The organism is Proteiniborus sp. (genome assembly GCF_040308045.1).
Classification (GTDB): domain Bacteria; phylum Bacillota; class Clostridia; order Tissierellales; family Proteiniboraceae; genus Proteiniborus.
The window spans coordinates 57,672-157,863 of sequence record NZ_JAWRHZ010000025.1 but is presented as its reverse complement, the minus strand read 5'-3'; the positions used below and the strand labels follow the sequence as shown (position 1 = coordinate 157,863).

General features: G+C 31.7%; 87 protein-coding genes and 1 pseudogene (1 of these 88 running past the window's edge). 15 read left to right on the top strand and 73 right to left on the bottom strand.

The annotated features are described in order from the left end of the window. The 7 genes from ABV008_RS05125 to rlmD form a co-directional block, all read right to left on the bottom strand. Positions 1–815 (bottom strand): recombinase family protein (locus ABV008_RS05125; protein ID WP_352418742.1); only part of this gene is annotated, 815 nt, incomplete at its 3' end. Between the two features lie 222 nt (positions 816–1,037). Next, entirely contained in the window at positions 1,038–1,292 is a 255-nt protein-coding gene (locus tag ABV008_RS05120) for a hypothetical protein (protein WP_352418741.1), read from the bottom strand. 507 nt (positions 1,293–1,799) lie between these two features. Further along, complete coding sequence (locus ABV008_RS05115) at positions 1,800–2,804, bottom strand: AAA family ATPase (protein WP_352418740.1); 1,005 nt, start codon at positions 2,802–2,804, stop codon at positions 1,800–1,802. Positions 2,805–3,078: 274 nt separating this feature from the next. Then, positions 3,079–4,509, bottom strand: a complete 1,431-nt coding sequence (locus ABV008_RS05110) for a hypothetical protein (RefSeq protein WP_352418739.1) — start codon at positions 4,507–4,509, stop codon at positions 3,079–3,081. After that, entirely contained in the window at positions 4,502–5,023 is a 522-nt protein-coding gene (locus tag ABV008_RS05105) for an RNA polymerase sigma factor (RefSeq protein WP_352418750.1), read from the bottom strand. Before ABV008_RS05105 ends, ABV008_RS05110 begins: the two co-directional genes overlap by 8 nt. Before the next feature lie 297 nt (positions 5,024–5,320). After that, positions 5,321–5,464 carry a hypothetical protein gene (locus ABV008_RS05100; RefSeq protein WP_352418738.1) on the bottom strand — a complete coding sequence of 48 codons (144 nt, stop codon included), beginning with the start codon at positions 5,462–5,464 and terminating at the stop codon, positions 5,321–5,323. Positions 5,465–5,484: 20 nt separating this feature from the next. Further along, positions 5,485–6,849: a 23S rRNA (uracil(1939)-C(5))-methyltransferase RlmD gene (gene rlmD, locus ABV008_RS05095; protein ID WP_352418737.1), complete on the bottom strand. Its 1,365-nt coding sequence runs from the start codon at positions 6,847–6,849 to the stop codon at positions 5,485–5,487. A gap of 194 nt (positions 6,850–7,043) precedes the next feature. Between rlmD and ABV008_RS05090 the strand changes: the two genes are divergently transcribed. After that, positions 7,044–8,369, top strand: coding sequence for a GerMN domain-containing protein (locus ABV008_RS05090; RefSeq protein ID WP_352418736.1), 1,326 nt, complete (start codon positions 7,044–7,046; stop codon positions 8,367–8,369). Positions 8,370–8,417: 48 nt separating this feature from the next. Here the strand turns inward: ABV008_RS05090 and ABV008_RS05085 are convergent, their stop codons facing one another. The 12 genes from ABV008_RS05085 to ABV008_RS05030 form a co-directional block, all read right to left on the bottom strand. Next, complete coding sequence (locus tag ABV008_RS05085; protein WP_352418749.1) at positions 8,418–9,638, bottom strand: FprA family A-type flavoprotein; 1,221 nt, start codon at positions 9,636–9,638, stop codon at positions 8,418–8,420. A 294-nt stretch (positions 9,639–9,932) separates the two neighbouring features. After that, positions 9,933–10,943: an aldo/keto reductase gene (locus ABV008_RS05080; protein WP_352418735.1), complete on the bottom strand. Its 1,011-nt coding sequence runs from the start codon at positions 10,941–10,943 to the stop codon at positions 9,933–9,935. 12 nt (positions 10,944–10,955) lie between these two features. After that, positions 10,956–11,351 (bottom strand): FxsA family protein, encoded by a 396-nt coding sequence (locus ABV008_RS05075; RefSeq protein ID WP_352418734.1) that lies wholly within the window; start codon positions 11,349–11,351, stop codon positions 10,956–10,958. Position 11,352: 1 nt separating this feature from the next. Then, complete coding sequence (locus ABV008_RS05070) at positions 11,353–11,775, bottom strand: acyl-CoA thioesterase (protein ID WP_352418733.1); 423 nt, start codon at positions 11,773–11,775, stop codon at positions 11,353–11,355. A 95-nt stretch (positions 11,776–11,870) separates the two neighbouring features. Further along, positions 11,871–13,628 (bottom strand): pyruvate kinase, encoded by a 1,758-nt coding sequence (gene pyk / locus ABV008_RS05065; protein ID WP_352418732.1) that lies wholly within the window; start codon positions 13,626–13,628, stop codon positions 11,871–11,873. Positions 13,629–13,641: 13 nt separating this feature from the next. Continuing rightward, complete coding sequence (gene pfkA / locus ABV008_RS05060; RefSeq protein ID WP_352418731.1) at positions 13,642–14,601, bottom strand: 6-phosphofructokinase; 960 nt, start codon at positions 14,599–14,601, stop codon at positions 13,642–13,644. Positions 14,602–14,698: 97 nt separating this feature from the next. Further along, positions 14,699–14,890: a hypothetical protein gene (locus ABV008_RS05055; RefSeq protein ID WP_352418730.1), complete on the bottom strand. Its 192-nt coding sequence runs from the start codon at positions 14,888–14,890 to the stop codon at positions 14,699–14,701. Positions 14,891–15,017: 127 nt separating this feature from the next. Further along, positions 15,018–18,506, bottom strand: a complete 3,489-nt coding sequence (locus ABV008_RS05050) for a DNA polymerase III subunit alpha (RefSeq protein ID WP_352418729.1) — start codon at positions 18,504–18,506, stop codon at positions 15,018–15,020. A 96-nt stretch (positions 18,507–18,602) separates the two neighbouring features. Further along, positions 18,603–19,682 carry an HD-GYP domain-containing protein gene (locus ABV008_RS05045; RefSeq protein WP_352418728.1) on the bottom strand — a complete coding sequence of 360 codons (1,080 nt, stop codon included), beginning with the start codon at positions 19,680–19,682 and terminating at the stop codon, positions 18,603–18,605. A 158-nt stretch (positions 19,683–19,840) separates the two neighbouring features. Then, positions 19,841–20,107 carry an HPr family phosphocarrier protein gene (locus ABV008_RS05040; protein ID WP_352418727.1) on the bottom strand — a complete coding sequence of 89 codons (267 nt, stop codon included), beginning with the start codon at positions 20,105–20,107 and terminating at the stop codon, positions 19,841–19,843. Between the two features lie 4 nt (positions 20,108–20,111). Then, a complete protein-coding gene (gene whiA / locus ABV008_RS05035) occupies positions 20,112–21,068 on the bottom strand; it encodes a DNA-binding protein WhiA (protein ID WP_352418726.1) in 957 nt (318 codons plus the stop codon). A 29-nt stretch (positions 21,069–21,097) separates the two neighbouring features. Next, positions 21,098–21,502 carry an NUDIX hydrolase gene (locus tag ABV008_RS05030; RefSeq protein WP_352418725.1) on the bottom strand — a complete coding sequence of 135 codons (405 nt, stop codon included), beginning with the start codon at positions 21,500–21,502 and terminating at the stop codon, positions 21,098–21,100. Between the two features lie 187 nt (positions 21,503–21,689). Here ABV008_RS05030 and ABV008_RS05025 point away from each other — a divergent pair, with 187 nt between their 5' ends. After that, positions 21,690–22,730 (top strand): M42 family metallopeptidase, encoded by a 1,041-nt coding sequence (locus ABV008_RS05025; protein ID WP_352418724.1) that lies wholly within the window; start codon positions 21,690–21,692, stop codon positions 22,728–22,730. A 211-nt stretch (positions 22,731–22,941) separates the two neighbouring features. After that, positions 22,942–23,487 (top strand): hypothetical protein, encoded by a 546-nt coding sequence (locus ABV008_RS05020; protein ID WP_352418723.1) that lies wholly within the window; start codon positions 22,942–22,944, stop codon positions 23,485–23,487. A gap of 163 nt (positions 23,488–23,650) precedes the next feature. On the opposite strand, the gene ABV008_RS05015 is transcribed toward ABV008_RS05020, so the two are convergent. Then, entirely contained in the window at positions 23,651–25,039 is a 1,389-nt protein-coding gene (locus ABV008_RS05015) for a tryptophanase (RefSeq protein WP_352418722.1), read from the bottom strand. Between the two features lie 247 nt (positions 25,040–25,286). Here ABV008_RS05015 and ABV008_RS05010 point away from each other — a divergent pair, with 247 nt between their 5' ends. After that, entirely contained in the window at positions 25,287–25,955 is a 669-nt protein-coding gene (locus tag ABV008_RS05010; protein ID WP_352418721.1) for a hydrolase, read from the top strand. Positions 25,956–25,980: 25 nt separating this feature from the next. On the opposite strand, the gene mgfK is transcribed toward ABV008_RS05010, so the two are convergent. The 6 genes from mgfK to ABV008_RS04980 form a co-directional block, all read right to left on the bottom strand. After that, entirely contained in the window at positions 25,981–27,009 is a 1,029-nt protein-coding gene (gene mgfK / locus ABV008_RS05005) for a gluconeogenesis morphogenetic factor MgfK (RefSeq protein WP_352418720.1), read from the bottom strand. A 12-nt stretch (positions 27,010–27,021) separates the two neighbouring features. Next, a complete protein-coding gene (gene rapZ, locus ABV008_RS05000) occupies positions 27,022–27,879 on the bottom strand; it encodes an RNase adapter RapZ (protein WP_352418719.1) in 858 nt (285 codons plus the stop codon). 18 nt (positions 27,880–27,897) lie between these two features. After that, entirely contained in the window at positions 27,898–28,629 is a 732-nt protein-coding gene (locus tag ABV008_RS04995) for a PHP domain-containing protein (RefSeq protein WP_352418718.1), read from the bottom strand. A gap of 223 nt (positions 28,630–28,852) precedes the next feature. Continuing rightward, entirely contained in the window at positions 28,853–29,770 is a 918-nt protein-coding gene (murB, locus tag ABV008_RS04990; RefSeq protein ID WP_352418748.1) for a UDP-N-acetylmuramate dehydrogenase, read from the bottom strand. A 267-nt stretch (positions 29,771–30,037) separates the two neighbouring features. Next, positions 30,038–31,372: an extracellular solute-binding protein gene (locus tag ABV008_RS04985; protein WP_352418717.1), complete on the bottom strand. Its 1,335-nt coding sequence runs from the start codon at positions 31,370–31,372 to the stop codon at positions 30,038–30,040. A 156-nt stretch (positions 31,373–31,528) separates the two neighbouring features. Then, complete coding sequence (locus ABV008_RS04980) at positions 31,529–32,458, bottom strand: nucleoside hydrolase (RefSeq protein ID WP_352418716.1); 930 nt, start codon at positions 32,456–32,458, stop codon at positions 31,529–31,531. A 202-nt stretch (positions 32,459–32,660) separates the two neighbouring features. Between ABV008_RS04980 and ABV008_RS04975 the strand changes: the two genes are divergently transcribed. Beyond that, positions 32,661–33,035: a BlaI/MecI/CopY family transcriptional regulator gene (locus ABV008_RS04975; protein WP_352418715.1), complete on the top strand. Its 375-nt coding sequence runs from the start codon at positions 32,661–32,663 to the stop codon at positions 33,033–33,035. After that, the gene (locus ABV008_RS04970; RefSeq protein WP_352418714.1) at positions 33,028–34,854 is read left to right on the top strand and encodes a M56 family metallopeptidase; all 1,827 of its coding nucleotides are present in this window, start codon (positions 33,028–33,030) and stop codon (positions 34,852–34,854) included. Before ABV008_RS04975 ends, ABV008_RS04970 begins: the two co-directional genes overlap by 8 nt. Before the next feature lie 82 nt (positions 34,855–34,936). On the opposite strand, the gene ABV008_RS04965 is transcribed toward ABV008_RS04970, so the two are convergent. The 6 genes and pseudogenes from ABV008_RS04965 to uvrC form a co-directional block, all read right to left on the bottom strand. After that, complete coding sequence (locus ABV008_RS04965; protein ID WP_352418713.1) at positions 34,937–35,437, bottom strand: hypothetical protein; 501 nt, start codon at positions 35,435–35,437, stop codon at positions 34,937–34,939. Between the two features lie 179 nt (positions 35,438–35,616). After that, positions 35,617–35,811 (bottom strand): annotated as a pseudogene (locus ABV008_RS04960) (DUF4367 domain-containing protein); the annotation flags it as partial. Positions 35,812–36,012: 201 nt separating this feature from the next. After that, positions 36,013–39,546: a pyruvate:ferredoxin (flavodoxin) oxidoreductase gene (gene nifJ / locus ABV008_RS04955; protein ID WP_352418712.1), complete on the bottom strand. Its 3,534-nt coding sequence runs from the start codon at positions 39,544–39,546 to the stop codon at positions 36,013–36,015. Positions 39,547–39,681: 135 nt separating this feature from the next. Then, positions 39,682–40,425: a phosphatase gene (locus ABV008_RS04950; protein ID WP_352418711.1), complete on the bottom strand. Its 744-nt coding sequence runs from the start codon at positions 40,423–40,425 to the stop codon at positions 39,682–39,684. A gap of 20 nt (positions 40,426–40,445) precedes the next feature. Further along, complete coding sequence (hprK, locus tag ABV008_RS04945) at positions 40,446–41,390, bottom strand: HPr(Ser) kinase/phosphatase (protein ID WP_352418710.1); 945 nt, start codon at positions 41,388–41,390, stop codon at positions 40,446–40,448. Positions 41,391–41,412: 22 nt separating this feature from the next. After that, positions 41,413–43,284, bottom strand: coding sequence for an excinuclease ABC subunit UvrC (gene uvrC / locus ABV008_RS04940; protein ID WP_352418709.1), 1,872 nt, complete (start codon positions 43,282–43,284; stop codon positions 41,413–41,415). Between the two features lie 116 nt (positions 43,285–43,400). Here uvrC and ABV008_RS04935 point away from each other — a divergent pair, with 116 nt between their 5' ends. Further along, on the top strand, positions 43,401–44,093 hold the full coding sequence (locus ABV008_RS04935) for a hypothetical protein (RefSeq protein WP_352418708.1): 693 nt from the start codon (positions 43,401–43,403) through the stop codon (positions 44,091–44,093). A gap of 200 nt (positions 44,094–44,293) precedes the next feature. Here ABV008_RS04935 and ABV008_RS04930 read toward each other — a convergent pair whose 3' ends face one another. After that, the gene (locus ABV008_RS04930; protein WP_352418707.1) at positions 44,294–45,421 is read right to left on the bottom strand and encodes a rhomboid family intramembrane serine protease; all 1,128 of its coding nucleotides are present in this window, start codon (positions 45,419–45,421) and stop codon (positions 44,294–44,296) included. A gap of 339 nt (positions 45,422–45,760) precedes the next feature. Here ABV008_RS04930 and ABV008_RS04925 point away from each other — a divergent pair, with 339 nt between their 5' ends. The 5 genes from ABV008_RS04925 (at position 45,761) to ABV008_RS04905 (ending at position 51,433) form a co-directional block, all read left to right on the top strand. Continuing rightward, positions 45,761–46,885: an amidase domain-containing protein gene (locus ABV008_RS04925; RefSeq protein WP_352418706.1), complete on the top strand. Its 1,125-nt coding sequence runs from the start codon at positions 45,761–45,763 to the stop codon at positions 46,883–46,885. A 233-nt stretch (positions 46,886–47,118) separates the two neighbouring features. Further along, positions 47,119–48,771: an ABC transporter ATP-binding protein gene (locus ABV008_RS04920; protein WP_352418705.1), complete on the top strand. Its 1,653-nt coding sequence runs from the start codon at positions 47,119–47,121 to the stop codon at positions 48,769–48,771. Then, positions 48,768–50,387 (top strand): ABC transporter ATP-binding protein, encoded by a 1,620-nt coding sequence (locus ABV008_RS04915; RefSeq protein WP_352418704.1) that lies wholly within the window; start codon positions 48,768–48,770, stop codon positions 50,385–50,387. The genes ABV008_RS04920 and ABV008_RS04915 overlap by 4 nt, the downstream gene beginning before the upstream one ends. Positions 50,388–50,489: 102 nt before the next feature. After that, entirely contained in the window at positions 50,490–50,693 is a 204-nt protein-coding gene (locus ABV008_RS04910) for a TOBE domain-containing protein (protein ID WP_352418703.1), read from the top strand. A gap of 71 nt (positions 50,694–50,764) precedes the next feature. After that, positions 50,765–51,433, top strand: a complete 669-nt coding sequence (locus tag ABV008_RS04905) for an NAD(P)H-hydrate epimerase (RefSeq protein ID WP_352418702.1) — start codon at positions 50,765–50,767, stop codon at positions 51,431–51,433. Positions 51,434–51,491: 58 nt separating this feature from the next. On the opposite strand, the gene ABV008_RS04900 is transcribed toward ABV008_RS04905, so the two are convergent. The 10 genes from ABV008_RS04900 to ABV008_RS04855 all read right to left on the bottom strand — a co-directional run bounded on the left by ABV008_RS04900 (position 51,492) and on the right by ABV008_RS04855 (position 64,517). Then, positions 51,492–51,737 (bottom strand): type II toxin-antitoxin system RelE family toxin, encoded by a 246-nt coding sequence (locus ABV008_RS04900; protein ID WP_352418701.1) that lies wholly within the window; start codon positions 51,735–51,737, stop codon positions 51,492–51,494. Next, entirely contained in the window at positions 51,730–51,951 is a 222-nt protein-coding gene (locus ABV008_RS04895) for a hypothetical protein (protein WP_352418700.1), read from the bottom strand. Before ABV008_RS04895 ends, ABV008_RS04900 begins: the two co-directional genes overlap by 8 nt. A 110-nt stretch (positions 51,952–52,061) precedes the next feature. Then, the gene (locus ABV008_RS04890) at positions 52,062–52,772 is read right to left on the bottom strand and encodes a hypothetical protein (RefSeq protein ID WP_352418699.1); all 711 of its coding nucleotides are present in this window, start codon (positions 52,770–52,772) and stop codon (positions 52,062–52,064) included. Then, on the bottom strand, positions 52,769–54,238 hold the full coding sequence (locus tag ABV008_RS04885; protein WP_352418698.1) for a PglZ domain-containing protein: 1,470 nt from the start codon (positions 54,236–54,238) through the stop codon (positions 52,769–52,771). Before ABV008_RS04885 ends, ABV008_RS04890 begins: the two co-directional genes overlap by 4 nt. 4 nt (positions 54,239–54,242) lie before the next feature. Next, positions 54,243–56,915 (bottom strand): DEAD/DEAH box helicase, encoded by a 2,673-nt coding sequence (locus ABV008_RS04880; protein ID WP_352418697.1) that lies wholly within the window; start codon positions 56,913–56,915, stop codon positions 54,243–54,245. Then, positions 56,912–59,488 (bottom strand): DNA methyltransferase, encoded by a 2,577-nt coding sequence (locus tag ABV008_RS04875; RefSeq protein ID WP_352418696.1) that lies wholly within the window; start codon positions 59,486–59,488, stop codon positions 56,912–56,914. Before ABV008_RS04875 ends, ABV008_RS04880 begins: the two co-directional genes overlap by 4 nt. Further along, complete coding sequence (locus ABV008_RS04870) at positions 59,485–63,225, bottom strand: DUF6079 family protein (protein ID WP_352418695.1); 3,741 nt, start codon at positions 63,223–63,225, stop codon at positions 59,485–59,487. The genes ABV008_RS04875 and ABV008_RS04870 overlap by 4 nt, the downstream gene beginning before the upstream one ends. Before the next feature lie 13 nt (positions 63,226–63,238). Then, positions 63,239–63,679, bottom strand: a complete 441-nt coding sequence (gene brxF, locus ABV008_RS04865; protein WP_352418694.1) for a BREX-3 system P-loop-containing protein BrxF — start codon at positions 63,677–63,679, stop codon at positions 63,239–63,241. A gap of 219 nt (positions 63,680–63,898) precedes the next feature. Next, entirely contained in the window at positions 63,899–64,276 is a 378-nt protein-coding gene (locus ABV008_RS04860; protein WP_352418693.1) for a toxin-antitoxin system HicB family antitoxin, read from the bottom strand. Between the two features lies 1 nt (position 64,277). After that, positions 64,278–64,517 carry a toxin HicA gene (locus ABV008_RS04855; protein WP_352418692.1) on the bottom strand — a complete coding sequence of 80 codons (240 nt, stop codon included), beginning with the start codon at positions 64,515–64,517 and terminating at the stop codon, positions 64,278–64,280. 125 nt (positions 64,518–64,642) lie between these two features. Between ABV008_RS04855 and ABV008_RS04850 the strand changes: the two genes are divergently transcribed. Continuing rightward, on the top strand, positions 64,643–65,197 hold the full coding sequence (locus ABV008_RS04850; RefSeq protein WP_352418691.1) for a GNAT family N-acetyltransferase: 555 nt from the start codon (positions 64,643–64,645) through the stop codon (positions 65,195–65,197). A gap of 48 nt (positions 65,198–65,245) precedes the next feature. Here ABV008_RS04850 and ABV008_RS04845 read toward each other — a convergent pair whose 3' ends face one another. The 3 genes from ABV008_RS04845 to uvrB form a co-directional block, all read right to left on the bottom strand. Then, positions 65,246–65,788: a copper amine oxidase N-terminal domain-containing protein gene (locus ABV008_RS04845; protein ID WP_352418690.1), complete on the bottom strand. Its 543-nt coding sequence runs from the start codon at positions 65,786–65,788 to the stop codon at positions 65,246–65,248. A 67-nt stretch (positions 65,789–65,855) separates the two neighbouring features. After that, a complete protein-coding gene (uvrA, locus tag ABV008_RS04840) occupies positions 65,856–68,681 on the bottom strand; it encodes an excinuclease ABC subunit UvrA (RefSeq protein ID WP_352418689.1) in 2,826 nt (941 codons plus the stop codon). A gap of 34 nt (positions 68,682–68,715) precedes the next feature. After that, complete coding sequence (gene uvrB, locus ABV008_RS04835) at positions 68,716–70,689, bottom strand: excinuclease ABC subunit UvrB (RefSeq protein ID WP_352418688.1); 1,974 nt, start codon at positions 70,687–70,689, stop codon at positions 68,716–68,718. 213 nt (positions 70,690–70,902) lie between these two features. Here uvrB and ABV008_RS04830 point away from each other — a divergent pair, with 213 nt between their 5' ends. Next, positions 70,903–72,489 carry a hypothetical protein gene (locus ABV008_RS04830; RefSeq protein ID WP_352418687.1) on the top strand — a complete coding sequence of 529 codons (1,587 nt, stop codon included), beginning with the start codon at positions 70,903–70,905 and terminating at the stop codon, positions 72,487–72,489. A gap of 143 nt (positions 72,490–72,632) precedes the next feature. Here the strand turns inward: ABV008_RS04830 and ABV008_RS04825 are convergent, their stop codons facing one another. From ABV008_RS04825 to ftsE, 4 genes are all read right to left on the bottom strand, one after another. Next, positions 72,633–73,862, bottom strand: a complete 1,230-nt coding sequence (locus ABV008_RS04825; RefSeq protein ID WP_352418686.1) for a S41 family peptidase — start codon at positions 73,860–73,862, stop codon at positions 72,633–72,635. A 335-nt stretch (positions 73,863–74,197) separates the two neighbouring features. Further along, the gene (locus ABV008_RS04820; RefSeq protein ID WP_352418685.1) at positions 74,198–75,322 is read right to left on the bottom strand and encodes a murein hydrolase activator EnvC family protein; all 1,125 of its coding nucleotides are present in this window, start codon (positions 75,320–75,322) and stop codon (positions 74,198–74,200) included. A 19-nt stretch (positions 75,323–75,341) separates the two neighbouring features. Next, a complete protein-coding gene (gene ftsX, locus ABV008_RS04815; protein WP_352418684.1) occupies positions 75,342–76,238 on the bottom strand; it encodes a permease-like cell division protein FtsX in 897 nt (298 codons plus the stop codon). Beyond that, positions 76,228–76,914, bottom strand: a complete 687-nt coding sequence (gene ftsE, locus ABV008_RS04810; protein WP_352418683.1) for a cell division ATP-binding protein FtsE — start codon at positions 76,912–76,914, stop codon at positions 76,228–76,230. Before ftsE ends, ftsX begins: the two co-directional genes overlap by 11 nt. A 377-nt stretch (positions 76,915–77,291) precedes the next feature. Between ftsE and ABV008_RS04805 the strand changes: the two genes are divergently transcribed. Continuing rightward, positions 77,292–77,867, top strand: a complete 576-nt coding sequence (locus ABV008_RS04805; RefSeq protein ID WP_352418682.1) for a 5-formyltetrahydrofolate cyclo-ligase — start codon at positions 77,292–77,294, stop codon at positions 77,865–77,867. 95 nt (positions 77,868–77,962) lie between these two features. On the opposite strand, the gene ABV008_RS04800 is transcribed toward ABV008_RS04805, so the two are convergent. From ABV008_RS04800 to ABV008_RS04690, 23 genes are all read right to left on the bottom strand, one after another. Next, positions 77,963–80,341, bottom strand: a complete 2,379-nt coding sequence (locus ABV008_RS04800) for a Lon protease family protein (RefSeq protein WP_352418681.1) — start codon at positions 80,339–80,341, stop codon at positions 77,963–77,965. A gap of 195 nt (positions 80,342–80,536) precedes the next feature. After that, positions 80,537–81,415, bottom strand: a complete 879-nt coding sequence (locus tag ABV008_RS04795) for a LysM peptidoglycan-binding domain-containing protein (RefSeq protein WP_352418680.1) — start codon at positions 81,413–81,415, stop codon at positions 80,537–80,539. A gap of 139 nt (positions 81,416–81,554) precedes the next feature. Continuing rightward, positions 81,555–81,995 carry a protease complex subunit PrcB family protein gene (locus ABV008_RS04790; protein ID WP_352418679.1) on the bottom strand — a complete coding sequence of 147 codons (441 nt, stop codon included), beginning with the start codon at positions 81,993–81,995 and terminating at the stop codon, positions 81,555–81,557. Positions 81,996–82,140: 145 nt separating this feature from the next. Continuing rightward, complete coding sequence (locus tag ABV008_RS04785) at positions 82,141–83,184, bottom strand: BMP family protein (RefSeq protein WP_352418678.1); 1,044 nt, start codon at positions 83,182–83,184, stop codon at positions 82,141–82,143. 93 nt (positions 83,185–83,277) lie between these two features. Then, entirely contained in the window at positions 83,278–84,210 is a 933-nt protein-coding gene (locus ABV008_RS04780) for an ABC transporter permease (protein WP_352418677.1), read from the bottom strand. Position 84,211: 1 nt separating this feature from the next. After that, positions 84,212–85,315, bottom strand: a complete 1,104-nt coding sequence (locus ABV008_RS04775) for an ABC transporter permease (protein ID WP_352418676.1) — start codon at positions 85,313–85,315, stop codon at positions 84,212–84,214. Between the two features lie 38 nt (positions 85,316–85,353). Then, positions 85,354–86,883 (bottom strand): ABC transporter ATP-binding protein, encoded by a 1,530-nt coding sequence (locus ABV008_RS04770; protein ID WP_352418675.1) that lies wholly within the window; start codon positions 86,881–86,883, stop codon positions 85,354–85,356. Positions 86,884–87,157: 274 nt separating this feature from the next. Next, a complete protein-coding gene (locus ABV008_RS04765) occupies positions 87,158–88,099 on the bottom strand; it encodes a transketolase family protein (RefSeq protein ID WP_352418674.1) in 942 nt (313 codons plus the stop codon). Next, on the bottom strand, positions 88,099–88,911 hold the full coding sequence (locus ABV008_RS04760) for a transketolase (RefSeq protein ID WP_352418673.1): 813 nt from the start codon (positions 88,909–88,911) through the stop codon (positions 88,099–88,101). The genes ABV008_RS04765 and ABV008_RS04760 overlap by 1 nt, the downstream gene beginning before the upstream one ends. Positions 88,912–88,921: 10 nt before the next feature. Continuing rightward, on the bottom strand, positions 88,922–89,791 hold the full coding sequence (locus ABV008_RS04755; RefSeq protein ID WP_352418672.1) for a YitT family protein: 870 nt from the start codon (positions 89,789–89,791) through the stop codon (positions 88,922–88,924). A 28-nt stretch (positions 89,792–89,819) separates the two neighbouring features. Continuing rightward, positions 89,820–90,581, bottom strand: coding sequence for a WecB/TagA/CpsF family glycosyltransferase (locus ABV008_RS04750; protein ID WP_352418671.1), 762 nt, complete (start codon positions 90,579–90,581; stop codon positions 89,820–89,822). A gap of 4 nt (positions 90,582–90,585) precedes the next feature. Further along, positions 90,586–91,683 (bottom strand): polysaccharide pyruvyl transferase CsaB, encoded by a 1,098-nt coding sequence (csaB, locus tag ABV008_RS04745; RefSeq protein WP_352418670.1) that lies wholly within the window; start codon positions 91,681–91,683, stop codon positions 90,586–90,588. A 49-nt stretch (positions 91,684–91,732) separates the two neighbouring features. Beyond that, positions 91,733–93,070: an O-antigen ligase family protein gene (locus ABV008_RS04740; RefSeq protein ID WP_352418669.1), complete on the bottom strand. Its 1,338-nt coding sequence runs from the start codon at positions 93,068–93,070 to the stop codon at positions 91,733–91,735. Positions 93,071–93,100: 30 nt separating this feature from the next. Next, a complete protein-coding gene (locus ABV008_RS04735) occupies positions 93,101–93,643 on the bottom strand; it encodes a hypothetical protein (protein ID WP_352418668.1) in 543 nt (180 codons plus the stop codon). Between the two features lie 4 nt (positions 93,644–93,647). After that, complete coding sequence (locus ABV008_RS04730; RefSeq protein ID WP_352418667.1) at positions 93,648–94,139, bottom strand: DUF4330 domain-containing protein; 492 nt, start codon at positions 94,137–94,139, stop codon at positions 93,648–93,650. A 16-nt stretch (positions 94,140–94,155) separates the two neighbouring features. Then, positions 94,156–94,617 carry a DUF4330 domain-containing protein gene (locus tag ABV008_RS04725; RefSeq protein WP_352418666.1) on the bottom strand — a complete coding sequence of 154 codons (462 nt, stop codon included), beginning with the start codon at positions 94,615–94,617 and terminating at the stop codon, positions 94,156–94,158. A gap of 1 nt (position 94,618) precedes the next feature. Next, positions 94,619–95,746: a glycosyltransferase family 4 protein gene (locus ABV008_RS04720; protein WP_352418665.1), complete on the bottom strand. Its 1,128-nt coding sequence runs from the start codon at positions 95,744–95,746 to the stop codon at positions 94,619–94,621. A gap of 63 nt (positions 95,747–95,809) precedes the next feature. Beyond that, complete coding sequence (locus ABV008_RS04715; RefSeq protein ID WP_352418664.1) at positions 95,810–96,898, bottom strand: glycosyltransferase; 1,089 nt, start codon at positions 96,896–96,898, stop codon at positions 95,810–95,812. Between the two features lie 107 nt (positions 96,899–97,005). Next, positions 97,006–97,551, bottom strand: a complete 546-nt coding sequence (locus tag ABV008_RS04710; protein ID WP_352418663.1) for an MreC domain-containing protein — start codon at positions 97,549–97,551, stop codon at positions 97,006–97,008. A gap of 216 nt (positions 97,552–97,767) precedes the next feature. After that, complete coding sequence (locus ABV008_RS04705; protein ID WP_502929742.1) at positions 97,768–98,121, bottom strand: type II toxin-antitoxin system PemK/MazF family toxin; 354 nt, start codon at positions 98,119–98,121, stop codon at positions 97,768–97,770. Beyond that, a complete protein-coding gene (locus tag ABV008_RS04700; RefSeq protein WP_352418662.1) occupies positions 98,115–98,396 on the bottom strand; it encodes a CopG family ribbon-helix-helix protein in 282 nt (93 codons plus the stop codon). Before ABV008_RS04700 ends, ABV008_RS04705 begins: the two co-directional genes overlap by 7 nt. Before the next feature lie 258 nt (positions 98,397–98,654). Then, the gene (gene alr, locus ABV008_RS04695) at positions 98,655–99,818 is read right to left on the bottom strand and encodes an alanine racemase (protein ID WP_352418746.1); all 1,164 of its coding nucleotides are present in this window, start codon (positions 99,816–99,818) and stop codon (positions 98,655–98,657) included. A gap of 94 nt (positions 99,819–99,912) precedes the next feature. After that, on the bottom strand, positions 99,913–100,192 hold the final stretch of the coding sequence (locus tag ABV008_RS04690; RefSeq protein WP_352418661.1) for a LolA family protein. Its footprint extends 371 nt past the window's final position; the window shows 280 of its 651 coding nt (coding positions 372–651); its start codon lies off the right edge, out of view — the gene reads right to left on this strand; it ends in the stop codon at positions 99,913–99,915.

The following is a 100,192-nucleotide window of genomic DNA, read 5'->3' as shown; positions in this document are numbered from 1 at the left end:
AATCTTCTTTTACTTATTGGATCTAGAGTAAAGGTCTTTCCCATTAGGATATCCCCTACATATTTTTCATTTTTAATAATCCCTCTGACAGATGAATCTGACCAAGTTGTATTGCCCTTCTTTGTTTTTGCTCCCATTTCTGTAAGTTCCCTTGCTAATACAAAGCATCCTATGCCACTAGTATATCTATTAAATATATATTTTACTATCTTTGCTTCTTCTTCATTTGTAATTAGCTTTTTCTTTTCCTTATCATAATCATAACCTAAACAGGAAGCTTGTCCTACTAATTCCCCCCTTTTCATCTTCATTTTAAGACCCATTTTAGTATTGGCAGAAAGGGATTCACTTTCCTGTTGTGCTAAAGAACTTAGGATAGTTAATAGCATTTCCCCATTCATTGTTAAGGTATTTATATTTTCTTTTTCAAAGATTATTGCTATATTTTCATCTTTTAACATTCTAACATATTTTAATGTATCCATTGTATTCCTAGCAAATCTGGATATGGATTTAGTAATTATAATATCTATTAAGCCATTATTGGCATCAGATATCATCCTTTGAAATTCATCTCTATTATCTGATTGAGTACCTGATATCCCTGAATCAGCATAAATATCTACAAATTCCCAATCCATATTCTTCTTAATTAAGTCTGTGTAATGGTTTACTTGGGATTGATAGCTATTCATCTGTTCATCTGAATCTGTACTTACTCTACAATAGGCTGCTACTCGCAATTTGTTTAATATCTTTCCTGTATTCCTATCAATTTTCTCTTTCTGTGCTTGAATTACTTGTACCTTACTCATTTTATCACCAACCTTTCTTTTAATCTATAATCCTTGTATTCCTACCAGGGATTACAAGGATTATAGATAGAAGATTCTTCTTAGTCAAGCTAATTATCAGTGTTTCAGAGTTTCCATCTCTGAATTTATTATAGAAATTCACAAGAATAAAGACAGAAAACAAAATAGGAAAGATAAGCCTGTCCTAATATATTTTATTGTTTTTCTATTTTCTTATTTTTCCTACTCTTTTATTTCGTACTTTCTCTTTATACTATTCCTTATAGCTGAATGTTCTTTTTCTGAAATTAATTCCTCTTTTAATAATCGATTTAACATTCCTATTTGCAAACTATATTTTTCTATATTATCCTTTAAGAATTTATATCCTACTGGAGTAAATAGAATATTTGCTACTGTTTCTATATCCCCTTCTCCTTTTATATCTTTTAAAATTATCTTTATTTTCTTCCAAAGTGATCTTAATTTCTTTTTCATTAAAAACCTCCAATCTTATCTATAACTTTTATATAATTCCCCTTACATTTTCTTTGACCACCTATAGGTGACACCAACAAATGCCTATTTATGGGGGTTTTCATCATTTCTGACCACCTAAGCTGACACAAAACCCTAATTCCGACCACCTATCTTTAATCTTTAAACCCACGGCACTGCCGGGGGATGTGGCTGGAAGGTGGAATCTTTTGACCACCTTCCTTTATCCTGCACTAAAATCAATAGGGGAGTCCAGTTACTATTTCACTAAAGTAATACAATATTATTTTGTTTTTATTCTCTTTCTTTCAATTGCTGTAATTATAATTTGTGCCCACACCTGCCCAACAAACCATATTACCAGCCATTAGGTGTTACTGCTCCAATCATCTAGTTTCAATGCCACACAAGGCGACACTGGGGCAGACGACGTTAAAAATCGTGCTACTTCATTTGTAATTAGTTTTTTAGGGTCGTAAGGGTCAACAGGGTCATCATTTTGAGGACTTAGGGGGTACTCATTTTATCGACCCTATCGTCCCTATTTCTAAAGATTTCAATTAGTCTCTTCCCATTGCTCTTACGAATAACAGCAGAGATACAACGTTCTTCAAGTTCACTCATGTTTTGTAGTATCCTTTTAGTAAGGGTCTTTGGAGAAATATTATCGTCCCTATTTTTAGATAATTCATTAGCTAGTTCTGTTGGTGTAGATTTATGATATTCTTTATCTTTCATAAAGTCAGAAAGAAGAATAACAATATCATCTAGCAATAAGTCATGGTTTTCAAAACTATCTGTTACTACCTGCCAAATATTATCTTCATCTCTTTCTAATTTAATTTCTCTATAATCTATATCCCTGCCAACGCAAGATAAGGTCGCCACTTTACCTCCTCTAGATTCTTCAACTAGTATAAAACTACTATCTACTGCTCCTTGAATTCCAGTAGTACCAGATATACGATTAAAGGGATCTTTATCATTTTCTTTTCTTAAGTGATGGATGAGTAAAATAGCTATGCCATATTTATCTGCTAGATTTTTTAATATAGTTAACTCATTATAATCATTGGCATAATTATAATCTCTAGATGTATTTCTTATCATCTGTAGGGTATCGATAATAACTAAGACGGTATTTGGATAGTCTTTTATGAAGTTAATTATTCTTTCTTCTAGTTCACCACCTAGCATTGCATTTTCAGTACAGAAGTTTACCTCATCTGTTGCTTCATCTGTAATATCAAATAGTCTATTTTGAATTCTTATTTGACTATCTTCAAAACAAAGATAAAGGGTCGTCCCTTCTTTAACCTTATTCCCCCAAACCTCCTCTCCTTTTGCCACTACCACTGATAACCATAAAGCAAGCCAAGACTTTCCCACTTTTGGTGACCCTGCCAGAATATGAAGGCCCTCTGATAGTAGATTTTCAATAACGAAATTAATTGGTTTTAGTGGCATGGTCATCAATGTTTCTCCATCAATGGTATTAAATCGTTTTGTCATTTATTTTCACCCCTTTACTTGTTTCCACATTTGAAGTCGATTTTTCAAGTCTAAGAGATAAAATATTTTAATAAATTTTATCCCCCCATATGTTTCCACACTTAGACCTTAATTTTGAAGTCTAAATCTGAAAATATTTAAAATAAAAAACCAGCCTCTATATGTTTCCACATTTAGAGGGTGGTTTACGAAGTCTGTATTTGAAAATAGGTAAAAAAAATAACCTCGACTTTTCATCAAGGTTATTTTAATAATTATTCTTTAATTGTGATAATTACCTAATAGGTATGCGGGTATCGTTTATAATTATAGCTGTAACTCTTTCAATATCTAAAGGAGTCTCTGTATCCCAACTTGAACTGAATCTTTGTTTTTCAGAGTCTCGGCTTCCACCACCGAATTCTAAATAAATAGTGTCATCTAAAGTTTCAATTTTCACTGTCATATCACTTGCATAACAAATTTCTCCTTTATAGCTACCCATCGCATTAAGTCCTATAGGACTTAATGTTATATATTCAAAATTATGTCCTTCAATTAAAATGTCATCTGTCCAAGTGAGAATATTATTAATTGAATCAGTTAGATTTGTTGCTACCATCCAATTTCCTTCAACACCAGTAGAAACTGAGCCTGTATATAAAAGATTATATTTACCAAGGTTCTCAGGTCTTACAGGGAATATGAATTCTTTATACTTATATATGGCATCTCCATAATCATTTCTTTCAAGATCAAGAATATTATTTTTTTCATCTGCTAATAGAACTAAACTATAATCATAGGATATTATATTGCCCTTCTCATCTTTTAGATCAATATGTGCATCATTTGCACCAAATTCCTTATCAAAAACCGTTCCTATTTGCACATGCAACTTTCCATCTATAATACCCACATTTGAAATCCATTGTTCTTCTTCACCATGAGGCATAGTTCCAATGTTCCCTGGAATAAGTGCCTTTGTATATAGCTCCTCATTATTCCCATTGCCACCCCAAATTTTTCTTTCATCAATAGGCATAGTATCTGCAACTTTAATTTTTTCAAGAGATATATTAATAGGTTCTTCTATAAAAGACACTCTATCAAAATAAATTAGTGAACTTCCTAATTCCAATTTATCTGTTAATGGTGTATCTAAGTCTGTATCTATATTGAATTCATAATAAATAGTGTTTGTAATTTCGTCAAAATAAATCATCTTTTGTCCCCAGGAAAATCCAGATATGGATTCGTCTCTTTTCATACCTATATCTGCAATCCGTTTATTTGTTTTAACATTAAATCCATCTCTAAAGTCAGTTTCTTCTGTTAATCGATTCTTACCTGTTATATCTTGGAGAGATAAATATACAATAGCCCTATTGTCATATTTTTGTGCACCAATTATCTCCATTCTAATGCCTTGATCTTCTACATAGGATTCTATAGGCTCTACAATATTGCTATAATCTGGGTTAAACCTTTTCATGAAGCCTTCAAAGTTTCCTAATACTACAGCAGTTGCACTACCAACTAAGAGTATAACTAATACCATAGCTGCCACTGTAGATCTTATCCATGGCTTGTGATTCTTAACTGGTGTATTAGTATCTCTCTTATGCAATTTGGTTTTTACTTCTTTTGCAAGCTTGCTTGAATCAACAGTAATCTGAGAAAACATATCATGTATTTTTTCTTCGTCAATATTATATTTATTCATACTTAAACCCCTTTCTATCATATTCATTATTTATTTCCTTAGCCAATTTATCTTTTACCCTTTGGTATCTTTTACGCAAGGTAGATGGAGAAACACCTGTAAGCTCTGATAGTTCCTCATAGCTTTGCTCTTCCATAATTCTACCATATAATAATGCTCGCTCCTTAGGCTTAAGTTTTCCAAGTGCTCTTAGTATTTCATCACTTAGGCCTTGGTCCTTCTCCTTGACAACTTCTTTCTTATGAATTTCACTATAATACAATATCCTACGCTTTTTAAGTTGATTTAAACTCAGGTTATATGTGATTTTATACAACCATGCAGATAAATTTTCTCCATCAAATCCTTTTCGATTTTCATAGGCTGCAATAAAACTATCTTGCACTATATCTTCTGCCTCTTGATAATCACATAAAATTGCTGTTGCATAGCGAAGGAGCTTTTCACCATAGATAGTAATTACCTCCTCTAATACTTCTTCTCCACCTGAAATAAATCTTTTACCAAGTCCCATATCTTCCACAGCCTCACTCCTTTCTTTTTACAGTGGACTCTACCCTTATAACAATTCAAAACCATGCTTTGTGACATATTTGGAAAAAATTTTAAAAAACAGCTGGCGAAAACTTAATTTCGCCACCTGTTTTGAAATTATAAAATAAGTTACAGGCAATATAATATCACACATAGGTAAGTAAATCTAATGTCCCTTTATCCATATACAGATAACCATATTTATCAGCATTAAAAAAGGTATATTTTATTACTACACACGACAGTGCTAACCTAAGCATTGCAATAGTAACTTCTCTTAACAGGCTAGTGCTGCAATAACATTTACCCCATTAAAAATCTTTTTTCTTTTCCTGCCCTTCCCATTATTATTAAAAACAATATGTTCCTCATCATGAAAAAACTTCATAAGAACATACCATTTTCCTTGATAATTAGCCATTTTGTGGTTTAATTTTATTATTAATTCCTCTGTATTCCTACTACGCACTCCACGTGCGGAGTATACGGAAACATATCCACTGGCTGTACCTCCAAAACCTTAAACCCATTTTCACTTAATATCTTCAAATCCCTTGCTAAGGTTGATGGATTGCATGATACATATACTACTTTTTCTGGTTTCATCTTTATTATTGTATCTATAACCTGAGAGTCACACCCTTTTCTTGGTGGGTCTACTACAACCACGTCTGCTTTTATACCTTTTTGGTATAGCTTTGGAAATATTTCCTCTGCATTACCACAATGAAATTCTACATTATCTATTCTATTTATCCTTGCATTTTCTTTTGCATCTTTAATTGCCTGATGCACTGATTCTATTCCATATACCTTTTTAGCCTTCTTTGCTAGGAAAAGAGATATGGTTCCTATTCCACAATATATATCAAATACTATTTCGGTACCTTCTAAACCTGCATATTCTAAAGCCTTATTGTATAACACCTCGGTTTGAACAGGATTTACTTGAAAAAATGATTCAGCAGAAATATGGAATTTGAGACCACCTATATAGTCAACTATTTTTTCTTCTCCAAAAACCACCTTTGATTTAGACCCCATAACTAAATTGGTTCTCTTAGTATTTATATTTTGAATAACACTTTTTAGCTCTGGTATTTCACTCTTTAGCATTTTAACTAATTGCTCTGAATGAGGAAGTGTATTTCCATTTGTAACTAAAATAACCATTGTATCTCCAGTTTTAAAGGAATTCTTAACTATAATATGTCTTAGAAGTCCTCTGCCAGTTTTATTATCATATGGCTCTATTTTAAATTCTTCTATGTATTTCCTGATTACCCTAGTAGCCTTATCTGCTACTTCATGCTGAATTTCACATACATCTATATTAGCGATATCATGACTTCCTTTTTTATAAAATCCAATTACTGTTTCTCCATTTTCTATGCCCACTGGTATTTGAACCTTATTTCTATATCTATTTGGATTATCCATTCCAATAGTATGGTGAATAGCTACATCATCTAGTCCACCAATTTTCTTCAAATCATTCTTAACTTTATTTGTTTTAAAATCTAATTCCATGTTATAATCCAACCCTTGAAGTGGACATCCACCACAGAAATCAGAAATACTACATTTCTTATCTACCCTGAATTTAGAAGGCTTGATTATTTTTACTGTTTTCCCTAAAGAATACTTCTTTTTCACATCGATTATCTTTACTGAAACTATATCTCCTATTAACCCACCTTCAGTAAATATTGTATATCCTTCTAATTTCACTACCCCATTGCCTTCATGACTTATATCTATTATTTCACCCTCGATTATATTTCCTTTTTTAACTGGTATATCCATCTAATCTCTCCTTAAAAATTATCTTCATTTATGTATTTATACAAGAATATTGTCCTATTTTAATTATAATATATACATATTAAGCGAACATATTATATTTTGCAACTTTTTGTCGTGTTCTACATGTTTATTTATACCTACTTTTAGTATAAAATGATAATATAGACATAGGACAAGAATAAGGAGGAGGATTCATGTTTAAATCTATCTGTAATCTGTTGATAATATTGCTTATATGCATTGGAGCATCTGGTATTTCAGTATTATATAGTCCTGCTTTAGATCAAAGCATTGCAATAAATGATAATAGTGGAGGAGTAACTTTAGTAGCCTCTAGCGAAGTAGACGATTTGTTATTAAACCCTAGTAATATTTTTATAAAATATAAATCAGATAAAAATATTCTCTTAAATTTTAAGGAAGAACACCAATTTACTGCAAAAATATATAAGGATGGAGAAGCATATAAAGTCCACGATATTCATAATGATAGCCCCATTCAAATAGAATTCACCAAGGATACTCCTTATAGTGTAAATATTAACATCTCTCAAAAAAGTCTTGACCTTCCTAATGGAGAATATAAAATCGAAATAACTCCTAACATAATAAGCGACTCATTTTATTCTGAACCTCTAGTTTTGAACGTAAAATATTTAAGTGATGTTCCATACATACCTGCTATTAATACTATTCCAGATGGAAAAACGGCATTAAATTTGTATTTTTCTGACACTAAGAATTCTGTTGAACAATTAATAGGCATTACTCGTTTTATTGATTATACAAAGAGGCCACTTACGGCAATAGTTGATGAACTCAAGAAAGGGCCTGCCTTCGAACTAGGTCTCAATATGAACTCAATAATAGGAGATTATAATTATGTGTCATTGAAAGGTACTACAGCATATGTAGATTTACCATCGAAGGAGATACTTTACACAGAAGAAAGTGAGAGAAGCGAAGCTGCTATGAATGCTTTTATAAAATCTCTTGCTAGTTACCCTGGAGTTGATAATATTAGATTTCTAGTTGACTACAATAGATCTAAAACCTTTTTTAATAACAAAGATATAACTAAGGCTTTTACAATTAGTAATGAAAATAAAGCTTTTCTCGCATATGATTCTCCTAATAGATATTTCTTAGTTGAATGTGAAGTAGAAGAAATAAAAGAAGATATGGATGTAAGAGATAAAGCTACTTTAATATTTAACTCATTGCAAAATAGTAAATATAATTATTTATCTTCTACGATTCCTTCAGAAGTTAAGCTTTTAAACTCAAGATTAGAAAATGATGTTTTAATAGTAGACTTTAATTCAAAGTTTGTAAATGCTTATGGTAATAATGATAATTTAAATAGAATGATGCTTGACTCAATTTTGTTTTCATTTACAAGCATAAAGGAAGTCAATAAGGTAAAGGTTTTAGTAGAAGGACAAGATGTTAATAGCTTTGCAGGCCTAGACTTATCTGATGAAATTATGAGACCTCTATTTTTAAATCCAGAAAACTGATATAGAGTAAAAGCTACTTACATATTTAGGTTAGTAGCTTTTATTTTCTTAACCCTTTACTAAGGTCCTTACTTCACTCACTAAAACTTTAACTTTTTGTTCAATCAAGTTTAAATCTTCTTCTCTTGGAGCTCCTTTAAACTCCACTGGCTCTAAGAAATCCCATTTCATACAATGCTTATTCATTATTTCATCTAATTCTTTTTGAGCACCACCTGACCAACCATAAGAACCAAATCTAAAAGCCTTCCTATTGAATGCCTTTTTCTTTCCTATTTCCTCTAAAACTGCTGCTAATGGAGGAAACATCTTATACTCATAAGTTGGCATAGCAAGAATTATGCCTGTTGATGTCCAAACTGATGCTAATACTGTTCCCCACGATGTCTCTGGAACTCGGTGTACATGGAACTTTATTTTTTCTTGTTCTAATACTTTAATGACATGTTGGACTGCCTTTTCTGTCATTCCATACATTGAGCCCCAAATAATAGTTACTTCTTCTTTGGCAATACCTTTTTGATAAGCAGCATATCTAGAATAATCTTCTAAAATTTTATTAGGATTCTTTCTCCATACAATTCCATGGCCCGGTGCAATTATTTTAATAGGTAAAGTAGAACATTTATCAATAGCTTTTTTTACTGGAGTTGAAAAAGCTGCTACAATATTTGAATAATATCTCACTGCTTCTCTCTCATAAAAATCAATTTCCTCATCACTAAGTTCATCGTCATAATTTGACTTTGTGACTTTTCCAAATGATCCAAAAGCATCACAGGAAAATAAAGTTCCTGTTAAAGTATCAAAAGTAGCTATTGTATCAGGCCAATGTACATTAGGTATTTCTACAAATTTTAGTATATGATTGTTTCCTAAATCTAGAGTATCGTTGTCTGTAACACATGTAACATTGTTTGTATGTCCATAGAAAGCTTCTAATAACTCTGCTGATTTTTTGCTACATACAACTTTGAAATTAGAGTTTATTTTTTTAAAGTCCTCAATCCATCCAGAATGATCTGGCTCCATATGGTTTATTATAAGATATTCTATAGATTCAGGAGCAATATTTAATTTATCTAGCAAGGCAAATAGGCTTTCTGGAACTCCGTCCCAACCACATACTCCATCTACAATGGCAGTTTTTTCGCCTTTGATAATATAAGAGTTTAGAGAAACTCCATTTGGCATTTCCCATAAACCTTCAAACAGAATGTCTTCCATATTCACAGAAAGCTGATAAATATTTTCAATAACTTTTGTCACGTTCAAAATGACCCCTCCTAACATTGCTATAAAAACATTTTATCTAATATATATATAATATCTTTTTCACAATGATATTTCCACTAGTTTGTCAAGTATTATTCTATTACCCTTAATCATTTATGTTAATCAATGGAGTTATGCCCTTCTAACACCTTAAAAACTGCATTTATTATATTCACATAGGCAAAAAAATAGGCACATCATCGATGCGCCAAAACTAGAACCAGTATACCCCATATTATTTCATACATAATGTTTATTATTAACTACTATATTCTAATCTATACATAATTATCCTAAAATATTCACAACTTTCTTTAACATATCCCTAATAGGCAAGTCATAAGGACATCTAGTTTCACATTGTCCACATTCTATACAATCACTTGCTTTACTACTAAATTCCATATATCTTTCTTTTGCCCAATCTTTAAGATTATATCTGCTATAATAACCCTCTATCAAAAATTGAGAAGGTATATCTATTCCCTGTGGACATGGTGCACAGTATCCACATCTTCTACAGAATTCTGTTCCAAGCTCTTTAGCTTCTGTTAATATAATATCTCTTTCAGTATCATTAAGCTTTCTATATTCATTTCCAACTCTAGCATTTTCCTTAATTTGTTCTATACTATCCATTCCTGGTATTGCAACTGATACACTTTTATTTTCTAGTATAAATCTAAGTGAAAGCTCTGCATTAGTAATTGCGCCTCCAGCTAAAGGCTTCATTACTATTACACCAAGTCCTAAACTATTAGCCTTTTTAAACAACTCCTCTGCTTGTCTCTCTACTGGATTATAAGGAAACTGAATAGTATCAAAATACCCTGAGTCTACTCCTTTTTCTAAAGTAACCAGATCATGACTAGTCATGCCAATATGCTTTACCTTTCCTTCTTGTTTTGCTTCTTTAAGTGCTCTTAGTGCTCCATTTTCGCTTATTATTTTATTGTATTCAGCCTCAGTTCTTACATTATGTAATTGATAAAGGTCTATATATTCAGTTCTTAGATTCTTAAGGCTTATTTCTATATCTTTTTTCATTCCATCATAATCCCTAGACATAGATTTGGTTGCTAAGACAAATTTATCTCTGCCAAATTTTCCTAATCCATATCCAATTAATTCCTCACTTATTGTGTATCCCCTAGCTGTGTCAATAAAGTTTATTCCTTGTTTATTTAACTCTTCTATTAGTCTTGCTGCATATTCCTCGTCTACTCTCTGTATAGGAATACCTCCAAATCCAATTGATGATATCTCCAAGCCTGTTTTTCCTAAGATTCTTTTTTCCATAGTTTTTCCCCCTTATCTTCTAAAAAAAACATTAATACTGCCTGTTTGAATCATACTAGTAAGCCATCTTTTAATGAGATTCGTATATAACTGTCTTGTTGTTGGTAAAACTAAGGTAAATCCTGTTATGTCTGTTAACAATCCTGGTGTTAGTAAGAGAATTCCCCCAATAAGTACACATAATCCATTCAATAACTGATTTCCTGGAACTCTTCCTTCATTTAACTCTCTTTTAATACTTGTCAAAATAGCTACTCCTTCAGTTTTAGCAAGATATGCACCTACAAATCCTGTTACTATGACTAGAGCTATAGTTGTCCATACAGTTGTAACTTCTGCTATTTTAAATAATATAAATATCTCAACTATAGGAACTATTGTGAGCAAGAGAAATATTTTAAATAGCACTTTAATTTCCACCTTCTATACTTTGATTTAGTGCTTCCCATACATGTGGCATTTTCTTCTTAAAGTTTATAGGCTTAAGCTCTTTTGTGACAAAAGCGTGTTTTGTATATCCTTCTGCTAATAAAACGTTATCTTTTTTCCTAATTATTTCATAGCTAAATATAAGTTTAACTCCTCTTAATTTTGTAAGCTTTGTTTTTATAATTATTTCATCATCATATTTAGCAGATTGAATGTATTTACAACCTACATCTATTACTGGAAGTAAAATATTTTCATCTTCTAGTTCTTTATAGTCCATTTTAAAAAGTCTAAAAAATTCAGTTCTTCCTATTTCGAACCAAACAAAATAATTTGCATGATATATTATGCCCATCTGATCAGTTTCTGCATATCTTGTTCTTATAACTGTTTCACTTATCATAATATTATTCCTCCAAAAAGTGTTTTAATGCCTTACATTAATTATATCAATTTATGTAAAAAAATAAAAGGCAGCAAAATATACTGCCTTCTATACTATAATACTCTGGTTTCTCCTCTATATACCAATCCTCTTATACTATCTACTGTAATAATTTCTCTATCTTTTAGTATTTTCGTTGCATCATTAGCTCCTACAATTACTGGCTTCCCAATATTTAATCCTACTATTGCAGCATGGGATGTTAGACCTCCATGTTCTGTTATTATAGCTGAAGCTTTTTCCATGAAAGGAACCATGTCTTTATCTGTATCTATAGCAACAAGTATATCTCCATCTTCAAATTTGTTTTCTAAATCTTCGATGCTCTTTGCTATACATACCTTGCCTTTTGCGGAACTATTACCAATTCCTGTACCGTTCACAAGTATCTCCCCCACTATATGTACTTTTAATAAGTTAGTGCTACCAGCTACCCCCACCGGAATTCCAGCAGTTATTACAATTAAATCCCCTTGCTTAATAAAATTCTTTTCAATAGCACTTTGTACTGAAGAATCTATCACTTCATCTGTTGTATCAGTACCTTGAGCAAATATTGCATATACTCCCCATACAAGCATGAGCTTCCTCATAACGTCTTTTCGAGGAGTCACTGCAACAATAGGAGCTGAGGGTCTAAATTTTGAAACTGCTCTAGCAGTATATCCTGATGAAGTAGCTGTTACAATAGCTGCTGCACCTAAGTCTGCTGCAGTTGAACAAGTAGCATGGCTAATTGCATTAGTGACTGTTATATCCTTTCCAATTGATTTATTACGTAACATTTCTTTATAATCTAAAGAATGCTCTGTTCTAAGAGCTATATTGGCCATAGTCTTAACTGCTTCTATAGGATATCTTCCTGCCGCTGTTTCACCTGAAAGCATTATTGCATCTGTACCATCAAATATGGCATTTGCTACATCCGTCACTTCAGCTCTTGTAGGTCTTGGATTTCTCATCATAGAGTCAAGCATCTGAGTAGCTGTAATAACAGGCTTTCCTGTTTCATTACATTTCTTAATAATAGTTTTTTGAACAAGTGGTATTTCCTCAGTAGGTATTTCCACTCCAAGGTCTCCTCTAGCTACCATTATTCCATCTGAAACCTGTATAATCTCATCAATATTGTCTACGCCTTCTTGATTCTCTATTTTTGATATTATTTGTATATTATTAGCTTTATGTTCTTCTAGAACCTTTCTTATTTCAATAACATCTGAAGCTTTTCTTATAAAAGAAGCAGCTATAAAATCAATTTCATTCTCTATTCCAAACAGTATGTCTTCAACATCTTTTTGAGTTATAGCAGGTAGATTGATTTTTATTCCAGGTACATTTACTCCTTTATGATTCTTTATTGGTCCTGGATTTATAACTGTACACCTAATATCAGTTTCATTAACTATCTCAATTATTTTAAGCTCAATAAGTCCATCGTCTATTAGAACACTGTCTCCTACTTTAACATCTTTAGGTAAGCCATTATATGTTATACTACAAATACTATTATTTCCTATAATATCTCTTGTAGTTATAGTAAATTCTTGACCCTCAACAAGCTCTGCTATTCCATTTTCAAAATCTCCTGTTCTTATTTCAGGTCCTTTTGTATCTAACATAATTGCTACTGGTATATCTAATTTTGTCCTTACTTTTTTTATAGCATCAATTCGTTTTTTATGTTCCTCATGAGTGCCATGAGAAAAGTTTAATCTAGCAACATTAAGTCCGTTTAATACTAATTTTTCAAATATCTGCTCGTTTTCAGAGGCTGGTCCTATTGTACATACAATTTTTGTTTTTTTCATTTTTCCACCACTCCTAAATAGATAGAATTTTTGTCAGTTGATATGTATCTGTATCAAATTCTCTTTTAATTGAAAGTGCTTCATCTATATCAATGTCAAATATCTTATTTCCTTTAATACCTAAAGCTCTTGAGGTTTTTCCTTCTATAAGTAGTTGAACTGCCTTAGCTCCCATCTTGCTTGCTATTATTCTATCAAAAGCTGTAGGACTTCCTCCTCTTTGAAGATGCCCTAATATAGTAACTCTTGTTTCTATACCAGTATATTTTTGTATTTCATCTCCAAGTTCATAGGCGTTACCTATACCTTCCGCAAGTAAAATTATACTATGTAGTTTACCTCTATTTTTCCCTTGGATAAGTCTTTTACATACTTCTTCTACATTAAATCCTTCCTCAGGGACTATTATACTTTCAGCTCCTCCTGCTAGCCCTGCATTTAGTGCAATATCTCCACAATGCCTACCCATTACTTCAATAATATTTGCTCTTCCATGTGAAGTTGAAGTATCTCTTATCTTGCTTATTGCATCTATTACTGTGTTGATAGTTGTATCAAATCCAATAGTAAAATCTGTATAACCTAAATCATTATCTATAGTCCCTGGTATTCCTATAGTAGGAAATCCTAATTTGCTAAGCTCTCTAGCACCCTTAAGGGAGCCATCTCCTCCTATAACTACAAGCCCATCAATGCGAAATACTTTTAGAACAGTCATAGCTTTTTCTCTGCCAGCTTCAGTCGTAAATTCATCACTTCGGGCTGTCCTTAACATAGTGCCACCTCTATGTATAATGTCTGCAACTGAAGACAAATTCATCTCATAAATATTTCCATCTATCAAACCATTATATCCTTGCTTTATTCCCATAATTCTAATATTATTATAAATACCAGTTCTAGTAACAGCTCTTATGGCAGCATTCATACCAGGTGCGTCTCCTCCACTTGTTAGCACACCTATAGTTTTCATCACATAACCTCCTTCGCTAATCCAACATGGTCTTTAAAGGTCCCAGTATGGTTAAAAATTATTTTCCATTTAATTTAATATTATTTGAATATTATACTTAGTATCCTAAATCTAATAAAACAGTCTGGGCATCATCTGCCTCAAACTCTGGGACTAATATTTTGTAAAGTATACTATCCCCTTCCTTTGAAAAGGGTTTCACTTTGACTAGAAATCCTTCGGTTTTTAGTTTTTCTCCTAATTCCTTTGCTGCTTCAGCGCCTTCAACCATATATACTGCAGTCCACATTTTTTGACCTCCAAAGTTTCTATCTCTATAGTCTAATTTTACACGAATATTGTTATGAATGGATACTATAAGCATATTATACCACAAAATCAAAATATTCCACTAAAGATTTTATGGTAAAAACCAATCAACAAACCTTAACACAATCTTTCCCTAGCATGTTCTCAAGTTTTTTAAAGAGTTCTATATTATCAGCATCTACCCAATAATCTCTATCTGCCATTACGGTACTTCTGTTTTTTTCAATATAGACATATACAGGTACTGTACCACTATGCTGAGATAATGTTCTTTTAATATCCTCAAGAAAATCTAAAGGTTTTGACATTGGCATTTTAATATATATTTTTTCTTTTTTAGCTTTAACTAAAGGTTTAATAGTTTCAACTATTATTTTGGGCTCTTCTTCTTCATTTATGTTAAGTTTTCCATCAACTATTATTATACTGTCTTCGAATATAAGCTTACTATATTTTTCAAAAGTAGCTGGAAATATTATAAGCTCTATTGTTCCATATAAGTCCTCAAGAGTTGCAAATGCCATCATATTGTTATTTTTAGTGATTTTATTTTGTTTTTTTACTATTATACCTCCAATAGTGACTTTGCTTTCATCGCTAATAGGAGTTGCATTTACTCCTATATTTTCCAATGCTTCATTTATATCTACTGTGGTTACATTAGAAATTCTTTTGAGCTCTTCATCAAAGGAAGAAAGTGGATGTCCACTAATATACACCCCTATCATTTCTTTTTCCATTGATAATAAGGTTCTTTCTGGAAATTCTTTAATATTCGGTAATATGTCTAGACTCAAATCAGGATTGTCTTCAGGACTTAATACTTCAAATAAAGAAAATTGTCCTTCTACATTTCTCTTTCGGTCTTGATTCATACCTTCCAATATTCGCTCATATACTGCTAAAAGCTGTGCTCTATTTGCTCCTAATGAATCAAATGTACCGCATTTTATCATGCTTTCTATCATTCTTTTATTTATAACATTTAAATCTACTCTCTGACAAAAATCAACGAAGCTAAGAAATTTTCCGCTTTTTTTCCTTGTTTCAACTATAGAATCGATTGCTGCAGAGCCAACATTTTTTATTGCAGCAAGTCCAAATCTAATTGCCCCATCTTTCACTGTAAATTTTGAGTAGCTTTCGTTGATATCAGGTGGAAGTATTTTTATTCCAAGACGTTTACATTCTTGAATATATAGCGAAACAGAGTTAGTATTTCCCATAATACTAGTAATTAAAGCAGCCATGAACTCAACAGGATAATAATATTTAAGCCATGCTGTTTCATATGCTACAACTGCATAGGCAGCAGAGTGGGATTTATTAAATGCATAGTTTGCAAAATCTATCATATCATCATAAATCTTATTCGCAGTAACTTCATCTACACCATTTCTTATGGCACCAGGTATCTCTACTTCACCTTTTTCATTTGTCTTGCCGTAAATAAAATGCTTTCTTTCTTGCTCCATTACATCCATTTTCTTCTTTCCCATGGCTCTTCTTACTAAATCAGAGCGCCCCATAGAAAAGCCTCCTATATCTCTTACAATTTGCATTACTTGCTCCTGATATACCATGCAACCATAAGTAACATCAAGTATAGGTTCTAGTTTAGGATGCAAATATTTAATTGCATCAGGATTATTTTTGTTTTCTATATACCTTGGTATCTGGTTCATTGGTCCTGGTCTATATAAAGAGTTAGCTGCTACTATGTTTTCAAATCCAGTAGGTTTAAGCTCTTTTAAAAACTGTCTCATGCCAGAGCTTTCAAATTGGAACACTCCTAAAGTTTCACCTTTAGCAAACATCTTGTATATATTTGGGTCATCATAGTTTGAATTAGAGAAATCTATCTTAATCTTATGATTGTCTTCAATTAGCTTTATAGCATCTCTTATAACGGTAAGAGTTCGTAATCCTAAAAAGTCCATCTTTAATAAGCCCAGCTCTTCAAGCTCTGTCATTGTAAACTGGGTAATAATATTTTCATTGTTCCTTGATAATGGAACATACTCAGTAATAGGTAGCTTCGATATAACTACCCCAGCAGCATGTGTTGAAGTATGTCGTGGTAGGCCTTCAACTGCTTTTGCTAAATCTATTAATTCCTTTACTGAATCATCATCTTCATATAGTTCATTTAACTTTTTGTTTATCTCTAATGCTTTATCTATAGTAATACCAATAGCCATTGGTATCTGCTTTGCTATATAATCAACCTCACCATAAGGCATATTTATTGCTCTGCCTACATCTCTTATGGCTGCTCTTGCTGCCATTGTACCAAAAGTTGCAATCTGAGCTACTTTATCAGAGCCATATTTAGATATGACATAATCTATTACTTCTTCTCTTCTTTCATAACAAAAGTCAATATCTATATCTGGCATAGATACTCTCTCTGGATTTAAAAATCTTTCAAATATTAAACCATTTTTTATTGGGTCAATATCAATTATTCCTAATGTATAAGACACTAAACTGCCTGCTGCAGAACCACGTCCTGGTCCTACCATTATTTCATTATCCTTTGCATATTTGATGAAGTCCCAAACAATAAGAAAATAATCGACATATCCCATATTTTCAATAGTCTTTAATTCATACTCTAATCTATCAATTAGCTCCTGACCTACATTCTCATATCTTCTTTTTAATCCCTCATAGCATAGCTTCCTTAGGTATTCTGGATTTGTTAATCCCTCAGGTGCGCTAAAGCTTGGTAAGTGAAGAGTATTAAAATCTAATTCTACATTACATCGTTCTGCTATCTTAACAGTATTTATTATTGCATCGTCAAAGCTACTAAATAAGGCATTCATCTCTTCAAATGATTTTAAATAAAATTCTGAGGAAGGAAACTTCATTCTATCTGCGTCTTCTAAAGTTTTTCCTGTTTGTATACATAAAAGAACATCATGAAATTTAGAGTCTTCCTTATTTATATAATGAACATCATTAGTAGCCACTAGTGGTATATTTGTTTCCCTACTAAGTTTTAAAAGCTGTTGATTTATTAGCTTTTGTTCTCTAATACCATGATCCTGTAATTCTAAAAAAAAGTTATTTTGTCCAAAGATATCATTATATATTAAAGCAATTTGCTTAGCTTTTTCATAATTGTTGTCATTAATATATTGCTGTACTTCCCCAGCAAGGCATGAGCTTAGAGCAATTATCCCTTTACTATATTTTCTAAGTACTGAATAATCCACTCTTGGCTTATAATAAAATCCTTTAACAAAGCCTTCTGATACTATCTTCATTAAGTTTAAATATCCTTCCTTGTTTTCTGCAAGAAGTACAAGGTGATATTGATTTTTATCCTTGCTTGGATTTTTTTCAGTATATTTACCTTTTGATATATACACTTCACAGCCTAAAATAGGCTTAATCCCTTTTTTAATAGCAGTTTTATAAAAATCTACTATGCCGTACATTACCCCATGGTCTGTTATAGCTATGCTGTCCATTCCAAGCTCTATAGCTCTATCTATAAGCTTGTTTACTCTAGAAGCTCCATCCAACAAACTATATTGGGTATGAACATGAAGATGTACAAATTTTTTTCCAGCTTTATCACTCATTTTTTCACTTCCTTTTGGATATAAAAAAATTAAAAAGATAGTGAATTTCACTATCTTCATTATATCAAAACTAATATTAGGTTACAATTTTATACCTCAAAATAATTCTATATCATCTGTAGTTTCTACTATATTTATTGAGTCTTCTATCTCAGATAAGTCCAGTATATAAGGAACTTTTACTCTCTTTCCTAAATTATTATATAGTATCCTTACTACAGGTCTGGATGTATAGCCTTTCTTATTAGAAATAACATACCCCTTAAAACCAGTATTAAGTACGATACCCTTGCCAACTGGATATCTTGCAATATTATCTACAAATTTATTAACTATATTGCCATCAAATTGACTTCCTGACATAGAAAGAATATAATCTAAAGCTTCATCTATACTTGCTTTTTTCTTATAGACTCTATCATTAGTTAATGCATCATATACATCTGCAATTGAAACTATTCTAGCATATTCGTGGATATCTTCCCCTTTTATATTATGAGGATATCCATTACCATCATATCTTTCGTGATGGGATAACGCTATTATTTTTGAATCAAAACTTATATTTTTAATATTGTTTAAAATTGCATATCCATATGTAGTATGCCTCTTTACTATTTCATATTCACTCATAGTAAGAGAGGAAGGTTTATTAAGTATGTTAAACTCAATCCTAGCTTTACCTATGTCGTGAAGTATTGCTCCGGCACCTAGGTCAATAAGTTTTTCTTTGTCATAACCTAAACTTATGGCTGTAACTAGAGATAAAACAGATACATTTACGCAATGTCCAAATGTATAATCATCAATAGCTCTAATTTCAGAAAGGTTAACTAGTATATCTTCAGGTGTTAGTAAATCTTCGATTATTTTATTGATAATCTTCTTTATGTTATCGAACTCATTTTCATCTAGATAACAGAGATTATTCATAATATTTTCTATCACTATAAAAGAACTTATTTTCAATTCTTTTCTCACCATATCGCGAACTATCTTTCCATCACCTAAATCATCCCTTATATAAATGCTTCTTATACCCAATTCCTTAAGCCTATTTAAATATCTTTCCTTAATCACGACATCTTCATCTAGAAGCATTAGTCCCTGGCTTGTAAATATAGGTCTTGCATTTACCATTCCTTCTCTAATCATATCTAATGACATTAATATCATGATTGTCTCCTCTATAATAAACTTATATGATCCTATATTTAAACATTATACACTAGTTCTTACAATAAATCGACATTATATGACCTGTTTCAATAAATTAGGAATATTAGACTATGAAAAGGTAAAACTTTCTTGCTATAAACTCAGAAAACAAATCTTTATAATTGATCTAACTTATTCTCAACTAAATCCACAATATCCTTCATAGCAACATCTTCATCAATTCCATCTACTATTATCTTAATTTCTTCATCAGGACAAACTCCTAAGGACATTATTCCCATTATGCTTTTTGCATTAACCTTATTACCATCTTTTTCTACGAATATTTCACTTCTATATTTACTACAAGTTCTTACAAATAATGCAGCAGGCCTTGCATGAAGTCCAATACTATTTTTAATCACTACGGTTTTTGTAATCATATTTTTACTTCCTCCTCTCTCTTAATTGCTCTGCAATCTCTTCTAATTTTCTTAGTCTATGATTTACCCCAGATTTCCCAATAGTTGGATTAAGCATCATTCCTAGTTCCTTTAGACTTGCATCTCTATGTAAAAGCCTTAATCGTGCAATATCAACTAGGTTCTCGGGTAAGTTATCAATTCCAATTACCTTGTCTATATATTCAATATTGTGTATCTGCCTTAATGAAGCATTTATAGTTTTTTCTAAGTTTGCAGTTTCACAATTAACTATCCTATTTACATTATTTCTTACTTCCTTGAGTATTCTAATATCTTCAAGTTTAAGAAGTGCAGAATGAGCTTCAATAATATTTAATAAATCTACAATCTGTTCTCCTTCTTTGAGGTATACAACATAACTTTCTTTACGTAATACTATTTTTGAGTTTAGTCCAAAAGAATTAATCAATTGAGACAAATCTTCACTATGCTGTTGGCTGTGTGTAACAAATTCAAGATGGTAAGTTTTTTCGGGATTACTAATTGAGCCTCCTCCTAAAAAAGCACCTCTTATATACGCTCTTTTACAGCATCTATTGCTGACTAAGTCTTTAGTTATACCATAGTTTATGACATAATGTTGTTTGCTATCCTTTTTTAATACTCCAGTATCTATAAGAATTTTTTCTGCATCTTTAGAATTGCTAACTATCATTAAATAGTTATTATTTTTCTTTAGCTGCTTATTTTTTCTAACCATTACTTCAGTATTTACATTATATAAAGATTTAAGTAAAGAAAATATTCTTCGTGCAATAGCAGCATTTTCTGTTGTAAATTTTAAGTTAACCCGACCTAATCCACTAATTTGAATAGAGCCGCTCATGCGAATAAGTGCAGCTAATTCTGCTAATATACAACAACTATTATCTGTTTGGATTCTAGACAATTCATTTTTAGTTTTTGATGAAAAAGACATAAGCCACACCTACCATAGAAAATCTATAACTACATATTTTGTATAGCTTTCAATATTATTTTCTTCTCGTCTTCATATCTTGCTATCTGACTTGCCCTATTAATGTGAACAAACAAAGCATCCACAAAACCTTCTTGTTTTTGGGGAATACATTCCATATTCCTAGCTTCCATTAGAAACCAATGTACAGTCTTATTGACAACTTCATCCTCTTCTCTTGTATTTCTAAAAGAGTAGTGTATCTTTCCTAAATATTTAATAATATTTGCCTTTACTCCTCCTTCTTCTAGTACCTCTCTAGTAGCTGTTTCAGCTATATCTTCATTATACTCTACTTTCCCCTTTGGTAAAACCCAATCTCCATTATATTTTCTTAATAATAATATAGCATTACCAAATACTACAACCCCTCCTGCACTTATTTCATTTCTCATGTTGATACACCCCTATGTACAAATATCCCATCCTAATTAATAAAAAGTATATACAATTAAATTATCATATTAGTGCAAATCTTTCAACTACTCAGCGAGCTATTTAAATATTGTTTTATTTACTATTCTTATTATTTGATATAAAATGGTATTAGATTCCATAAAATATTACTAAGGAGGCTTGTTTATGAATATTGATATGCAATACACCATTGATAGACTCGTTAAAATTTTGGAAACTCCAAGTCCAACAGGAAATACTAAAACAGTAATGGATTTCGTAGAAAAAGAATTTAATGATTTAAATGTCAGCACTTATAGAACTAAAAAAGGAGCTTTAGTAGCTACTATAAAAGGTGAAAATGACGAAATACATAAAACATTATCTGGTCATGTAGATACGTTGGGAGCAATGGTAAAGGAAATAAAAAGTAATGGCAGGCTTAAAATCACACAAATTGGCGGCTATTCGTGGAATACTGTGGAAGGCGAATATTGTATTGTTGAAGCTTCAAATAGCAAACTTTATTCTGGTACTATCTTAACAACTAAAGCATCCACTCATGTCCACGGTAGTGAAACTAGTAAGCTTGAAAGAAATGAAAGCAGCATGGAAATTAGACTTGATGAAAAAGTAAATTCAGCTGAAGATGTAGAAAAATTAGAAATTTCAGTTGGAGACTTTGTATTTCTTGACCCAAGAACTACAGTGACTGAAAGTGGCTTTATCAAATCAAGACATCTAGATGATAAAGCAGGAGTAGCTGCTATTTTAACAGTAGCTAAGTACCTTAAAGATAACAACATCGCTCCAAAGTATACAACTAACTTCTTGATAAGTAATTATGAAGAAGTAGGTCACGGAGCTTCAGCTTCTATACCAGAAAAGACTGCTGAATTTATCGCCATTGACATGGCTGCTCCAGGCGAAGGACAGACTTCTGATGAATATAACGTTACTATATGTGCTAAGGATTCAAGTGGTCCATATGATTTGGAATTAAAAAATAAATTAGTAGAAATTGCAAAAATCAATAATATAAACTATAAGGTAGATATATATCCATACTATGGTTCAGATGCTAGCGCAGCTTTAAGAGCTGGATGGGAATTTAAACATGGTCTTATAGGTCCTGGTGTAGATGCTTCGCATTCATATGAAAGAACTCATAAAGATGCTATTGAAAATACAATTAAGTTGGCTATCAATTATTTATTGAAAGATTAATAATCTGTTTGGAGGTAGCTATATGCTTATTGCTATTTTAAGTGTATTAAATTTTATATAAATATAATCAATAATTCATTTTTTAAACATTAAAGTGCAGATAAATTATTTTTCTGCACTTTTTTATTTATGCCATTATTTATATTTGCTTACTTTATTATCATGTTTAAATTGTTAATGAAGTAGCAAAATAAAATAAAAAGGTGATTTTATGTCTATTAATGAAAAGTTTATAATAAATCTTCAAGGAAAATCTTTTGTTACTTATGAAGGGCTTTTAGATTTAGCACATCAAAAGAATTTGAAGTCGATTCATGTTGAACTTGTACAGTCACCGTCAAAGGAAAATAATATGACTGCTATTTGTAAGGCTACAGCAATTACTGATAAAGGAACTTTTATTGATTATGGAGATGCAAGTCCAGCTTCAGTCAATTCTAAAATTCAACCCCATATAATTAGGATGGCATCTACGCGCGCAAAGGCAAGAGCCTTAAGAGATCTTACTAATGTAGGTATGACTGCCATTGAAGAGATAAACCTAGAAGCTGAAGACGAAACTTTGGAAAGCTCTTTTGAGTCTTCTACTTTTAGTTCCTCTGACTTCTTTGGTGAACCACCCACTAAAAGGCAAATAGAAACAATAAGAAAATTATCTGGTGATTTAAATAAAGATATTGATCTGGCTTCATTAGATAAGAAAAGTGCAGGTACTTTAATTTCTAGCATGCTAGAGGAAAAGTATAAAAAGCATTAAAGGGAAAGTATAAACTAAACTCGTTTCAATTCTGTAGTTTAATAGTAGAAAAACAGAAACACCTTATATTTTGTCATACTGAACGCAGTGAAGAATCTAAAAATCCCTCGCTAACGTTCAGTATGACAGTACCTAGTATTTACTAGCTTCTAATTTTTAAATGTTATTCTACAGGCTTTAGTTTAGCAATAAAATGTCTTAGTACCTTTGGTTCATATGTGAATTCATAACCTTTAAGCTCATCTTTTCTCTTTGCTATATTGATTAAAGCTTCTGCTATAACATCCATATGATTATTTGTATATACTCTTCTAGGTATAGTAAGTCTTAATAGTTCTAGTGGAGATTCAAGTTGTTCTCCTGTGTCAGGATCTCTTCCTAATAAAAATGAGCCTACCTCAACTCCTCTTACTCCTGCTTCAATGTAAAGCTCTACGCATAGTGATTGAGCAGGAAATTGATAATATGGTATATGTGGAAGAAGCTTTTTAGCATCTACAAATACTGCATGACCTCCAGCAGGTTTTTGTATAGGTATTCCGGCTTCATCAAGTCGTTTTGCTAAGTATTCTATCTGTCCTATTCTAGATTGAAGATAAGGTTCTTCTACTACTTCCCTAATACCTCTTGATAAAGCTTCCATGTCTCTTCCTGTTAATCCACCATAAGTAGGGAATCCTTCCATAGGAATCACCATTTGTCTTACGCCTTCAAACAAGCTCTCATCATCCTTAATCGCAACCATACCGCCCATGTTTACTATACCATCTTTCTTAGCACTCATAGTAAGTCCTTCACCATAAGAAAACATCTCTTTAATTATTTCTTTAATACTCTTATTCCTATAGGCTTCTTCTCTTTGTTTTATAAAATAAGCATTTTCAGCAAATCTAGCAGCATCAAAAAAAACTCTTAGTCCATATTTATCAGCTATATTCTTTACTCCCTTTATATTCTCTATTGATACAGGTTGCCCACCAGCACTGTTACAGGTTACAGTAATCAATATGAAAGCACAGCTTGAGGCACCTTTTTCTTTTATGAAAGCTTCAAGTTTTTCTAAGTCAAAGTTTCCTTTAAATGGATGTTCCTTCTGAGTATCATATGCTTCTTTTATTACAAAATTTTCTGCTCTTCCCCCTTTAAGTTCTATATGAGCTTTTGTAGTGTCGAAGTGCATATTACCAAGTACATATTGTCCTGGCTTTATCAATATAGGAAACAAAATATTTTCTGCACCTCTTCCTTGATGTGTAGGTACAAAGTATTTATAGCCAATTACTTCTTGAACAGTTTCCTGAAGGTTATAAAAATTTTTGCTACCAGCATATGCTTCGTCTCCCATCATTAATCCAGACCATTGGTTATCACTCATAGCGCCAGTTCCACTATCGGAAAGTAAATCAATAAAAACATCCTCGGATTTTAATGCAAATTGATTGTAGCCTACTTCCTTTATCTTCTTAATTCTTTCTTCTTTAGGTATTAATCTAATGTTCTCCACCATTTTAATCTTGTACGGCTCTGCCATTTTTGCATAAATTTCACTCATAAAAATCCTCCTTTACTTTATCGATTTAAACTACTAAAATAATTTGAAGCCTTCAAAAATTTTCATATATTAATTATTCTATACATATTCTATATATCCTTTATGTTTCTATTTTTTAATATTTAAAATTTCTATGTAAGGTACATTTTCGTTTTTCCTTCTAATTTATTCTAAAGAATATGTTTTTGTTGGATTTCTTTCAGCTTAATGTTATAATTTAAAAAACATTATTGTGGGAGGACCAAGTATGGATGAAAGAAGAATACCTACAATTTCAAGCTACTTAAAAAGAAACATGATTCATACACCTGTTTCAATTGAAAAAGCATCCGGAATAAGAGTCAATGGAAAATTAATACGGTCATTAGTATTCTCTACTGATGTTGCAATAATAAAAAATATTAATGCTGATGCGGTAATGGCAGTATACCCTTTTACTCCCCAGCCTGTAATAACGCAAGCTATTATGACCGCTTCAAATGTACCTGTGTTTTGTGGTGTTGGGGGTGGTATTACTACTGGGAAAAGAGCTGTTAACCTTGCTCTCCATGCCGAATTTCAAGGGGCAATGGGTGTTGTAGTAAATGCTCCAACTTCAAATGAAGTTATTAGTGAAATAGTAGACACCATTGATATACCTGTAGTCGTTACTGTTACAACTATTAATACCCATATTTTAGATAGAATTAAAGCGGGGGCAAGTATTTTAAATGTATCTGGTGCAAGTAAAACACCTGATATAGTTGCTTTGATTAGAAAAGATTTTCCTGACATACCAATTATCGCTACAGGAGGTCCTACTGAAGAAAGTATTTTAAGAACTATAGAAGCAGGTGCTAATGCTATAACCTATACTCCACCAACTTCTGCAGAACTTTTCTCTGCATTGATGGAAAAGTATAGAGGAGAATTATAAAAAAGAAAACTGAAGGCACCTGCTTTCAGTTTCTCTTTTCTCTCATGACTAAATCTACTATTATCTCACTTAGTTTTATGGCATCATGTCTAATATAATTCTTTTTAATATCTATAAGTTTATCTTTAATTACTTTAATATTCATATCTGCTAATATTTTTTCTTCCTCTTCAGTAATAATTACAGCCTTTGCACCATCTTTTTGATATTTGTCTAAGGTTTCTTCTGGTATCATTTCAATATTTGTTATTATATAATTAAGGATTCCTTCCTTTGAGTGCTTTATTATAGCTCTCACATGATCTAGTACATTATAGCAATCAGTTTCACCAGGCTGTGTCATTACATTCGGTATATAAATCTTTATTGCACTTGAATCATCAATTAAATTTACTATACCTTCAACAAGAAGATTCGGAATAACACTAGTATACAGGCTACCTGGTCCTAATACTATACAGTCTGCTTCCCTTATTGCATTTATGGCTTCATCTACAGGCTTAGCCTTTTCAGGCCTAATAAATACATGACTTATTTTACTTCCAAATTCACCATTCTTAATAGGTATATTTGATTCACCCTCTACAATGTGCTCATCCTCCAGCTTAGCGTAAAGCTTTACATCTTCAAGTGTCATGGGGAGTACTTTACCAGTTACTGCTAGAACATTGCTCATTTCTTTAATAGCTGTCTCAAAGTTGCCATGTATTTCATTCATGGCTGCAATAAACAAATTACCAAAGCTCTGTCCCTTAAGTCTTCCTTCCTTAAATCTATGTTGTAATAATTTTTCCATAGCAGGCTCAGTATTGGCAAGAGCTAATAAACAACTCCTAATATCACCTGGTGGTAGCATGCCTAGATCCTCTCTAAGTATTCCAGAGCCTCCGCCATCATCAGCAACGGTTACTATAGCAGTTATATTAGATGTATATTCCTTAAGCCCTCTTAGTAATACTGAAAGCCCAGTTCCTCCACCTATAACTACAATTTTAGGCCCTGTAGTCAAAGCTTTCCTTTTATTATTTCTTACATTTGTATTATTAAAATTCATAGCATTTCCCCTTTATGACTTTTCGCAATCTCTGTGTCCCATAATAACTCTATAACCTTTTTTCTTTAGATCATCGTACAATACATTTGCAATAGTAACTGAACGATGCTTACCACCTGTACAACCAATGGCTATAACAAGCTGACTTTTGCCTTCTTTGATATAATAAGGAATTAGAAAATCAATCATATCAATTAGTTTATTAATGAATGTTTTCGTCTGCTCCCATCTCATAACATATTCTCTTACATTTTCGTCATTTCCAGTAAAGTCCTTAAGCTCCGCAATATAATAAGGATTAGGTAAAAATCTAACATCAAATACCAAATCCGCATCAAGGGGAATTCCTTTTTTGAAACCAAAAGAAACTATAGAAACTGTTAAGTTCATTGTTTCTTTACCCTCCAAGAATATATTCTTTATTTCCTCTTTTAACATAGCATTTGTAAGATTTGAAGTATCAATAATATAATTGGATTTCATTTTAACTTCTTTTAACTTTTCTCTTTCTCTTTCGATACCATCAATTATTCTGCCTTCAGTACTTAAAGGGTGAGGTCTTCTTTGCTCTTTAAATCTCTTAATTAGGACTTCATCAGAAGCGTCTAAAAATAGTATTTTGTATTCAAATCCTGACTCCTCAAGATCATAAAGACTCTTAAACAAGTCATTGAAAAACTTTCCACCTCTTATATCTGCAACAACTGCTACTTGGTCTATATTTCTTTTAGAATATAGACATAAATCTGCAAAGTCTGGAAGTAATGCAGGTGGCAGGTTGTCCATACAATAGTAGCCTATATCTTCAAAAACCTTAACTGCTTGGCTTTTTCCTGCTCCAGAAAGGCCAGTTATAATTATAAATTTCATTTAAAACACCTCTTTCTATTAATCAATGGCGTTTATTATTCTATCTACGCTTAGTTTTGCTTCTAATGCCCTTTTTATCCCTTTTTCTACATTTCCTATATCCTCTGGTCTATGAGCATCACTATTAATCATAAACTTAACACCTTCTTCCATAGCTATTCTTAAATATTCAACAGTTAAAAAACCATGGCTTGCATTTATCTCCAAAGCTGTTCCCCTTTTAGTAGCAGCCTTTGCTAGTTCTCTCGTATCAATATCTACTTTTGCTCCAGGATGAGTTATTAAATCAATATCATATCTATTAATTGCATTAATTACTGCTTGAGTGTTTAATCTTCTAACTTTATCCTTGACTCCCTTTGAAAATCTTCCTAAGTAATTCAGTACAAACATTTTGTAAGCATCACCAAAAGACTTTGGTACCGAGCCAAAATGGAAACCAACTAAAAGAATATCTAGCATGTCTATAATTTCATCGTTTACATCTATTTCTCCATCATAGCTTATAATATTTGCTTCTACACCCATAAGTATATTTATTTCCTTATATTCCTTATTTAAGACATCTATCTCATTTCTCATTTTTCGAAAATTATCTCTTTTTACTCCAAAGCCTGCATGTCTTGGTCCGTGATCACATATTGCTATTTCTCTTAGACCTTTTTTTATTGCGCTTTCAACATTTTCTCTTATGGTTCCTTTACCATGACTATATATAGTATGAGTATGATAATCCCCTGTTATCTTCATTTGTTATCCTCCTTCTTTTTTCAGTCTCTCATATATAAATAAAATACCAAGCGAACATTTGCAGGACACTACTATAATTCTTAGCGAATGTAAGCAAAAAATCTGTTAAGCAGCTTGCACTGTTTGAGTGTAGCGAGTTTGCAAGCTGTAGGATTTTTTGCTGAAATGAGCTTTAGAATTATTCGTGGCCGAAACCGTGAGTGTGTATTTTATTTATATATGTCTACTCTTCACCCATAATTTTAACCTCTGTTTCAAGTTTTACTCCAAATTTATCTGATACAGTTTTCTGAACTACTTTAATTAAATTAATCACATCATCGCTAGTAGCATTGCCAATATTTACAATAAATCCACTGTGTTTTTCAGAAACTTGTGCATCCCCAAGTTTAAGTCCTTTTAATCCAGCATCTTCGATTAATTTTCCCGCAAAATATCCTTCTGGTCTTCTAAATGTACTTCCTGCACTCGGAAGATGTAATGGCTGTTTTGATGTTCTTTTCTCAGTAAGCTCATCCATATATGCCTTTATATCCTCATATCTTCCCTCTTTCAATTCCATCTCTACTTGAACAACAATTAAATTTTCAGCCTGAACTCTACTTTGTCTATATCCAAAATTCATATCCTTATTTTCATACTCTACAAAATTACCATCAGTGTCTAAGCATAAAACATTAGTGACTACATCCTTCATTTCTCCACCATAGGCACCAGCATTCATAGCAATTGCCCCACCTAGAGAGCCTGGTATTCCACTTGCAAACTCCAGCCCAGCTAAGGAATTCCTAAGTGCAGTTTTAGATACCACTGATAATAAGGCGCCTGCTTCAGCAATTAATTTTGTACCTTTCACTTCTATATTACTCATGCTTTCTGAAACTTTTATAACAACCCCACGCATTCCTTTATCACGAATAATTAAGTTACTTCCATTGCCCATGACGAAATAACTTAGTCCTTCATCTTTACATAATTTAATAGAACTAGCTAGTTCTTCAACTGTGCCTGGTATAACAAAAACATCTACTGGTCCCCCAATTTTAAAGGATGTATGGTTACTCATAGGCTCATCCGTTAAAACAGTACCTCTTTCAACTATATTTTTAAACATTCTGTAAACATGATTTTTATCCAACATCATCAACTCCCATACCAGCAATATCATATATTTTAGTATATCTTTTTTCATTATAATAAACAACTTTTACATATAAGTTCTCATGAAGATAATAGAAATATTAAGCGAACATTTGCAGAGCACGATTATAATTCTTAGCGAATTTAAACTAAAAATCCGTTAAGCAGCTTGCACTGTTTGAGTGTAGCGAGTTTGCAAGCTGTAGGATTTTTTGCTGGAATGAGCTTTAGAATTATTCGTGTCCGAAACCGTGAGCGTATATTTCTATTATCTTCCGCTATCTAATTGCATAACCTGCCTTTTCGCCTCTTCAATAGCCTCTTCCGCAGTTTTCTCTCCGATGATAGCTAACCTTATTTGATTCTGCAAAATCCTATCTATTTCCTTCCATTCTTTATGTTTAGGCAATGAATAAGTATATGAAAGACAATCCTCGATTTTTTTCATATTAGGATCATTAATATATATATCATCTATATTACTTTTAACAGGAAATACTCCTAATCTTTCTAATTCTTTTTGATAAATATCTTTAGTAATGAATTTCAAAAATTTTATACACATATTTAGTTTGCCTTCATCTTCTTGTCTAAATATTCCATATGCGTTAACACTGTTATTTAAAGATATGGGCAACTTTCTATCTCCTATTGGGTAATTGGAGACTGCATACTCAAATCCTTCTCCAGATTCATAGTTATCAAAAAGTGTCTTTGCAGCCCAAGAGCCTGCAGGATAAACTGCTACCTTTTTTTGGTTATAAAATAAATCCCAAGCTTCATTTTCATCATATAACCCAAATTTTTCAGGAGTAACATTATGCTTTTGTTTTAAATCAATGACTTTTTGCAGCCCACTTACAGCTTTTTCACCCAAAAATGAATATTCGCCTTTATCATTAACTATTTCAGCGCCATCACTTAATATTATACCCCATAAATTATAATAATCAGGCTTTATAGGAGAAATAAAACCATAATTATCTAGTTCACCATCTCCATCATCATCCCATGTTAGTTCTTTTAGTTTCTCAACAAATTCTTCATAAGTCCAGTTCCCATCAAGTGGTAGCTCCACCCCTCTTTGCTTAAACATTTCAGTATTCAGAAACATAGAATACGTAGTCATCATAAAAGGCACTCCCCACATTTTTTCATCCTTAGTAACTGCGCTCATTGCTAAATATTTGAATTCTTTTATTTCATCTTCAGTAAAGTAATCATCTAATGGCTCTAATATAGATTCATCCATATACAAATTATCTGTTCCTATCGGAGCTATATCAGGAAGATTCCCAGTTTTAAGTGCTACTTCAAGCTTAACAGGTCCCTTTTTATAATCTAGTGGCACTAATTCAATAAATACTCCTGGGTTTTGATTCTCAAACTTTCTTATTTTATCTTGTATCCATCCATATCTACTTCCTGTTTTTGAGTCAACCCTCGGAAAATCCCATAGTTGAATAATTCCTCTCCAATCCTCTATTTTTTTATTATTCAACTCCTCCAATTTTGCTGGTTTATATATAAAGACATACAAAGGCCATATGAAAATAAAAACAATTAGAATTAATGACATAGCAATTTTAAATGTTTTTTTCATTCTATCACTCCTTAGAATATAAATATTCTTAGAAGATGTCCTTTATGTGATTTATAGATTAAAACTTGATTACATCGAGAGCAAGGGAGGAAAACGAAAGCAAGGGGATAGGGTTATTGCTTCACAAAAAAAGGTCTGTTTTCACAGACCTTTTCTTTAACTATAAGCTTTCATCATTTCTTTAAACATTTCAATAAATCTTTCTCTATCTAAACCTAAAGATACCTCTGCATTAGGCTTATTTTTAGTAGACCTATTCATATCAATAACAGTTCTGCCATACGTTAACTTCCCTTCAGTTTCTATAGCAACATGATAGTTTCTTTTTTGGATTATTGTAGGCTCTATTACAGCCGCTACTGCAAGTGCATCGTGTATAATAGCACCTTTAAACCCTTCACTTCTTATACGAAACTCTACATTAGAATCTAGAAGCTCCTTTACTGCATCAGAGATTTTACAATTTATTGAATAAATCTCCTTCATTTCATTTTCATATACTACTGATTTATTTGTAGCATCTAGAGTAACCATTGTTATAGGTATTCCTGATTTAAATACTATATCTGCTGCCTCAGCGTCTACATATATGTTAAACTCAGCTGATGGTGTTGTATTTCCTAAATAGGATGAGCCTCCCATCATTGTTATTCTTTCTATTTTATCTTTAATGTCTGGATGTACAGTTAATGTAATTGCAATGTTTGTAAGAGGTCCTAAGCATATCAATTGAAGCTTTCCATTACATGCTTGTGCCTCTTCATATATTGTATCCCAAGCTTTTTTATCATAAATCTCTGCATTATTTATAGGTAATACCAAGGTTCCTAAGCCAGTACTTCCATGTACCCATTCTGCAGTTTCCAATTTCCTTATTAAAGGTCTTTCTGCTCCCTTTGATACCTTTGCTTTTTTACCCATATATCCCACTAAATCTAATGTATTTCTTGTAGTTTTTTCTATAGGGATGTTACCTGCCACTGTAGTTAAGGCTCTTATATCAAGGTTATCTGCTGAAAAGGCTAAAAATATTGCAATTGCATCGTCCATACCTGGATCTGTGTCTATAATTACTGGTATCTTCATTGAATTTCTCTCCTTATCTAAATGTTTCTATGATTAATATATCTATAATTCGTATTGTTTATTAGAAATCCTTTAAATGATATTCTTTATAAATATTCAATACTGCAACTATACGGTAACTTTATAAGATTTCTGTTGACAAGTCAAGGTTACATATGTAAACTATAGATGAGGTTACAATAGTAAACTGGGAGGTGATAAAATGGCATCAAGAATAACCGATTCAGAATCCTTAGTAATGCGTGTATTGTGGGAAGCTGGGCACGAACTCACTATTACTCATATAAGAACATCACTAGAGAAAACCACAGACTGGGATAGTTCCACAATAAAAACATTAATCAGGAGACTAGTTAATAAAGGAGTAGTTGAGGCTACAAAGAAAGAAGTATATTATTATAGGCCACTAATTACTGAAGAAGAATATAATCAATACATTACACAAGATATAATTGATAGACTTTACAATGGCAGTGCAAAGAATCTGGTAGCCTCTCTTCTAGATAATAAAAAACTAGATGAAAAAGATATTGAAGAATTACGAAATATGTTTAAGGTAGGTGGCAAAGATGAATGATGTATTTAAGCTAATTCTATCCTTATCCCTATCTGGCACTATTCTTTCACTAATTCTACTATTGATTAAACCACTAATAGAAAATAGGATATCTAAAGCTGTACAATATTATATTTGGATTGTGGTTTTATTAAGATTAATATTACCATTTTCCTTCGAAGAAAGCTTGATGAATAAATTCTTTTATATGAACAACACCCAAGCAATAGTCTCTACTAACCAAGAAATACACATACCAAATAATGGGGCCTCCCCAATAATAAATACTTCTATAGCTTCTGATGCAAAGGAAAAACTAGAGAGTAAATCTTATGATTATAATAGTAATAGTAGAAGTTATTTTAGTAGCCTATTTAACAGTTTCAATAACTATGTATTTTATATCTATCTAATAGGAGTTATTATTGCAATAGCTACAAATATAGTTAATTATCTAAAATTTTTAAGAAAATTACAAAATTCATATAAAAATACAGGTTACCAAGAGAATTTACTTTTAAGCTCATTAGCTAGTGAGAAAAGCAAAGTAGCTCTTTTAAGAAGCTCATTAATTAATACTCCTATGCTAGTTGGTATATTTAGTCCAAAGATAGTAATCCCAGACATTAACTATAACAAAAATCAACTAAAAAATATACTATCCCATGAGCTTATCCATTTAAAACGTTTTGATATTGGATTAAAGTGGTTAACCATGATAATTACATCTATTCATTGGTTTAATCCTATAATGATATTGATTAGAAAAGAAATCAATAATATATGCGAGTTATCCTGTGACGAAGCTATTATTAAGAATTTAAGCGATGAGGAAAAACAAGAATATGGAGATACCTTAATATTTTCAGTAGCTCAATATAAATATCCTCCAAGCCAACTACAAGTAACAATGTGTGCAGAAAAAAGGACTTTGAAGAAAAGACTTTTAGCTATTATGAATTACAATAAGAAATCTAGGTTAACAGTACTAACTTCGGTACTATTGCTTACAATGATTATATTAAGTAGCCTATACTTGGGTGCTTGCACAATTAATACTCTTAAAAAACCTCCACAGGTCATAATCACCAACGAAAGTGACTATGCTCAAAATATATATACGGTACTTAAGAACAAATGGAATGGAGAAGAACCTACAGAGCATTCCTTCTATGAGTTTGCTAAGAAAAATAACTTGTTGAGGGATCTTCATTTTCTTACTGCCGATGAAAAATTTAGAGTTGACTTTGGTAAATCTAAACCAGATTCAGTTTCTGTAAAAGTAGCTCTATTTAGTGATATTCAAAGCGAATCTCCTTTGAAAATAGTAGATGTACCTGTACATAATAATCGCAGGGGAGTATATGAATTTAACAATCCTTATGATATAGATGACAATGAATTAGGAGCAAAAGGTAAAATATTTAGTGTTTCTGCCACTTGGGGAAACAATAGCTGTGAATATATATTTGCTGCAGAAACTCCTTCTCATTTTAGTATATCAACTAAGCCTGCTGGATATGGCATGAATAAGTTCAATAAATTACAGGCTGAGGCAGACAAAGGAAATAGACCTGATTTGCTTGATGCTGAAGCTGTGGCTCTTGAGTTTATAAATTCAAATGAGCTTACTGAATACTTGAAAATAAGAGCCATTGAAGGCGTAAATAAAAATCCTATTAGTATAAGTCATTTTAATGATTATACAATAGTGAAATATGGACTTAAAAAACAATACGGGTATATAGAACTAAAACTTATTCAGCCGCGAAAATCCAATGATAATAATATATGGATGGTTGACCTTTTTAATATTAAAATGATGACATATTCTGACTAAAATATATAACCTGGGAAAAGATTCTTCTGTGGGTTGTGTTAACAACACAGAAGAGCCTTCTCTCATAGTTTATCTGGTTATTTCAGAATCCATCACTTGAGTCACTTAAAGCATTTATTTTGCAATAGGATTTCTTATCATTTATTAGCAATTCTATATATAAGGTATCTTTGTACTTTTCAAATATTTCTTCTTCAGTCCCTCTTAATCTATTCATATGTTTTAAAAGTGTACCATGGGCAATATCAATTTTCTCGCCAGGTTTTAATTCTATATATTTAGGTCTAGGTCCTAAAGATGGTTCTCCATATATCATTGTTGATGTCAACTCATCAGGTATAAGTATTTTAAGAATAATATTTATATTTTCATCTGTTATATTTTCAATTATCACGTAATAAACAATATTACAGAACTCATTATCAATAGTTTGTTCTACTGTTGTTTTATCAAATAAAATTTCACTGGGTTTCATTTCAATTGTGACATAATCTTTGTAATCTATTTCAGATCTGTTTTCATTAATCATAATATCAAATAGTACTGCAATTATGATAGCAATTCCATAATATTTTCTTTTCATAAAATACCTCCTCATTGAACGAGTATAATAATATTATACTATTTTACTCATAATTTCCAATAAAAGATAAAAGCACAAGCTGTCCGACCCTATCCTAAAATAAAATCATCTCCTTATTTTAGTCTTCATATATATAACCAAAACAGGAGATGATTTGTGACACTTTTTTGAAAAACTTTTTATTTTTTTATTTTAATACTTTCTGCTATTTTTATTATCTCTTCCTTATGGATTGACGACGAGATAATAAACCCGTAGTATCCGTCATTCCAAAGGATATTATTTATGCCTTTATTACTATAAAAGAAGCCTTCACATCCATTAATAGCTATAGTTTCTAACTCTGTTTCTTCTGTGTCTATTATCATTTTTCTATTTTCTAGTTTATATTACTCAAATACTATTTCCTCTCCATTTTTTATTCTTATAGATTATTATATGAAATTTATTGAACATATTTAATTCAATAATCATAAGCATATCAAAGAAGAAGTAGGTAATTTTTATCTAAAAAATAAAATATGAGCTAAGGTTTTAATACCCTAGCCCATATTAGTTCGTTTCTATTATATTTTCTATGCTTCTGCTAACTTCTTATATTTTTCATATCTTTCTTTAGCATCTTTCTCTGCCTTTTCGAATAGCTCTTCTGCCATTTCTGGGAATGTCTTTAATAGTGATGTATATCTCACTTCACCATTTAAGAATTCTCTAAATGATGCAGTTGGCTCTTTTGAATCTAAAATAAATGGATTCTTTCCTTCATCAGCCAATAGTGGGTTGTATCTATATAGATGCCAATATCCAGATTCTACTGCTTTTTTAGATTGATTTTGAGTACGTCCCATTCCTTCTTTTATTCCATGGTTGATACATGGAGCATAAGCAATTATTAGTGATGGTCCGTCATAGCTTTCAGCCTCTGTTATTGCTTTTAAGAATTGATTCTTGTCAGCACCCATAGCTACTTGTGCTACATATACATAACCATATTGTGCTGCAATCATTCCAAGATCTTTCTTTTTAACCTTTTTACCTGAAGCTGCAAATTTAGCAACAGCTGCAGTTGGTGTAGACTTAGATGATTGTCCTCCTGTATTTGAATAAACTTCTGTATCAAATACAAGTACATTTATATTTTCTCCTGATGCTAGTACATGGTCTAATCCACCGTATCCGATATCATAAGCCCAGCCGTCTCCACCTATAATCCATGTAGATTTTTTGATTAAATGATCTTTCTTATCAGCAAATTCTTTTAGTATTTCATTTGCTCTTTCATTTCCAGTATTGATGTTTGCTAATAATGGAAGTACTTTAGCTGCTGCTTTCTTAGAAGATTCTGCATCTTCTTTTCCTTCTATCCATGCATTAAATGCTTCTTTAATCTCATCTGATACATTTAATTCAACTAATTCTTTAGCTAAATCTTCTAATTTGCTTCTAATTTGTTTTACAGCAAGTGCCATACCATATCCGTACTCAGCGTTATCTTCAAATAATGAATTTGCCCAAGCAGGTCCTTTTCCTTCTGCATTTTTACAGTAAGGAGTTGAAGGAGCTGAACCAGCCCAGATTGAAGAACAACCTGTAGCATTTGCTATCATCATTCTATCTCCAAATAATTGAGTAACTACTTTAGCATATGGTGTTTCTCCACAACCTGCACATGCACCTGAGAATTCAAGTAATGGTTGTGCAAATTGGCTGCCTTTTACTGTTGTACGTGGCATTAGCTCATCTTTAACTGTTACTGTCATTGCATATTCCCAGTTAGGAACTTGAACTTCTAGTTGTTCTCCTATTGGTTTCATAACTAATGCTTTTTCCTTAGCTGGACATATATCAGCACAGTTTCCGCAACCTGTACAGTCTAATGCACTTACTTGTATACGATATTCAAGTCCTTCTAGACCTTTGCCTATTGCTTTCTTAGTTTCAAATGTTTCTGGAGCATTTTTCTTTTCTTCTTCATTAACTAAAACAGGTCTAATAGCAGCATGTGGACAAACGAATGAACATTGGTTACATTGAATACATTTATCTATTTGCCATTCTGGTACATGAACTGCAATACCACGCTTTTCATATGCAGCAGTTCCATGTGGGAATACTCCATCTTCAGCACCTACAAATGTACTTACTGGTAAAGAGTCTCCTTCTTGTTTATTCATTGGAACTAATACATTCTTAATGAAATCTGGAACTTCTTTAGTAGCAGCTACTTCTTCTTGAGCTTCTGCATTTTTCCAGCTTTCTGGAACATTTACTTTTACTAATGCATCTATTCCTCTCTCTATAGCAGCATAGTTCATATTAACTATCTTTTCGCCTTTCTTACCATAGGATTTATAAGCAGCTTCTTTTAGATATTTTACAGCATCTGCAATATCAATTACATCTGCAAGCTTAAAGAAAGCTGATTGCATAATGGTATTTGTTCTGTTACCTAATCCTATTTCTCCAGCTATTTCAGTAGCGTCAATTATATAGAATTCAATATTATTTTCTGCAATATATTTCTTCATGCTTGCTGGAAGCTTTTCATCTAATTCCTCAGGTGACCATATGCAGTTTAATAGGAATTTTCCACCTTTTTTCAATCCCTTTAATAAATCATATTGATTTACATAAGCTTGAGTTGAGCAAGATATAAAATCTGCTTCATCAATTAAATAAGTAGATTTTATTGGTTGTTTTCCAAATCTTAAGTGAGAAATAGTAACTCCACCTGATTTTTTGCTATCGTATGAGAAATATCCTTGTGCATATAAGTCTGTATTATCTCCGATAACTTTAATTGAGTTTTTATTTGCTCCTACTGTTCCGTCTGAGCCTAACCCCCAGAATTTACATCTTATAGTTCCTTTTGGAGCTGTTTTTATCTCTTCTTTTATTTCTAATGATTTATTTGTAACATCATCTACTATTCCTAAAGTAAATCCGTCAACTGGTTTTTCAGCCTTAAGATTATCAAATACAGCTTTAATTTGTGAAGGTGTAGTATCTTTAGAGCCTAAACCGTATCTTCCACCAACTATTAGTGGTGCATTTTCCATGTTGTAGAATAATGTTCTAACATCTTGGTATAATGGTTCTCCTAATGCTCCAGGTTCTTTTGTCCTATCTAATACGGCAATTCTTTTAACTGTCTTTGGTAGTACGTTAAAGAAATATTCTGCTGAGAATGGTCTATATAGATGAACTTTTATTAAACCATATTTTTCTCCGCTAGCGTTTAGATATTCTATTGCTTCTTCAATAGTTTCACATACTGAACCCATAGCAACTATTATGTTTTCTGCATCTTCTGCACCAAAGTAGTTAAATGGATAGTATTCTCTGCCTGTAATCTTAGTTATTTCTTTCATATAGTCAGCTACAACGTCAGGTACTGCATCATAGAATTTATTAGCAGCTTCCTTAGCTTGGAAGAAAATATCTGGATTTTGAGCAGTTCCTTTTGTATATGGATGTTCAGGGTTTAATGCCCTTTTTCTGAATTCATTAATAGCATCATAATCTACTAATTTTGCTAAATCTTCATAATCTATGACTTCAATTTTTTGAATTTCATGTGAAGTTCTAAATCCGTCAAAGAAATGGAGGAATGGAACTCTAGATTTAATAGCGGCTAAGTGTGCAACTCCTGCTAAATCCATTACTTCTTGAACACTTCCTGAAGCAAGAAGCGCAAATCCTGTTTGTCTAGTTGCCATTACATCTGAATGGTCTCCAAATATTGATAATGCATGACCAGCTATTGCACGTGCTGTTACATGAAATACTCCAGGTAAAAGCTCTCCAGATATTTTATACATATTTGGAATCATTAATAATAGACCTTGAGAAGCAGTAAAAGTTGTAGTTAAAGCACCAGCTGATAGTGAGCCGTGGACAGTTCCTGCAGCTCCTGCTTCTGATTGCATTTCAGCAACATGTACTGTTTGCCCAAATATATTTTTCCTTCCATGGGCAGCCCATTCATCAACAAGTTCTGCCATAGTTGATGACGGAGTTATGGGATAAATACCTGCAACTTCTGTAAAAGCATATGCAACATGAGCAGCAGCAGTATTTCCATCCATGGACTTCATAACTTTTGCCATTTTTGTTACCCCCTTGTTATTAAAAATACTGTATACAATACATTCCTTACCAATAAGTATAGTAAACTATGAAGTTAAAGTCAACAAATCTGTGTTACATAAATATTACAAATTTGTTTTTATTATAAGATAATATTAAATTATTGGAGTTATAGTACTGAATCTAGGCTTCCCTTTAATTTTTAAAAATTCTGTTAATCTTTTCGTAGAAAAGTTCATAATCAAATGTTCAGGCATATCAATAGATGTCAATACTTCAATAGCTTTGTCAAATCTTCCAACATCAAAAGCTATATGAGAATCACTTCCCACAGTAATCATTACTTCATACTCTTTACATAGTCTAGCAATTTCAATGCAATTATTTAAGCTTCCTTTCCTGCTTGAAATAAATGAACTGTTATTTATTTCTATAAGCGTGCCAGTTTCTTTAGCTTTTTTTACTACCTTTTCAAAATCTATAGGAAATACAGGATTACCAGGGTGAGCAATAATATCTACATTTTTGTTTTCCATTGTCCTAATGATTGCATTAGTGTTATTATCTAATCCTCCTGATTCTATACATGCTTCATGGAGTGATGCAATGACAATGTCTAGTTTCTGTAAATGTTCATCAGATATGTCTAATTTTCCATCGTAGTCCATTATATTTGCCTCTACTCCCCTAAGTATTTGTACACCGTATATAGTTTTAGGAATGACTTTTTGATTTAAAATATGAAATATATTTGATGCTCCCTGCATTTCAGGTCCATGATCTGTTATTGCAATCATTTCCAAGCCTTTATTATTTGCTTCTCTAGCTATTTCAATAACTGTACTATACGCATGCCCACTTGCCATTGTATGACAATGTGTATCAATTACAAATTTCATTAAAATAACAACTCCTCCAGTTATACTTGTTTATTAGTATTTTGTTTTTTCTTTTCATATTCATGCTTCATTCTTTTATCTAATTCTACTGCTGCATTATATCCAAATTGTTTTTGCCTTGTATTTCTAGTGGCTACCTCCAGTATCATGGCAACATTTCTCCCAGGCCTAACTGGTATAGTTAATTTTAATACCTTCTTTCCAAGTATATCTATATACTCATCATCTAGCCCTAATCTGTCATACTCTTTGTTAGAATCCCAATCCTCTAAATGTACAACTAAATCTATTGCCTCCCATTTTTTAACTGCTCCAATTCCATATAACCTTTCTATATCTAATATTCCTAACCCTCTTACTTCAAGAAAGTATCTAATAAGTTCTGGTGACTCTCCAATCAGTAAATCCTCTCCAACTTTTTTTATTTGAACAGCATCATCTGCCACCAGTCTATGTCCTCTTTTTACTAGCTCAAGTGCAGTTTCACTTTTTCCTACACCACTTTCTCCTGTTAATAATATTCCCATTCCGTAAACTTCTACTAGTACGCCATGCATAGTAATTTGAGGAGCTAGTGCATCATCTAGATAATTTACTAGCCTGTTGGTGAATTTCGTAGTAGGCATATCTGTTCGTAGTATGTTTCTATTGTACTTTTTTGCTGCTATAATAATCTCATCAAATACATCGAGATTTCTTGTAATTATCACTGCTGGTATTGGATATTGGAATATGGTATCCAGCCTCTTTGCTCTAACGTTCTTTTCAAGTCCTGCAAGAAAGTGCCATTCTGCATTCCCAATTATCTGAATTCTTTTATAACCAAAATATTTAAAGAATCCAACCAATTGAAGACCTAATCTATTTAATTCATTTCTAGTTATTTCAGACATAAGGTTGTCAGGCTTGTGGATAACTTCTAATCCTAAGTCTTGTATTAATTTATCAATTGATACAGACCTCATAATCTACCTCCTTTACTTTCTACTACCTTCTTTTATTATTTCTAAAAAAAATGTATACTTGTTCAGCTGCTAATTTATTCATACTCTCCACAGCTGCTAGCTCTTCAACTGTAGCTTTCTTAATATTATCAACAGAACCGAATGCTTTTAAAAGAGCCTTTTTTCTTTTATCACCAATTCCATTTATATCATCAAGTATAGATTTAATCATTTTTTTGTCTCTAAGACTCCTGTGATATGTTATAGCAAATCTATGAGCTTCGTCTTGTATTCTAGTTATTAGCTTAAAGCTATCACTATTTGAAGATAATTCTATTTCCATATCCTCATAAGTCAAAGCTCTAGTCCTGTGAAAATCATCCTTAACAAGACCACAAACAGGTATGTTTATGCCTAACTCCTTTAATACTCTCTTGGCCACATTGACCTGTCCTTTCCCTCCGTCCATCATAATAAGGTCTGGAAAAACCGAAAAACTTTCTACTGTTGTTATGCTTTGTTTAATCATATCCTTTTCCTTTATTCCACGGCTAAATCTTCTATATATGATTTCCTCCATGCTACCATAATCATCTGGTCCAATAACAGTCTTTATTTTAAACCTTCTATAGTCACTAGGTTTTGATTTCCCATTTTCGAAAACTACCATGGAGCCAACTGATTCCACACCTTGTATGTTAGAAATATCGAAGGCTTCTATTCGCCTTGGTATGTCATCAAGCTGTAACACTTCCTTTAGCTCATTTAGTGCCTTTTCATTGCTCTCCATCCTTCTTTTTATCTTATCACTATATTTATCTAGCATATCCAATGCATTTTTTCTTACCATCTCAACAAGAAGATTCTTTTCTCCTCGTTTTGGAATTCTTAGGGCTACTTTTGAACCTCTTTTCTCACTAAGCCAACTAGAAACTGCCTCAATATCTTCAAATTCTTCTTCTACTAATATTTCTTTAGGCACATATGAGGTTCCTATATAAAACTGTTTTACAAAGGAGCTAAGAATCTCTCCTCTACTTTGATATTCGGTGTCTGTAAGTATAAAATGTTCTCTACCTGTAACCTTTCCTCCCCTTATAAAGAAAATTTGTACACAGGCCTCGTCTATTCCAGTTGCCATTCCTATTATGTCCTGATCCACCATAGTGGTTGTTGACACTATCTTCTGCTTTTCTAGCATAAAATTTAATGAGTTTACCTTGTCTCTATATTTTGCAGCAATTTCAAAATCTAAATTCTTTGCAGCTTCCTTCATTTTATTTTCTATTACTTCTATAAGCTTTTCTTCCTTGCCATTTAAAAACATGATAATTTCATCTATCATTTCCATATATTTTTTTTCATCTACATCATGATGGCATGGTCCAAGACATTTACCTATATAGTAGTTAAGACAAGGTCGTTGCCTTTTTTCATTTTTATCAAAGTTCATTTTACATGTTCTAAGAGGATAAAGATTGTTAATTATCTCCAATGTATCATTAACAGCCCCAACACTTGTATAAGGGCCAAAATATTTTGCTCCATCCTTTAATATTCTTCTATTCTTCATTACTCTTGGATATTTTTCATTTGTAGTAACCTTTATATATGGGTACTGTTTGTCATCTCTCAGTAAAATATTATACTTAGGTTTATGTTTTTTTATTAAATTAGCTTCAAGTATCAATGCTTCAACTTCAGTATCTGTGATTATATACTCAAATTCCTCTATATTTTTCACCATTGCATTTACTTTTGGAGTATGATTTTTAGATGATTGAAAATATTGTCTAACCCTTTTTTTTAGTGATATTGCTTTACCTACATATATTATTTGCTCATTTTTATCTTTCATCAAATATACACCAGGTTTATCTGGTAACTTTTTTAGTTCTTCTTCTATGTTAAACAATGATTTCACCCTTACTTGTTTATAATATATAATTATAATACCACATTTGATGTTGTTTAAATTGCAAAAATGTATATAATTTAGATTATAGAAAGATTTTATTTAGGAGGTAACTTATGTCACAAACTAAAAAAGCAGTAGTTTTCTTGATATCATTTTTCATTACTTTATTCGCAACATCTTTATCTTTCCAGTTCATAGCCCCTCTTGTGATTGGATTAGAACAAAGTGCAATATTTAATATCGTCTCTCCATTGATTTCTACTATTGCTCTTTTAATTTTCATAATACTACAGGCTTTAATTAAATACATGTTTAATAGAAGAGCTTTGGTTTCTAATGCAAATCTAGTATCTGCTAATATAAGCAAATTTGGTATTAAGGAAAGATTGCTGCCATATGCTTTTTTCTTGTTAATATATTTTATCCCATTATTAAGGGGGATGATATTTGATTATACCTTTATGATTAGAATACTACTTTTTATTGGCTCTGTAGTTATTGTTGAAATATTATTGAGAATATCAAATAATAGAACTAAAATATTTTTTCAAAGAAACGGATTCTTAATAACAGGTTTTGATGCAAGAGCTGAAATTCCCTTTGGTATGAACACAATAATAAACAATGATTCAGGTTTTTATAGCTATAAGGACATTAAAGAATATTTAGTATTCCCAGATCGTATAGAGCTTAAGCTAATTAATGATACTGGTAAAATTGTGTTTATGGCTAATGGTGAGTTAAAAAGACAATTTACTGGTTTAATGGTTCAGCATAAAATACCAGTTAAAAAAGTATCTGAGTAAGTTTCTCAGATACTTACAATTAAATTATAAAAAGAGAAGATGGAGCAAGAGGACAAAGGAGAAACATCATCACCATACTCTTGCTTCTTATATCTTTTACCAGCTTTCACAATAATAAATACTACTACTCATGCAAAAACCATATGGAAAATGCATATGGTTAGTAGACAAACTGATTATTTACATTTCAATTATTTGTATTACCTAGCTTCAATACTTCTTAATAATTCATCAATATTTGAGTATGGTGCATTTATATCTTTTGCTCTTTGAAGTTCTTCTTTTGCAAGCTCAAATTGTCCCATATCATAATAAACAATTCCTAAAAGATAATACCCATCTTGAGGAGATAGCCTTTTTAAAATCTGAGCATGTTCTACAGCTTTATTATAGTCACCAGTAATTGCCTCTGCCTTGACAGTCATCCACAGTACTTCTACTTTAATACTATCATCCAAAGAATCTTTTTTTAAAATGTCTTGGCCATTTTCTACAACTTCATCCCATTCTTGGTTTGCATCGTGTCTATATATTTCATCAAGTTTAACAAGTACAGTGTTATTGTTATTACTAAAGCCATAGATTATTCCAGATATTCCAAGCACTATGGTTATGAAAATAAATACTATCTTGTTTAGATACCATTTTGTGTTATTACCTTTAACTTTAACTATTCCCGAAGCCAAGAAACCACCTATTAGTCCACCTATATGTCCAAAATTGTCTATACCTGAGTTCATAAATCCGTAAACTAAGTTAATTGCTATAGTTGTCATTATGCTATGACCAAAGTATGTTCTAAAAGGCTTAGGATATTCTACTCCAAAGTATAAAAGTGCTCCTAAAAGTCCAAATATAGCTCCTGACGCTCCAACAGCAGGATTAATTGAAAACATAAAGCTTAAGAGGCTTCCCATGACCCCAGCTACTAAATAAATAAAAATAAACTTTGCTTGACCATAAATTTTCTCAACTGTTACACCAACTGCATGTAAAGAATAACAGTTAATAAGCAAATGTGTAATATTAGCATGTAAGAATATTGGTGTTATAAATCTCCAATATTGCCCTTTCATAATATCAATATTAACCTTTGCTCCAAATATACTTAATAACTCATTATAACTTTTCCCAGATTTCATAGAATATAGATTTAAAAGTGCCCACACTATGATATTAGCAGCTATCAATACATATGTGACAATAGGTCTTTTTTCTCTAATTATCACTACTTTTCTTCTCTCATAGTTTATAATTTCTTCATTAATTTTCTGGTCATCATGAATTGGTATATTATTATCATCGAATTTCATTGTATTTTCGTTCAAATTAAAAACCCTCTCCAATTTATTATTTTCCTATTAATATTTCCAATCTTTCTTTTATTATATTGTATTGTTAATTAACCCACATTTCAACCAAAATTGATGATTTATGCGCATACAATAAATTGTCTAGTAATTACCCTACAGAAAGTTGAACTATAATCTTCTTTTATAAGATAATTTTTACAATTAAAAACTATCTATAGCTTTATAGATAGTTATAGATATATTAAATATAGAACTGAAATATAATTTCAGCTTCCCTTTTTTCATTGTTTTTCAGGTAATACTCCAAATTTATTTTTCATATAATCCTATTAATAAGCAATATGGGGGAAATCAATGGTAATTTTTGTCAGATTCAAAATTATAAAAGCTATTTTATTTACTATTATCTTCTTAGTTATATTTCTATTGGGAATATATATATGGAATCAACTTCAAAGCACATCTACTACATTTATTGACGATAACACTAAAGAGCTACTCACCAAAGAAGTCCAAGAAATATTTCATGCAAGAAATAAAGCCATACTTGATGAAAAGCCGGATGTTCTAGATGGCTTGTATGACAAAACAGTACGAAATGGCATATGGGCATACGAGCACGAAATTAAGAAAATGAAGTATCTACATAATTGGTCAGAAAAGCAATCTGTAGATTTTACTGAAATAGATTCTCAAGTTGTCATTAGGAGTATAAAAAATAAAGGTGAGGGATATATTCTAAATATCTTAGCTTCTACTGTATATGAGTACATTTATTTAGACCAACCAGAAACAAAGAATACTTTTAGAATTGGTACCTATCATTCTTTAGATTTAATGCCAAAGGATGATAGCTTAGTAATTACTAAAGAATGGTATACAGACCCTTTCGCTGACTCATTGCATTTAGATGAAATAAAGAGTCAAGAAATCAAAAATATTATATTGTCAGGAAAATCAAAAGATCTATCTTCGTTAAATGAACGTAGAATTAAAGCAGTAGAGTATGCGGATAAATTCTGTGGTGCTGCGAGTCTTCCTGAATTTGAATTCCAATACAATCCTAAATATAGGAATTACAATTCTCAAGGTGGAGATTGTACTAATTTTGCTTCTCAGGTAATGCATGCAGGAGGTTTCAAGAAAAATAGTACTTGGAATTATTCTAATGGTGCAGGAAGTAAAGCGTGGGTGAACGCTCAAGCTTTTAAAAACTATATGCTTTATAGTGGAAGAGCATCATTAATTGTTAGTGGAAGTTATGATAAGGTTTTAAATTCTTCATACAAATTATTGCCTGGTGACATCATAGCATATGAAAAAAAAGGAAAGATAGCTCATATATCTATAGTAACTGGAATAGATTCTAAAGGCTATACTTTAGTAAACTCACATAACTCTGATCGCTATAAGGTTCCATGGGACCTTGGATGGAATGATAAAGGAATCAAATTTTGGCTAATACATGCTCATTTTTAATAAAAGCTAAAAATGGCAAGGGTTTTAATAATACAGCCCTTGCTTTCTTATTTTCGCTCTTGCTTAAGAAACACAAATTATCAATGATGAAAATTAAAATTATTAATATTAAAATTGATTTTTTAAAAGTTCTGTTTAATATTTTTAAAAAATATATTGACTTATTTTAAATATCATTTACAATATTTATATAGACGATTACAATATAAATAATTATAATAAGGAGGCTTAAAGTGAAGGATTTATTACTAAAAAGAAAAAGTAAATTTATAATGTATGTTATAGCTTGCTTTCTACCAGTAATAGATACATTATTGAGAAATGTTTCTATAGCTTTATTAATTGGAAGCATAGAAGTGAAAAATGTTGATTATTTTATTAAGGTTTTTGCACTCTCAATATTTTTTTCTTTATTTGGTACTTTACTTTATGTTATATCAAGATTTATGAGAATCAGCTACATGAGAGACACAATTTTAGATGTTAGAATAAATGCATTTGACAGAATTCTAAAATATTCCTATAAAAATTTTAGTAAGAAATCTAAAGATATTTACATATCAAATCTTATAAATGATATCAATGTTTTCGAACAAAACTTCTTCTTAAAACTAATAAACACAATCTTTCAAGGTGGATGGTATGTTGTATCATTGATAATATTGTTTTTTATGGACTTCAAATTTGCTTTAGGAATTTTCACTATATCCATCTTAATGTTTTTCATAAGTAAGTCTTTTGAAAATAAGACTGTAAAACTACAAGAAGAGGTTTCAGAAAATAATGAAAACTTTACTACAAACATTTCAAATACTTTTAATGGGCTTGAAATATTAAAACTAAATAACATTGAAGAAAAATTCCTACAGAAAACTCTAAAAGCTGTTGATAAGGTAGAAAGAAAAAAGCTTCATTATACAGTTTTTACTGAAGGTCAAAGGAGTTTAACAAATTTCCTTGGATTTGCAATATTTATAGGTATAATACTCTATTCAATAAAACTAGTGCTACAAGGAGAATCATTTACTAAAATTATGTTAATGATACAATTGTCAAATGGATGCGTATGGCCTATAGTTGAAATCCTTCCTTGGTTTAACGAGCTAAAAGCATCTGCTAAAATATATGACAAGATTACCCAAAATGATGAAGAAAGAAATTCTGATATTGTAAAAGAAAAAGAATTTACTTTTAATTCTCAATTAGAAGTAAGTAATCTAAAGTTCAGCTATGATAACAAGGAAATTTTTAATGGAGCATCCTTTATTATAGAAAAGGGTAAAAAATATTTACTTAAAGGTGCAAGTGGAGCTGGTAAATCAACATTAATTAATCTGCTCTCAATGGTTAATGACGACTATGAAGGGACAATAAAGCTAGATGATGTAGATTATAAAGAAATTAATGAAAAAAGCTTTAATGATAATATTTCATTTGTCTATCAAGATGTATTTCTATTTGAAGATACAATTTACAATAATATTGCTTTATTTAAAAACATTTCAGAAGAAAGAGTATTAAAAGCTGCTAAAGACGCAGGATTAATGGATTTTTTAAATGAAAGAAAGCTAGGCCTGCAGGAAAAGCTAATGGAAAATGGTAAAAATCTCTCTGGTGGACAAAGACAGAGAATTTCTATAGCAAGAGCAATAGCTAAAGATGCTAGTATCCTATTTGTAGATGAAGCTACATCAAGCTTAAATGAAGAATTAGGTAGAGCCATAGAAAACACACTATTATCCTTAGATAGTACTGTTATCGCTATTTCTCATAGGTATTACGAAGGTATAAGTGAAAAATATGATTATGTCTTAGAAGTTAAAAATGGTCTAGTATATCAATATAATAGCCAAGATTACTTCAACATGGAGGTGCTTGCTATATGAAAAAATCAATATATAAAGCATTACCATATCTCATTCTAGTTGTTATCATAGCTTCAGTGTGCGCTATTCTAGAGGGAGCAATGTCAGTATCTATGATGAAGACTATTGATGTAGCCATTGCTGGAAATAAGGAACTGTTTAAAAAAGAGGCCATAATGCTTATAATACTCGCATTATCTATGCTACCTGCAAACATTCTACTATCCTTTGGAAAAGGTCTTTATAAAAGAAAAGCTATCGTTTCAGCAAAAGTAAATTATGTGAATAGAGTATTTCAAAAGAATATTAACGAATTTCAAAGAGATAATAATGCAAAATATGTTTCAACATTAACTAATGATGTGAATACTATTGAAACTAATTATATAGATGGAATATATGAAGTAATAATTGGTATTATTTATTTTATAGTTAGCGTTATTGTTATTGCATATGTTAGCCCAGCTGCACTAGGGATAGGAATAGGCATAGGAGCTATCAGCACCATAATATCTATACTACTTAGTAAGCCAATGCAAAAACATCATGCTCAAAGAAGTGAGCTTTATGAAGGCTATACTTCTTACATTAAAGAAGTTTTAAGCGCCTTCCATATAATAAAGTCAAATAATCTAAATGAAAAAGTAAAAAATGATTTTTATAACAGAAGTCATGCTATCCAACAAAAAGGTTATATTATTGATAAAATTTATACTTACATTAGTGCTCTGCAAAATCTTAATATGATTCTTGCACTTTTTATCTTACTTGGTATTTCTACATATATGGCTGTTAATGGAAGTCTTTCATTAGGCGGAGTTATTTTAATTATAAATAATATGGAAAAAATTATGATGCCTATAATGAGATTTGGAGAATGGATGCCAAAAATATTTGCTACTAAGAAATTATTCGAAAAAGTTGAAGATACCCTTACAAATCAAGATAATTATGAAGAGACTGTTTCCTTAGAGGGCTTCAAGGATTCCATAGATTTTAATAATGTTACCTTTGGGTACGATGAGGAAAACATCTTGCAGAATATTAATCTAACTCTAAAAAGAGGTGAAAAATACTTAGTTATTGGACCAAGTGGTGGAGGAAAATCTACTCTTTTAAAGCTACTCAGGAAATATTTCTCCCCTAAAGATGGAGAAATATTAATCGATGAAAAAAATCTAAAAGATGTTACAAAAACAAGTTATTTCAGACATATATCTAATATAGAGCAACAGGTTTTCTTATTTGAAGATACACTTAAGAATAACATTACTTTATATAAGGATTTTTCTGAAGAAGAAATAAATACTGCTATTGAAAGAGCAGGCCTAAAAAGCTTTGTTGAATCACTAACTCAAGGGCTAGACACCATGATTTATGACAATGGAAAAAATATCTCAGGTGGAGAAAAAAGTAGAGTTGCCATAGCTAGAGGTCTATTACAAAAGGCAGATATTATTTTCCTTGATGAAGCCTTTGCAAGCCTAGACTCTAAAATAGCTAAAGAAATAGAAAATACCATCTTAAATCTAGAAGGCATAACTGTTGTGAATGTGAGCCACGTAATATTCGAAGACACAAAGAAAAAGTATGATAATATCTTTATAGTTAAAAATAAAAGTGCTTATTCCATTTAAGTTCCTATTACTAAAAATTGATAGGGTTGTCCTAGCTTTTTTGTATAACGTTGCTTAACTTGCTAATACTAATGGTGATTATATTTAATGGAGGTAATTTACATGCAAATATCTGCAAGAAATCAACTAAATGCTAAAATTACAAACATAAAAAAAGGGCCAGTTTCAACAGAGGTAACACTAGATGTTAGCGGCCAAACTATGGTAAGTGTAATCACTACAGGTTCAGCAGACTCACTAAATCTTAATATAGGCGATACTGTTAAGGCTTTAGTTAAGGCTTCCTCAGTAATGATTATGAAGTAATTATACTCACACTTAATAGGTGTGAGTTTTTTTGATATAATATTTATAAAAATAAGGGGTGAAAAATTAATATGCTTACGATTAGTTGTGAAGAAATGAAGAATATTGATAGCTATGCAATAAATAATATTGGTATTCCAAGCATAGTGTTAATGGAAAATGCAGCTTTAAAAGTAGTTAGAAATATTGACTTACATAATATGAATAGATTTACGATTATATGTGGTGTAGGAAATAATGGTGGAGATGGTTTAGCTGTAGCTAGACATCTAGTATTGAAAAATAAGCAAGTAGATTTATTCATAATTGGAAATCTAGATAAAGGAACAAAGGATTTTAATACAAATCTAAATATACTAAAAAACATAGAAATAGGTTTCACTAATATATCAAAAGATGAAGACTTAGCCCAATTGAAGACATCTTTAGATAAAAACGATTTAACAATAGACTCTATATTTGGCATTGGACTAACTAGAAGAGTTGAAGGTTTATATAAAGAAGTGATTTCTTTAATAAACCATAAATCCAAGAAAATACTTTCTGTCGACATACCATCTGGGTTAAATGGAGATACAGGTGAGGTACTGGGAATTTCAATTAAGGCAAACATAACAATAACCTTCCACCTTATTAAAAAAGGGCTTCTTGAAAATAGAGAATTTGCAGGAGAAATAATAGTTGAGCCTATTGGAATACCTAAAAAGGCTACTAGTGCCATTTTAAAAAAGATGGAATAAATCCATCTTTTTTTGTGTAAGTTGTGAAGCAGCAACCTAGTTCCCACACTTCGCCTTTCTATTTGTATACATCTCCTCTTGTATCTATCTTTAATATCCTAATGTTATAGTTATCTGGATAAAAATAAATGACCCTATGTTTTCCAATTCTAAGCCTATAAAGAAGTGGCACATTATTTCCTTCAAGTCTTTTAATATCGCCAAGTGGGATGTTTTCTATAGCCTTTACTATTCTCAATGATGTTTTTTTATCATAAGAATCGAGAACTTTTTTAGAATTTTTTGAATAGGTGATTCTAATCATTTTCCTTGTCCTCAATCATTTTTTTTACTTCATCTGAGCTATACCAGTCATCTTCTTCCAAAACTTTTATAATTTCCTTTTCATCTTCTGGCTCAAGTAATAGTACTGGCTCTTCCTCTTCTTTAATAAACTTTATAAAGCTAATTACTTTACCAAGTTTTTCTTCAGTCAAACCTTCAACTAATTCTAAAATTCTCTTTTTAGGAATGGACATATAAACACATCCTTAAATTTATTTATGAGCTGATTACTTCATCTATATTATACCATATTATTCAAATATATATTTAAACTTACTGTGCTTGAAGCAAAAAACTTCCACGCTTATTCCCTTCTACTAACTACCACTTCTCCCCCAAATTTATCAAACATGAAAAGTTGACTTTCCTCTAAGATATTTAAGGTAATATCATATTCAAAAGGGAAAAATATAGGGTTGTTTCTTAGTTCATCAGCAGATAAATATAATTTATCTTTTATATGAGTCAATGTATTTGTAATGAGTACCAAACCATTTTTATCATTTATTTTATATTTCTTTACTCCATATTGATTCTTAGGTAATACTGTTAAAACTCCAATATCTTTAAGAGTTTTAATGTTTTTATCTATAGAATGGTAGAGAGTAGACCTTTCACCCCATACATCAAACATTCTATTTTTTATTTCCTTATTAGTTATGTCAAACATTTTATTATACATCTTTCCTATTGTGCAGCAAATATCTGCAAATACAGGATATACTAGAATCATTAAACACCAATGAGCTAATAAAATGTTTTCCTTATTCCCAGTGTTGTATAACCTAACAGCATATTCCTTAGTTCCCTGCATATTTTCTAAGTCTCTTACCCATATATTCATCAATATTTCTCTAGTTTTTCTTAAATTTATAGCACTTTTAATTTCATAGGATAGATAATCATTTAAACTTTCCTTAATCTCTGCTTCAGTTTTACCAGAAATGTAAAAATTAGCCGCTTGATTTAACCATTCTAATTTAATATTTCTTGACATTCCAATTATTTTGCTCATGCTTCGACTCCTTTAATTTTTATAAATGGAACAATTACTTCTTGTAAGCTAGTTCCCCCATGAGATACAATCTTTTCTCCTTTTATCCCCATAGCTTCGTCATGCTGACAAATTAAATATCTATAGTCTTTAGGTAAATAAAAAGATGAGTATTCAAATAAATTAAGCTCCTCCATAAGTCTATGGTAATCTCCAAACTCTTTTAATACCAAAGTTCTTTTAGATTTTGTCTGGACCTCTACTCCTGCTCCCTTAGGTGTACCAATAGTAACACATTCTTTATGACCATGGTCAGATGTAATAAATACATCAAAACCCTCATTATATAGTTTTTTTATCATATTTAATAGCTTACCTGATTTAGAAAGCAATTGGACATCTCTATACATACCAGCATTGCCCTGTTTTTGACTGTGAATTAAATCATCTATGTCATTTATTATAACACAAATACATTTATCCCTAGTATCAATCTGAAAATCATATCCCCTATAGTATTTAATTTCATAATCTTTGTAGTTATTTTCTATACATTTATCAAAAAACAAAGTCTTTTCATTATTTAAGTTAAAAGGACTTTTTAATAATGCTGGCAACTCACCTGATAACATACTTTGTCTAGAAATAGCTGTTATAGTAGGAATAATTGCAAATGATGTATTGAATCCATAACTTACTCCCTTTAAATCCTCAGATATAATTAACCAATCTTCTATAGACATTCCATCCATAACAATCAATGCAGGTTTTGTTGAATGTATAAATATGTGATCTAACACACGATTAAGTAATACAGGTGCATTATAAGCTGATACACTAGATAAGGATTTATAATTATCAAAGATAAAATCCCTGAATTTAGTTTGCAAATCATTAATAAACTCATAATCATCTATAAAATAACTAATTTTATGCTTTACATACTCATACTTGGCAAATAATGTTCCTATTTTAAGCCATCTTGAATAGTTATCTGCTTCTGAAATTTCTTTTTCTATTTCTTCCTTTAAATACTTCATATATTCGCTTACATTTTCATCTGAGTACATTTCTTCTTCTAGGAACTTCTCAGTTTCCTTTTCAGAACTAATATCCCTATATAAATTTTCATGGGATATATATAATAGCTCCATATCGAAAATAGGATGATTATTCAATACATAGGAATTTAACTTATAAAATATATTGCCATAAGATATTTCCATAAAATTAAACTCCTGCCTAACATCATATGGAATATAAATATCTGAATACAATAATACTAGATATCTATCTTTATTTTTTTTAATTTGTGTTTCAAATATATATCTAAATTCCTCCACATCCCGATAATACACTATATTGTACTTATATTTATCCCTTAGAAGTGATATATGTTCTTGATTAATAATCTTATTTTTATCATAAATCATAATTCGTTCATGAATACCAAGGCCAAGTTCTGCTTTTAAATGCTCAAAAAACATAGTATCACTCCATTCTAGACATGAAAACAGGTTTAAATACTGGACAAATATTCTTATTTCTTTCGTAATCCAAAGCGATTTCTTTTTCCTCAGCTTCTAATGAATTCAATCTTGATTTTCTAATATTTTCAATACCAATCCTCTTAGCAGCTTCCTTCCTAAGACTTAATGCATATGAGTATTTTCTATATCTCTCTTCATTTTTCTCTTCATATTGTGCTTTTAACTCAAGGAAGGTGTCATAAGCAGCCTCTTCAGCTAAATCAAATATGCTTTCCATTATAGTGCTATCAACTGTTATATTATTATCTACAGTTATTATTGAATCTGCCTTTAAAAACTCTTCCCATATTCTTCTTCCTGAAAAAGGTCTTATAATCATATCATCATTAATGAATATAGGTAATATTTTTCTACTCTGTAAATCATCATTTATTGACAATTCCCATAAAGAAAAATAACCTTTTTCATTTGGAAGGTCCTTAATAGTAATAGAAGGTATTTTCTCTTCCTTAGACCAATAATTATCTTGATTTAGATGCATAATTACTTCTTCATCATTAATATTAATATTATGAAGCAAAATCATTTTACCATTTTTCCATAAATTATATGAATTCAGCATCCTATATAATGATTTCTCCAACTCAAAACCACCAAAGCCCTCTGAAGTTATCTCCAATTTTTTATTTTCTCTTAATAGTTCTCTATACTCATTGGCAGTTATTACCTGTTTTCTTATATCTTCTTCCATTTTGCTGATATTGTAATCAATATCCTCTGGACTTCTAATTGACCTAATATACACCTGAGAAAAATCAACATCTGCCAATTCATTGTCTAATACATCTGCTAGCTTGTCTATGCCAGTTTCGCTTAATATAACAGAAAGTTTGTCCTCTAAAACAGTTCTGACCCTATTTTCTATAGTTTCAGCTATAATAAAATTATAGATATATACATCTTGCTTTTGCCCTATTCTATCTACCCTTCCTATTCTTTGTTCAATCTTCATAGGATTCCATGGTAAATCATAATTAATTACTATATTAGCAAATTGAAGGTTTAGCCCTTCTCCTCCAGCATCTGTAGAAATTAAAATGTCATTTTTATCCTTAAACTCCCTAAGTGCTACGTTTCTCATATCTATATCCATACTGCCATTAATTAATGATACAGTATAGCCTCTTGATTTCAACATATTGCTAAGGTAAGACTGAGTAGCAACAAATTCTGTAAAGATAATCACCTTTGGATTATTTGTTTCACTTTTTATCTGATCTAATATATTTAATAGTGCTTCTATCTTTGCATCTAAATATTGATATTCTGCTTGCTTAGCCAAATTACATATAGCCTTTAGTTGTAATATCTCTTCCTTAATGTCTAAAGAAATGACTTCTAAAGCTTCATCCAGCTTATCTTCCAAATCTATTTCTACTAAATCATCAAAAGATAAAGAGCTTATTTTATCTCTTTGAGATTCTAAAATTTCTATTCTTTTCTCAATACTTTCTTTAATGGCAGCTGTACTGCTGGTAACCAACCTTTGCATCAAAACCATTAAAAATCCTATATAATATTTCTTTTCTTTAAATGCTTTGTTGTATCCATCCCTTACATATTCAGTAACCATTTCATACAGCTTAAGCTGCATGGAATGTCTTTCATCCCAGTGAATTTGTACAACCTTAGTAAATCTATTTTTAAATAATTTGTTACCTTCATTGTCTATGGCTTCTCGTTTTTCATTTCTAATGACAAAAGGTGCTACCTGTTCCTTTATTATGGCCTTGTAGCTTGGAAATGCCTTCTCATCTAATAATCTAATTAATCTTAAAAACGGCTCAGTTTTTCCTGAATGGGGCGTAGCAGTTAATAGCAATAAATATGGACTAGATTTTGATAGCAGTCTTCCAAGTTTATGTCTTGAAACATCTCCTGTACTACCAGCCACTCTATGAGCCTCATCTATAATAACTAAATCCCATCCACTATTTACAATGGCTAGTATTCTATCCTCATTGTATTGCTCAATTTTCTCCTTACTCCATCCAGCTCTGCTTTCCAATGGTTTTATAGAATCCATTGGACTAATTACCTGTTGGAACTGCCCATATATATCTTCATTGCCAGTTATTTTCCTAATAGTTTCATAATCAGAAGGTAAAATTACATGAAATTTCTCTCCAAATTTTTCAGCCATCTCTTGTTCCCACTGAGTTACTAATCCCTTTGGGCAAACCACCAAAATTCTTTTAACTAATCCTCTTGCCTTAAGTTCCTTAATAATAAGACCAGCTTCAATAGTTTTACCTAAACCAACTTCATCTGCTAATATATATCTAATGTTGTTATTTGAAACTGCACGATTTAGGACATGTAATTGATGTGGTAGAGGAATGATTCCACTACTTAAGGATGACAAAATTCCTTGGGAAGTCTCATTTTTTATCTTCCCAAGGATAGCCATATACCTGACATAATATTCGTCATAATACATTAAATCTGTATTTTGTCCTATTTGCTCAGAGTTAAGCTTATATATTTCATGGCTTAGTAAATTATATACATTGTAGGAAACAAAACCCCATATTTCGCTTCTTTCAAGGATTTTTACCTTCTCATTTTTTATTAGATCATAAGCATAATCGCCAATATTAAACAAAAGTATCACTCCACTCGAGAAAGTGCTGTATCATAGTACATTAAAAGCTTGTCATCTTCTTGAATAACAGTTTCAGGAAGTCTATTTGCTACTTTAACTATGTTATTATAATCTTTGTCCCTGTATAGTTTAGCAAAGCCTGCTCTTACTGCTTCTGTTCTAAATACTTTTAGCTTGCCTTTGCCTACTAAGTATTCTTCAAATTCCTTTAATAGCCTCTTTTCTCTCAATTTTATAATATCTCCTGATTTAGTTGGATCAGGTATATACCATCTGCCTTCTTCATCCTGTAGGAAGTTCTCTTCTAATAGTTCACTTAGTTCTGGTATCTTTTCATGCTTGGCTGCATTAACCTCTTTCATAAATTTAGGCTGGAGTTGGCTATAGGTCTGAGGCTCTTCAAGCTGATGATATAACCAAGCTATAGCATTTTTTTCATCATTTACAAAGAGACTAAACTGTATAGGCTCTAGCTCTGAAATAATCCTAGCATTGTCGTACTCATTTATCTGGTCATGTAAGAAATACATTCCGTCTCGCTTTAAGAATCTTTCATCTAATCCTTTATAAAAATCTGATGCATCTATAGGGACAGCTAGTCCATTCATTATATGATAAGCAACCATTCTGTCGAATAAAAGATAGGCTTCACGTTCCCTAACTATTTCTATCATATTATTCTTTTGAACAACTACTGGCAGCTTCTCTAAATGTTCTCTCACAAAATCCCAAGCTGTTTCCTCTGTTCCAGCTTTTTTTAGTATTCGCTTTTTAAAGCTATCTTTTGGTTTGTAGGCTGAAATGACTAGGTCCTGCTTTACTGCTGATGTAGTAGTTACTTGTTTAAAGCTTCCCTGTTTTTTATCTAGAGTTCTAACATCTGCTATAATAAAACCTGCTCTTAGAAGTGATTCTTGAATAGCATTCCATACTGAATTTTTTGAATTGTGAAATTCTACTGTCATCCAGCGATTAGGCTTTAATACCCTATAGTATTCTTCAAAGCATTTAGTCATTAGCTCTTGATATTCTAATAGTCCTTTGTTTTGAGTTTTATTTATAATTGCCTCTGGGGTAACATTTGTAAATACCTTCAACCAAGATTCCCATAAAAAATTGCTTTCTGAATACATAATATTATCTCCAAATGGTGGATCTGTAAATATATAATCTACAGAGTTATTTGGAATATTGTTAACATCGTCACAACTTTGTGTTGTAACCAAAAAATTATTTAGTTCATTTTTATTGTTTTGAGCATAATTTAAAATATTCTTTACTTTATTTCTGTAACCATTAAAAACATTAAGTTCCGGATATAAAGATGGTATATATAACATACCCATTATTGGACCAGGAGCCATTTTTAATGATGGAAGATATTTATTAGTTCTATTTAACCTTAAAATAGCTCCAGTAAAGCAAAATTTTAATAGACTACCTATTGATATATCCCTCACTTCGTTTATTTTTTTCCGTATTTTTGAAAGAGCAAATAAATTCCTTCTACTATAAAAATGATGAACTCTATAATAGCCTTGATGATAACCAGCTCTCCATATATCTCCCCATTTGCCTTCCTTAAATAACATTAAATCTATTGGATGATCAATATTGGTAAAATTTTTATTGCTAATCTGATTAATAATTTCTACATCTACGTTAGTAATTCTTGACTCATATTTTTTGTTTCCTAAGTTGTACACTTTTAACACAGGAACTTGCATAGCTCTCTCAATAATTTCATTAGTTTTCTCATCGTGAATAATTTCGATTTTTTTCTGTAAATCTCTTTTCTTTAATATAGAATTGCAGATTGGGCAATTAAATTCGTCTTTAACCTTACCAGTGCTGTCAACAGCTACATCATAAAATACAATGTCCCCACCACATGTAGAGCATATAAAAACATCTGACCATACAGTATAGTTTATCTTTCCTTTTACTGATCCCGTCATATCATATACTTGATTGCCATTTTCATCTATATGATTTGTCTCATACATCCAACCTAGCTCTTTTTCACATTCATCTAATATTCTATTTGCTTCTTTTTCAAATTCTGCTACGTCTACTGGAGTATTGTAGTTATATGCTATAAAGGTGGCTGCTGGAGATAAATCATTTAGTATTGCTTTTCTAGCTCCCCATTTTACATAGGGCATTTCCTTTTCTATTTTATATTTAAACTCTAAATCAGCATCAGGATTGCCGCACATCTGTGCAGCAACTCCTGTCATTCCTGTTCCACAAAATCCATCAAATACTATATCTCCTGGCTCTGTATAATGAAGTATATATCTCATAATAGCCTTATGGGGTACTTTTGTATGATAGCTGTGGGCATTGTATATGGGATCATTTTTCCCTTCGCTTACATCTGCTGCAAAGGGCTCCCTTCTATAATCGTCTGTCTCTTCATCATATGGCTTACCATGTTTCTTAATAAAATCCTCTATAAATGGGTTGGGGCATGCAGTATAATAAGGTGGAGCAGAAAGTGCTATTATATCCTCATCGGTGCCTATGGGAAAGCCTTCTATATGCCTTACCTTGTCTAAATCTTCTTTAGTCAATTTCATAGAACATTCTCCTCACCATTATTATTTTCTGCTATGATAAAATCCTTTTTCTTGTCTGAATCATATGTAATTATGATTCTTACTTTATTTAAGTCTTTACCCTTAACCTTTTCATCTATATAAGTTAAAAGCTTGTTTTTCAAGTCATTAACTGTACTTGGTCCTAGGTTTTGAATTTCATCCATCATTTCCCACATGTCTATATTTAGTTTATCTAGTCCCTGGAATAATGTATTAAAGGTATTAACAAAGAATCCATCTATTTCTTCTGGCAATGCTTTTTCTTTAATAACATTATCTACAAGCTTTTGCTGTTCTGGTTTTAGAAGTGACTTGTTTTCCATAATTAAATTATCTTCAAGTGCCAGTAAAAGTGCCTTTGTCCAATCTTCTAATAGTTTTTCTAAATTGTTTTCTATTGATTCTAGCATGCCTGTTACAGTAGGATTAGTTTCAGATAAAGTAAACCTGCATTTATTACATATATGAGATTTCTGCAAATCGCTTGTGCTTAATTCAAAACAGGTTTGTAAGGAGCTTAACTGTTTTTCTAAATTGTCCAGTTTGTTTTTCTGTGAAATATCTTTAATTTCAGTTAGTTTTTTTAAGTTTGATAATAATCTAGAACTCATTATTTGACCTTTTTTCTTAGATTCACTGTGTCCTAGCCTAGCTTTATTATGTTTATCAAAGTAATATTCTATATACTCTTCTTTAATTGGAGTTAATATACTTTTTAGCTTTGTAGCTGCTGCTTCTCCATTTATACCTTCTCTTATATTATCTCTAATTCTAAAGAACTGAGCTTTGCCTTTGTCAATTTTATCTCTCAAATCATCAGGTATCTCTGAATTTTCTACATTGGCAATATAGGATACTAATGCATCTGAATTAGCTTTAAATATTTCATATTCAGATACTATGGCCATATAATTCATGCCTTCTTCTATTTCATCTAATTGGTCAAAAGTAAGATTTAAATTGCTTAGTTTGGCCACTGTGTTGTATCTATTTCTAAAGTTGCCAAATTCATTTAGTACTTGACTAATTTTAAGCTCATATATTTTCTTAATATGTTCTGGTATAAGTGCTTCTCCCCATAAAACTGGCTCTTTATTTATATATGTCTTATATTTTAAAGCTTGTTCTGCTACTTCTCTAGTTCTGGCCAGTATTCTATCTAATCCTTTTTCTAGCTCTCTATTGTTTACTGTCATTCCAGTAGGTAAACCTAATATTTTAAGTAGTCTTTTTAGTTCTACTATGGATGCTTCTTTAGGCTTGGCTAGGTACTTGAATTCATGTATATGGGAGTTTCCTAGTGTAAGCAGTTTTTCTAAGTTTGAAGCTGTTAGTACAGTATCTCCTAGTGCTAGATTTGCATAGCCTGAATACACTAAAGCTAATAGCACTACAATATAGTATTCATTATTTATTTTAAATCTCTTATCTAGGGTTTCATCATATTTATCTTCTAAGATGTCAATTCTGTTTAGAACGCCCTGTGGTGGAAGGGTCTTCATTTTTTTAACTAGTTCCATAGCATATTTGGAGTTTTCTAAATCTATATTGCCATTTTTAATTAAACCAAAACTTTCTAAGATAGCTGTACTATCACTTGCTTTCTGTCCTGCAAAATGTTTTATTGCCCTAAGCATCAATTCTGCTTGATTATGTTTTGTGATTTTTACTTTAAATACAGGGAAATCCGGATACATTCCTATAAAATATTCTTCTAGGCAAATAGAAGCAGCTTTATCTATAGTATCTTTAAAATTAGTTTGTCTTGTTAAGCCGTGGGTTAGCTGAATAAGCTGCTGTTTTACTCCTTTGTAAATTACATTATAAAAAGTATTTTTATTTTCATTAAGCCATTGCTTTAGATTTTTTTCATATGCTGCTGCTTTCTTAGAATAAATGTTTTTTGTGTTTTGATCTGATGCTAAGTTAAGTAATTCCTTTGATGCAGAATATAGCTTTAGATTATTATAAAATTCTTCATCTAGTTTAAGCTCAAAAAATACTTCATCTTCTTTTAGTTCATCTGTATATTCTACATTGCCAAAGGGGGGTAGTACATACATATAATAGTCTCTTGGCGGTTGTGCTGTTGACCTTTCATTTGGAATACCTAAAAATAGATATCCTCTCCTATATACATTGTGACTATCCCAATTAAGCTGGTATTCATATATTTCATAACTTGGAACTGCCTTTTCTTCATCCCAATCTAATAAGTCATAAACTATGGAATAATAATATTTATTTAAGCTAATATCCTCTAAAAAATTAGCTTTATCTTCTATCTTGGCATCATAGTCAATATCTTTTTTTAAATCTAAAAAGTACTGTTGGTTTTCTTTGTTATATTCTATAAACTGTCCACTAACTAGTACCATAATATCTTTCAAAACAACCTTAATTATAGATAGTAAAAACTCTGGGTCTTTTTCCGGTAGATTTTCTATATATAAGCATAGGTCATCTTTTAAGTTTTCAGCAGTTAGCCCAAGTCGTACATCTATACCACCTGTAGTAAGTCTATGAACGCTTAATGCATAAATTATTTTTAGTGCAAGTCCTTTGTACTGCTGTTTTGGAAATGTTTTAGCAATCTTTTCTTCTAGTATTTCGCTTTTTTCTAGTACTTCCCTTATTTCTTGATCTGACCTTCTTGCATAATTGTCTTTAATAAATGACCAGTATGTATCATAGGATATGATTCCAGGTGCATTATCCGGTACATCCTTATCCAAGATACTATTTACGGTGGTTGATATGGTTTTTAATACATGTCTGTTTTCTGCTATATGAACTTTATTAAATACATCTATATAAGCAGGATGGATGGGAAATAGTTCTACATAATCTTCTATTCTTTCTGACATTTCCTTATATAAAACACAGTAAGGCAGTATATGCTCTCTTATTTTTGCTTTTTGCTCTGGAGTTTTACTCAATATTCTTTCTGATACTACAAATGCTGTATCTTTTTTTCTTATTATTACCTGCTCGAATCTATCTTTTATTTTACTCATAGTATCTGATACAAATGAAAAAGTAGGATTACTAAATAGTTGTTCTTGCACGCCTGAGATTATTCTAAGTCTTGAGTTTTTTATAAACTCTCCTATTTCTCTTAAAAACCCTAAGTCTAGCATTATTTCTTGTTCCCTGCGAGTCTTCAAATAATCTAATAGCTCATCAATTACTATTAGATATCCTTTATTAGGATATTTGGCTTCAAAGGAACTCATCATGGCTTCTAGTGCACCTTTGTTATTGGTCAATGTTGAACTATGAGGAAATTTATAGTTTATTCCTCTCTTAGATAAATCGTCTTCTATTTCTTTTGTTATTATATTTCTAAGACTATTGTCTACAGCTCCTAATTCAATTCTCAGTACTTCGAATTTACCAGCAATTGGTTCCAGATATTTTGAAAATTCTTTGTTTCTTATATATTTTAGATAATTCTCATCATTTGCTACAGATGATATAACTGACATTAAGTGACTTTTACCTGTTCCATAGTTACCTACTATAAGTACCCCTTTATTGTCTACTACTTCCTCCAATTGAATTTGACTTATTAGTCCAGCATCGAGCTTTTCAGCCATTTCATTCGAAATAACATAGGATTCAACTAAATTTATTGCCTTATCTTTGCTTCCAGCTGATTTTAGCTCAATAACGGTTTCGATTGGATTAAAATTAATTAATTCTGAATATTTCAATGGTCCCCCTCCCCTATTTTAAACATATTACATCATAGTCTTTAATATCATATTTTCTATAGTCTCTATATTCCGGTTTAGAATATATTAGACTATTAATATCAAGTTCCCCTGGCCATTGTATAACTATGCTTCTATTTCTCGATAGTTTAATAAAAAGTCTTAAGATATCAAGCCTATAGTCTGGATTAAATAGAATGTCTATATTCTTGATTAATAATTTATTAGTTTTTAAATTAGACAATATTTTTTCTATTTCAGATTCTATTAAGTAAAGCCTTTCATCAGGTTGATATTTTGTTAAAACAGAAGAAAGAAGTTCTCCTAATGGTATTACTGTGTAATCATGAAAGATGCTTATTGTAATCTTTAATGAAACACAACTAATTAATGGAAAACCATTATATTGATTTTTAATTTGGTCTATTTTGTATATATTAGATATATATCCCATAAAATCACCTTATAATATAATTCTACAAACATTATCTATTTCCTCCAAATATTTGTTGAATATAGTAGGGATTTGGAAATGCTATTTAGGTACAAAAAAAGAACTCCTATTTGAGTTCTCCTAATATTCAATGAATAGATTTATTATCTTCATTAATGTGTCCAGTTTTTTTCGCTTCTTCTCTAAATTGGATATTTTTATAGAGTGATTTATTCACTTTTATAATTTTTCATCTCCAATCTCATGGCTTGTAATATTCTTGCTTAGTAGATACAAACAATACTGATTCATACTAATGCCTTCTTGCCTTGATTTTTCTGCAAGGTCCTTATGCAATGATTTAGGAATTCTAAGCTTAAATTGTCCTGAATATTTTTCTATGGAATTAGGTTCTGGAATTTCATATCCACTTTCTATTGCTGCTTTTATCCATTCTTTCTTTGCATCTTCAATAAGTTTCATACCATTTTCAATATTACCTGCAGTAGTTATGCATCCCTTTAATTCTGGTATTGAAATTACATATCCGTCTTCTAGTTCCTCTTTCACAATTTCTATTTTATAGTTTAAATTCATATAATAATCTAAATCTTTCACTCTAACTCTCCTCACTTTCAATAATTTCCTTAACCATTCTAACATATGTCAACTTAATAGGTTCATTCTTAGGTATGGTAATAGGAAATTTACCTTTTTTCCTAAATGTCCAATGACTACTACCACTACTAGGATTACTAGCAGCATAACCATAGCTTTCAAGTATTTTCTTAATTTCAGAAAATCTGACATCCTTTGACATACTGGTTATTTTATTTAATAGTTTTTGCCATTTGGACAATTTTAACACCCCTTAATATCATTATATATGGTGTCATGTTTGGTGTCAATTCATAAGTAAAACTTCTACTATTTTTACTTATCACACTATGGTATAATACTATAAAATAATAAGGGGTGAGAGAAATGCCTATTTTAACTGGCAAAAGAATTATTTTAAGAGAATATAGAAAAGAAGATTTGACCTACATAAGAAAATGGGTGAATAACTTAGAAATTACACAACATTTGAGCCATATATTTTTATATCCACATACAATGAATGCTACAGAGAGCTTCCTAAATAGCATGTTAGATGGAAGTTCTGGTATGAAGGGTTTTATTATAGCCAATAAAGAGACGGAAGAATACATAGGTCAAATCGACCTTATCAAAATCGATTGGGTAAATAGAGTTGGTACTTTAGGCATAGTAATAGGTAATACAGAAAAATTAGGTAAGGGATATGGTACAGAAGCAATTAAATTAATTCAAGAATTCGCTTTTAATAAGTTAAATCTTCATAAATTGGACCTAGAGGTACGAGCATACAATAAAAGAGCTATAAAATGCTATAAGAAATGTGGATTTATAGAAGAAGGTAGAATAAGAGAAAATTACTTTATAGATGGAAAATATACTGATACTTTGTTTATGGGAATTTTAAAAAATGAATGGGTAATGACAGAAAACGTAAAATAGGTAACGGGGTTGTTGGTTTCAATGAAGCAACAACCCCGTACCCCTGCTTTATAATGACATTATAATTCCTCTAATAAATCCATCTTTATCAATAACTGCTCCTAATACATCTCCGCATTTCAAGTCACTAAATTCAATATTTATGGTTTTATCATTTCTCTGAATAATTATTACAACATCTTCTTTTACGGGCAATATGGGAGTGATTTCTATGCTGTTATCGTCAATATGCTGTTCTAGTTCTATAGTTCTGCTTTCAAAGTCTATTTTAGTTATTAAGCCATATACAAATATCTCTCCGTTCAAATAATCACATTCCGGAAAATCTTTGTATTTGTTTATAATGACTTTGTTAGTTTTGTCGTCCCATTTTACTTCGCATCCTAAACCTTCTGCAACAGCCCTTATAGGAATAAATGTTCTATTATTGTATATGAAAGGCTCAGTATCAGTATCAATTATTTCTCTATCAATTTCTATTTTAGCTCCATTGATTAAAACATCTATTCTTTTAAAATATCCTCCTGCAAAAGATGTAGCTGACAATAATAGAATTATTCCGACTAATATAATTATTAAACTTTTTTTCATAATAAAAAACCCCCTAATTTGTTTATACTATGAGTTTTGACAAAATTAAGGGGTTTATACAATTACTCTATTTTTCTAACACTTTTTTTAGGAATTGCCCAGTGTATGATTCTTTGACTCTGCATATTTCTTCTGGTGTCCCTTGTGCTATTATTGTTCCGCCCTTATCTCCACCTTCTGGACCTAAATCAATAATATAGTCTGAAGTTTTGATAACATCTAAATTATGCTCTATAACTACTACAGCATTTCCCAAATCAACAAGCTTGTTTAATACTTTCACTAATTTGTGTATATCTGCAGTATGAAGACCTGTCGTAGGTTCATCTAGTATATATAGGGTTTTTCCTGTACTTCTTTTGCTAAGCTCAGTGGCTAGCTTTACTCTCTGCGCTTCTCCACCTGACAATTGAGTAGAAGGCTGACCTAGTTTAATATAGCCAAGTCCTACTTCATGCATAGTCTCTACTTTTCTCTTTATACTTGGTATGCTATCAAAAAACTCTAGGGCTCCTTCTACAGTCATATCTAGAATATCTGATATAGTTTTCCCTTTATATTTTACTTGTAAAGTTTCCCTATTATATCTCTTTCCTTTACATACTTCACAAGGAACATATACATCTGGAAGGAAGTGCATCTCGATTTTTAATATACCATCACCCTTACAAGCTTCACATCTTCCTCCTTTTACGTTAAAGCTAAATCTTCCTTTGCTATATCCTCTAGCTTTAGCCTCAGGAGTCATAGCAAATAGATCTCTAATTTGGTCAAAAACTCCTGTATAGGTTGCAGGGTTTGATCTAGGAGTCCTTCCTATAGGTGATTGGTCAATTTCAATAATCTTATCAATATGTTCAATTCCAAGAATTTTTTTATGCTTTCCGGGTTTGTCTTTAGATCTATATAGTTCTTGGGCTAGGCTTTTGTATAATATTTCATTTATCAAGGTGCTTTTACCTGATCCAGAAACTCCAGTAATAGATGTAAACACTCCTAGAGGTATTTTAACATCTATATTTTTCAAGTTATTCTCTGCAGCACCTTTTATTTCAATCCACTTCCCATTAGGTTTTCTTCTTTTCTTAGGAATTTCAATTTTCTTCTTTCCGCTTAAATACTGTCCAGTAATGGAGTCTTCACAGTTTTTAATATCGTCAAGGGTACCTTCTGCTACTATATACCCTCCATGGACACCTGCACCTGGTCCTATATCTACTATATGGTCAGCACAATACATAGTATCTTCGTCGTGTTCAACTACTATTAAAGTGTTACCTAGGTCTGTTAAATTTCTAAGGGCCTTTAATAGCTTATCATTATCTCTTTGATGAAGCCCAATGCTTGGTTCATCTAGTACATATAACACTCCTACTAGGCTTGAGCCTATCTGAGTAGCTAGCCTAATTCTCTGTGCCTCTCCACCTGAAAGAGTCCCAGCGTTTCTTGACAATGTTAGATAGTCTAGTCCTACATCCACAAGAAAATTTAATCTTTCCTTTATCTCCTTTAGTATCTGGTGAGCTATTTTTTCTTGCATTTCAGTAAGCTTTAGCTCGTTGACAAAACCTATTGCTTGTCTTACTGACATATTAGTAAACTCAGATATGTTAAGTCCTCCTACTGTTACTGCAAGTACCTCTGGCTTCAACCTATTTCCTCCACAATCGGGACATGGAATAATACTCATAAATTCTTCTATCTTATCTTTCATATAATCGGAGTTTGTTTCACCATATCTTCTTTCAAAATTAGGTACTACTCCTTCAAAAGGTGCCTTATAGGTTTTCCAACCCCCAAATCTACTGTCAAATTCAAAGTCTACTTCTCTTTCGCCTGTTCCGTAAAGTATTTCATCTATTAGTTCTTTTGGTGCTTCCCCAATAGGTGCATCTAAATCAAATTTATGATATTCTGCAATGGCTCTAAACATTTTTGTATAATATGTGTCATCTGCAGAATTTGCATATGGGGCTATTGCACCCTGGTTTATTGATATATTTTTATTTGGAATAACAAGCTCTGGATCTATTTTCATGTGACTTCCTAGTCCATTACAAGTAGGACACATTCCAAAAGGGCTATTAAATGAAAACATTCTTGGAGATAATTCTTCTATTCCTATACCACAGTCTGGACATGAAAGTTTTTGACTGAAAAGTAGTTCTTCTTTCTCCATTACATCTACTATTACAAGTCCATCAGAAAGCTTTAGAGCTGTTTCTAAAGAATCTGTTAGTCTCTGCTCTATTCCTTCCTTGACTACTATTCTATCTACTATTACTTCTATTGTGTGTTTCTTAGTTTTTTCAAGCTTAATGTCATCGCTTAACTCCATCATTTCTCCATCTATTCTAACCCTGACAAAGCCTTCTTTTCTTATACCTTCAAGTGCTTTTTGGTGCTCTCCCTTACGTCCTCTAACAATTGGAGCAAGTAATTGAATTTTAGTTCTTTCCTCAAGTGACAATATCTGATCTACCATCTGGTCTATAGATTGGGAGGTAATCTCCTTTCCACATTTATAGCAATGTGGCGTACCTACTCTAGCATATAGAAGCCTTAAATAATCATAAATCTCTGTTACTGTCCCAACTGTAGATCTAGGATTTTTACTTGTTGTCTTTTGGTCTATGGATATAGCAGGTGATAATCCTTCTATATATTCTACATTTGGCTTTTCCATTTGTCCTAGAAACTGTCTTGCATAAGCAGAAAGACTTTCTACATATCTTCTTTGTCCCTCTGCATATATGGTATCAAAGGCTAGTGAGGATTTTCCTGAACCGCTTAGACCCGTCAATACAATGAATTTATTCCTTGGAAGCTCAATGCTGATGTTCTTTAAGTTATGTTCTTTAGCTCCTCTTATTATTATTTTATCTTTTAACATGTCTGCACCTCGTTCTTCTTATCTGACTCTTTAACTACATTTTGCCCTTCAGTTCACTGATTTTATCTCTTAATTCTGCTGCTCTTTCAAACTGTAAATTCTCTGCTGCTTCAAACATTTCAGTTTCAAGGTTTTTAATAGTTGCCATCAATTCATCTTTACCCATTTCTTTTCTACCGTCAAATCCATATTTATCCTGTTCTTCTGCAACCTTTGTGGCCTCTATAACATCTCTGATTCCTTTTTTAATAGTTTGAGGAATAATATTATGCTCTTTGTTATATCCAATTTGGATATATCTCCTTCTATTAGTCTCATCTATGGCTCTCTTCATTGAATTGGTTATACTGTCAGCATACATTATTACTTTACCTTCTGAGTTTCTAGCTGCTCTTCCTATTGTCTGTACCATAGATGTTTCAGATCTTAAAAAACCTTCTTTGTCCGCATCTAATATTGCTACTAAGGAAACCTCAGGAAGGTCAAGCCCTTCTCTTAATAGGTTAATGCCTACTAGAACATCAAATTTACCTATTCTAAGATCCCTAATTATTTCCATTCTCTCAATAGTCTTAATATCTGAATGCAAATAAGTAACCTTTATGCCTATTTCTTTAAAATAGTTTGTTAAATCCTCTGACATTTTCTTAGTTAAGGTAGTCACTAAAACTCTTTCTTTTTTCTTTGCTCTAATATTAATTTCCTTAACTAAGTCATCTATCTGATTCTTAGTAGACCTAACTTCTACTTCTGGATCTAATAACCCTGTAGGTCTAATAATCTGCTCCACAATCTGTTGAGAATACTCTAGCTCATAAGGTCCAGGAGTAGCACTTACATATATAGCTTGATTAATATGCTTCTCGAACTCATCAAATTGAAGTGGCCTGTTGTCTAAGGCTGAAGGAAGCCTAAATCCGTAATCTACCAAAGTAGTCTTTCTAGATTTATCACCAGCATACATTCCTCTTATCTGAGGAATAGTTACATGTGATTCATCTATAAACATGAGAAAATCATCGGGAAAATAGTCTAACAAGGTATAAGGTTTGCTCCCTGGTGGTCTGCCACTAATATGTCTTGAGTAGTTTTCTATGCCTTGACAAAATCCCATTTCTCTCAGCATTTCTATATCGTACATAGTTCTTTGCTTTAGCCTTTGTGCTTCAAGAAGCTTATCCTCTGCTGTCAATTCCTTTAATCTTTCTTCAAGCTCTTCTTCAATACTCTTTATGGCTCTTTCAATCTTTTCAGGGCTTGTAGCATAGTGAGAGGCAGGAAATATGGAAATATGGCTTCTTGTGCCAATTATCTCTCCTGTTAGCGCATTTACTTCTGTTAATCTTTCTACTTCATCTCCAAATAATTCAACTCTAATTGCATGTTCATTAGATGATGCTGGGAATATTTCTACTACATCTCCTCTTACTCTAAATGTTCCCCTAACAAAGTTTATATCGTTCCTTTCATATTGTATGTCTACAAGCTTTCTTATTATTTCGTCTCTATCTTTTATCATTCCAGGTCTTAATGATAAAACTAGGTTTTCATAATCAATCGGATCGCCTAATCCATATATACAAGAAACACTAGCTACTATTATTACATCTCTTCTCTCAAACAAAGCCGCTGTAGCAGAGTGCCTTAGTTTATCTATTTCATCATTTATTGATGCATCTTTTTCAATATAAGTATCAGTATGGGGTACATATGCCTCTGGCTGGTAATAATCATAATAGCTAACAAAATATTCTACAGCATTATCAGGGAAAAATTCCTTGAATTCACTTGTAAGCTGTGCAGCTAATGTTTTATTGTGTGCAATTACAAGAGTTGGTTTCTGAGTTTTTTCAATAATATTTGCCATTGTAAAAGTTTTCCCAGACCCTGTTACTCCTAAAAGTGTCTGATGCATAAGATTGCTGCTCACTCCGTAAACTAACTGTTCAATAGCCTTTGGCTGATCACCAGTAGGTTTAAATTCAGATTTTATTTTAAACTTATTCACAATATCACCTCAGTTAGTGATAATTAATAATATATATCACACAATTAAAATTTTCATTGCATAATTCTGAACATTTGTTCGTATTAATTATATATTTTGTACCTATATAAGTCAATATATGAAAAAACAATAATAATTTAAAAGTTTTTTATTTATTTAGGCAGGTTATTCAAATTTATTGTTGAATATATAAAATTGTGGGGGGAGTTTTTGATGAAGAAACAGATATTATTTTTGTCGTTGATGTTGACATTAACTGCTTGTGGGACTAAAAAAGATATATCCTCTATTGACTCAAGCCTTTCTACTACTGCAGAAGTAAATCTAGAATATAAAATAGAAAAAACTATTTTGTCAAAGGGATTTCAATCTATTATACCAAATGTTGAATTACTTGAAAAAGAAAGTGGTAGATTCTTTATGGTAAACTTAGGTGCTGTAGAGTGCTCTATGGCTGATATAGATGGTATATCTAGAGTAAACAATGAGGTTAATATATATACATCTGTAAAAAAGGAATGGGGAAAATCAGATATAGTAGTTCCTCAAATTACGCTTGCAATTAAAAACATAGAAGACGCTGAGCTAAAGAATTTGAAATTTAATATAGTACCTATTAATTATAAACCTATTAATATTAAATTTGACAAGACACAAGTTCTTAATAAAATATATACACAGTTTAAATACGCTAATAATACTATGCCTAGTGTAGTTTTATCAAAAGAAAATAACGAATACATATGGAATATAAAGCTAAATAATACATTTATAAAAGATGATCCTAGTAGTCCTCTGTATATGTTTAATGCAAAGGTAAATTCAGATAATGGAGAAATTATTGAAGCAAAGCCAACTTTGTTATCAGACACAATAGGAAAAGGAAAAATCTTAGATTTCGCTAATGATAAGCTATTAGCTTATGTCCAAAAAGAAACTGTTGAAGATGGTGATTTAGAAAATATTTGGATATATGATATCAATAACTCAGAAAAACAAAAAGCCTATTCAACACATAATTTTATTTATTCTGCTAAATTCAGCCCTGATTTAAAAAAATTAGCAGTTATTGAACATAACGGAAAGCTTACAGATTTATATATAGCAGACTTAGAAAGTAAACTAATACAAAAGATTACGCCAATAGATTATAAACATACCTGGAATATTGAATGGAAAAACAACAACCTGCTATATGCAATAAATAATGATGAAAGCCAAAAATCTTCAATAATTATTTTTGATATATTGAAAAACGAACCAGAAGTTCTATTAAAAGTAAAGCTAAATGTTTCTAGCTTCGATGTATACGATGACAATTTTGCATTTATTGAAAAAAACACTGATAATGATTTACCAACTATTTATATCAAAAAAAACGAAAAAAGATTAAAGAAAATAGATTATGGCCTTAGCTGTGATTTTATTAGTGAAGATAAGCTATTATATACTAAAAAGATAGGAAAAGAAGATAAATACGAGTTATATTTATATGATTTACATGAAAACGAAGAAAAACCCCTTGCTGATTGCGATGTTAGAAAATTTATAACTATTGATCAGGAAAATGTCTTGATAGTAAGTAAGGATAGTTCCTCTACTGATTATAATGTTTACATTTATAATTCAAAGAAAAAAGAACTTGATTTATTAGGACAGGTTTTAGATAAGAATATTTTTTATAGTCCTAGTCTAAATACAGCATTTTTTAGTACTGTCCCACCTGCAGACACTTCAGATTCAAGCTACATCTATAAAATCAATTTTGACAATCTAAAAGAAGAGCAAAAGGATAGCTAGCCAGCTATCCTTTTTATATTTAATTTATTTTATTTTGTTAATACCTTTACTTCGGTATTCTTTCCAACCTTGTTTTCTGTCTGAAAGACATTAATTAGGAATGTCTTTGCTCTAATGCTCAACTTGACTTTAATGCTACATTTTTATTTCATCTTTCCTTTTACTATCTCAATTGCCTTCTGAAGCTGTGTATCTTGTTTTAATTTTTCTACTCCTATTTCTTCTACACCTTCAGGAATTTCAACTACAACATCAGGCTTTATCCCTATACCTTGAATATTTCGCCCTTTAGGAGTGAAATATTCAGATACAGTAATTTTAAAACCTGAACCATCGGAAAGCTCTTTTATTCTCTGAACTACTCCCTTTCCAAATGTAGTAGTTCCAACTATGGTGCCTTCCTTTGTATCCTGAATTGCTCCTGAAAGTACTTCAGATGCACTAGCACTACCTTCATTTACTATTATAGCTAACGGAAGTCCAAGCTTCTTTTTATTAGATTTTAGGTATTCACGTTCTTTTTGCTTCGTTTCTGTATATACTATAGTTCCTTCTCCCATAAGTTCATCTGCTATTTTAGCAGAAATATCTAAGAGTCCTCCAGGATTATTTCTCAAATCGATTACTAAGCCTTTCATGCCTTTATTCTGTAAAGCTTTTAAATTAGCTACGAAGTCATCATAAGTTAAATCATCAAAAGATGTTATTCTTATATATCCAATATTATCTTCCATCATACTAGCCTTTACACTTTTTATTCTAATCTCTTCTCTTTTAATAGTTTTATCAAAAATCTGAGATGAGCTACCTTCTGCACCTTTTCTCATGATTGTTATTGTAACATTTGTACCAGGCTCACCCTTCATTAGTTTAACAGCTTCGTCCATTTTATCTGCAGTAAACTCTTGGCCCTCAACCTTTATTATCTTATCTCCAGGCTTTATACCAGCTCTCTCTCCTGGTGTATCTTCTATAGGAGAAACTACTGTAATTAAATTATCATCCCCAGGGGCAACATAGACTCCTATTCCTCCAAACACCCCCATAGTATGTTCCATAAAACTACTAAACTCATCTTTTGTCATATAAACTGTATAAGGGTCTCCCGTTGAACTAAAAAGCCCCTTTAGCTGACCTTCAAGTAAAGTATCTTCATCTACATCCCTTAGATAATACTCTTTTAGAATATCTTCTAAAAGAATATTTTTAGAATATTTTTTGTAGACTTCAGTAAGATTCTCATACTCACTTTTGGGAATTACTATTTTTTCCTTGATAGGGATTTGTATCATATTGCTAACTACAAATGTAGATATACTAGTAATTAAAATCAATAAAATCGCACCAATTGCTGCTTTTTTCTTGGAAATCATATTGTCACCTCAACAAACATTATGTTATCTATTTTATTAAATACATGTAAACATTATACCATTATGTGTTTAATTTATCAAAATATACTTGCTCTTTAGTTATTTTTATTTTTGTACATGATCCTTCTTAAGGACTTTACTATCGTCATTTTCCGCAGTCTCGCTACTCAAATTTATTTTTTCGCTGTCGCTCACATAAATTTGGTCCTAACGGACACACTGATCATAAACCTAAAGTAGGGTTGGTGCTCGTTGCGTTTGACCTACCATCGATTTTCTGACAGAAGCATTCAGAAAATCGGGTTAGGTCATAAAAAAAAGGGCATTTGTTGCCCTTAATTTCCTTTTACATATGGTATTGGATCCACATATGAACCATTTTTTCTGACCTCGAAATGTAAATGTGGTCCAGTTGACATCCCAGTACTTCCAGCTTTTGATATGGTATCTCCTTTATCAACTTTATCTCCTACTTTTACTAAAAGCGCAGAGTTATGTGCATATAATGTTGATATCTTTCCACCATGGTCAATTATTACTGCCTTTCCATAGCCTCCTAAAGTACCAGCAAACTGAACTACCCCGTTACCTGCTGCTTTTATTGGTGTGCCAGTAGAAGCTGGGATATCTATACCTGTATGCATTTTTTTCGTCTTTAATATTGGGTGTATCCTATATCCAAAAGGTGAACTAATTCTAGTACGACCTGGTACAGGCCACATCATAACGCCACCCTCATATTTTACGTTTCTTTGATTCTTTCTGATTTCTGCCTCTATTGCTTTTGCCTGAGCAAGGAGCTCATCTTCCATTTTATCTAATGCTTTATGTTCTTTTACTAAATCTCTCATAAGATTTTCTTTTGCTCTAGTAGCTACTTCAAGATCATTTTTCTTAACTTCAATATTTTGTTTTGCTGCTATTACAGAACTTTGCTGTGCCTCTAATGCTACTTTGTTCTGTTCGATTATATTTCTTTGCTCTTTCATATACTTAAGCATATCCACATCGTGGCTAGCTATGCTTTTTATCATATCAATTCTTGACATAAAGTCCTTAATATCTTTTGCTCCAAGAAGAACTTCTAGATAACCTACTGTTCCGTTCTTATACATTACCCTAAGCCTTGAATTTAAAGTGTCTTTTCTTTCTACTAAGTTATTTTCAGCTTCTTGAAGATTTTGTTTTGTAATTACGATTTTATCATTTAAATCGCTTAACTGCTTCTTTATTTCTTCAAGCTCTTTATTAGTTTCATCTACTTGTTTGTCAAGTCTAGCTATTTCCTTATTAGTATTGTCTATCTTCTTTTTATTCTCTTTTTGCTCTTTTTTTACTTGGTTTATCTTATTGTTAGTGTTATTTAGCTTTTTGTTAAGATTATCTACACTGGCATATGCAGTTACACTACTTATAAACATTAATATAGCCAATATAGTATACAGAACCCTCTTTTTCAAAACATGTCATCCCCCTTTGTTATACATTTAGAAACTTTTTAAGTGAAATAATACTTCCTAATAAACCTATCCCCACACCTATAGCAATGAAGATAATTGCTATATCATTAACCATCACTTGAGGTGGTATCATGTAAACAGTAAATAAAACATACAATTTTTCATTTAAAGCATTAACTAAATATTTATAACCATAAAATGTAATTAAAATTGATATAGATGTACCAACTAATCCAAGAAGCACACCTTCTACCATAAAAGGTCCCCTTATATAACCATTAGTGGCACCGACATATTTCATTATGCCTATTTCTCTTCTTCTTGCAGCAACAGTTATCTTTACTGTGTTAGATATTATAAACACAGATATAAATACTAGAATTCCAATAAGAACAAGTCCACCTATTCTTACAAAATTAGCTACTGACATTAACTTCTCTACTATGTCTTTGTAATACTTAATTTCCTCTATGCTTTCAAGACCTTTTATTTGATTTACAACTAAGTCAGCATATTCTATATCCTGTAATTGAATAATATATGAATTAGGTAATGGATTCTCTTCAAGTCCTTCTAGTAGATAACCCTGATCTCCCCATTGTTCCTTCATTATTTCAAGAGCCTGCTCTTTTGATTGAAATATAACTGAATTTACTCCCTCACAATCATTGATAGCCTGTCCAATTTTTTCTATTTCCTCATCTGTTAACTCATCTTTTAAATAGACTTGTATTTCGTCAAACTGTTTCTGTGTTGTATTAGCAGCAGTATTTATATTTAAAATAAGTATTAGGATCATTCCTAATATAGTAAGGGTAGCACCTACAGAACCAATTGAAGCTATACTCATTGTTCTGTTTCTCCACATCCCAACAAAGCCTTGCTTAATAATATTAGTAAAAGTTCTAATCTTCATGGTAATACACACCCTTCTGCTCGTCTCTAACTACTCTTCCTGCCTCTAATGCTATAACTCTTCTCTTCATCATATTAACTATTTCTTTAGCGTGTGTAGCCATTACCACTGTAGTTCCTCTTCTATTTATTTCTTTGATTAGCTTCATTATTTCCCAAGCAGTATCAGGGTCTAAGTTTCCTGTGGGCTCATCAGCAATAAGAACAGAAGGATTATTTACTATTGCTCGGGCAATAGCCACTCTCTGATGCTCTCCTCCCGAAAGCTGGTTTGGATAATTATGAGCTTTATCACTAAGTCCTACCATACTAAGTATTATGGGTACCTGTCTTCGTATGTCTCTTGCTGATGCCCCTACTATTTCCATAGCAAAAGCTACATTTTCATAAACAGTCTTGTTAGGTAAAAGTCTAAAGTCCTGAAAAACTATTCCTAGGTTTCTTCGAATATATGGTATTCTTCTATTTTTAACTTTCGTAATATCCATTTTATTTAAAAAAATCTTTCCCTCTGTAGGCTCTATTTCCTTTAAAAGAAGCTTCATTAAAGTAGATTTTCCTGCCCCACTAGAGCCTACTATGAAAACAAACTCTCCTTTTTCTATGCTTATATTCACATTTTCCAAAGCCTTAGAGCCGTTGCCATATTGCTTGCTAACATTTACGTATTTTATCAACTGTATCACTCCCGTCTATTCAGCCCTATTAAGTTTCATATTCGACACATTTTAAACAATTCCTTTATTTTATTTAGATTTTTTGTAGGCAATTTATACTATTTTGATTAATTTGTATTTATTTTTTGTATATTAGCATAATAAGCTATAATATGTGATTATTTGAATTGAAAATAGATAAATATAGAGGATATTTTATTTATTTGTTGTCTACTTATGTATCCTATCCTTTATTTTATAGTCTATCATAGTACTATTTCCAGAGGTAATACCTGCCATGTTAGTTTTTTTGTTGATTTTTAGAGAAAAATAATTCTAATATATTGTTGCTTCTTGTATAATTAAGCTAGTGAATTATATAAATTGGAGGAAGTAAAATGGACAAAAGAACTCTAAGAAGTGAAATACTTAACAAAAGAAAAGCCTTGTCAAAGGAAGAAGTAATCAATAAGAGCTCTGATATTTCAAGCCTGCTATTTTCAACTGAACAATATAAAAACTCTAAATACATAATGTGTTATATTGATTTTCGAAATGAAGTCAGAACTGAGGAAATAATTAAGTCAGCCCTAAATGAAGGCAAAAATATTATCATACCTATAAGTGTTGTTGAAACAAAGCAATTGATTTTATCTCAGCTAATGGACTATGACAAGGAACTTGAAGCAGGTACATATGGTATTCTTGAACCTAAAAAGGAATTTATAAGAGAGGTAAATCCTGAACTGATTGATTTAGTACTAATGCCTGGAGTGGCCTTTGATAGACGTGGTTATAGAATAGGTTATGGTGGTGGATACTACGATAGGTTTTTAACTAAAATTGATGATCCAGTACCTAAAATAGCCCTAGCATTTGAACTTCAGATGGTACCTCATGTTAGAGAAGGCAGGTATGACCTTCCTGTGGATTATATAATTACTGAGAAGGAAATCATAAAATCTTCCAAGTAATATCTGTTGGGTAAAACAAGTAAAGCAAGGGGAGGGGGTTATTGCTTCACACTGCATGAAGCAACACCCCTGTCCCCTTGCTTTCCCTATTTTTGCTATTTCTCTCTCACCTTCGCAAATCTATCTAGTTTTTTCTGCACAAAACAACTTACTGTTCCCTCTTCAAAATTGCCATCTTCATCTCTTTCTCCTAGTTTTACTCCTGTCAGTATTTCTATACCCTCATCTATAGTCTTTATGGCATATATGGAGAACCTTCCATTATTAACTGCTTCTATTACTTCATCGCTAAGCATCAGATTTTCTATATTTTGATATGGGATAATGACACCTTCTTCTCCATTAAGACCTCTAAGCTTACAAACTTTAAAATATCCTTCAATTTTTTCATTAACTCCACCTATTGGCTGTATCATTCCTTTCTGGTTTACAGAGCCTGTAACTGCTATTCCCTGATTAATTGGAAGCTCTGATAGACTTGATAGAAGTGCATATAGCTCTGTACTAGAAGCACTGTCACCATCGATTATTCCATAGGACTGTTCAAATGTTATGCTGGCAGATAATGATAGTGGATGCCTAGTGGCGAATTTCTCTCCTAGATATCCACTTAATATCATAACTCCCTTATCATGACTGCTACCACTTATATTTACTTCTCTTTCTATATTTATAATTCCATCTTTTCCTGCATATGTTGCTACAGTTATCTTATTAGGTCTTCCAAAGGAGTATTGGCCTGAACCCATAACTGATAATCCGTTAATCTCGCCAACCTTATATCCTGAGGTGCTTATTAATATAGTTCCATGGTCAATGAGCTCCTGTATTTTCTCTTCGAACTTATTACTACGATAGGTTTTTTCATATATTGCCTTGTCAACATGCTCCTCTAAAACCACACTGCTACTATCATAATCAGCCCAGGTATCTGCTTCATACATTATCTCTACAATTTCATTAAATCTTGTAGTCAGCTTATTTTGGTGTTCTGCTAATCTAGAACCATGCTCTAGCATTCTTCCTATAGCTCCTTTATGAAATGGTTTTAACCCTTCTTCATTACAATGCTGGGCTATAAATGAAATTATCTTTTTCACATTTTCTTCGCTTCTACCCATTTCTATATCAAAATCTGCTCTTATTCTGAAAAGTTTTTTGAAATCGTCATCATAGATATAAAGCAGTTGATATGTGTAACTATCTCCTATTATAATAACCTTTAAATCCAAAGGAATTGGTTCTGGTGCTATGGTCTCTGGTAGTATGCTTTCCTTTCCTATATTCTCAATTCTAGCTTCTTCTGTAATAAGGGCTCTTTTTAAACCTTCCCAGGCTCCAGGATTAATTAATATATCTCTAGCCTGTATTATTAAATATCCACCATTTGCCCCATGAATGGTCCCTGGCCTTATTCTAGTATGGTCAGTTTTTAGCATTCCATGTTCATTTACATGCTCTATTTTTCCTAGAAGGTTATAATAGTTTGGATTTGCTTCTCTAATTACAGGTGCACCTTTTATATTGCTTTTATCTATGAATAAGTTTACCTCGAATCTAGTACAAAAATCTTCATTCTTATTTCCTTTATTTAATAGTGTTTGAAGCTCTGTTGTCTCTTCTTCATCAATGAACTTTTCAATATTCTCAATAATATTCTGTTTTGCCTCGTCAATATAATTGACAACTGCTTCATTCTCAGAAAAGAATGCTTCAATATAAGCAGAATAGAAGTCTACAACCTCAAGTTCTGTCTCTTCATTTAACTTTTTCATTTTGTTTCTAAGCTCTTCTTCTACTTGTCTAATTTTCTTAACTATATCAAATGCCTTGGATATTAACTGTGTAGAGCTTTTTCTAATGTCCGCTATTTCTTTTTCAGATAATTCCTCTATTTCGCTTTCCTTCATAGGTCTGCCTTCTACCAATGGAATGCTTAGAAGACCTTTTTCCGTCTGTTTAAAGATAAAGTTATGCTCCTTAGCCATGTTATTTAATTCATCTATTATATCTTCAATTTTCTTTTGATAAAAGTGTAAGACCTCACTTTTCTTATCATCATATTCCTTGGAACTAAATGATTTCGGGATTTCTATTCTTAATTTTTCCATAAAATCTTTCATTTTTCTCTTAAAGATAATGCCTTCACCTGGTTTTAGTCTTATGGCTACTGGGTTTTCAGGTCTCTTGAAGTTATATACATAGCACCAGTCATCGGGTACGCTCTTTTTTTCTGCAAAGCTTCTAGCTATAGAGTAGGAATGGCTATTTCTACCTGTGCCTGTTATCCCTGATACAAATACATTATAGCCTTTTTTCTTAATTGAGAGTCCAAAATTAAGTGCTTTTATTCCACGTTCTTGTCCTATTATATACTTATTCATTTTTATTTGTTCAGTAGTGATAAAATCAAAACTTGTTAAATCAGATTTTCTTTTCAATCTAGATGAGGGTATTTTATAGTTCTCCTTCATGATTTCGCCTCCTAGCAATGTCAAAACTCAAAATTGTTCTTATCTATTCTATATCCTAATTATATTTATAGAATATTTTCTATAGATTTAATTTCTTTTGTAACTACATTGTATTCTAGTGGTGCTTAATAATTGTCAAATAAGGATAAAAAAATACTGGAGGAATCTCTAATGAGAATCTCCAGCGTCTTAGTTTTACTTCATTCCAGCAGCTATTTTAACATTTTTTTGATGCTCAGCATCTATTTTCCCATCACTATGCTTTGTGCTATTTAGAAAATGTATATCAAAATGTCCGTCTATGCCATTTCCTTTTACATAATCATAATTTGTTCCCGCACCATATCCTCCACTTCTCCAAGTAGAATAAACTCCAGCAGGTGCATTTTCATTGCCGGCATGGGGTGCACTTGTCATGCTGGCAGCTATCTTTCTTCCATTATATTCTATGAGTATTGGTCTTCTAACCCAGCTTAGAGTTCCTCCCCATATACTTTTCATTATATTAGTATCATTTAAGGTTAGGGTTTCTGCGTCTATGTGGCTAGCTCCAACTGTTCTTTTAACTCTAAAGGACTTTCCTGTATAAAAATCAGTCACTACAAATTCTGCATTGATAGGTAATACATATTGTGCTTCTGTCCACCAATCAAGAAGTTCTCCATATTGAGGTCCTGGTGTTGCTTTTACTGGTACATTATGTACAGGGATTTTTAGTACATCTCCTATATATAGAACTTTACTCGTAGATATGTTATTTGCTTTTGCTATGTCGTTTACTGGAATACCGTATTTAATACTCAGCTGCCATAAGTCTTCCCCTTTTTGAACTACATGAGTTTTATAGCTTATGTTCTCAGGAATATATACCTTTTGTCCAATGTATAATATACTTGTATATGTTGCACCATTGGCTTTTAATAAATCTTCTAGTGTTACTCCATACCAAGTACTTATTTTCCAATAGGTATCACCTGATTTCGCTGTATGAGTTGCTGCAAAAGTGCTCGATGATGTGGCTGCTATTGTTAATGTCAATGCTCCAATTAGAATTTTCTTCTTAAGTTTTTTCATTCTATTTCCTCCCTCTTTTTATTTCGAAATTGGTTACAAAAAGATTACAATTACTATTAAATTCTGCTCCTGCTCATGATTTCCTCTATGTAATATATGGTCAAAAAACCAAAATCATCAGCAATATAGACTGGTGATTTTATTGGTCATACTCTACTTCAAGTTTAATTTTATCAGGTAATTTATCTAACTCGGCCTTTGCAACTACTACTGGATAGGTTATTCTCTGACCTACCATTTCATCTGGTCTTGGATCTTTATATTTTGCATGAGCTACAAGGTCAAAGTTATTTTCATTTTTAACTTTTATTAGCTTATCAAGTGAAACTGTATATCCCTCTGTTCTTTTTTCTCCTCTTGTAACTATAATATATACTTCATTATCGATTTTACATGCTAAAGCTCTTTCCTCATATAAGTATTTTGGAATTAAGTCCTGTATTTTTTGTGGCGCTTCGCTTAATTCAAGGGTCTTAAATTTCACTTCACTCTCACCTTCGTTCTTAAGTATTTTGGGAATGAATATTATTCCTAAAATTACTATGACAATTATTGCGCAGATTAATATTTTCTTATTCACATAATACCCCCCTATTTGAATTCGATATATATACCTAGTGCGCTCAATATATATTATTCGATGATAATTCTATTTATGAATACTATGTAAAAAAACAAATCAGCGTTAATATTAACGCTGATTTGTTTTTTACTAATTATTTATTTTAGTTTTCGCCTTTATATGGATTTTCTATCTCACCATTTTTTAGACGCTCAATAGTTTTATTTACATAGTCTTTAGCTTCTTGAGTAGCTTGGTCTCCCCATTGCATATCAAGAACTCCATCAGCCCAACCTAAAGATCTTCCTTCTGGCTTAAGTTCTCCGGCTATTAGCTGTTCTACTGTTGCCTTAAATAGTCCTGGAGTATTATATGTAACACTTGAAATAACTGTATCTGGTGCTACTTCATTTTGTGGTGAAATATATCCAATAGCCTTAACCCCTTTTTGTTTTGCAGCATCTATTGAACCAAGTCCAACTTGGTTTGCACTACAGAATATAACGTCTGAACCAGCTTCCGCCATTGCTAATGCTGTCTCTTTACCTTTTTGAATATCTTCCCAAGAGTTAACATATGTTTTTGTTACTTTTATTGAAGAATCATACTCTTGTGCAGCAGCTTCAAATGCATCTAAAGTTCCTGCAATAACTGGGAATGGGAATGAACCTATTGCCCCCATTTGCTTAGTTTCAGTATACATAGCAGCTAATGCACCTGCAACGTATCCACCTTCCCACTCTCTAACTCCTATACCACCAACGTTTGGTTCTTGTCCTTCTTCGCTATTAATTACCATGTAAAAAGTGTCAGGATATTGAGGAGCTACCTTTATAGCAGCATCATAGAACTGTGTACCATGAGCAAATACTAAATCATAACCTTTTTCACCGTAATCTGTAAATACAGCTTCGAAGTCAGCCTGTTGTACACTTTCAAGATATTCCATTTTAATTCCAAGATCCTTTTCTACTAACTGTAATCCTTCATAGGCAGTAGCATTCCATCCTTGGTCATTTATTGGTCCTGGTAATACTAGCACAATTTTATAATCTTTTTTACCATCAGCATTAGTGGCAGAATCATTAGTATTAGCAGTGTTAGCAGAATCGCCAGTGTTACCTGTATCTGTTGAACATCCTGCAAGTATAGAAACTAAAAGAACAGCAATTAAAAGAAATGCAAAATATTTTTTCTTATTAAACATCTTAATTCCTCCTTTAAATTTAATAATTATTTTCTATCTAATGCGACCTAATTTGAGGAAATATCACCTCCTTAATAAATTTTTATGTGAAATTTATTTTTCATATGGTTTTCCTAACGCTCTTGGAGAAACTGTCTTTCCAACGATACCAGTGACAGCTATTACAGTAAGCAAGTATGGAAACATTAATAAAAACTGATATGGAATTGCTATTCCAGCAGTTTGTAGTCTTATTTGTAGAGCATCTGCGACTCCAAATATTATTGATGCCATTAAAACCCCCTTGGGATTCCACTTTCCAAATATAACTGCTGCGACAGCTATAAATCCTCTCCCAGACACCATATTGTCAACAAACATATTGAATTGTCCAAGTGATAAAAAGCTTCCTCCCAGACCAGCTAGAGCTCCACTTATTAGGACACATATGGTTCTAACTTTATTCACAGGTATACCAACTGTATCTGCTGCCATAGGATGTTCTCCTACTGTTCTTATACTAAGTCCCCATGAGGTTCTATATAATACAAAAGATGATAATGGCACAAGTAAAAATGCTATATACACAAGTATGGTTTGACTAAAAAATATTTCACCTATAATTGGTATATTTGAAAGTATTGGTATATTTATTGGCTCAAATGCTTTTACAGTAATAGGTGTAGTAGTTATACCAAATAACGCTCTATAAAAAAAGCTTGTAAGACCAACAGCTAAAAGATTTATTGCAACACCACTTACTATCTGGTTTATTTTAATTTTCACTGTTGTAAGTGCAAATAAGGCTCCCATTAGTAGTCCACTTAATACTGCAACTAATGCTCCTATCCATTGACTTCCAGAAAAATATGAGCCTACTACCCCTGCAAATGCTCCTACAAGCATCATGCCTTCCAAACCTATATTGTTAACACCAGATCTTTCCGAATACATTCCACCTAGTGCCGCAAACAGTATTGGGACTGAAAGTCTAAGGGAAGCAGATAAAAGTGCTGTAAGAAACGCAATATTAAAAATATTGTCCATCCTATTCTAGCCCCCTTTCTTTACGCTTAAGCATGACCATAATCTTTGGTTTAAGCATATTTCCTGCCAGTACAAGTATAATAATAAGCGCCTGGATTATATTTACAATATTTGCTGGGACTCCTACTCCTCTTTGCATTGCATTAGCTCCTGTTTTAAGCATTCCTAAAAGTAATGATGCAATGAAAACACCTAATGGATTTGCACTACCTAATAATGCAGCTGCTATCCCATCGAAGCCTACGTCTCTTGAAAAGTTATCAAGAAGCCTATGGTGGATACCACCAATTTCAGTAAAGCCAGCAACTCCTGCTAAAGCACCACTTATGGCTAGGGAAATAATAATATTCTTTTTAATATCTATACCTGAATACTCTGCGCCATCAGGGTTAAATCCTACTGCCCTAAGTCTAAACCCAAATGGGGTTTTCCATAAGATAAGATAAACAACAAATGCTAACAAAGCTGCTATAATAAATCCTATATGAAGTCGTGTTTTCGGTATTATGTATGGTAGAAAGGCATTCTCTCCAATTAAATCAGTTTGTGGGTAAAATCCACTAGCCTCTCTTAAAGGTCTGTCTACTACATAGCTAACAAGATATAGTGCCACATAGTTAAACATAATAGTTACTATAATTTCACTAGAGCCAAAGACTCCCTTTAATATACCAGGAATAATCCCCCAAACCGCTCCTGCCAATATAGCCGCTATTAAACAAAGAGGTATTGTAATAAATGGACTGAGATGTCCTGTTTTTAGCCCAACAAACACTGCTGCTATCGCTCCAACGAACATTTGTCCTTCTCCACCTATGTTGAATAACCCTGTTCTAAATGCAAATGTAAATGCAAGACCAGTTAATATTATAGGTGTAGCTTTCACAAAGATTTCCGCAAGATTATAAAAGCTTGAAAAATTTGCAAAGATTAAATACTTATAAGCCTCTAAAGGATTAACTTTAATAAATAATAAGAGTATACTTCCAAGTAATAATGCTAATAATACGGCCACTATAGGAATTGTAACGGAAAGAAGCTTGTCTCTGTTTATTGCTATTTTTGAGGCCTTTTTTTCTAAAGAGTCTTCAACTACTTTATTCACTATTTTCTTCCCCCTTACTAAACAAAATATAATAATTGCTACAGTGATTGCATGGCTTTCTCTTTAGGTATACCTGCCATCATTAAACCTATTGTACTTTCTTCAAATTCACTTTGATCAATTTCTCCAATAATACTCCCCTTGTAAATAACAGCTATTCTATCAGACAAAGAATTAATCTCAGAAAGTTCTGTTGATATCAATAACACAGCTGTTCCCTGTTCCTTTGCTTTCAAAATTTGTTTATGTATGAACTCTATTGCTCCTATATCTACTCCCCTTGTAGGCTGTACAGCTATTAATAGTTTTGGAAGTTTGTCAACTTCTCTGGCTACTACTACTTTCTGCTGGTTTCCACCTGAAAGCTTTCTAGCTTCATCATTTTTACTTTGAGTTTTTATTGAATACTTTTCTATCATTTTTTCAGCATGATTGTTAATCACGTTAAAATCAAAGAAGACTTTTTTTCTAAAAGGCTGCTTGCAATAATCCTTTAGTATTAAGTTTTCGCTAACAGAAAAATCTAATACTAAGCCTCTTTTATGTCTATCCTCAGGTATATAGCCTACTCCCATATTTATTATTTCAGAAATAGATTTGTGTGTGATTTCTTCGTTTCCTAAGAAAACGTTTCCCGAAGTTGCATGAACTAACCCTGCAATTACCTCTGCAAGTTCTTTTTGACCATTACCATCAACTCCAGCTATTCCTAATATTTCTCCAGCGCAAAGGTTTAAGTTAATATTGCTTAGAAGTTTGGCTCCTTTGTCTTCTTCATAAGACACATCTTTTAATTCTAAAACCATATCTCCTTTGCAGCATGTATTGTCTTTACAAGCTGGTGAAAGTTCTCTACCTATCATAGCTTTTGTTAACTCAAGCTCGTTTGTGTCTTTTATATCTATTCTTCCTGTAACTCTTCCGTCTCTCAGTACAGTTACTTTGTCACAGACTGCCATTACTTCATTTAACTTGTGAGTAATGAGTATTATTGACATGCCTCCATCTGACATTTTCCTCAGAGTAGTAAATAACTCTTCAGTTTCTTGAGGAGTAAGTACCGCAGTAGGTTCGTCCATAATTAGAAGCTTTGCTCCCCTATAAAGAGCCTTAACAATCTCAACTCTCTGCTGTTCTCCTACTGACAGTTCAGATACTTTTGAATGAAGAGATATTTTCATCCCATACCTATTTGCAATATCAAGTATCTCTTTCTCAAGTTTGGCTTCATCTATTATGAATCCTTTTTCTTTGCCCATGCCCATGATAACGTTTTCCAAAACAGTATGAACTGGTACTAACATAAAATGTTGATGAATCATTCCTATACCAACATCTATGGCATCTTTTGAGGAGTTTAAATTAAGTTTTTTTCCTTCAAAAAATATTTCACCTTTTTCAGGCTTGTATAATCCGTATAGTACATTCATCAATGTAGATTTTCCTGCTCCATTTTCCCCTAAGAGAGAATGGATTTCGCCTTTCTGAACCTCAAGGTTAACATCTTCATTAGCTGCAAAAGTCCCAAAGTATTTCGAAATTGAGACCATCTTCAAAATTGGCTCCATTATATCCCTCCTATCTTGTTTGCTTGTAATTTTGCTTTGTTCATGGCATAATTTCATTGTTTATTTCATAATTCTTTAAAAATTCTAAAAACTCCTTTGTAATATTACTATAAATAGGGGTTCTAAAAAATATGAAAAAATTTAAGGTTTTTGTAATCTTCTCACATTGCTTTTTGTTAATATTTTAACATATTTTCGTTTAGAGTTCTACTCTTTAGATAAATAAAAAACCAGCATAGTTAAATGCTGATTTTTTATTTATGAAAAATGACTCTTATCTTCTTCCAATAGCTCTTCTTGCAGCTTCTGCAATATTTTCTGATGTCAATCCATATTTTTTAAGTAGTTCATCACCATTTCCTGATTCACCAAAGGAATCTTTTACCCCTACTCTTTCCATAACTGTTGGATAGCTTTCTGCTAGCACTTCTGCTACAGTACTACCTAGTCCGCCAATGATATTATGTTCTTCAGCAGTTACTATCGCTCTTGTTTCTCTAGCTGCTTCTATGATTATATCCTTGTCTATAGGTTTTATAGTGTGAATATCTATTACTCTAGCTTCTAATCCTTCTTTTTTGAGAACTTCAGCTGCTTCAAGTGCTAGGGATACCATTATTCCAGTAGCTATTATAGTTACATCTGCTCCATCTCTTATTTTTATTCCTTTGCCTATTTCAAATTCATAATTTCCTTCATCGAAAATAACAGGTACCTTACTTCTTCCTAATCTTATATATACAGGTCCTTTATACTCTGCTGCTTTCATAATTGCAGCTTTTGTCTCTACTCCATCTGCAGGGTTTATAACTACCATATTAGGGATAGTTCTCATTATACTAATATCCTCAAGGGCTTGGTGAGAGGCTCCATCCTCTCCAACTGTTAGTCCTGCATGAGTAGCAGCTATTTTAACATTTAATTTTGGATAAGCAACAGAGTTTCTAATTATTTCAAATGCTCTTCCAGCTGCAAACATTGCAAAGGAGCTTGCAAAAGGTATTTTACCAGTAGTAGCTAAACCAGCTGCTGTGGCAATTAAATTTTGCTCTGCTATACCTACATTAAAGAATCTTTCAGGAAATTCTTTGGCAAAAACACCTGTTTTTGTTGAGCCTGAAAGGTCAGCATCTAAAACTACTACGTCTTTATTTAGTTTACCTATTTCTTTTAATGCTTCACCATATGCATCTCTTGTAGCCATCATTGTAGTCATTATAGTTCACCTCCAAGCTCAGTAAATGCCTTTTGGGCTTGCTCTACATTTGGTGCAGTTCCATGCCAACTAGCTTGATTTTCCATAAATGAAATACCCTTGCCTTTAACTGTTCTTGCAATAATTAAAGTAGGTTTATCTTTTACTTGCTTACTCTTTTCTAATGCATCAAATATTTGGTCAAAATCATGACCATCTATTTTTAATACATTCCAACCAAAAGCTTCGAATTTCTTATCTATTGGCTCAACATTCATAACATCTTTATTAAATCCGTCAATTTGCAATCCATTATGATCTATAAATACTGTAAGGTTATCAAGTTTATAATGGGCAGCAAGCATTGCAGCTTCCCATATAATCCCTTCCTGTATCTCACCATCGCCAACTAATGCATAAACTCTATAGTCCTTGTTATCAAGCTTAGCTGATAGTGCCATACCATTGGCTACTGCAAGTCCCTGCCCAAGTGAACCCGTGGACATATCTACTCCTGGTATACCCTTCATATCTGGATGGCCTTGCAACATGGAGTTGATTTTTCTAAACTTTGATAATTCTTCTTTTGGGAAAAATCCTCTTTCTGCAAGAGTTGCATATAATACAGGAGTTGCATGCCCCTTTGATAGGACAAACCTATCTCTGTCATCCCATTTAGGATTTTTAGGATCTATCTTCATTTCTTTGAAATACAATGCAGTCAATATTTCACATGCTGATAATGATCCACCTGGATGACCTGATTTAGCTTCATGAGTCATCCTAATAATTTCTTTTCTAAGTGTATTTGCTGTTTCTTTAAAATCTTTCACTGTAAACCTCCTATTCTATTTTCATTTCTTTAAAGCCTTCTCCTAATACTTCATGCATATCTGTAATCATAATGAAAGCCTTTTTGTCAACTTGACTTACTATTTCTTTTACTTTTGCCATCTGTGCCCTATTTACGACACATAAAAGAACATCTTTGTCAAGGCCTGAATATAAGCCTTTCCCTTTTAATATAGTTACTCCTCTATCAAGTTGCTCTAGTATGGTTCTTCCAATTTTCTCTGGCTCATTAGATATTATAAAAAATGCTTTGGCATAGCTAAAGCCTTCAAGAATTATATCAATAACTCTTACTAATATGTATAAAGCAATAACAGAATATAATGGTGTATCTATTCTTCTATTTACAAGACCTGCACCTATTACAACCATAATATCAACTATCATCATATGTGTTGCCGTGCTTAGTCCTGGAAAAAACCTATTCAAAATTGCCCCAGCTAAATCTGTTCCTCCTGTTGTTCCACCAGATTTAAACACTATACCTAATCCTAAACCAAGTATAACACCTCCAAAAACCGAAGCCAAGAGCAAATCCTGTGTAGCATTTGTTTCCGGAATCAGCCATAGAAAAAAAGAAAGTATGAAAGTTCCAAATAGTGTTTTAGCACCAAATGACTTACCCAAAATCATGACTCCAGCTATAAACAAGGGTATATTCACTACTAGATTTGTAGCCCAAACAGTAATAAATCCATTGGTTATTTTCTGAAGAACTATTCCAAGCCCTGTTACTCCTCCAGGTGCTATAGTATTAGGCTCTAAAAAAATATTTATAGATATTGCCATTATAAATGTACCAACAGTAACTCCAATGTATTCAATCAAATGCCTATACCAATATTTTTTAAGTCTATCCACCTTTTTCCTCCTCTTGAAATTCAGTACATTATTTAACAACTTCATCTTTAGAAAAAAGTACTATTAATGCAAATAAAGGCAATACAATTTGTCTTTTTATTCTTCTAGGGTCCTTTAAAAGTCTATATAACCATTCGAGACCAAGTCTCTGATATATCTCTGGCGCTCTTTTAACAGTCCCTGCTAAAATGTCAACTGTTCCACCATTTCCTATGATGACTTTGCATTTTAATTTTTCTTTGTTCTCATCTATCCATTTTTCCTGTTTTGGTGCACCAAACCCAACAAAAACTATATCTGGACTTGATGCATTTATTTCATTGATTACCTGTATTTCTTCTTCATGTCCTTTATACCCTGTATGGGTTCCTTTAAAATATCCATGATGATATCCTGCAACATTTATGTTTGGATATTCTTTTCTTATATTTTCACAAGCCATACTAGCCACACCTGGTTTTCCACCAACTAGAAAAATACTATACTTTTTTTCATTAGCTATATGAAGTATTTTCATGGATAAATCAAATCCAGTAACTCTTTCTGGAAGAGTCTTTCTCTTTATTTTAGATGCATAAACTAATCCTATTCCGTCTGGAATAATTAAATCTCCTCTATTCAACAGCTCCCTCAATTCACTATCTTTTCTTGCTTCCATAACTATCTCGGTATTAGGAGTATATATTGTATTTATAGTTTTACTATTTAAAAAAGATTTTACTCTCTCTTCTGCATCCTTTAATGTAAGTTTATCAATATTAACACCTAAAATATTTATCTTACCATTCATATTTTCACCTGCTTCTAAGAATCTCTATAGCCATTTTAACATTATCAAGTGCTTTTTCTCTAAATTCTTCTTTTTTATCATTTAAAGAACTTTTGATTCTTTCTTTATTTTTCCAAACTTGTTCAATTAAAGAGCATAGTTCTACAAGCTCCATTTTTTCAGCATCACATTTTGCATCTATATCAAGCATCTCCAATAGTCCATCTACCTTTGGGTCATATACAAGTCCTATGACAGGAACTGCCTGTGTAGCTGCGTATATTAAAGAATGAAGTCTCATTGCTACTATTAATTCAAGTCTTTTTATTATGCCCATTATATCTTCTACACCGTATTTATTTCTTATTACATAGCAATTAGGGCTATTTGATTTATGCGCTATTTCTACACTTATTTCTAAATCCTCTGGATAGTGCATAGGAATAAGTACAGTTCTAACATCATAGCTGCTATCTATATACTGAATTGCCTTGGCCACAACATCAACAAGATTTTTTGAGTTTTTCCATTTTCTCACGGAGATTCCTATTAAGGGTTTGTCTAGTGGTATTCCTTCTTCTTCAAATATTTTATCAACCTGGCTCCGACTAGAAGGCTCAAGAGTAAAAACAGGATCAGATGTTACTAACATTTTCACCCGAACTCCTATTTCCTCTAAAGTCATTTTAGAATTAGAATCTCTTAATGTTATAAGGTCTACCTTGTTCAGTACTTTTTTTGTAAGAGTTCTATTTATTTTTTTATTTATGGGACCTATTCCATTAGCATATACTACAACAGCTTTGTTGAGCATTTTAGCAATATTAATAAGAGCAAGATAATAGAGTATAGACCTAGTACTAGTAACATCCTGTAATAGGCTTCCTCCTCCACTTATTAGCATGTCAGAAGAACTTATACCTTTGAAAACTTGGAAAATATTTAAGCGTTTATAAGCCTTAATTCCATAAACCGCCTCTGTACTCTTAGGATTATTTGAAAATGCAGAAATTTCTATTTTGCTGTCTGTTTCCCTTAAATCCTTTACTATTGCTTTAAGTATTGCATCATCGCCACTGTTATCGAAACCATAATAGCCAGATATTATAACTGATTTCCCCATATTTTTAACTCCTTCAATACAGTTTTATGAAACCTTAGTCATGATTTTACTATTCTATAATGTTTAATCTCTTGTACTCCAGTTTAAAGCCTACCATCCCAATTGACAATAAAATCCAAAGCATAACAATAATTTTGTTGTCAAAGAAAATATATTCAACAAGTCCATGCAACAATAATCCTGATATAGATGAAAGCACAGCAATCGCAATTGTTTTAGCTCTTTTATCGATTCCTTTTACAAAGGTAATAAGATTGCATCTAATATTGTTAAAAATAAATAAGAAAAATCCTATAAAACCAAATATACCTGTCTCTACAAACATTTGAAGATAAATATTATGTGTATGAACCGCCATTATTCCAAGTCTCATATATTGAGGATATATAGCTTTAAATGCCATTGGTCCTAACCCTACTCCTGTAATCCAAAAATCTCTAATCATATCAAATGCTGCCATCCATAGTGGAAATCTATAAGCAGTAGAGGTATCTTGTGTATTACCAATAGTAGCTATTCTAGTCATAACAACTTCTGGTGAAACAATAAGTAGTGCTATTCCTGCTACTAGATACAAAAATATTAATCTTCTGTCTACAAAAATCGCATATATTATCATGGCAAAGGCTATCCCGATCCATCCTCCCCTTGAAAATGTAAGTAAGAGACATAGAAATTGAATTCCTACTGCAAGTAAGTAAAATAACATATTAATCTTCTTTTTAGATGTCCAAAAAAGAGCAAATGTTAGTGGAATTACCATCAGTAAATATTCTGCTAATATATTCGGATTATCTAATGTTGAATAAACTCTAGTTCTTAAATCTGGGTTTAACTCTTTGTCCACCCAGCTCTCTTTTACTGCTGCTCCTACTCTGTACTGATATAATCCATAGAAGGATACTAGTAAAGAAGCAATTATAATTGCTAATATAAGATAATATAACTTCTTTTTTGAATCTATTAAATTCACGATTAAAAATAACATAGCAAAAGAAATTAAATACACTACAAGCTTTTGAAGACTTTCACCTTTAGTAAATGAGGTGAAAGCTGAAAATATCAAAGGAATAATAAAGAAAACTACAGAATAGCCAAAGGGAATCTTCTTTAATTTAAATTCCTTGTCCATAATAAGCTTGATAACAAACGAAAAGACTGTTAGCACAAAAAGTAAAAGAGTATATTTTAATGATACTAAAGGTACTACCAGCGCCATTAAATATATGCCATACTCAGGATATAAAAGGATAACTGTTACTGCAGTTAATCCTCCAATAGCTATTATGGCACTTTTAAATGGTAATATGAAGAAGGCTAAACCTATTATTATCCCTATCAATAAACCTAATAATCTTATGTTATTCTTTTTTTCAGTTAATTCCATAGGTTTCATCTCCTATCTATATTTAAACTGTTAACTGTAATAATCAAAAAAATTTCTAACTATTGCTGCAAATCTGCTTTCAGATAGTAATGCTTTTACATCTATATTAATGAAACCTAAAAGTCCTAAAACAAAAGAAGCAAACACAAATACTGTTACTCTTAATATTCCGACTCTTCCAGTTATAAAGCTTAATACTGTATATGTTAAAATGCCTGTTCCCAAAGCTACGCATAAAAACTGGAGTAAGTTTCCTTTTATTGTATTGCATACATAATAGGATGCATTAAATATTGCGCTTTCTTTAATAGATTTACTGAAAAGTTTATTTGAAAAGTTTAACATTTTTCTTAAAATACCCAAAAACGATTCAATAAGTTTATTTACTAAACTCTCTGAATACATTTCAGTCTTGTAATCAGTAATAGTAGATACTAGGATACTATTTTGAAGACTTCTAGATAAAAAAACTCCTAACTTATTTTTCACTGATGCAATAAAGCTAGTACTCCACTTTTCTTGAAATTTGTTCCAAACATTTTGAATTGCTGGAACTATAATTCCATTTCTCATATTATCATTCCCTTTTTCCTATTTCTAAAATATATGACTCTAAAGCATATGTTTTTGTTCTTAAAACTAGTTTATTTCCAATCCTAAGCTCCTTATTTCCTGACACTATAGCATTTTCATTTACAATTGCATTTGCATCAATATTTATATAATAATCATATCTTTCTGGTATTTCTGCTAGCTTAACTTCTCCATCTACAGTTTCAACTTCAACAATGGCTGGTTTTATATCAATAGATTTTATTTCTCCCAATATTATTCCAGTATCATATTCCTTTAAAATGTCTCCAACCTTTATTTTGTCAATGCTAGTTTCCTCTCTTTCTCTAACTATTACTTTAATATCTACTGGTTGTGGTTTAATAAACGCTGTTGTATTAACTGATTTAAGTTTATAAAACCCAGCTAATCCTAAAACCATTATCATCAGAACTATACCCAAATCTAGGATATTTATTTTGCTAAATAGTTTCCCTTTATCATCTATAATTTTCATTGGTCTCCCTCCAATATTATTCGGCTAATTGAAAATCTACAACTTTAGTTTTTATTGCGTTTTTTGTACTCTTTAGCTCTATTGTCCCTTCTATTCTAACATCTCTTCCACCAAGTCTAATATAGTCTTCTGTCACAACTGCATCTCCTTCTAATGTAATAAAAACAGAATATCTATTTGGAACTGTAGCTTTTACAACTCTTCCATCGCCAGTTTCAACCATTTCATATGTTTCGGTAACCTTTTTATCTATTGCCTTTCCAAACACTTGATTCGTATCTTTATCTTTAAATACATCTCCTACATTTATTCCATTAACTGTTTCCATTAGAACCTTGTCCACTCTCACTATAACTTTTATAGGCACTCTATCAGCTGTAATTGCATTAGGCTTTCTAAAGTAAGAAAATGCTCCAAAAACTAGACCTATAATAACAATTATAATGACTATATCTATCCAGTTGAATTTATTTTTCAACTTATTTCACCTGCCTATCTAAGATTTGTTTATATATTGAAATATGCTTATTTGCCATGCTTTCTGCAGAATAATTTTTTTTAACTGAATTATATAGATTTTCTCCCAGTTTTCTTCTTAAATCAGCATCATCAATAAGCTTAATAAGCTGAGCTGCCAGTTTTTCATGATCTCCATCTTCAAAAAGAAATCCAGTTTTCCCTTCTATTACTATGTCTCCTATTCCACCTACATTTGAAGCTACGATTGTCTTTCTAAAAGCTCCACCTTCCATTATAACATATGGAAAGCTCTCACTATGTGATGTTACTGTGTTTACATCTATAGCATTAAAAAAGCTACTTGGCTCATTTACAAAGCCTAAAAAGCAAACATTCTTTTCTATTCCAAGTTCTTTTGCAAGCTCTTTTAGCATAGGAGCCTCTGTGCCGTCTCCACCAATAAGGAACTTGACATTTTGCCTCTGATCAAGTACTTTTTTAGCCCCTCTTATAAGCACATCTACTCCTTTAACTGGATGTAATCTAGCCAAGGTACCTATTAATATTGTATCCTTATCTGAAGTTATATTATACCTTTTAAAAAATTCTACTGGGTTAGTTAACTCTTTCATAAGATTCATTTCAATTCCATTATACACAGTAAAAATTTTATCAGAGTCAAAGCCTCTATCAATGAGCATCTTTCTGAAGCTATCAGAAACCCCAATATAATAGTCAATGAACTTAAGTGCTAATGTATTTATTTTTGTGTAAACTAAATCCTTATAGCGATTATCCTGGAAATCTAGTTTGTAATCACTATGTACAGTCGTTACTGAAGGGATTTTATAGAAAAGTTTCAATAAAAACGCCATAAAGTTTGCCCTAGCTCCATGACAATGAACTATATCATATTTACCTTTCTTTATTTCTGATAACAGCCTTTTTACCACAGATAAATCATATCTCTTCTTTTGTTCAAACACTTCTATGTTTATTCCTCTTTCCTTTGCTTCATAATAAAAATCCTCTTTCATAAAACATATTATTTTTACATCTATTTTCTTTTGAAGCTCTGACAAAAGGCTTAAAACATGGGTTTTTGCCCCTCCAGTGTCTCCACCACTTATTAAATGTAGTATTTTCATATAAAAAACCTATCACAGTTGACAGGCTCCGACCTCCTTCAATTTTTATGGTAAATATTTGTCCTATAAGCTTTTGTATAGATTGTAAGTCCCATTAATCATCTTGTTTAATGAAAAGTTCTCTTCGATTAGGATTCTAGAATTCTTTTTCATTTCTTCATAATCCTGCTTATTATTATATAGGTCGAAAACAGCCTTAGCAAACCTTTTTTCATCACCATAATGTGCCATCACTCCACATTTTCCTTTATTAATGACTTCTGGAACTCCACCAACTTCAGTAGCTACCACAGGTACCTCACAAGCTAAAGCCTCCATTATAGAAAAAGAAATTGCCTCGTTTTCTGATGGTGAAATATAAACATCACTTTCAGTCAAAATGTTTGGAATATCCTCTCTGTATCCTGAGAATATAACATTATCAGTTAAATCCAAATCTTTTACTTTTCTTTTTATTTTATTCATTTCTTCTCCATCGCCAACTAGTAAGGATTTAAATTTAATATTATAATTTTTCTTAAGTTCGTTCAAAACATTTATTAAAAAATCATGACCTTTAATCTTTTGAAATCTAGATACAGTAGTCAATAGTATATCATCTTTTTCAATCTCTAGCTCTTTTCTTATAGTACTATTTTTAACTGGTTTGAAGTAATCTGTATCTACTCCATTTAGTACTGTAACCAGCTTTTTTTCACTTATACCTTCCTTTAATAAAGAATTCTTTACAGCCTCAGATACACATATAATAGCATTGGTCCCTTTGCTAAAAAATCTGTTCATTCTTCTTAATAAACTTCTTTTCTCATCATATATCAGATGCATAGTCCAAATGACTTTTATATTAGGATTAAAAATCTTGGACAGCACTGCTATAAAGCTTTCTCTTAGAAAATGTGCTTGGATAATATTTATATCATTTTTTCTGCAAAATTTTGCTATTCTAAAAGCAGCTTTTATATCTAGAATGTTTTTCATTTCTATAATTGCTACATTTCCACATACTTTTTCTATCTTATCATGATTAGTTCCTTTGTGATCACATACAACAAAAAAGTTAACATCTTTTCCTTTCATTCGCTCAATAGTATTAATTATATATGTTTCTGCTCCACCTCTTTCGAAGCTAAAAACAAGGTGCAAAATATTCAAAAAAAACTCTCCCTTCAAAAGGTCTTTGATTAAATAATAATATATATTATTATAACAAAAAGGCTGCAAAATTGCAGCCTTTGTTTACTCCTTCTTCAACTTATTTATTATCTAACTTCATAATAACCTCTTACCATAAATATTGCATAGTTTTCTACATATGCCCCTCTCCCATCATCTCTTGGTATTACGATTAGATGGTTTGGTGAAATAAATTCGTTACTGATTAAGTCTTTTCCTCCAGTCAAATCTGATAACCCTCCGAGTTGTGATACTATAGCTTTAGCTGAACCACCTCTTAAAATAATTTCTGTTCCTGCACCGCATATAAGCTTTTGTCCGTTTTTAAGCTCAACAATTTCAAGCCCACCACCTGAAGAATTCATAGCCAACTGACTTAACTGCTTCTTTATTTCTTTATTTTCTTCTGTAAGCTTTTCAATTTCTGCATTATTAGCACTTCCACCACCAAGCTTTTCTTCTATGTAATACTTTAACTGTTCAATTCTCTTCTCCACATAACTAAAAGTAACTAAAGGGTCTTCTGAACCACCAGGTTGTCCAAAGCTAATATTGGAAGCATCAAATACTATGACTGTCACTAAAAGTGTTAAAATAATAAAAACATAATGTTTCTTAATTTTTTGCCACATTTATATCCCTCCATTATAATAACAATGTTTTATTTCTACTATAATTCGACCTAAAATTTAATTATCCTGTATTTTTCGAAATATTTTTTGATTTCCTGGGAAATACGTCAAAAAAAGAGCTAATAATTAATAGCTCTTTCAAAATCATGCAATATTTATATTCTCTCTATCTATTTATGTACAATAAAATTAGTTACACTATATCTAATATGTGTACTAATAATCCGCTAGACCAATACTTATTTTTAAACATTCGTCAACCTTAGCCATCATATCATCGTCAAAATGGCCAATTTTTTCCCTTAGCCTTTTCTTATCTATGGTTCGTATCTGCTCCAAAAGGACAACTGAATCCTTTGGCAGCCCATATTCTGGAGCACTTATTTCTACATGTGTTGGGAGCTTGGCTTTATTTATTTGTGATGTAATAGCAGAAATTATTACAGTAGGACTATATTTGTTTCCTACATCATTTTGTATTACTAATACTGGCCTAACTCCGCCTTGCTCGGAACCAATGACAGGACTTAGGTCAGCATAAAGTATATCTCCCCTTTTCACTATCACCATTCTTCACGTCCTGTCAGTCTGTTTTCATATTTTACGAGCTCATTATAATCCTCTTCTAACCCCATTTCAGCAAAATACAAATTAATTTGACTCATCTCTCTATATCCATTCTTCATTGATTCATTAATTTGAATTCTTTTTCGTTCTCTTAAATAGAGCCTCATGGCCTCCCTAATAAATTCACTTCTGTTTTTACTTTCAATTGACACAATATTGTCTACTTCTTCTAGTAAACTATTAGGTAAGCTTATCATAATTCTTTTTGTTTCGGCCATTTTAGCACCCCCGGATTATCTAATGAAATAATTATAACACATATTATATAATTATATAATATCATGTTCATTAGTATGTTATGGTATATTTTGCTTCCTAAATATAGTATATTCTATTGTTTCACAGTATATACTTGAATATATACCAACTTTATATACTTCATATAGCTCATGATGACACTACAAGAATGTCATACTAATCACTAGCAAAATTTCACTATGTCCAAGATGATAAAAATTCTTTTAGAATAATATTATTTACACAATATAATCTCTTATATATACTATCTCACTATTTTTCATATATACTCTCGGGACTCTTCTGCTAACCATACATACAATTTCATAGTTTATTGTTCCTAGTGTTTTGGCAATATCATCTACACTAGGTTTATTCATTAATCCATCACCAAAGATTATTGCCTCGTCCCCTACTTTTACATCTTCAAGACTTGAGATGTCTGCCATACATTGATCCATACATATATTACCTACTACAGGAACTGTTTTACCCTTTAAGCTTACTTCAGCCTTGCTATTTAAAAGTCTAGTGAATCCATCTGCATATCCGATAGGCAATGTTGCTACCTTAGTAGCTTTGCTTGTAATAAAGTTGTGTCCATAGCTTATTCCTTCACCTGAGTTTACAACTTTAACATTTGAAACAACTGCTTTCAAAGTCATCACTGGTTTTAGATTAACTTTTTCTTTTTTTACAAAGTCAGATGGATACAAACCATATAACATTATCCCCGCTCTTACCATGTCTAAATAGTATTCTGGCAAATCGATTATTGCTGCACTATTAGCAATATGTTTTATAGGTATTTCAATTCCCTTTTTTCTCAACTCCTTTGCTACCCAAGTGAACTTTTCAAACTGTTTTATTGTACAATCTTTATTCACTTCATCTGCTTTTGCAAAGTGAGAAAACATTCCTTCGACGCATATATTAGACATTTTAAATATTTGAATTATTTTATCTATAGAAACTTCTTCAGGCAAAAATCCTAATCTTCCCATACCTGTATCAATTTTTAAGTGAATCTTAGCTATTTTACCTAGATTTTCTGCTGCTTGTGACAAAGCTTTAGCATCCTCAACATTGTAGATGGTTTGTGTTATATTATTTTCAACAATTAACCTGCTCTGTTGTTTTGGCGTATATCCAAGTATTAAAATATCCTCATTGATGCCAAATCTTCTTAGCTCAAGAGCCTCTGATAGTGTAGCAACAGCAAATCTATCGCTCCCATTATCTGAAAGAGTTTTAGCAATTGCTACTGATCCATGACCATAAGCATCTGCTTTAATTACTGAAGTAATTATGACTTTTTCACCTACAAGCCTTCTTACTTCTCTAATGTTATGAGCTAAATTATCTAGGTTTATTTCTGCCCATACTGGTCTATAATCCTTCAACGAATACAACACCATTACCCCCTTATAAGAACGCTTATCAATCAAAAAATACCTAAGTTCATAATATTCCTATCAGGGGCTTAAGTCAATACCACTATAATTTATGGATATAGTAAATACCTGTTTTAATATTGAAGTCCTCATCATTCACCTTTACATTAGTTTTAAATTCAGTATAAGTTACTTCGATAGATAATCCTCCATCTTTATCATATATTTTTAGTTTATGAGGATAATAGTTTTCGCTATCTATCCATAGTTTTTCTTTATTTCTATATTTATTATTACCAGGTATTTCTGCTTCTAAAACTAAATACCTTTTGCCATCTATATCATCAAAACTCATTTCAATATTTTCATTTGATAAAATATTT

Excerpts from the sequence above, each read along its gene's own strand:
- ABV008_RS04795 (WP_352418680.1), bottom strand. The coding sequence starts at position 81,415 with ATGAAAAAACTTAAGAAGAAAATTCTAATTGGAGCATTGACATTAACA.
- ABV008_RS04730 (WP_352418667.1), bottom strand. The coding sequence starts at position 94,139 with ATGAAAATTATAGATGATAAAGGGAAACTATTTAGCAAAATAAATATC.
- ABV008_RS04885 (WP_352418698.1), bottom strand. The coding sequence starts at position 54,238 with ATGTTTTTTGAGCATTTAAAAGCAGAACTTGGCCTTGGTATTCATGAA.
- ABV008_RS05105 (WP_352418750.1), bottom strand. The coding sequence starts at position 5,023 with ATGGGACTTGGTAAAAGATTTATTTCAGGTGGAGAAGAAGTATTAGAG.
- ABV008_RS04890 (WP_352418699.1), bottom strand. The coding sequence starts at position 52,772 with ATGAGCAAAATAATTGGAATGTCAAGAAATATTAAATTAGAATGGTTA.
- ABV008_RS05100 (WP_352418738.1), bottom strand. The coding sequence starts at position 5,464 with ATGGCTAATTATCAAGGAAAATGGTATGTTCTTATGAAGTTTTTTCAT.
- ABV008_RS04910 (WP_352418703.1), top strand. The coding sequence starts at position 50,490 with ATGCAAATATCTGCAAGAAATCAACTAAATGCTAAAATTACAAACATA.
- ABV008_RS05030 (WP_352418725.1), bottom strand. The coding sequence starts at position 21,502 with ATGAGAAATGAAATAAGTGCAGGAGGGGTTGTAGTATTTGGTAATGCT.
- rapZ (WP_352418719.1), bottom strand. The coding sequence starts at position 27,879 with ATGAAATTTATAATTATAACTGGCCTTTCTGGAGCAGGAAAAAGCCAA.
- ABV008_RS04950 (WP_352418711.1), bottom strand. The coding sequence starts at position 40,425 with ATGAAATTTGTAATTGATACACATTGTCATACAATGGCAAGTGGGCAT.
- brxF (WP_352418694.1), bottom strand. The coding sequence starts at position 63,679 with ATGGGATATATATCTAATATATACAAAATAGACCAAATTAAAAATCAA.
- ABV008_RS05020 (WP_352418723.1), top strand. The coding sequence starts at position 22,942 with ATGTCTATTAATGAAAAGTTTATAATAAATCTTCAAGGAAAATCTTTT.
- ABV008_RS04980 (WP_352418716.1), bottom strand. The coding sequence starts at position 32,458 with ATGAAGATACCAGTAATTATAGACACAGATCCAGGTATGGACGATGCA.
- pyk (WP_352418732.1), bottom strand. The coding sequence starts at position 13,628 with ATGAAAAAAACAAAAATTGTATGTACAATAGGACCAGCCTCTGAAAAC.
- ABV008_RS05070 (WP_352418733.1), bottom strand. The coding sequence starts at position 11,775 with ATGATAAGTGAAACAGTTATAAGAACAAGATATGCAGAAACTGATCAG.
- ABV008_RS05025 (WP_352418724.1), top strand. The coding sequence starts at position 21,690 with ATGAATATTGATATGCAATACACCATTGATAGACTCGTTAAAATTTTG.
- ABV008_RS04895 (WP_352418700.1), bottom strand. The coding sequence starts at position 51,951 with ATGTCCATTCCTAAAAAGAGAATTTTAGAATTAGTTGAAGGTTTGACT.
- ABV008_RS04765 (WP_352418674.1), bottom strand. The coding sequence starts at position 88,099 with ATGACTACAATGATGGCTACAAGAGATGCATATGGTGAAGCATTAAAA.
- rlmD (WP_352418737.1), bottom strand. The coding sequence starts at position 6,849 with ATGGATATACCAGTTAAAAAAGGAAATATAATCGAGGGTGAAATAATA.
- ABV008_RS04750 (WP_352418671.1), bottom strand. The coding sequence starts at position 90,581 with ATGAATGGTAAGATAAATATTTTAGGTGTTAATATTGATAAACTTACA.
- ABV008_RS04915 (WP_352418704.1), top strand. The coding sequence starts at position 48,768 with ATGAAAAAATCAATATATAAAGCATTACCATATCTCATTCTAGTTGTT.
- nifJ (WP_352418712.1), bottom strand. The coding sequence starts at position 39,546 with ATGGCAAAAGTTATGAAGTCCATGGATGGAAATACTGCTGCTGCTCAT.
- ABV008_RS04970 (WP_352418714.1), top strand. The coding sequence starts at position 33,028 with ATGAATGATGTATTTAAGCTAATTCTATCCTTATCCCTATCTGGCACT.
- uvrA (WP_352418689.1), bottom strand. The coding sequence starts at position 68,681 with ATGTTAAAAGATAAAATAATAATAAGAGGAGCTAAAGAACATAACTTA.
- murB (WP_352418748.1), bottom strand. The coding sequence starts at position 29,770 with ATGTTGGATAAAAATCATGTTTACAGAATGTTTAAAAATATAGTTGAA.
- ABV008_RS04720 (WP_352418665.1), bottom strand. The coding sequence starts at position 95,746 with ATGAAAATACTACATTTAATAAGTGGTGGAGACACTGGAGGGGCAAAA.
- ABV008_RS04710 (WP_352418663.1), bottom strand. The coding sequence starts at position 97,551 with ATGTGGCAAAAAATTAAGAAACATTATGTTTTTATTATTTTAACACTT.
- ABV008_RS04785 (WP_352418678.1), bottom strand. The coding sequence starts at position 83,184 with ATGTTTAATAAGAAAAAATATTTTGCATTTCTTTTAATTGCTGTTCTT.
- ABV008_RS04830 (WP_352418687.1), top strand. The coding sequence starts at position 70,903 with ATGAAGAAACAGATATTATTTTTGTCGTTGATGTTGACATTAACTGCT.
- whiA (WP_352418726.1), bottom strand. The coding sequence starts at position 21,068 with ATGTCTTTTTCATCAAAAACTAAAAATGAATTGTCTAGAATCCAAACA.
- ABV008_RS04770 (WP_352418675.1), bottom strand. The coding sequence starts at position 86,883 with ATGGAGCCAATTTTGAAGATGGTCTCAATTTCGAAATACTTTGGGACT.
- ABV008_RS04705 (WP_502929742.1), bottom strand. The coding sequence starts at position 98,121 with ATGGTGATAGTGAAAAGGGGAGATATACTTTATGCTGACCTAAGTCCT.
- hprK (WP_352418710.1), bottom strand. The coding sequence starts at position 41,390 with ATGAGGTCTGTATCAATTGATAAATTAATACAAGACTTAGGATTAGAA.
- ABV008_RS05010 (WP_352418721.1), top strand. The coding sequence starts at position 25,287 with ATGGATGAAAGAAGAATACCTACAATTTCAAGCTACTTAAAAAGAAAC.
- ABV008_RS05050 (WP_352418729.1), bottom strand. The coding sequence starts at position 18,506 with ATGAGTGATAAAGCTGGAAAAAAATTTGTACATCTTCATGTTCATACC.
- ABV008_RS04780 (WP_352418677.1), bottom strand. The coding sequence starts at position 84,210 with ATGGACAATATTTTTAATATTGCGTTTCTTACAGCACTTTTATCTGCT.
- ABV008_RS05115 (WP_352418740.1), bottom strand. The coding sequence starts at position 2,804 with ATGACAAAACGATTTAATACCATTGATGGAGAAACATTGATGACCATG.
- ABV008_RS05040 (WP_352418727.1), bottom strand. The coding sequence starts at position 20,107 with ATGATTACAAAAACCGTAGTGATTAAAAATAGTATTGGACTTCATGCA.
- ABV008_RS05055 (WP_352418730.1), bottom strand. The coding sequence starts at position 14,890 with ATGTGGACTGCAGTATATATGGTTGAAGGCGCTGAAGCAGCAAAGGAA.
- ABV008_RS04900 (WP_352418701.1), bottom strand. The coding sequence starts at position 51,737 with ATGATTAGAATCACCTATTCAAAAAATTCTAAAAAAGTTCTCGATTCT.
- ABV008_RS05080 (WP_352418735.1), bottom strand. The coding sequence starts at position 10,943 with ATGGAAAAAAGAATCTTAGGAAAAACAGGCTTGGAGATATCATCAATT.
- ABV008_RS04740 (WP_352418669.1), bottom strand. The coding sequence starts at position 93,070 with ATGGAATTAACTGAAAAAAAGAATAACATAAGATTATTAGGTTTATTG.
- ABV008_RS04975 (WP_352418715.1), top strand. The coding sequence starts at position 32,661 with ATGGCATCAAGAATAACCGATTCAGAATCCTTAGTAATGCGTGTATTG.
- ABV008_RS05015 (WP_352418722.1), bottom strand. The coding sequence starts at position 25,039 with ATGAGTGAAATTTATGCAAAAATGGCAGAGCCGTACAAGATTAAAATG.
- ABV008_RS05110 (WP_352418739.1), bottom strand. The coding sequence starts at position 4,509 with ATGAATAAATATAATATTGACGAAGAAAAAATACATGATATGTTTTCT.
- ABV008_RS05090 (WP_352418736.1), top strand. The coding sequence starts at position 7,044 with ATGTTTAAATCTATCTGTAATCTGTTGATAATATTGCTTATATGCATT.
- ABV008_RS04965 (WP_352418713.1), bottom strand. The coding sequence starts at position 35,437 with ATGAAAAGAAAATATTATGGAATTGCTATCATAATTGCAGTACTATTT.
- ABV008_RS04850 (WP_352418691.1), top strand. The coding sequence starts at position 64,643 with ATGCCTATTTTAACTGGCAAAAGAATTATTTTAAGAGAATATAGAAAA.
- ABV008_RS04905 (WP_352418702.1), top strand. The coding sequence starts at position 50,765 with ATGCTTACGATTAGTTGTGAAGAAATGAAGAATATTGATAGCTATGCA.
- ABV008_RS04925 (WP_352418706.1), top strand. The coding sequence starts at position 45,761 with ATGGTAATTTTTGTCAGATTCAAAATTATAAAAGCTATTTTATTTACT.
- ABV008_RS04875 (WP_352418696.1), bottom strand. The coding sequence starts at position 59,488 with ATGAAATTGACTAAAGAAGATTTAGACAAGGTAAGGCATATAGAAGGC.
- ABV008_RS05045 (WP_352418728.1), bottom strand. The coding sequence starts at position 19,682 with ATGATATTAATGTCATTAGATATGATTAGAGAAGGAATGGTAAATGCA.
- ABV008_RS04735 (WP_352418668.1), bottom strand. The coding sequence starts at position 93,643 with ATGAGAAATGGAATTATAGTTCCAGCAATTCAAAATGTTTGGAACAAA.
- ABV008_RS04825 (WP_352418686.1), bottom strand. The coding sequence starts at position 73,862 with ATGATTTCCAAGAAAAAAGCAGCAATTGGTGCGATTTTATTGATTTTA.
- ABV008_RS04845 (WP_352418690.1), bottom strand. The coding sequence starts at position 65,788 with ATGAAAAAAAGTTTAATAATTATATTAGTCGGAATAATTCTATTATTG.
- ABV008_RS04935 (WP_352418708.1), top strand. The coding sequence starts at position 43,401 with ATGTCACAAACTAAAAAAGCAGTAGTTTTCTTGATATCATTTTTCATT.
- ABV008_RS04805 (WP_352418682.1), top strand. The coding sequence starts at position 77,292 with ATGGACAAAAGAACTCTAAGAAGTGAAATACTTAACAAAAGAAAAGCC.
- ABV008_RS05120 (WP_352418741.1), bottom strand. The coding sequence starts at position 1,292 with ATGAAAAAGAAATTAAGATCACTTTGGAAGAAAATAAAGATAATTTTA.
- pfkA (WP_352418731.1), bottom strand. The coding sequence starts at position 14,601 with ATGAAAACTATAGGTGTGCTAACAAGTGGAGGAGACGCACCTGGTATG.
- ABV008_RS04985 (WP_352418717.1), bottom strand. The coding sequence starts at position 31,372 with ATGAAAAAAACATTTAAAATTGCTATGTCATTAATTCTAATTGTTTTT.
- ABV008_RS04995 (WP_352418718.1), bottom strand. The coding sequence starts at position 28,629 with ATGAAGATAACAGGGGATTATCATACTCATACTATATATAGTCATGGT.
- ftsX (WP_352418684.1), bottom strand. The coding sequence starts at position 76,238 with ATGAAGATTAGAACTTTTACTAATATTATTAAGCAAGGCTTTGTTGGG.
- ABV008_RS04800 (WP_352418681.1), bottom strand. The coding sequence starts at position 80,341 with ATGAAGGAGAACTATAAAATACCCTCATCTAGATTGAAAAGAAAATCT.
- csaB (WP_352418670.1), bottom strand. The coding sequence starts at position 91,683 with ATGGGGAAATCAGTTATAATATCTGGCTATTATGGTTTCGATAACAGT.
- mgfK (WP_352418720.1), bottom strand. The coding sequence starts at position 27,009 with ATGAATTTTAATAATACAAATGTAAGAAATAATAAAAGGAAAGCTTTG.
- ABV008_RS04700 (WP_352418662.1), bottom strand. The coding sequence starts at position 98,396 with ATGGCCGAAACAAAAAGAATTATGATAAGCTTACCTAATAGTTTACTA.